The 111,883-nt window shown below is 66.7% G+C and carries 122 protein-coding genes and 2 pseudogenes (1 of these 124 cut by a window edge); 42 read left to right on the forward strand and 82 right to left on the reverse strand.

What is annotated here, in order from left to right:
* Window positions 1-75, forward strand: a 75-nt coding sequence (locus ACZY08_RS00005) for a DUF5078 domain-containing protein (RefSeq protein WP_131811697.1), incomplete at its 5' end; no start/stop codon positions are given.
* 5 nt (window positions 76-80) lie between these two features.
* Here the strand turns inward: ACZY08_RS00005 and ACZY08_RS00010 are convergent.
* Window positions 81-388, reverse strand: a pseudogene (locus ACZY08_RS00010) (DUF417 family protein); the annotation flags it as partial.
* Window positions 389-508: 120 nt separating this feature from the next.
* Here ACZY08_RS00010 and ACZY08_RS00015 point away from each other — a divergent pair.
* Window positions 509-1,864: a hypothetical protein gene (locus ACZY08_RS00015; protein ID WP_463742579.1), complete on the forward strand. Its 1,356-nt coding sequence runs from the start codon at window positions 509-511 to the stop codon at window positions 1,862-1,864.
* Here ACZY08_RS00015 and ACZY08_RS00020 read toward each other — a convergent pair.
* From ACZY08_RS00020 to ACZY08_RS00040, 5 genes are read right to left on the reverse strand one after another with little or no spacing between them, the layout of a single operon-like run.
* Complete coding sequence (locus tag ACZY08_RS00020) at window positions 1,790-2,257, reverse strand: hypothetical protein (protein WP_463742580.1); 468 nt, start codon at window positions 2,255-2,257, stop codon at window positions 1,790-1,792. The two genes, ACZY08_RS00015 and ACZY08_RS00020, sit on opposite strands and share 75 nt — an antisense overlap.
* Window positions 2,254-3,363 (reverse strand): molybdopterin-dependent oxidoreductase, encoded by a 1,110-nt coding sequence (locus ACZY08_RS00025; RefSeq protein WP_463742581.1) that lies wholly within the window; start codon window positions 3,361-3,363, stop codon window positions 2,254-2,256. Before ACZY08_RS00025 ends, ACZY08_RS00020 begins: the two co-directional genes overlap by 4 nt.
* Window positions 3,360-4,013, reverse strand: coding sequence for a methyltransferase domain-containing protein (locus tag ACZY08_RS00030; RefSeq protein WP_463742582.1), 654 nt, complete (start codon window positions 4,011-4,013; stop codon window positions 3,360-3,362). The genes ACZY08_RS00025 and ACZY08_RS00030 overlap by 4 nt, the downstream gene beginning before the upstream one ends.
* A gap of 1 nt (window position 4,014) precedes the next feature.
* Window positions 4,015-4,671: a TIGR04282 family arsenosugar biosynthesis glycosyltransferase gene (locus ACZY08_RS00035; protein ID WP_463742583.1), complete on the reverse strand. Its 657-nt coding sequence runs from the start codon at window positions 4,669-4,671 to the stop codon at window positions 4,015-4,017.
* The gene (locus ACZY08_RS00040) at window positions 4,668-5,327 is read right to left on the reverse strand and encodes a glycosyltransferase family 2 protein (RefSeq protein ID WP_463742584.1); all 660 of its coding nucleotides are present in this window, start codon (window positions 5,325-5,327) and stop codon (window positions 4,668-4,670) included. Before ACZY08_RS00040 ends, ACZY08_RS00035 begins: the two co-directional genes overlap by 4 nt.
* A 103-nt stretch (window positions 5,328-5,430) precedes the next feature.
* Between ACZY08_RS00040 and ACZY08_RS00045 the strand changes: the two genes are divergently transcribed.
* Both ACZY08_RS00045 and ACZY08_RS00050 read left to right on the forward strand, forming a co-directional pair.
* Window positions 5,431-6,117, forward strand: a complete 687-nt coding sequence (locus tag ACZY08_RS00045; RefSeq protein ID WP_463742585.1) for a response regulator transcription factor — start codon at window positions 5,431-5,433, stop codon at window positions 6,115-6,117.
* Window positions 6,101-7,129 (forward strand): sensor histidine kinase, encoded by a 1,029-nt coding sequence (locus tag ACZY08_RS00050; RefSeq protein ID WP_463742586.1) that lies wholly within the window; start codon window positions 6,101-6,103, stop codon window positions 7,127-7,129. The genes ACZY08_RS00045 and ACZY08_RS00050 overlap by 17 nt, the downstream gene beginning before the upstream one ends.
* A gap of 3 nt (window positions 7,130-7,132) precedes the next feature.
* Here ACZY08_RS00050 and ACZY08_RS00055 read toward each other — a convergent pair whose 3' ends face one another.
* The 4 genes from ACZY08_RS00055 to ACZY08_RS00070 are packed head-to-tail and all read right to left on the reverse strand — an operon-like array spanning window position 7,133 to window position 10,409.
* On the reverse strand, window positions 7,133-8,260 hold the full coding sequence (locus ACZY08_RS00055; protein ID WP_463742587.1) for a nitronate monooxygenase: 1,128 nt from the start codon (window positions 8,258-8,260) through the stop codon (window positions 7,133-7,135).
* A 56-nt stretch (window positions 8,261-8,316) separates the two neighbouring features.
* Window positions 8,317-9,348: an NAD-dependent epimerase/dehydratase family protein gene (locus tag ACZY08_RS00060; RefSeq protein ID WP_463742588.1), complete on the reverse strand. Its 1,032-nt coding sequence runs from the start codon at window positions 9,346-9,348 to the stop codon at window positions 8,317-8,319.
* Window positions 9,345-10,130, reverse strand: a complete 786-nt coding sequence (locus ACZY08_RS00065; protein ID WP_463742589.1) for an S-methyl-5'-thioadenosine phosphorylase — start codon at window positions 10,128-10,130, stop codon at window positions 9,345-9,347. Before ACZY08_RS00065 ends, ACZY08_RS00060 begins: the two co-directional genes overlap by 4 nt.
* Window positions 10,131-10,136: 6 nt before the next feature.
* Window positions 10,137-10,409 (reverse strand): hypothetical protein, encoded by a 273-nt coding sequence (locus tag ACZY08_RS00070; RefSeq protein ID WP_463742590.1) that lies wholly within the window; start codon window positions 10,407-10,409, stop codon window positions 10,137-10,139.
* A 59-nt stretch (window positions 10,410-10,468) separates the two neighbouring features.
* On the opposite strand from ACZY08_RS00070, the gene ACZY08_RS00075 reads away from it, so the two are divergent.
* Window positions 10,469-11,341 (forward strand): 1,4-dihydroxy-2-naphthoate polyprenyltransferase, encoded by an 873-nt coding sequence (locus ACZY08_RS00075; protein WP_463742591.1) that lies wholly within the window; start codon window positions 10,469-10,471, stop codon window positions 11,339-11,341.
* A gap of 10 nt (window positions 11,342-11,351) precedes the next feature.
* Here the strand turns inward: ACZY08_RS00075 and ACZY08_RS00080 are convergent, their stop codons facing one another.
* Together ACZY08_RS00080 and ACZY08_RS00085 are read right to left on the reverse strand one after the other, a co-directional pair.
* Window positions 11,352-11,918, reverse strand: a complete 567-nt coding sequence (locus tag ACZY08_RS00080) for a Clp protease N-terminal domain-containing protein (protein ID WP_463742592.1) — start codon at window positions 11,916-11,918, stop codon at window positions 11,352-11,354.
* Window position 11,919: 1 nt separating this feature from the next.
* The gene (locus ACZY08_RS00085; protein WP_454788410.1) at window positions 11,920-12,135 is read right to left on the reverse strand and encodes a helix-turn-helix domain-containing protein; all 216 of its coding nucleotides are present in this window, start codon (window positions 12,133-12,135) and stop codon (window positions 11,920-11,922) included.
* A gap of 147 nt (window positions 12,136-12,282) precedes the next feature.
* Between ACZY08_RS00085 and ACZY08_RS00090 the strand changes: the two genes are divergently transcribed.
* Window positions 12,283-13,632 (forward strand): MFS transporter, encoded by a 1,350-nt coding sequence (locus tag ACZY08_RS00090; protein WP_463742593.1) that lies wholly within the window; start codon window positions 12,283-12,285, stop codon window positions 13,630-13,632.
* Window positions 13,633-13,673: 41 nt separating this feature from the next.
* On the opposite strand, the gene ACZY08_RS00095 is transcribed toward ACZY08_RS00090, so the two are convergent.
* Window positions 13,674-13,955 (reverse strand): DUF4229 domain-containing protein, encoded by a 282-nt coding sequence (locus ACZY08_RS00095; protein ID WP_463744085.1) that lies wholly within the window; start codon window positions 13,953-13,955, stop codon window positions 13,674-13,676.
* Between the two features lie 75 nt (window positions 13,956-14,030).
* On the opposite strand from ACZY08_RS00095, the gene ACZY08_RS00100 reads away from it, so the two are divergent.
* Window positions 14,031-14,192, forward strand: a complete 162-nt coding sequence (locus ACZY08_RS00100) for a hypothetical protein (protein WP_463742594.1) — start codon at window positions 14,031-14,033, stop codon at window positions 14,190-14,192.
* Here the strand turns inward: ACZY08_RS00100 and ACZY08_RS00105 are convergent.
* From ACZY08_RS00105 to ACZY08_RS00140, 8 genes are all read right to left on the reverse strand, one after another.
* On the reverse strand, window positions 14,189-15,574 hold the full coding sequence (locus ACZY08_RS00105) for a MinD/ParA family ATP-binding protein (protein WP_463744086.1): 1,386 nt from the start codon (window positions 15,572-15,574) through the stop codon (window positions 14,189-14,191). The two genes, ACZY08_RS00100 and ACZY08_RS00105, sit on opposite strands and share 4 nt — an antisense overlap.
* Window positions 15,575-15,699: 125 nt before the next feature.
* Entirely contained in the window at window positions 15,700-16,674 is a 975-nt protein-coding gene (ccsB, locus tag ACZY08_RS00110; protein ID WP_463742595.1) for a c-type cytochrome biogenesis protein CcsB, read from the reverse strand.
* Window positions 16,671-18,194 carry a cytochrome c biogenesis protein ResB gene (gene resB, locus ACZY08_RS00115; protein ID WP_463742596.1) on the reverse strand — a complete coding sequence of 508 codons (1,524 nt, stop codon included), beginning with the start codon at window positions 18,192-18,194 and terminating at the stop codon, window positions 16,671-16,673. Before resB ends, ccsB begins: the two co-directional genes overlap by 4 nt.
* Window positions 18,195-18,301: 107 nt before the next feature.
* Window positions 18,302-19,081, reverse strand: a complete 780-nt coding sequence (locus ACZY08_RS00120) for a cytochrome c biogenesis CcdA family protein (protein WP_463742597.1) — start codon at window positions 19,079-19,081, stop codon at window positions 18,302-18,304.
* Window positions 19,078-19,683, reverse strand: coding sequence for a TlpA disulfide reductase family protein (locus tag ACZY08_RS00125; RefSeq protein ID WP_463742598.1), 606 nt, complete (start codon window positions 19,681-19,683; stop codon window positions 19,078-19,080). Before ACZY08_RS00125 ends, ACZY08_RS00120 begins: the two co-directional genes overlap by 4 nt.
* Window positions 19,684-20,271 (reverse strand): histidine phosphatase family protein, encoded by a 588-nt coding sequence (locus ACZY08_RS00130; RefSeq protein WP_463744087.1) that lies wholly within the window; start codon window positions 20,269-20,271, stop codon window positions 19,684-19,686.
* Window positions 20,272-20,294: 23 nt separating this feature from the next.
* A complete protein-coding gene (gene hemL / locus ACZY08_RS00135; RefSeq protein WP_463742599.1) occupies window positions 20,295-21,605 on the reverse strand; it encodes a glutamate-1-semialdehyde 2,1-aminomutase in 1,311 nt (436 codons plus the stop codon).
* 57 nt (window positions 21,606-21,662) lie between these two features.
* Entirely contained in the window at window positions 21,663-22,049 is a 387-nt protein-coding gene (locus ACZY08_RS00140) for a nitroreductase/quinone reductase family protein (RefSeq protein WP_463742600.1), read from the reverse strand.
* Between the two features lie 103 nt (window positions 22,050-22,152).
* On the opposite strand from ACZY08_RS00140, the gene ACZY08_RS00145 reads away from it, so the two are divergent.
* From ACZY08_RS00145 to ACZY08_RS00175, 7 genes and pseudogenes are all read left to right on the forward strand, one after another.
* The gene (locus tag ACZY08_RS00145; RefSeq protein ID WP_463742601.1) at window positions 22,153-22,533 is read left to right on the forward strand and encodes a nitroreductase family deazaflavin-dependent oxidoreductase; all 381 of its coding nucleotides are present in this window, start codon (window positions 22,153-22,155) and stop codon (window positions 22,531-22,533) included.
* A 53-nt stretch (window positions 22,534-22,586) separates the two neighbouring features.
* A pseudogene (locus ACZY08_RS00150) lies at window positions 22,587-22,676 on the forward strand (type II toxin-antitoxin system CcdA family antitoxin); the annotation flags it as partial.
* Between the two features lie 498 nt (window positions 22,677-23,174).
* Entirely contained in the window at window positions 23,175-23,300 is a 126-nt protein-coding gene (locus ACZY08_RS00155) for a hypothetical protein (protein WP_463742602.1), read from the forward strand.
* A 292-nt stretch (window positions 23,301-23,592) separates the two neighbouring features.
* The gene (gene aspT, locus ACZY08_RS00160; RefSeq protein ID WP_463742603.1) at window positions 23,593-25,308 is read left to right on the forward strand and encodes an aspartate-alanine antiporter; all 1,716 of its coding nucleotides are present in this window, start codon (window positions 23,593-23,595) and stop codon (window positions 25,306-25,308) included.
* Window positions 25,309-25,765: 457 nt separating this feature from the next.
* Window positions 25,766-26,731, forward strand: a complete 966-nt coding sequence (locus tag ACZY08_RS00165; protein ID WP_463742604.1) for an acyl-ACP desaturase — start codon at window positions 25,766-25,768, stop codon at window positions 26,729-26,731.
* 154 nt (window positions 26,732-26,885) lie between these two features.
* Complete coding sequence (mddA, locus tag ACZY08_RS00170; protein WP_463742605.1) at window positions 26,886-27,656, forward strand: methanethiol S-methyltransferase; 771 nt, start codon at window positions 26,886-26,888, stop codon at window positions 27,654-27,656.
* Window positions 27,657-28,128: 472 nt separating this feature from the next.
* Window positions 28,129-28,776, forward strand: coding sequence for a hypothetical protein (locus ACZY08_RS00175; protein WP_463742606.1), 648 nt, complete (start codon window positions 28,129-28,131; stop codon window positions 28,774-28,776).
* On the opposite strand, the gene ACZY08_RS00180 is transcribed toward ACZY08_RS00175, so the two are convergent.
* The 4 genes from ACZY08_RS00180 to ACZY08_RS00195 all read right to left on the reverse strand — a co-directional run bounded on the left by ACZY08_RS00180 (window position 28,733) and on the right by ACZY08_RS00195 (window position 30,986).
* A complete protein-coding gene (locus ACZY08_RS00180; RefSeq protein WP_463744088.1) occupies window positions 28,733-29,176 on the reverse strand; it encodes a pyridoxamine 5'-phosphate oxidase family protein in 444 nt (147 codons plus the stop codon). The two genes, ACZY08_RS00175 and ACZY08_RS00180, sit on opposite strands and share 44 nt — an antisense overlap.
* Window positions 29,177-29,269: 93 nt before the next feature.
* Window positions 29,270-29,461: a hypothetical protein gene (locus ACZY08_RS00185; RefSeq protein ID WP_463742607.1), complete on the reverse strand. Its 192-nt coding sequence runs from the start codon at window positions 29,459-29,461 to the stop codon at window positions 29,270-29,272.
* 60 nt (window positions 29,462-29,521) lie between these two features.
* Complete coding sequence (locus tag ACZY08_RS00190; protein WP_463742608.1) at window positions 29,522-30,145, reverse strand: TetR/AcrR family transcriptional regulator; 624 nt, start codon at window positions 30,143-30,145, stop codon at window positions 29,522-29,524.
* The gene (locus tag ACZY08_RS00195; protein WP_463742609.1) at window positions 30,132-30,986 is read right to left on the reverse strand and encodes an oxygenase MpaB family protein; all 855 of its coding nucleotides are present in this window, start codon (window positions 30,984-30,986) and stop codon (window positions 30,132-30,134) included. The genes ACZY08_RS00190 and ACZY08_RS00195 overlap by 14 nt, the downstream gene beginning before the upstream one ends.
* Window positions 30,987-31,119: 133 nt before the next feature.
* On the opposite strand from ACZY08_RS00195, the gene ACZY08_RS00200 reads away from it, so the two are divergent.
* Window positions 31,120-31,968 (forward strand): alpha/beta hydrolase, encoded by an 849-nt coding sequence (locus ACZY08_RS00200; protein WP_463742610.1) that lies wholly within the window; start codon window positions 31,120-31,122, stop codon window positions 31,966-31,968.
* 16 nt (window positions 31,969-31,984) lie between these two features.
* Here ACZY08_RS00200 and ACZY08_RS00205 read toward each other — a convergent pair whose 3' ends face one another.
* From ACZY08_RS00205 to ACZY08_RS00250, 10 genes are all read right to left on the reverse strand, one after another.
* Complete coding sequence (locus ACZY08_RS00205) at window positions 31,985-32,749, reverse strand: APH(3'') family aminoglycoside O-phosphotransferase (protein WP_463742611.1); 765 nt, start codon at window positions 32,747-32,749, stop codon at window positions 31,985-31,987.
* Window positions 32,750-32,752: 3 nt separating this feature from the next.
* Window positions 32,753-32,980 carry a hypothetical protein gene (locus ACZY08_RS00210; protein ID WP_463742612.1) on the reverse strand — a complete coding sequence of 76 codons (228 nt, stop codon included), beginning with the start codon at window positions 32,978-32,980 and terminating at the stop codon, window positions 32,753-32,755.
* On the reverse strand, window positions 32,977-33,462 hold the full coding sequence (locus ACZY08_RS00215) for a DUF3093 domain-containing protein (RefSeq protein WP_463742613.1): 486 nt from the start codon (window positions 33,460-33,462) through the stop codon (window positions 32,977-32,979). The genes ACZY08_RS00210 and ACZY08_RS00215 overlap by 4 nt, the downstream gene beginning before the upstream one ends.
* Window positions 33,452-33,817: a hypothetical protein gene (locus ACZY08_RS00220; protein WP_463742614.1), complete on the reverse strand. Its 366-nt coding sequence runs from the start codon at window positions 33,815-33,817 to the stop codon at window positions 33,452-33,454. Before ACZY08_RS00220 ends, ACZY08_RS00215 begins: the two co-directional genes overlap by 11 nt.
* Before the next feature lie 19 nt (window positions 33,818-33,836).
* Window positions 33,837-34,271, reverse strand: coding sequence for a hypothetical protein (locus tag ACZY08_RS00225; RefSeq protein ID WP_463742615.1), 435 nt, complete (start codon window positions 34,269-34,271; stop codon window positions 33,837-33,839).
* Window positions 34,268-35,200 (reverse strand): porphobilinogen synthase, encoded by a 933-nt coding sequence (gene hemB, locus ACZY08_RS00230; protein WP_463744089.1) that lies wholly within the window; start codon window positions 35,198-35,200, stop codon window positions 34,268-34,270. The genes ACZY08_RS00225 and hemB overlap by 4 nt, the downstream gene beginning before the upstream one ends.
* Window positions 35,201-35,336: 136 nt before the next feature.
* Window positions 35,337-37,016, reverse strand: coding sequence for a bifunctional uroporphyrinogen-III C-methyltransferase/uroporphyrinogen-III synthase (locus ACZY08_RS00235; RefSeq protein ID WP_463742616.1), 1,680 nt, complete (start codon window positions 37,014-37,016; stop codon window positions 35,337-35,339).
* Window positions 37,013-37,969, reverse strand: coding sequence for a hydroxymethylbilane synthase (gene hemC, locus ACZY08_RS00240; RefSeq protein WP_463742617.1), 957 nt, complete (start codon window positions 37,967-37,969; stop codon window positions 37,013-37,015). Before hemC ends, ACZY08_RS00235 begins: the two co-directional genes overlap by 4 nt.
* A 3-nt stretch (window positions 37,970-37,972) precedes the next feature.
* Complete coding sequence (locus tag ACZY08_RS00245; RefSeq protein WP_463742618.1) at window positions 37,973-39,328, reverse strand: glutamyl-tRNA reductase; 1,356 nt, start codon at window positions 39,326-39,328, stop codon at window positions 37,973-37,975.
* Window positions 39,329-39,380: 52 nt separating this feature from the next.
* The gene (locus ACZY08_RS00250) at window positions 39,381-39,665 is read right to left on the reverse strand and encodes a glutaredoxin family protein (protein WP_463742619.1); all 285 of its coding nucleotides are present in this window, start codon (window positions 39,663-39,665) and stop codon (window positions 39,381-39,383) included.
* A 38-nt stretch (window positions 39,666-39,703) separates the two neighbouring features.
* Here ACZY08_RS00250 and ACZY08_RS00255 point away from each other — a divergent pair, with 38 nt between their 5' ends.
* Window positions 39,704-40,597, forward strand: coding sequence for an HAD family hydrolase (locus tag ACZY08_RS00255; protein ID WP_463742620.1), 894 nt, complete (start codon window positions 39,704-39,706; stop codon window positions 40,595-40,597).
* Between the two features lie 102 nt (window positions 40,598-40,699).
* Window positions 40,700-41,233: an FAS1-like dehydratase domain-containing protein gene (locus ACZY08_RS00260; RefSeq protein ID WP_463742621.1), complete on the forward strand. Its 534-nt coding sequence runs from the start codon at window positions 40,700-40,702 to the stop codon at window positions 41,231-41,233.
* 125 nt (window positions 41,234-41,358) lie between these two features.
* Here the strand turns inward: ACZY08_RS00260 and ACZY08_RS00265 are convergent, their stop codons facing one another.
* From ACZY08_RS00265 to ACZY08_RS00305, 9 genes are all read right to left on the reverse strand, one after another.
* On the reverse strand, window positions 41,359-42,432 hold the full coding sequence (locus tag ACZY08_RS00265) for a lysophospholipid acyltransferase family protein (RefSeq protein ID WP_463744090.1): 1,074 nt from the start codon (window positions 42,430-42,432) through the stop codon (window positions 41,359-41,361).
* Window positions 42,433-42,461: 29 nt separating this feature from the next.
* Complete coding sequence (locus tag ACZY08_RS00270) at window positions 42,462-43,595, reverse strand: SDR family oxidoreductase (protein WP_463742622.1); 1,134 nt, start codon at window positions 43,593-43,595, stop codon at window positions 42,462-42,464.
* Between the two features lie 29 nt (window positions 43,596-43,624).
* Window positions 43,625-43,726, reverse strand: a complete 102-nt coding sequence (locus ACZY08_RS00275; protein ID WP_003402602.1) for a 30S ribosomal protein bS22 — start codon at window positions 43,724-43,726, stop codon at window positions 43,625-43,627.
* Between the two features lie 130 nt (window positions 43,727-43,856).
* Entirely contained in the window at window positions 43,857-44,084 is a 228-nt protein-coding gene (locus ACZY08_RS00280) for a cell division/environmental response transcriptional regulator (RefSeq protein ID WP_003882954.1), read from the reverse strand.
* Between the two features lie 138 nt (window positions 44,085-44,222).
* Window positions 44,223-45,083, reverse strand: a complete 861-nt coding sequence (gene proC, locus ACZY08_RS00285; RefSeq protein WP_463742623.1) for a pyrroline-5-carboxylate reductase — start codon at window positions 45,081-45,083, stop codon at window positions 44,223-44,225.
* Window positions 45,084-45,109: 26 nt separating this feature from the next.
* Window positions 45,110-45,922 carry a thioesterase family protein gene (locus ACZY08_RS00290; RefSeq protein ID WP_463742624.1) on the reverse strand — a complete coding sequence of 271 codons (813 nt, stop codon included), beginning with the start codon at window positions 45,920-45,922 and terminating at the stop codon, window positions 45,110-45,112.
* A gap of 38 nt (window positions 45,923-45,960) precedes the next feature.
* Window positions 45,961-46,806, reverse strand: coding sequence for a sugar phosphate isomerase/epimerase family protein (locus ACZY08_RS00295; protein ID WP_463742625.1), 846 nt, complete (start codon window positions 46,804-46,806; stop codon window positions 45,961-45,963).
* A gap of 102 nt (window positions 46,807-46,908) precedes the next feature.
* Window positions 46,909-48,018: an FUSC family protein gene (locus ACZY08_RS00300; protein WP_463742626.1), complete on the reverse strand. Its 1,110-nt coding sequence runs from the start codon at window positions 48,016-48,018 to the stop codon at window positions 46,909-46,911.
* Window positions 48,019-48,056: 38 nt separating this feature from the next.
* Window positions 48,057-49,028 carry a Ppx/GppA family phosphatase gene (locus ACZY08_RS00305; protein ID WP_463742627.1) on the reverse strand — a complete coding sequence of 324 codons (972 nt, stop codon included), beginning with the start codon at window positions 49,026-49,028 and terminating at the stop codon, window positions 48,057-48,059.
* Window positions 49,029-49,177: 149 nt separating this feature from the next.
* Here ACZY08_RS00305 and ACZY08_RS00310 point away from each other — a divergent pair, with 149 nt between their 5' ends.
* The gene (locus tag ACZY08_RS00310; RefSeq protein ID WP_463742628.1) at window positions 49,178-49,954 is read left to right on the forward strand and encodes a DUF3109 family protein; all 777 of its coding nucleotides are present in this window, start codon (window positions 49,178-49,180) and stop codon (window positions 49,952-49,954) included.
* 8 nt (window positions 49,955-49,962) lie between these two features.
* On the opposite strand, the gene regX is transcribed toward ACZY08_RS00310, so the two are convergent.
* The 6 genes from regX to ACZY08_RS00340 all read right to left on the reverse strand — a co-directional run bounded on the left by regX (window position 49,963) and on the right by ACZY08_RS00340 (window position 55,913).
* A complete protein-coding gene (regX, locus tag ACZY08_RS00315) occupies window positions 49,963-50,649 on the reverse strand; it encodes a two-component sensory transduction protein RegX (RefSeq protein ID WP_463742629.1) in 687 nt (228 codons plus the stop codon).
* Between the two features lie 8 nt (window positions 50,650-50,657).
* On the reverse strand, window positions 50,658-51,845 hold the full coding sequence (locus ACZY08_RS00320) for a sensor histidine kinase (protein ID WP_463742630.1): 1,188 nt from the start codon (window positions 51,843-51,845) through the stop codon (window positions 50,658-50,660).
* Window positions 51,846-51,988: 143 nt separating this feature from the next.
* Entirely contained in the window at window positions 51,989-52,732 is a 744-nt protein-coding gene (locus ACZY08_RS00325) for a phosphoglyceromutase (protein ID WP_463742631.1), read from the reverse strand.
* 112 nt (window positions 52,733-52,844) lie between these two features.
* On the reverse strand, window positions 52,845-53,339 hold the full coding sequence (locus ACZY08_RS00330) for a type III secretion system chaperone family protein (protein WP_463742632.1): 495 nt from the start codon (window positions 53,337-53,339) through the stop codon (window positions 52,845-52,847).
* Complete coding sequence (mshA, locus tag ACZY08_RS00335) at window positions 53,336-54,640, reverse strand: D-inositol-3-phosphate glycosyltransferase (RefSeq protein WP_463742633.1); 1,305 nt, start codon at window positions 54,638-54,640, stop codon at window positions 53,336-53,338. Before mshA ends, ACZY08_RS00330 begins: the two co-directional genes overlap by 4 nt.
* Before the next feature lie 10 nt (window positions 54,641-54,650).
* Window positions 54,651-55,913 carry an ROK family protein gene (locus tag ACZY08_RS00340; protein WP_463744091.1) on the reverse strand — a complete coding sequence of 421 codons (1,263 nt, stop codon included), beginning with the start codon at window positions 55,911-55,913 and terminating at the stop codon, window positions 54,651-54,653.
* A gap of 271 nt (window positions 55,914-56,184) precedes the next feature.
* Between ACZY08_RS00340 and ACZY08_RS00345 the strand changes: the two genes are divergently transcribed.
* Entirely contained in the window at window positions 56,185-56,934 is a 750-nt protein-coding gene (locus tag ACZY08_RS00345) for an SDR family NAD(P)-dependent oxidoreductase (protein WP_463742634.1), read from the forward strand.
* A gap of 99 nt (window positions 56,935-57,033) precedes the next feature.
* On the opposite strand, the gene ACZY08_RS00350 is transcribed toward ACZY08_RS00345, so the two are convergent.
* Window positions 57,034-58,362: a L,D-transpeptidase gene (locus ACZY08_RS00350; RefSeq protein WP_463742635.1), complete on the reverse strand. Its 1,329-nt coding sequence runs from the start codon at window positions 58,360-58,362 to the stop codon at window positions 57,034-57,036.
* Between the two features lie 6 nt (window positions 58,363-58,368).
* Window positions 58,369-59,499, reverse strand: coding sequence for a UDP-N-acetylmuramate dehydrogenase (locus tag ACZY08_RS00355; RefSeq protein WP_463742636.1), 1,131 nt, complete (start codon window positions 59,497-59,499; stop codon window positions 58,369-58,371).
* A 26-nt stretch (window positions 59,500-59,525) separates the two neighbouring features.
* Here ACZY08_RS00355 and ACZY08_RS00360 point away from each other — a divergent pair, with 26 nt between their 5' ends.
* Genes ACZY08_RS00360 through ACZY08_RS00380 form a run of 5 tightly spaced genes read left to right on the forward strand, consistent with a single transcriptional unit; the run spans window position 59,526 to window position 63,063 of the window.
* The gene (locus ACZY08_RS00360; protein ID WP_463742637.1) at window positions 59,526-60,032 is read left to right on the forward strand and encodes a DUF2505 domain-containing protein; all 507 of its coding nucleotides are present in this window, start codon (window positions 59,526-59,528) and stop codon (window positions 60,030-60,032) included.
* Window positions 60,033-60,055: 23 nt separating this feature from the next.
* Window positions 60,056-60,568, forward strand: coding sequence for a DUF2505 domain-containing protein (locus ACZY08_RS00365; RefSeq protein ID WP_463742638.1), 513 nt, complete (start codon window positions 60,056-60,058; stop codon window positions 60,566-60,568).
* Window positions 60,543-61,349 (forward strand): methyltransferase domain-containing protein, encoded by an 807-nt coding sequence (locus ACZY08_RS00370; RefSeq protein ID WP_463744092.1) that lies wholly within the window; start codon window positions 60,543-60,545, stop codon window positions 61,347-61,349. Before ACZY08_RS00365 ends, ACZY08_RS00370 begins: the two co-directional genes overlap by 26 nt.
* A gap of 5 nt (window positions 61,350-61,354) precedes the next feature.
* Entirely contained in the window at window positions 61,355-62,170 is an 816-nt protein-coding gene (locus ACZY08_RS00375; protein ID WP_463742639.1) for a carbon-nitrogen hydrolase family protein, read from the forward strand.
* Window positions 62,167-63,063: an LmeA family phospholipid-binding protein gene (locus ACZY08_RS00380; RefSeq protein ID WP_463742640.1), complete on the forward strand. Its 897-nt coding sequence runs from the start codon at window positions 62,167-62,169 to the stop codon at window positions 63,061-63,063. The genes ACZY08_RS00375 and ACZY08_RS00380 overlap by 4 nt, the downstream gene beginning before the upstream one ends.
* Here the strand turns inward: ACZY08_RS00380 and deoC are convergent.
* The 6 genes from deoC to ACZY08_RS00410 form a co-directional block, all read right to left on the reverse strand.
* The gene (gene deoC, locus ACZY08_RS00385; RefSeq protein ID WP_463742641.1) at window positions 63,060-63,743 is read right to left on the reverse strand and encodes a deoxyribose-phosphate aldolase; all 684 of its coding nucleotides are present in this window, start codon (window positions 63,741-63,743) and stop codon (window positions 63,060-63,062) included. The two genes, ACZY08_RS00380 and deoC, sit on opposite strands and share 4 nt — an antisense overlap.
* Window positions 63,743-64,171 (reverse strand): DUF2599 domain-containing protein, encoded by a 429-nt coding sequence (locus tag ACZY08_RS00390; RefSeq protein WP_463742642.1) that lies wholly within the window; start codon window positions 64,169-64,171, stop codon window positions 63,743-63,745. Before ACZY08_RS00390 ends, deoC begins: the two co-directional genes overlap by 1 nt.
* Before the next feature lie 4 nt (window positions 64,172-64,175).
* Window positions 64,176-64,457, reverse strand: coding sequence for a DUF2516 family protein (locus ACZY08_RS00395; protein WP_463742643.1), 282 nt, complete (start codon window positions 64,455-64,457; stop codon window positions 64,176-64,178).
* Between the two features lie 70 nt (window positions 64,458-64,527).
* A complete protein-coding gene (locus ACZY08_RS00400; protein WP_463742644.1) occupies window positions 64,528-65,160 on the reverse strand; it encodes a heparin-binding hemagglutinin in 633 nt (210 codons plus the stop codon).
* 40 nt (window positions 65,161-65,200) lie between these two features.
* Window positions 65,201-65,626: a helix-turn-helix domain-containing protein gene (locus tag ACZY08_RS00405; RefSeq protein ID WP_463742645.1), complete on the reverse strand. Its 426-nt coding sequence runs from the start codon at window positions 65,624-65,626 to the stop codon at window positions 65,201-65,203.
* An 89-nt stretch (window positions 65,627-65,715) separates the two neighbouring features.
* Window positions 65,716-67,059 (reverse strand): DUF445 domain-containing protein, encoded by a 1,344-nt coding sequence (locus ACZY08_RS00410; protein ID WP_463742646.1) that lies wholly within the window; start codon window positions 67,057-67,059, stop codon window positions 65,716-65,718.
* Window positions 67,060-67,165: 106 nt separating this feature from the next.
* On the opposite strand from ACZY08_RS00410, the gene ACZY08_RS00415 reads away from it, so the two are divergent.
* Complete coding sequence (locus ACZY08_RS00415; RefSeq protein ID WP_039314381.1) at window positions 67,166-67,867, forward strand: TetR/AcrR family transcriptional regulator; 702 nt, start codon at window positions 67,166-67,168, stop codon at window positions 67,865-67,867.
* A gap of 4 nt (window positions 67,868-67,871) precedes the next feature.
* Window positions 67,872-68,738, forward strand: a complete 867-nt coding sequence (locus ACZY08_RS00420; RefSeq protein ID WP_463742647.1) for a polyphosphate kinase 2 family protein — start codon at window positions 67,872-67,874, stop codon at window positions 68,736-68,738.
* 154 nt (window positions 68,739-68,892) lie between these two features.
* On the opposite strand, the gene ACZY08_RS00425 is transcribed toward ACZY08_RS00420, so the two are convergent.
* The 4 genes from ACZY08_RS00425 to ACZY08_RS00440 form a co-directional block, all read right to left on the reverse strand.
* Complete coding sequence (locus tag ACZY08_RS00425; protein ID WP_463742648.1) at window positions 68,893-69,768, reverse strand: cyclopropane mycolic acid synthase family methyltransferase; 876 nt, start codon at window positions 69,766-69,768, stop codon at window positions 68,893-68,895.
* A 152-nt stretch (window positions 69,769-69,920) separates the two neighbouring features.
* A complete protein-coding gene (locus ACZY08_RS00430; RefSeq protein WP_463742649.1) occupies window positions 69,921-70,781 on the reverse strand; it encodes a 3-hydroxybutyryl-CoA dehydrogenase in 861 nt (286 codons plus the stop codon).
* Between the two features lie 176 nt (window positions 70,782-70,957).
* Entirely contained in the window at window positions 70,958-72,244 is a 1,287-nt protein-coding gene (aceA, locus tag ACZY08_RS00435) for an isocitrate lyase (RefSeq protein WP_463742650.1), read from the reverse strand.
* A gap of 269 nt (window positions 72,245-72,513) precedes the next feature.
* Complete coding sequence (locus ACZY08_RS00440) at window positions 72,514-73,335, reverse strand: acyl-ACP thioesterase domain-containing protein (RefSeq protein WP_463742651.1); 822 nt, start codon at window positions 73,333-73,335, stop codon at window positions 72,514-72,516.
* 118 nt (window positions 73,336-73,453) lie between these two features.
* Here ACZY08_RS00440 and ramB point away from each other — a divergent pair, with 118 nt between their 5' ends.
* Window positions 73,454-74,869: an acetate metabolism transcriptional regulator RamB gene (gene ramB / locus ACZY08_RS00445; RefSeq protein WP_463742652.1), complete on the forward strand. Its 1,416-nt coding sequence runs from the start codon at window positions 73,454-73,456 to the stop codon at window positions 74,867-74,869.
* Window positions 74,870-74,990: 121 nt separating this feature from the next.
* On the forward strand, window positions 74,991-75,542 hold the full coding sequence (locus ACZY08_RS00450; protein ID WP_463742653.1) for a carboxymuconolactone decarboxylase family protein: 552 nt from the start codon (window positions 74,991-74,993) through the stop codon (window positions 75,540-75,542).
* Window positions 75,543-75,596: 54 nt separating this feature from the next.
* On the opposite strand, the gene ACZY08_RS00455 is transcribed toward ACZY08_RS00450, so the two are convergent.
* Genes ACZY08_RS00455 through ACZY08_RS00475 form a run of 5 tightly spaced genes read right to left on the reverse strand, consistent with a single transcriptional unit; the run spans window position 75,597 to window position 78,591 of the window.
* Window positions 75,597-75,866: a hypothetical protein gene (locus tag ACZY08_RS00455; protein ID WP_463742654.1), complete on the reverse strand. Its 270-nt coding sequence runs from the start codon at window positions 75,864-75,866 to the stop codon at window positions 75,597-75,599.
* Complete coding sequence (lpdA, locus tag ACZY08_RS00460; RefSeq protein ID WP_463742655.1) at window positions 75,863-77,263, reverse strand: dihydrolipoyl dehydrogenase; 1,401 nt, start codon at window positions 77,261-77,263, stop codon at window positions 75,863-75,865. Before lpdA ends, ACZY08_RS00455 begins: the two co-directional genes overlap by 4 nt.
* A 30-nt stretch (window positions 77,264-77,293) precedes the next feature.
* Complete coding sequence (locus ACZY08_RS00465) at window positions 77,294-77,788, reverse strand: hypothetical protein (protein ID WP_463742656.1); 495 nt, start codon at window positions 77,786-77,788, stop codon at window positions 77,294-77,296.
* Window positions 77,781-78,059, reverse strand: coding sequence for a putative holin (locus ACZY08_RS00470; protein ID WP_463742657.1), 279 nt, complete (start codon window positions 78,057-78,059; stop codon window positions 77,781-77,783). The genes ACZY08_RS00465 and ACZY08_RS00470 overlap by 8 nt, the downstream gene beginning before the upstream one ends.
* A 34-nt stretch (window positions 78,060-78,093) precedes the next feature.
* Window positions 78,094-78,591, reverse strand: a complete 498-nt coding sequence (locus tag ACZY08_RS00475) for a DUF779 domain-containing protein (protein WP_463742658.1) — start codon at window positions 78,589-78,591, stop codon at window positions 78,094-78,096.
* 25 nt (window positions 78,592-78,616) lie between these two features.
* On the opposite strand from ACZY08_RS00475, the gene ACZY08_RS00480 reads away from it, so the two are divergent.
* The 3 genes from ACZY08_RS00480 (at window position 78,617) to ACZY08_RS00490 (ending at window position 84,100) form a co-directional block, all read left to right on the forward strand.
* The gene (locus tag ACZY08_RS00480; RefSeq protein ID WP_463742659.1) at window positions 78,617-80,653 is read left to right on the forward strand and encodes a prolyl oligopeptidase family serine peptidase; all 2,037 of its coding nucleotides are present in this window, start codon (window positions 78,617-78,619) and stop codon (window positions 80,651-80,653) included.
* A 60-nt stretch (window positions 80,654-80,713) separates the two neighbouring features.
* Window positions 80,714-81,910, forward strand: a complete 1,197-nt coding sequence (locus ACZY08_RS00485) for a neutral zinc metallopeptidase (RefSeq protein ID WP_463742660.1) — start codon at window positions 80,714-80,716, stop codon at window positions 81,908-81,910.
* Window positions 81,911-82,195: 285 nt separating this feature from the next.
* Window positions 82,196-84,100, forward strand: coding sequence for a peptidase (locus ACZY08_RS00490; RefSeq protein WP_463742661.1), 1,905 nt, complete (start codon window positions 82,196-82,198; stop codon window positions 84,098-84,100).
* Window positions 84,101-84,103: 3 nt separating this feature from the next.
* Here the strand turns inward: ACZY08_RS00490 and ACZY08_RS00495 are convergent, their stop codons facing one another.
* From ACZY08_RS00495 to ACZY08_RS00520, 6 genes are all read right to left on the reverse strand, one after another.
* Entirely contained in the window at window positions 84,104-84,949 is an 846-nt protein-coding gene (locus ACZY08_RS00495) for a hypothetical protein (protein ID WP_463742662.1), read from the reverse strand.
* Between the two features lie 36 nt (window positions 84,950-84,985).
* Window positions 84,986-85,843 (reverse strand): polyphosphate kinase 2, encoded by an 858-nt coding sequence (gene ppk2, locus ACZY08_RS00500; RefSeq protein WP_463742663.1) that lies wholly within the window; start codon window positions 85,841-85,843, stop codon window positions 84,986-84,988.
* 63 nt (window positions 85,844-85,906) lie between these two features.
* Window positions 85,907-87,436: an aldehyde dehydrogenase family protein gene (locus ACZY08_RS00505; RefSeq protein WP_463742664.1), complete on the reverse strand. Its 1,530-nt coding sequence runs from the start codon at window positions 87,434-87,436 to the stop codon at window positions 85,907-85,909.
* A gap of 275 nt (window positions 87,437-87,711) precedes the next feature.
* A complete protein-coding gene (locus tag ACZY08_RS00510) occupies window positions 87,712-88,845 on the reverse strand; it encodes a hypothetical protein (protein WP_463742665.1) in 1,134 nt (377 codons plus the stop codon).
* A 406-nt stretch (window positions 88,846-89,251) separates the two neighbouring features.
* Window positions 89,252-89,824, reverse strand: coding sequence for a phosphatase PAP2 family protein (locus tag ACZY08_RS00515; protein ID WP_463742666.1), 573 nt, complete (start codon window positions 89,822-89,824; stop codon window positions 89,252-89,254).
* Window positions 89,821-90,351, reverse strand: coding sequence for a mycothiol transferase (locus tag ACZY08_RS00520; RefSeq protein WP_463742667.1), 531 nt, complete (start codon window positions 90,349-90,351; stop codon window positions 89,821-89,823). Before ACZY08_RS00520 ends, ACZY08_RS00515 begins: the two co-directional genes overlap by 4 nt.
* Before the next feature lie 55 nt (window positions 90,352-90,406).
* On the opposite strand from ACZY08_RS00520, the gene ACZY08_RS00525 reads away from it, so the two are divergent.
* Window positions 90,407-91,933 carry a serine/threonine-protein kinase gene (locus ACZY08_RS00525; protein ID WP_463742668.1) on the forward strand — a complete coding sequence of 509 codons (1,527 nt, stop codon included), beginning with the start codon at window positions 90,407-90,409 and terminating at the stop codon, window positions 91,931-91,933.
* The gene (locus tag ACZY08_RS00530) at window positions 91,933-92,421 is read left to right on the forward strand and encodes a hypothetical protein (RefSeq protein ID WP_463742669.1); all 489 of its coding nucleotides are present in this window, start codon (window positions 91,933-91,935) and stop codon (window positions 92,419-92,421) included. The genes ACZY08_RS00525 and ACZY08_RS00530 overlap by 1 nt, the downstream gene beginning before the upstream one ends.
* A 3-nt stretch (window positions 92,422-92,424) precedes the next feature.
* Here ACZY08_RS00530 and ACZY08_RS00535 read toward each other — a convergent pair whose 3' ends face one another.
* Window positions 92,425-92,811, reverse strand: a complete 387-nt coding sequence (locus tag ACZY08_RS00535) for a VOC family protein (protein ID WP_463742670.1) — start codon at window positions 92,809-92,811, stop codon at window positions 92,425-92,427.
* A 75-nt stretch (window positions 92,812-92,886) separates the two neighbouring features.
* Here ACZY08_RS00535 and ACZY08_RS00540 point away from each other — a divergent pair, with 75 nt between their 5' ends.
* Together ACZY08_RS00540 and ACZY08_RS00545 are read left to right on the forward strand one after the other, a co-directional pair.
* On the forward strand, window positions 92,887-94,620 hold the full coding sequence (locus ACZY08_RS00540) for an N-acyl-D-amino-acid deacylase family protein (protein ID WP_463742671.1): 1,734 nt from the start codon (window positions 92,887-92,889) through the stop codon (window positions 94,618-94,620).
* Window positions 94,621-94,663: 43 nt separating this feature from the next.
* Complete coding sequence (locus tag ACZY08_RS00545; RefSeq protein ID WP_463742672.1) at window positions 94,664-95,044, forward strand: pyridoxamine 5'-phosphate oxidase family protein; 381 nt, start codon at window positions 94,664-94,666, stop codon at window positions 95,042-95,044.
* 139 nt (window positions 95,045-95,183) lie between these two features.
* Here ACZY08_RS00545 and groL read toward each other — a convergent pair whose 3' ends face one another.
* The 4 genes from groL to ACZY08_RS00565 form a co-directional block, all read right to left on the reverse strand.
* Window positions 95,184-96,809 carry a chaperonin GroEL gene (gene groL, locus ACZY08_RS00550; RefSeq protein ID WP_463742673.1) on the reverse strand — a complete coding sequence of 542 codons (1,626 nt, stop codon included), beginning with the start codon at window positions 96,807-96,809 and terminating at the stop codon, window positions 95,184-95,186.
* A gap of 378 nt (window positions 96,810-97,187) precedes the next feature.
* Complete coding sequence (locus ACZY08_RS00555) at window positions 97,188-97,988, reverse strand: polysaccharide deacetylase family protein (protein WP_463742674.1); 801 nt, start codon at window positions 97,986-97,988, stop codon at window positions 97,188-97,190.
* Between the two features lie 166 nt (window positions 97,989-98,154).
* Complete coding sequence (locus ACZY08_RS00560; RefSeq protein WP_463742675.1) at window positions 98,155-98,991, reverse strand: LLM class F420-dependent oxidoreductase; 837 nt, start codon at window positions 98,989-98,991, stop codon at window positions 98,155-98,157.
* Entirely contained in the window at window positions 98,988-99,545 is a 558-nt protein-coding gene (locus ACZY08_RS00565; RefSeq protein WP_463742676.1) for a TetR/AcrR family transcriptional regulator, read from the reverse strand. The genes ACZY08_RS00560 and ACZY08_RS00565 overlap by 4 nt, the downstream gene beginning before the upstream one ends.
* Before the next feature lie 117 nt (window positions 99,546-99,662).
* Between ACZY08_RS00565 and ACZY08_RS00570 the strand changes: the two genes are divergently transcribed.
* The 4 genes from ACZY08_RS00570 to ACZY08_RS00585 all read left to right on the forward strand — a co-directional run bounded on the left by ACZY08_RS00570 (window position 99,663) and on the right by ACZY08_RS00585 (window position 105,322).
* Entirely contained in the window at window positions 99,663-100,586 is a 924-nt protein-coding gene (locus ACZY08_RS00570; protein WP_463742677.1) for an SDR family NAD(P)-dependent oxidoreductase, read from the forward strand.
* Between the two features lie 104 nt (window positions 100,587-100,690).
* A complete protein-coding gene (locus tag ACZY08_RS00575) occupies window positions 100,691-101,197 on the forward strand; it encodes a cupin domain-containing protein (protein ID WP_463742678.1) in 507 nt (168 codons plus the stop codon).
* Between the two features lie 84 nt (window positions 101,198-101,281).
* A complete protein-coding gene (locus ACZY08_RS00580) occupies window positions 101,282-102,988 on the forward strand; it encodes a DEAD/DEAH box helicase (protein WP_463742679.1) in 1,707 nt (568 codons plus the stop codon).
* A 117-nt stretch (window positions 102,989-103,105) separates the two neighbouring features.
* On the forward strand, window positions 103,106-105,322 hold the full coding sequence (locus ACZY08_RS00585; protein ID WP_463742680.1) for a DUF1214 domain-containing protein: 2,217 nt from the start codon (window positions 103,106-103,108) through the stop codon (window positions 105,320-105,322).
* A 97-nt stretch (window positions 105,323-105,419) separates the two neighbouring features.
* Here the strand turns inward: ACZY08_RS00585 and ACZY08_RS00590 are convergent, their stop codons facing one another.
* From ACZY08_RS00590 to ACZY08_RS00605, 4 genes are read right to left on the reverse strand one after another with little or no spacing between them, the layout of a single operon-like run.
* Window positions 105,420-106,235 (reverse strand): HAD-IIA family hydrolase, encoded by an 816-nt coding sequence (locus ACZY08_RS00590; RefSeq protein WP_463742681.1) that lies wholly within the window; start codon window positions 106,233-106,235, stop codon window positions 105,420-105,422.
* 25 nt (window positions 106,236-106,260) lie between these two features.
* Window positions 106,261-107,676 carry a PH domain-containing protein gene (locus tag ACZY08_RS00595; RefSeq protein ID WP_463744093.1) on the reverse strand — a complete coding sequence of 472 codons (1,416 nt, stop codon included), beginning with the start codon at window positions 107,674-107,676 and terminating at the stop codon, window positions 106,261-106,263.
* A gap of 53 nt (window positions 107,677-107,729) precedes the next feature.
* Window positions 107,730-108,224 carry a PH domain-containing protein gene (locus tag ACZY08_RS00600; RefSeq protein WP_463742682.1) on the reverse strand — a complete coding sequence of 165 codons (495 nt, stop codon included), beginning with the start codon at window positions 108,222-108,224 and terminating at the stop codon, window positions 107,730-107,732.
* A complete protein-coding gene (locus ACZY08_RS00605) occupies window positions 108,221-109,234 on the reverse strand; it encodes an HAD family hydrolase (RefSeq protein WP_463742683.1) in 1,014 nt (337 codons plus the stop codon). Before ACZY08_RS00605 ends, ACZY08_RS00600 begins: the two co-directional genes overlap by 4 nt.
* Before the next feature lie 129 nt (window positions 109,235-109,363).
* On the opposite strand from ACZY08_RS00605, the gene ACZY08_RS00610 reads away from it, so the two are divergent.
* The 3 genes in view from ACZY08_RS00610 to ACZY08_RS00620 are tightly spaced (at most 35 nt apart) and all read left to right on the forward strand, a layout consistent with a single transcriptional unit that may run on beyond the window.
* Window positions 109,364-110,287, forward strand: coding sequence for an SDR family NAD(P)-dependent oxidoreductase (locus ACZY08_RS00610; protein WP_463742684.1), 924 nt, complete (start codon window positions 109,364-109,366; stop codon window positions 110,285-110,287).
* A 2-nt stretch (window positions 110,288-110,289) separates the two neighbouring features.
* Window positions 110,290-111,486: a molybdopterin molybdotransferase MoeA gene (gene moeA, locus ACZY08_RS00615; RefSeq protein ID WP_463742685.1), complete on the forward strand. Its 1,197-nt coding sequence runs from the start codon at window positions 110,290-110,292 to the stop codon at window positions 111,484-111,486.
* Window positions 111,487-111,521: 35 nt separating this feature from the next.
* Window positions 111,522-111,883 carry the 5' portion of a phosphatidylserine decarboxylase gene (locus ACZY08_RS00620; protein ID WP_463742686.1) on the forward strand. It continues 340 nt past the right edge of the window, so the window shows 362 of its 702 coding nt (coding positions 1-362); its start codon is at window positions 111,522-111,524; the stop codon falls past the right edge of the window.

A 111,883-nucleotide genomic window follows, 5' to 3' on the forward strand; every position in this document is an offset into this window, starting at 1 on the left:
GGCGTCGCCGCCAACACCACCGACGTCTGCCAGAACTACCCACCCAACGACATGTCGGTCTGGGACTGGCACTGACGCACCGCGCCAAGAGCGTCCCCGAGCGTCCATAGCGCAACACCGATGAGCACCAGGTCCTTCAACAGGAACTGACCGGGTTGCGCGCCGAGCACCGGGATCGGGCCTGCGTGGTTGACCACCACGCGACCGCTCCGGCGCTGAGGAAGTGATAGATCCACGACATGTTGGGACTGTGTTCGATAAGGACGCGGGCCTCCATCTTCACGTACTTCCCCACGCCGATCCACGCCAGCACGATGACGAGCCCGTAGCGGCTCACCCCTTGGCCGATCGCGGAAAGACGCTTCGGTAGCGCTGCACTCATCGTCATGTCGTCCTCCGATGTCATGAGTTCCACGATGCGCGGAACGAGGGGTGAATCCCACGACTCACCACCCGACGTCACCGAAACGTCAGACATGTCCCAGCGACGCGTGCCTAGGCTTGGGCCATGCAGATCAGTCGCCGGGAAGCTGTCGCGGTGGTCATCGGCCTGATCCTGGTGATAGCCGCATTCGCTGTGCCCCGCCTACATCTGGGTATCGTGACGCCACTGGTCAACAGCACACCCGCGCAGATCTACAGCTTCACCGACACCGCACCGATTTTCGGCTGGTGGAACGCGCACGTCGGCTGGGGCACCATCCCGGCGATCGCAATCGGAATAGCCGCGGCGTGGTGGGGTCCCGCACTCGCGCAACGGCTTTCGTGGAGAGCCGTTCCAGTGACTACGTGGGCGGCATCGTGCGCCTGGGCGTTCTCGCTGGCGATGGTCGACGGTTGGCAGCGCGGCTTCGCCGGCCGCCTCACGGCGCGCCACGAGTATCTGCGCCAGGTTCCGACGATCACCGACATCCCCGAGGCGCTGCGCACTTTCTCCTCGAGAATTCTCGACTACCAGCCCGATTCATGGATCACCCACGTGTCGGGGCACCCACCCGGCGCGCTGCTGAGTTTCGTGTGGCTGGACCGTATCGGCCTGGGCGGTGGCGCGTGGGCCGGCCTGCTGTGCCTGCTCGCCGGGTCCAGCGCGGCTGCGGCGATCGTCATCGCGGCACGTGTCCTCACCGACGAGACCACCGCACGGCAAGTGGCGCCGTTCGTGGCGGTGCCACCGACGGCCATCTGGATCGCGGTCTCGGCCGACGGGTACTACGCGGGGGTGGCAGCATGGGGAATCACGCTGCTGGCCGTGGCTGTGCACGGATCGGGATCGCGCCGGATCCTGTGGGCCGGCGCGGCCGGGTTGGTGCTGGGCTGGGCCATCTTCCTCAACTACGGACTGGCTCTCATGGCGGTGCCTGCACTGGCGGTGCTCGCGACAGCCGCCGACTGGCGAACTGCCCTACGTGTCGTGGGGCCCGCCGTGGTGACAGCACTGGCCGTGGTCGTGGTGTTCACGGCGGCAGGATTCTGGTGGTTCGACGGTTACACCCTGGTCCAGCAACGCTATTGGCAAGGTATCGCCGCCAACCGTCCGTTCCAGTACTGGTCGTGGGCCAACCTGGCATCCGTGGTCTGCGCCATCGGCCTGGGCAGCGTCGCCGGGATCGGCCGGCTGTTCGATGTCGCCGCGGTCCGGCGCCAACCGGGCCTTCGGATCGTGCTGATCGCCGCGCTCGTGGCCATCCTGTTCGCCGATCTCAGCATGTTGAGCAAGGCCGAAACCGAACGCATCTGGCTGCCATTCACGGTGTGGCTCACCGCTGCGGGGGCATTCCTACCGGCTCGGTCACAGCGCTGGTGGCTGGCGGTCAACGTCGTCGGCGCGCTTGCGCTGAACCACCTCATCCTCACCAATTGGTAGTAGTCGCACGAGCAGCTGATACAGCAGTACGCTCAGCCACACTACCGCCAGTGAAACATACAGTCCCAGAGGATAATTACGGTCGAGGACAGTCATGTTGTCGGGCCGCATCCCGGGCCGGCCGAACACCGGGACGGCCAGCAGAACCAGCACCACGCTGCACAGCGCCGCCACCGCGATCGGCGCGCGGGACGCGCCAGGGATCAGCCGACGACCCGCCCATCCCATTGCGGCGCACAACGGCGCGAAGACGAAATCGTGCACAACCACTCCGACTACTGCCCACACCAGGATCCTCATGATGATCACCGGTGGGTTCTCTGACAGCAGCAGCGCGCCGTAGCCCATCGTCCCGGCACCGATCAACGCGAGCAGCAGCCGCGTCACTGTCATCTCACCACCTCGATCCGCGACAGCCACTTCGTCTGCAGCACACCAGGTCTACTAGGAGCGATGAGACGGCACGGGTACCCGTGGTCCAGGTCGAGAGGCTCACCGTTGAGCCGCAACGCGATCAACGTCGCGCTGTCGCGAGCGTGCCGCGCGGGCAGCACCGTGCGGGAGTACGGGCCCGGTGGTTCCAGCGAGATCATCCGTAGATCGGAGTCCGGAGCGCCGCCCACGGCGGCGAGCAGATCGGCCAGCACCACCCCGGTCCAATCCGCGCCGACGCTCCAGCCCTCGACGCACGCCAACGGCAGCCGCCGGGTGGTCTGCGGTAGAGCCGACAACTCGGCGATGGTGAAGGTCCGCACCACGGCTCCCGAGGTCACAGTCAGCCGGTAGTCCGGGGAGGACGCGCTGCGCAGCACACCGGCCGCGATTGCCGACCGGTTCACCGGAACCCCTTGCGGCCCTTGCCCGGACCGCGGCGCCAGCACGGAGACGCGGCGCAGAAACCCCACACTCTGCCCGGCGGTCACGGCCGTCGCCAGCGCCACCGCCAGTCCGGTGGCACGGAGCACGGTGCGCCGGGTGGGGCCCGCGGTCACATCTCGTGTCGCAGTACCCGCCTCCCGATCCGGCGACTCCCCCAAGACGCGCCGGATCACTGGCAACTTCACCGCGACATGTACCAGCACGGCCCCCGCGGCCAGATAGGCCATGGCGTAGTGGGCGGTCGTAAAAAAGAAATCGAACGCGTACCACTGCGCGATGTTCAGCAGCCCGGTGGACAGTTCGAACAGGATGGCGCCCACCAGCACCAGGATCGACAACCGTTCCACTTGGCGCGTGAGGCCGCCGATCACCGGGCGCTCGAACAGCTTCGGCCATACCGACCACAGCTTGACCACCACGAGCGGAATCGCGGCGATCCCCGAGATCACGTGCAGCCCTTGGGTCAGCCGGTACAGCCAGACCGGGCGGGTGGGCCAGAAGAACCAGGGCTGCGGATGCTGGATGAAGTGGCTGATCAGCCCGGTGATGAAGCAGATGGCCACCGCGATGCCCAGAGCCGTTCCGACGCGGACGGTCACCGCCGGTCCGCGCAGGCTCATATCGCTTCCAAGGACGCGATGACCCGGTTACCGACGGGGTGCACCGCCGTCACCGCGAGGCCGACATCCCCGGCGAGACCGGCCGCGCAGTTCAAACCAACCGTCGCCCAACGGAACCACGGTCCGATGCTACGTACCGTCTCCAGCCTGACCCATGCCGCGTCGACTCCCGTTGTCATCGTGTCGAATTCGACAAGGCAGCGACCGCCCCGCCGAAGCAGCTCACCGGCGCGCTGCAGCACCCGCCACGGATCACCGCCCAGCCCGACATTTCCGTCGGCCAACAACACGGTGTGCCAGCGACCGGTTCCCGGCAGCGGTTCGAACAGGTCGCGGCAGAGCACCGGTGCGCCAATGTCGCGGGCCAGCTCGACCGCGGTGCGCGACAGGTCCACGCCGAGCGCAGGTAACCCGCGCTGCACCAATCCGGCGACCAGCCGTCCCGGCCCACAGCCGAGGTCGAGCGTCGGCCCTGAGCACAGGTTCACGATGGCCTCGTCAAATCGCCGGTCAAACCGCCGGTCGAAGCGGTGGTCGGCGCCGGCACCGCCCAGCCAGCTGTACACCGGCAGGTGACGCAGGCTGCCGTCGTCGCGCCGGATCCAGCAGCGTTCCCCTACGAGGGCACGGTCATAGAGCCGCCCGTGCATGTCAGATCCCCCGGACCGCGCGGACGAACCGGCTGCCCGGCGCACACGCCCGCCGCACCCCGGCGATGTCGTCAACCGTGTCGAAATCCGCCACCTCATCGACCAAAGCCACTGTCGCACCGGTGTCGCGCAGGACGGCAAGGGTTTCCGAGCCAGTATGCGACGTGGACATCTCGACGCCGGCCAGGCATGCGGCCGTGCGGGAGTCCCGGACACCCAGCACCCACCAGCCGCCGTCACGCGCCATCCCGAGCACCGCGTCCGCATCGGCCAACGCGAGCCCGCACTTGTCGAGCAAAGCGGCTGTCACCTGCGGGGTGTCCATCCCGATCTGCAGCACCGGCAACCCGGTCACCGCGGCCGCGTCGGCGTGCGCATTGGCCAGCCGCTCGGCGAAGCCGACGCCGCGCTGGGGCACGACGATGAAATCGTCCAGCCGGTCCTGAATTTCCTTGCCGCAGTGCGCCCGCTCGAGATCACCGGTGAGCGCCACCACCCGCGCGGCGACGGCGGCGTCGACAACCGCGTCGAGGGTGTCCAACAGCGCCGCGGCCGCGATGTCGGCGGCGGCCTCCGCACCGACTCCAGCGGCCAGCCGAGTCTTGGCCAGCCCGGGAACCGGCGCCTTGGCAACCACAAGAACCGCAATCGATTTCACGAGATCACCCGCCAGAAATCCAGTGCGGCAACAACACTGCCCCGCACCGATCCACTCACCTTGGATCGCCCTCCGGTGCGGGGTCCGTATGTCACGTCACGCTCGACCACCCGCCAACCGGCCTGGGCAGCACGGACCAACAGCTCGAGTGGATAACCGGACCGGCGATCGGTCACCCCCAGCCCGATCAGGGCATCTCGGCGGACCACCCGCATCGGTGCGATGTCGTGCACCGGCAGCCGGTATCGCTGCCGCAACCGCCAGCACACCACGGCGGTACCGAGCCGGGCATGCCACGGCCATTTCAATCCGGGGACCGGTCGTCGCCGGCCGATGACCAGATCGGCGCCTCGGTCGAGTTCGGCGACCAGCCTCGGGAGCTCCCCCGGATCCAGCGATCCGTCCGCGTCCAACACCGCCACGACCGGCGTGGCAGTCGCGACGACGCCTGCGTGCACGGCCGATCCGTACCCGCGGCGCGGCTCGGCCACCACACCCGCACCGAGCGCACGGGCCAGCTCCGCCGTGCGATCAGTGCTGTTGTTGTCGACGACCAGCACCCGGTATCCATCCGGTATCGCCGCCAGCACGCCCGCCAGCGAGTGCTCCTCGTCCAGGCAGGGCAGCACTACGGTCACGTGGTCGGCAGGGGCCATGACATCCGACGGTAGGCCGCCCCCGGCCCGCTGACCAGGGCCCAATCATGACGAAACTGTGACATAGCCGCAGGTAGCGGCGCCGCGGCAGTAGCCTCGAAAGGTGACCCGGGTACTGATCGCCGATGACGACACCGTGGTGCGCGATGTCGTACGGCGCTACCTGGAACGCGACGGCCTGGACGTCTCGATCGCACACGACGGCACCGAAGCAGTGCGGCTGCTCGACTCCGAGCAGATCGACGTCGCCGTTCTCGACGTGATGATGCCCGGTTCCGACGGGCTGTCGTTGTGCCGCGATCTCCGCCGCGACGGCGACTACAGCATGCCGGTGATCCTGCTGACCGCCCTCGGAGAGGAGGACGATCGCATCGCGGGCCTGGAAGCCGGCGCCGACGATTATCTGACCAAACCGTTCAGCCCTCGTGAACTGGCGTTGCGGGTGCGGTCGGTGCTGCGACGCAGCAGCGGCCTCACCACGCCGGTGCCCGCGGAGCTCGCCGTCGGAAATCTGCACGTCTCTACCGCGGCGCGCTCCGCCGCCGTCGCCGGGCGCCCGGTCAATCTGACCAACCGCGAGTTCGATCTGCTGGCGTTCTTCCTGACCAACAGCGACGTCGTGTTCTCCCGCGAGGAACTGCTGAAGCGGGTCTGGCGGTGGGACTTCGGCGATTTGTCCACCGTGACGGTGCACATCAAACGGTTGCGGTTCAAGCTCGGCGATCAGCACCGGATCCAGACCGTGTGGGGACGGGGCTACCTGTGGGGTACCGGTGCAGAACCTCGTTGAGATCATCGGCTGGGCGCTGGCCTGCTCGGTGCCGGTCGTCCTCGCCGGGGCGATCATCATCCGGCTGGCCCGGTCGTGGTCGCTCGCGCTGAGCATGGTGGTGCTGGTGCTGATCCCGACGCTGGCCACGTTCACCGGCGTGCTCGGCGCCAGCGGATTCATGATCACCGAGACCTTCGAGCAGACCGGCGTCGTGCTGGTGATCGTGTCGGTGGTGACCATCCCCGCGGCTGTCATGCTGGCCCGCTACCAGGCCCGACGCACGGTGTGGGAACAGGAGATCCGTGATTCTGAGCGGGCGGCCGAGCACTCCCGCCGTCGGCTGGTCGCGTTCGTAAGCCACGATCTGCGCACCCCACTGGCCGGGATCCGCGCTGTCTCCGAGGCCATCGCCGACGGTGTGGTCACCGACGACGAGGTCAGGACTCAGGCCAAACACATTGAGCAGGAATCGATCCGGCTTTCCGATATGGTCGACGACCTGTTCGAGATGTCGAAGATCAACGCCGGTTCAGTGCAGCCCGTACGCGAACCGGTGGCGCTCGACGAGGTGGTGGCCGATGTGATCGCCGCCCACCGGATACCGGCCGGCCGCGCGGGCGTGCGGTTGACCGCTGAACTCCCCCCGCAACCGGTGCGGGTACTGGGCAGTGACCGCTCCCTGGTCCGGGTGCTGTCGAACCTGGTGGCCAATGCCATCGCGCACACACCAGACGGGGGCAGCGTGACGCTGACCCTGGGGGCGGACCACGACGGCGCGTGGGCGCACGTCGACGACACGGGCGTCGGCATCGACGAAGCCGATCTTCCACGAGTGTTCGACGTGGCCTACCGAGGCTCCAACGGCCGTGTGCCACGGGCGGATTCATCGCTGCCGAGCGGATCAGGGCTGGGCCTCACCATCGCGGCGGGCCTGGTGCAGGCTCACGGCGGCACGTTGTCCGCCCGCAACCTGGACACCGGGGCGCGCTTCGAGGTGCGACTGCCCTTGGCAACCGACGCCGTCGAATAGCCGTCAGTCCGGCAGTGAGTTGCTCAGCCGCTCGGTGGCTGCCACATAGTCCTCGATGAACTCGCGCACCACCTCGCGTGCCGGTTTCACCTTGTTCATCAGCCCGACGCCCTGCCCGACGAAGTACGTCGCCAATGCTTGCGCACCAGGATGGCCTTGCGCGGCAAGCACATCGATTCGCCGGATCACGGGCTCGGCGAGCATGTTCTGCAACGGCAACGGAAGCGTTTGGTGTCCGGCAGGATTCGGCGCCCACGCCGCCGTCCACTCCGAGGCCAGCTGGCGCGCCGGCTTGCCGGTCCGCCCGGTCGAGCGCACGGTATCGCGCGACGTGGCCGCCAGCATCTTCTGCACGGTGTGCGGCGCCGTCTCGGCCTCCTCGGTGGTCAGCCACACCGACCCGGTCCAGGCACCGGCAGCGCCCATCGCCACAGCAGCCGCCATCTGCCTGCCGGTCACGATGCCGCCCGCTGCTAGCACCGGAATGTCGCTGCCGGCAGCCTCAAGGGCTTCAATCACCTCGGGGACCAGCACCAGCGTCGACACCTCGCCGCAATGCCCGCCGGCCTCGGTGCCTTGCGCGACGATCAGGTCCACCCCGGCCTGCACCTGCTTGAGGGCATGTTCACGGGCGCCCACCAGGGCAGCGACCGGGATCCCGCGCTCACGACCCGCCTCGATCATGTAATCGGGCGGTACCCCGAGCGCGTTGGCGATCAGCTTGATCGGATGACTCATCGCCACATCCAGCAGCTCGTGGCCGGTGTCGCCGGACAGCGAGGAGCCGCCCAGGCGCTGCTCGGCCTCGGGCTCGATGCCGTGATCGGTAAGCAATTGCGCGACGAACTCGCGGTACTCGGCGGGGATGCGGTCGGTGAGCTGCCCGCGGGACAGATTCTCGCCCTTGCCCTCGAATTTCGCCGGGACGATGATGTCGGCGCCGTACGGTTTGCCGCCCACCTGCTGATCGATCCAGGTCAACTCGCGGTCGAGCTGCTCGGGGGTGTACGCCGTGGCGCCGAGGACACCGAAGCCGCCGGCATTGGTCACCGCAGCCACCACGTCACGGCAGTGGCTGAAGGCGAAGAGGGGGAAATCGATCCCGAACTGCTCACAGATGGCGGGTTTCACCCCGTCAGTATTGCCACGCGGACTTGACGGGTGTCAAGAGCGCTCCCGCTCGCCACTCAGGCGCGCAGCGGCGCGAACGCGAACTCGGCCAACCCGTCGTACGGGTCGATCGCAGCCTCGAAGCCCAGCACCTGCGCGGCGCGCACCGGCGAGGCCACGATGTGGCGGACGTCGCCGCTGCGGTACTGACCGGTGACGACAGGCTGGTCCGCACCGCGGGCCTCGCACAGCCGGGCGGCTACCTCCATGATCGAGATCGGCCGCCCCGAGCACACGTTGAACGCGTTGAAGCCGTCGAGCCCGGCACCGACCGCGGCCACGTTGGCGGCCGCGACGTCGTCGACGTGGACCAAGTCGCGCATCTGCCCGCCATCCTCGAAAACCCTTGGTTCCCGGCCCGATTCGAGCTGTGAGCGGAAGATCGCCGCGACCCCGGAATACGGGGTGTCGCGCGGCATGTTCGGGCCGTAGACGTTGTGATAACGCAGTGCGACCACAGCCCCGGCACCTGCTTCCGCCCACGCCAGGCCGTAGTGCTCCTGCGCGGCTTTGCTCGCGGCGTACAGACTGCGGGGGCGCAGCGACGCACCCTCCCCGACGAGCCGCCACCGCAATTCTTCCCCGCCGATCGGGCAGCGGTGCTCGAACACCCCGGCGTCCAGGTCGGTGCGGGTGCGCGGCGCCGGATCGACCGGGCCATGCTTGGGACAGTCATAGCCTCCCTGCCCGTACACCACCATCGACGAGGCCAACACCAGACGGGTGCAACCGGCGGCGAACATCTCGGCAAGCAGCACGGCCGTCCCGTAGTCGTTCACGCCGGCATAGGACGGCGCGTCGGCCGCGTTGACCCCGGCACCCACCACCGCGGCCTGATGACACACCACATCGACCCCGGCAAGCAGGGGCGCGAGCGCCGAGCCGTCACGGATGTCGACCACGCGGCACTGCGGCGGCGGTTCTGCGCCGGGACCGTGCGCGGCGGGCAGCATGGTGTCGACGGCGACCACCTCGTGCCCGGCGGCCTGCAACGCGGCCCAGGTACGGGTACCGATGAAGCCCGCCGCACCGGTGAGCAGAATCCTCATGGCAGTTCGAACGGCAACTTCACGCCGTTGTGGGCGAGGCAATGCGTGCAGGCGCGCTCAGTGTCGATCGCGGCTACGGTTTCCAGGGCCTGGTACACGAGCTTCTTGAACGGCACCAGGTTGCGCTCGAATTCGGCGAACACATCCACGGTCCTAACCCCGGAACCCGCCTCGATCCCCGCATCCAGATCGGTCACCAAAGCTATTGCCGCATAACACATCTCAAGTTCGCGCGCCAGCACCGCCTCCGGATAGCCGGTCATGTTGACCAGGGTGAAACCCTGATCGGCGAACCATCGGCTCTCTGCCCTGGTGGAAAACCGTGGACCCTGGATCACCACCATGGTTCCGCCGTCCACCACGTCGGGAAGCCCGGCCGCCGCCGCCCGCAACGCCGGACAGTACGGATCGGCGAAGCCCACGTGAATGCCGCCGGAATCGAAGTAGGTATCGGCCCGGGCGCTGGTGCGGTCCACCAATTGATCGGGCACCACGATCGAACCCGGGCCCAGCTCGGCGGTCAGACTGCCCACCGCGCAGGGACCGAAGATCCGTCGCACCCCCAACGAGCGCAGCGCCCACATGTTGGCCCGGTACGGAACCGTGTGCGGCGAGTACTCGTGGTTGACCCCGTGGCGCGGCAGAAAGGCCACCTCATGGCCGCCCACCGTGCCGACCGTGATCGCGGCACTGGGAGCACCGTAGGGGGTGTCCAGGCCGACGGTACGGGCATCGGGCCCGAAGAACGAATAGAAACCACTACCGCCGATGACGCCGAGCATGTAGTGCTATTCAGCCTCGTCGGGTGTCGCGACGTCCTTCGGGTCATCGACGGGTTCGACGACGGGATCGTCGAAATCGGCATCGAAATCCTCATTGGCCTTGCGGGCGCCGTCGGCGATCTCGAAGACATCGGTGGCCAGGCCACCGATGACCGTCGCCACATCCTTGACGGCCGTGGTGATGATCGAGGTGACCTGCCCGACCGTCGAAGCCACTGCCTCGACGGATTCCTGCAGCACGTCCTTGCCGATCTCGGTCTTGCTGAGCTGCTCCTTCATGACGCTCAGTGTAAGAGTCCGCGCGGCCGGGCACCCGGCCAGCTCATACGATGACCGTCGTGGCCAGTTTCGCGCAATGGATCGAAGGCGCCCGTCCCCGCACCCTGCCCAACGCCGTCGCCCCGGTGCTCGCCGGTACCGGCGCCGCCGCCTGGGTGGGTTCCGCGGTGTGGTGGAAAGCCTTGCTGGCGCTGGCCGTATCGCTCGCGCTGATCATCGGGGTGAACTACGCCAACGACTACTCCGACGGCATCCGCGGCACCGACGACGTGCGGTCGGGCCCGCTGCGGCTGGTGGGCTCCAAACTGGCCTCGCCGCGGGCCGTGCTGACCGCAGCGGTGGTGAGCCTGGCGGTCGGCGCGGGGGCCGGGCTGGTGCTCGCGGCACTGAGTGCACCGTGGCTGATCGCGGTCGGCGCGGTGTGCATCGCCGGGGCCTGGCTCTACACCGGCGGCAAGAAGCCCTACGGCTACCTCGGCCTGGGCGAAATAGCCGTGTTCATCTTCTTCGGCCTGGTCGCGGTGCTGGGCACGCAGTACACCCAGACCCTGCGCGTCGACTGGATCGGACTGGTCGCGGCGGTGGCGATGGGCTCGCTGTCGTCGGCCGTGCTGGTGGCCAACAACCTGCGCGACATCCCCACCGACAGCCAGTCCGGCAAGATCACGCTCGCCGTACGTCTCGGCGATGCCCGCACCCGGCTGCTGTATCAGGTGCTGGTCGCCGTGGCGTTGGCGCTGCCTCTGGTGCTGATGCTCGCCACGCCGTGGTGTGCCGTCGGCCTGGTCGCGTTGGCGCCGGCGGTGCGGGCGTTGCGGCCGGTGCGTGACGGCAGCACCGGCGCCCAGCTGATCCCGGTGCTGCGCGATACGGGGCTGACCATGTTGCTGTGGTCGATCGCGGTGTCGCTGGCCCTGTTTCTGGGATCCTGAGCCGACGGCACTACGCCGCGTCGTCCAGGAGTCCGACGACGCCGTCGCGCAACTCGCCGGCACCTACACGTTCAGTGATCAGACCGACAGCGCGGCGGTCTCCCCCACGCAGAATTCCCAGCAGGATGTGCTCGGTTCCGATATAGCCGTCCTTGTGCGCCAACGACTCCCGCAGTGCCAGCTCCAGCACCTTCTTGGCCGGTTTGGTGAAGGGAAGATGCCCACGCCGTCTACGCCGTCGTCCGGAGCTGCGCAGCGCGTTGTCGAAGGCGCCGTCGCCGAAGGTGCGGTCGACGTTGGCTCGTACCGCCCTGAGATCGATGCCTATGGACCGCAGCGCTTCGGCGTCCCCGTCGAACGACTCGTCCCCGGGCGCATCGGCAGCCGCCAGCTCGGCGCGGACCACATCTGAGGTCAAGCCGAAACCTGCCAGCAGGGCGGATAATTCGCGTCCGGAACTCTGTAGCACGCCGACCAGAATGTGTTCGGGCCGGATGTCGTTGGCCTCGAGTTCGCGGGCCTCTTCCTGCGCCAGAACCACCGCAACGCGCGCGTGACGACTGAACCTCTCGAACATGTCATCCCTTCCGATTGTGCTTCTGGTGTACGGCCTGGCGGCTGACCTCGAGTGCGTCGGCGATCGCCTGCCAGCTCCAACCCTGTTCCCGGGCATTGGCGACGTGTATCGCCTCGAGCCGCTCCTGCAACCGCTGCAGAGCCCGCACGGCACGCAGCCCCACGGCTGGGTCCGGGCTACTGACACCGTCAGCGATCAGCTCATCGACTTCACTCACCCTGTCAAGATAACTTGACAGAGTGGGGCCGTCAAGAAAAGTTGACAACTCCGGGAGGGGAGGCGGGAAGCCAATTCGACGCCGCATACCAGCGGTTGCACTAACGTGGCCGTCGGCCGAGGCAACGCCGATCACTGGGGGATGCGCATGACCATTTCGACCGAGGCGCATCAGCCCGCACCATCGGGCCGCGCCGAAACCCGCCGCGCCATCTGGAACACCATCCGGGGCTCGTCGGGCAACCTCGTCGAGTGGTACGACGTCTACGTCTACACCGTGTTCGCCACCTACTTCGAAGCACAGTTCTTCGACAAGGCCGACAAGAACGCGACCGTCTATGTGTACGCGATCTTCGCGGTCACCTTCCTCACCCGCCCGATCGGCTCGTGGTTCTTCGGCCGGTTCGCCGACCGGCGCGGCCGCCGAGCCGCGCTGACGTTCAGCGTCTCACTGATGGCGCTGTGCTCACTGGTCATCGCGCTCGTGCCCTCGCGCGAAACCATCGGTGTCGCAGCACCGATCATCCTCATCCTCTGCCGGCTGGTGCAGGGCTTCGCCACCGGCGGCGAGTACGGCACCTCCGCGACCTACATGTCCGAAGCCGCCACCCGGGAACGGCGCGGCTTCTTCTCCTCGTTCCAGTACGTGACCCTGGTGGGCGGTCATGTGCTCGCCCAGTTCACTTTGCTGATCATCCTGACCACCTTCAGCACCGCACAGGTCCACGAATTCGGTTGGCGCATAGCCTTTGCCATCGGCGGTGTGGCCGCGATCGTGGTGTTCTGGCTGCGGCGGACCATGGACGAATCACTGTCCGAGGAACAGCTCCAGGCGATCAAGGAAGGCAAGGACAAGAGCGCAGGATCGCTCGCCGAACTGCTCACCCGCTACTCGAAGCCACTGCTGCTGTGCTTCCTGATCACCATGGGTGGCACCCTCGCGTTCTACGCCTACAGCGTCAACGCCCCGGCCATCGTCAAGACCACCTACAAAGACCAGGCGATGACAGCCACCTGGGTGAACCTCATCGGGCTGATCTTCCTGATGGCGATCCAACCGGTCGGCGGCATGATCAGCGACAAGGTCGGCCGCAAACCGCTGCTGGTGTTCTTCGGCGTCGGCGGGGTGATCTACACCTACATCCTGTTCACCTATCTGCCCCAGACACATTCACCACTTTTGTCCTTCCTGCTGGTGGCCGTCGGATACGTGATCCTGACCGGCTACACCTCGATCAACGCGCTCGTGAAATCCGAGCTGTTCCCCGCGCATGTGCGCGCCCTCGGGGTGGGAATTGGCTACGCACTGGCGAATTCGATGTTCGGCGGCACCGCGCCGGTGATCTACCAGGCGCTCAAGGAACGCGACCACGTGCCGCTGTTCATCATCTACGTCACGGTGTGTATCGCCATCTCGCTGGCGGTGTACATCTTCTTCCTCAAGAACAAGACCGAAACCTACCTGGACCGCGAGAAGGGTTCGGCCTTCATCCGATAGCGCGACCCGCCGGGATCACGTTCGGGGAAAAGAACTGCTGCCTACGCGGATTTCGGTGGCTCGTCGCCGCGCAACCGTGCCTGCAGCTGCTCACGATCCTTGCGGCGCCGCTCGTCGACCAACGCGATGGAAGCTGTCGCCCGCTCACGCAACGGCCGGAACAGCCAGATGCCCAATGGCAGCGCGATCACGATGGCGAACAGCAGGGCCACCACGACCGGGAAATTCGCCACAACCAGCTGCCCCACCCCGTAGATCGCCGCGGCCAGCACAGCGACCAGCACCAGCCTGGCAATGAGGTAAACCGCGACGTCGGTGACCATACGGGAGGTCGAACCACTTCCTGACACGCTCCGAGCCTACCGACGACGCGTATATTCAGATCAAGGAGGTTTCGAGTGGCATATCTACTCCTGCTCATTGCCGCGGCAAGCCTGGTGTATCTCGGCTGGCGGCTGGCGCGGGTTTCTGGCAGTCGATCCAAGACCCGTGTGATCGGCCCCGACGACGACCCGGAATTCCTGCGTCGCCTCGGGCACGGCGACAATCCCCGTAACTAGCGCGCGTCGGGCGCGCGGTTCATCGAGCGACGTGCCCCGGCAAAGTCGGACGCCACCACGGCCGCCAGCTCGATGAGCGCCTCACGGGTGCCGGGCTTGAGCCGCTCGAGGCTGATCTCGGCGCCCTCCTCCAGGTGCGGATCGAAGGGCACCAGGCGCACCGCACGGCAACGCCGGGAGAAGTGGTCCACCACCTTGGACAGGTCCACCTTGCCCGAGCGTGGGCGCACCGCGTTGATCACCGCGATGGAGTTGCGCACCAGATCCTGATGCCCGTGGGCGTCGAGCCAGTCCAGCGTCGCCGACGCACTGCGCGCCCCGTCCACCGAACCCGAGCTGATCACGACCAGCACGTCGGCCTTGGACAGCACCGCCGACATCGCCGAATGCATCAGACCAGTGCCACAGTCGGTGAGCACGAGGCTGTAGAACCGCTCCAACACCTCCAGCGCGTGCAGATAGTCGTCCGAGCTGAACGCCTCCGACACTGCCGGGTCGCTTTCGGACGCGAGCACCTCCAGCCGGCTCGGCCCCTGCGAGGTGTACGCCCGCACGTCGCTGTAGCGCTCGATGCCTTCGGCGTCGCGCAGCAGGTGCCGCACCGTCGCAGCCGTCTCCAGCGGCACCTTCTGGCTCAGCGTGCCCCGGTCGGGGTTGGCGTCCACCGCCACCACCCGGTCACCCCGGATCGAGGCGAACGTGGCCCCCAGCGTCGCGGTGATCGTGGTCTTACCCACGCCGCCTTTCAGCGACATCAGCGCGATCCGGTAGCAGCCCTGCAGTGGCTGGCTGACCTCGCCGATCAGATTGTTGTGGTGGGTGGCCTTGGGGCTCTCGCCGACGTTGATCTGTTTGAACGACGCGACGTAGAGGGCCTTGCGCCAGCCCGAGGTGGGCGGGTTCTTGCGCTGGCCGAGCAGCGCGGCGGTGGATAGGTCGCGGTAGGGCGTGGCGAAGTCGGCAGCGGCGGAACGCTCAGGCGCGGCGGGGCGCGCAAGTGCGCCGGGCTGCAGGGGTGCGGAGCCCGCGAAAACTCCGGCTGGCGCTCCGTCGAAACTTCCCGGCACCGGCGGTGCGGTGATCACCGGGATACCGTGCGGCGGCGTCGGAGCGGTCCACTCGGCGGGCAGCGGGGTGGAGACGCCGGGCTCGGCGGGATTGCTGAACCGCTGCTGACCGCGGAATCCGGGGATCGGGGCGAACACCGACGGGACGAGCGGCGGCTCGGCGACCGGGGCCGGCGCGACAGCCGGGGACGCCGACGGCTCAGCTGCCGGCGGCTCGTCGACCGGTGCGTCTGTCGAGGGTTCGCCGGTGTCCTGCGGCGCAGGCTCCTGCGCTTCGGACGGCTCAGGCACCGGTTCCGATACCGGCTCCGACATCGGATCCGACACTGACTCAGACACTGGCTCGGACACGAAATCTCCTCTTTCCCACACGCTTCCGACCGGACTGCAGCGGCGCCTCAGCCTCCGGGCGCACGGTCATCTCACCAATCTGACGACGGCTAGCCGACCCCAGCGTACGAATGCAGGCCCACGGTCACCAGGTTGATGAAGAACAGGTTGAACACCATCGCGACGAAACCGACCACGTTGATCCAAGCCGACTTACGGTCCCGCCAACCCGCGGTCGAGCGCGCATGCAGATACGCCGCGTAGACCACCCATGCGATGAACGACACCGTCTCCTTGGGGTCCCAGCCCCAGTACCGACCCCAGGCTTCCTCGGCCCAGATCGCGCCGAAGATCACGCCGAAACCGAAGATGGGGAACGCGAAGATCGTGGTGCGGTAGGCGATGCGGTCCAAGGTCTGGGCGTCGGGCAGTCGCTCGACGATGCGCGCCACAGTGCCCTCCCGCCCCGGCTCCCCCAGCGGGGACATCTTGAGCAGGAACAGGATGCTGGCCACACCGGCCACCAGGAACACACCGGAACCCAGGCTGACCACCGACACGTGGATGGGAAGCCAGTAGGACTGCAGCGCGGGCATCACCGGGGCGGCGTTCGAGTACAGCCAGCGTCCCGACACCGTCAGCAGAATCAGCACCGGAACCAGGACGAACACCCAGAGCGCGCGGAACTGCGGCTTGCGCAGCACCACCGCGGCCGCGACCAGGCCGCAGAAGCTGGTCAGGTTGATGAACTCGTACATGTTGCCCCACGGCACCCGTGAGGTGGCCAGGCCACGCAACACAATGCAGATGAACAGCATGCCGATGCCGACGTAGGTGAGCGCCAGGCCGGTTTGGCCGACGCGCTCGTCGAACGGGCGCCGGGTTTCCTCGACGACGACGCCGGGGGTGGCGCTGTCGGCGCCGACGGTGGCGCCGACCAGTTCACGGCTTTCGACACGACGGCCGCGGCTGTAGGCGAGTTCCACGGCGAGCAGGATCAGCGCCCCGACGAGGACGACGACCGACGACGTGAACGCCCAGTCGGAGTACCTGGCCAGCCCGATGTCGATGTGCTCGGTATTCACTGCTCCGCCTTCTCTCCTGCCGCCGGCTGCTCGTAGCCCTCCAACAACCGCTCGGTCAGCTTCTCGAACTCATCGCCCCAGCCGGAGTTGTCGGTACGGGCCAGCCCGCCCAGCTCGACGTTCACCGTACCTGCTGGAGCGCCTTGCACCCGAACCCAGATCCGGCGCCGGCGCACCACCAAAGACACCAGCAACCCGGCCATCATGGACATCGCGAACACCAGCACCCAGATCTGGGCGGGGTCGTGCGAGACCTGCAGGTTGACGAACGGGACAGCGCCGTCGAAGCGGACCTTCGTGCCGTCATCGAGCCGGGTGTCCTGGCCCTTCACCAGGTTGACGCGGGCCGCTTTGGTCAGTTGCTTGCGATCGATCAACCGGGGGTCGAGGGAGAACAACGACTGCGGCCGGCCGGTGTCCAGGCCGGTGTCACCACGGTAGATGTCGATGGCCACCGCCGGGTCGTTGAGCGCCGGATACTTTGACGACAACAACGTGCCCTCGAGTTCCTTGGTGGGCGCGAACAGGCCCTGGATGGCGATCTGATGTTTGCGACGCTCGTCGGCATCGGGATAGGTGCCTGCCGGCGGGTCGATACGCACCACCCCCGAGGACAGCAGCGTCGTCTGCTCCTCTGGCCGCCACTGGATGGTCTGGCTGCGCTGTTGGCCGTCAGGGAACGTCACCGTGAACGACGGCGCATACCCGTGTCCCTGCAGGTACACGCGGTCGCCGCCGATGCGCAGCGGATGGTTGACCTCGAGGCGGTAGGGCCGCCAGGTGTTGGCAGCCAGATCGTCGCCGGACTGGTAGTCGATATCGGCGGCGAACGACAACGCCTGTCCGGTGGGCAGATAGTTTGCGTCGAAGCTGTTGACCCGCAGGCAGACCGGGCTCAGCGAGGTGCCGTCGACGGTGTTGCCCGCGCGGAACGAATCGAAGGCGGCCGGCGAGGCGGTGCAGAATCCGGGGCCGCCGTCGGCGATGACGATGACATTGCCCTCGTAGCCGAACAACTTGCCCGCGGCCACGGCCACCAGCAGGCCGAGTAGCGAGAAGTGGAAGACGATGTTGCCGAACTCCCGCAGATAGCCCTTCTCTGCTGATATCTCGGTGTCGCCATCTTGCTTGCGGGTGACCGTGCGCCACCCCTTCAGCCGTCGCGTCACGGTGGTGGCGACCTCGTCGGCGTCGGCGCTCACCTGCGCGGCGTGATGTTTGGGCAACCGGCCCAGGTTGCGCGGCGCGGGCACCGGCTCCGCCCGCAGGTTGCGGAAATGCTCGATCATCCGCGGTGTCAGGCAACCCACCAGCGAGATGAACAGCAATGCGTAGATGGCGGTGAACCAGAAGCTGGAGAAGACGTCGAAGGCCTGCACGCGGTCCAGCCACGGACCCAGCGTGGGGTGGGCGACCAGGTATTCGTCGACCTTGGATTCGTTGAGGCTGCGTTGCGGCAACAGCGCGCCTGGGATCGCGCCGAGGGCGAGCAGGAACAGCAGCACCAGCGCGGTGCCCATCGACGTCAGGGTCCGCCAGGTGTTGCGTACCAGCGCGAGCAGACGCAAAACTGCCCCAAAACGCGGCTTTTTGGGCAGGTTTGTGTCTGCTCGCGGAGAAACCTGGGTCATATCGGCAGCCTCACATCACTGACGAAGGCGTCGCGCACCCACGACACGAACTCGTTCCACAGACCCGTCACCAGCGCCGTGCCCACCAGGATCAGCAGCACACCGCCGAAGATCTGGATGGTTCGGGTGTGCCGGCGCAACCAGCCCAGGCCGGTCACCGCCCGCGCCGACCCCAACGCCAACAGCACGAACGGGATGCCCAGCCCCAAGCAGTAGGCCAGCACCAGCACCACCCCGCGCGCCACGGTGGCGCCGTCGGTGGCCGAGGCCACCGCGATCACCCCGGTCAGCGTCGGGCCCAGGCACGGAGTCCAGCCCAGAGCGAACACCGCACCCAGCAGCGGCGCTCCCGCCATCGTGGACCACTGCCGCGGGGCGAACCGGGCCTGACGTTGCAGTGCCGGCACAAAACCGACGAACACCAGACCCATCACGATCGTGACGACACCGCCGATGCGTTGCAGCAGAACCTGATTGGCGATCAACGTGGTGGTCATCCCGAGCACTGCGACGGCGCCGAGCAGAAAAACCACGGTGAAGCCGGCGACGAACAAGGCGGCCGCGCCGGCCACCCGCAGTCGGGCCGTCTTGGTGGCGACGGTTCCGGCAACCGCATCGGAATCCTGCACGCCGACGACCGCGGCCAGATAGGACAGGTAGCCGGGCACCAGCGGCACCACACACGGCGAGGCGAACGACACCAACCCGGCCAGCACGCTGATCCCCAGCGCCAGCAGCACCGGCCCGGCGGCGGCGATCTCGGCGAATCCGGTCATGGCCGCTGCCCTTCGGCAGCCAACCGCTCGACGACGGGGCGCAGATCGTCGGCCAGCAGTTCACGCAAGAACACCGCGGCCACCCGGTGCTGACGGTCCAGCACCACGGTCGACGGGATCACCGTGGTCGGGTACTTGCCACCGAACGCGATCATGGTGCGCATCGCCGGGTCGTAGATCGACGGGAAGGTCACCTTGCGGTCGGTGACGAAATCGACTGCGGCTTCACGGTTGTTGTCCCGCACGTCGATGCCCAGGAACTGAACGCCGTCTCGACGGGTTTCTTCGTACACCTTCTGCAACTGGCCGATCTCGGCCCGGCACGGCCCACACCACTGGCCCCACACGTTGATCACCACGACCTTGCCGGCGAAATCTTCCAGCGAGATGGTCTTGGTCGGGTCGGCCAGTTCGGGCCCGCTCAATTTTCCTGGGGTACCGCGCTTTTCGGGTGGATCGTAGAAGATGTCGGTCTTGCCGCCGGGCGCGACGAACTCGAAGGTACCGCCTTGGGCCACCGCGTCGTCACCGGTGGAGCATCCGGTGAGCAGCACCAGCCCTGCCAGCACCGCCGCACTCACCCGGGCGACCGACGATCTCATTCAGATGCCCCAGGGCTCCGTGTAGCCCCATCGGATCAACGTGTCTTCGTCGAAGGTGAACGACGTGATCGAGGACAGATTGCACAGCCGGCTGTGCGGCAACGGCAAGTGGGCCAGCTTGCGCCCGGTCATCGCCCGGCGCAGCGTCTCGACCGGAAGCTGGTGGCTGACGCACACCGCCTCGTGCCCGGCCGCCTTCTCCCGGGCCCGGTGCATGGCCGCCATCATCCGCGGGGCGATCTCGGCGTAGGGCTCACCCCACGACGGTTTGGCGGGGTTGCGCAGCTTCGGCCAGTTCCGCGGATCGCGCAAGGCACCGTCGCCGGGGGCCACCCGCTCCCCCTCGAACTGGTTCCACGACTCGATCAAGTCGCCGTCGGTGGCGATCGGCAGCTTGTGGCTCTCGGCGATCGGCGTGGCCGTCTCTTGGGCCCGCTCCAGCGGCGAGGCCACCACGTAGACGATGTCCTTGTCGGCCAGCCAGTCCGCGGCAGCCCGCGCCTGGGCCTGGCCACGCTCAGACAGGTGGTAGCCGGGCAGCCGGCCGTAGAGAACCTTCTCCGGGTTGAACACCTCGCCGTGACGCATCACGTGCACTGTCGTGCGTACGGTCACGGGCGGGCCTCCGCGGCAGCCCGGGCCGCACCGGGCAGCGCGTCGGCGATGCGGGAGAACGCGTCGTCATCCAAAGCCGCTGAGACGAACCAGGTTTCGAAAGCGCTGCACGGTGGGTAGACCCCGGCGTCCAGCAGTGCGTGGAAGAACGGCGGGAAGCGCCAGGTTTCGGTGGCCTTCGCCGCGGCGAAGTCGTTGACCGGCTCGTCGGTGAAGAAGACGCTGAGCATGTTTCCCGCGCGCTGCACGCGGTGGGCCACACTCGCGTCGGTCAGGGCGCCGGTCAGCAGGCCGGCCAACCGGTCGGCGTTGGCGTCCAGCCGGGCGTGGGCGGCGTCGTCGGCGTGGCGCAACGTGGCCAGCCCGGCGGCCATCGCCACCGGGTTACCGGAAAGGGTCCCGGCCTGGTAGACCGGCCCCAGCGGGGCGAGCCGACCCATCACCTCGGCGCTGCCGCCGAAAGCCGCGGCGGGCAACCCGCCGCTCATCACCTTCCCGAAGGTGAACAGGTCGGCATCGACGGGATCCAGCCCGTACCAGCCGGCCCGGCTGACCCGGAAACCCGTCATCACCTCGTCGAGGATCAGCAGCGCGCCGTGGGCCGCGGTGATCCGGCGCAACGCCGCGTTGAAACCGGGCAGGGGGGCCACAGTTCCCATGTTGCCCGGGCTGGCTTCGCTGATGACACAAGCGATCTCGTCGCCGAACCGGCCGAAGATCTCTTCCACGGCCTCAACATTGTTGTAGGGCAGCACGATCGTGTCGGCCGCGGCCGCACCGGTGACCCCGGGCGAGGACGGCAGGCCCAGGGTGGCCACGCCCGAGCCGGCGTCGGCCAGCAGCGCGTCACTGTGGCCGTGATAGCAGCCGGAGAACTTGATGATCTTGGCGCGGCCGGTGTAGCCGCGGGCCAACCGGATCGCGCTCATGGTGGCCTCGGTGCCCGAGTTGACCAGACGCAGCCGCTCGACGGGGGCGACGCGGGCGATGATCTCGGCGGCCAGCTCGGTCTCCGACGGGGTCGGGGCGCCGAAGCTCAACCCGTCGGCCGCCACTTTCTGTACGGCCTCCACGACTGCCGGGTGCGCGTGGCCGAGCAACATCGGCCCCCAGGAGCAGACCAGGTCGACGTAGCGGTTGTCATCGGCATCGGTGAGCCAGTAGCCCTTGGCCGACGTGATGAACCTGGGGGTGCCGCCGACGGAGTTGAAGGCACGCACCGGGGAGTTGACGCCACCGGGGATGACGGCGCAGGCATCGGCGAACAGCTGGGCCGATCGCTCAGTCTGCTTTTCGTGCACAGGCATGACCACCAGTGTCCCAGCCGGTGCAAATCGGTCAACTACAGGGTGTAGTGGACTCGGTCACCCGGCCGGCGTGAGCGCGAACACCGGGTGATCGGCGTCATCGGGCAGATCACGGAAGTAGCCCTCCACCACCTTGCCCGCGAGCGGACGGTAGGCGGCGATGACCGGTGCCCGCTGCGGTACCGGAACCTCGGCAGCGATGTACTCCACGCCTCCGAGCCGGACCTTGGGTTCGGCCCGCACATTGCGCACCCAGTCCGACTCACCACGGGTCGACACCAGATATCTGACCCCGTCGACCACCGGAACGACGACGGGAATCTGCTGTGGCTCCTTGTTGGTCCGCCGGGTCACGGTGAGCGTCTCGCTGTGCCCCACGCCCGTCGCCATGGCGATCCGGTTGAACACCTTCCGGACGAACCACGGTGGTTTGAGATAGGCCATTTCTTCAGTCTCGGCTCATTCGCCCCGGCGCGGCAATATAGAGGCCCGAAGATCCGACCACAGTAGGTTGTGACCGCTGTCACGGCCGCGCTTGAATGGGGCCATGCAACTGCCGCAATCGCTGGCCCGGTTCAACCGCCACGTCACCAACCCGATCCAGCGACTCTGGGCGGGCTGGGCACCGACATTCGGGATTCTCGAGCACGTCGGCCGCAAATCAGGTCGGGCATACCGGACTCCCCTGAGTGTCTTTTCGACCGACACCGGTGTGGCGATTCTGCTGACCTACGGGCCGGACCGCGACTGGTTGAAGAACATCACCGCGGCCGGTGGTGCCGAGATGCGTCGTCACGGCAAGACCATCCGGCTCGCCGACCCGCAGGTGATGTCCAAGTCCGAGGCCGCGGCTCACGTAAAAGGTCGCGTCAGGCGGGTCTTCGCCCGACTGCCGTTCGAGCAGGCGGTGCTGCTGCGGCGGATCTGAGGCGGTTCGCCGATCCCCGAGAGCGGGCGCACACGTGTGTGCATAGTGTGTGTATGGCGCGGCTGAATGTCTATGTCCCCGATGAGCCAGCGGATCGGGCGCGCTCAGCTCAGTTGAATGTGTCCGCAATAGTGCAGATGGCCGCGTGGGCGCGACGGGGGGACATCCGACTGCTCGGTGCTCTTTATGTCGAACTGGCCAGTCCGCTTCGCATACCTCTGCTCACTGCTGATCGCAAGCTCGCACGAGTGTGCGGCATCGCCGAGGCCCTCACGGCCTGATGCTGACCGACGCACTCGACACGGCTGAAAATACCTGAGCCTCAATAGCAATCGCTCCCTCGCCGGCCGCAGGGCCCGGTGGGTGGATCGCCACCGTCCGTGGCCGATGCTGGTCCAGCACATAGGCAGGTCGTTCATGGACCCCAGATCGGTCGTTCCCTCATCGTGGCGCAACAGTCCGGTCAGCCGGGCGCGGTGTTGTTTGCGCGTCTGAACCGTCACCGGCTCGACCGCCGGTGCTGAACAGGGTCCGGACTTGCCAACCGGGCCGCCAACGATGAACTCCCGGCACCACCGGTGCGTATACCTCGTTGAGAGCAAGCGCCTCTTCAATGTCGAAGGTAGACAGGAGTTTTGGAAATGAGACTATCGATTGAGGTTGCTGCCATATTGCTCGCTGCCGGCTTCGGCGGCGGGACCGCACCCGCCGCGGCAGCGCGCTCCGCGGGTATGGACGCGTCCGAGGTGGTGGGCCGGCTGCCGTAAGAGGACTACACCGTGCAACTGAACGGGCCTACCGGTATTCCTTTGCCGCAGTGCACCGTAACCGACGAGCACGGGGAACCGGCCCACCCCGGAACGGCCGTCGGATCCGGCCTGTTCACGACGGTCTACGTCGACATCAACTGCCAAGCCGAACGCTGAGCGCGGTGCTGCCGATCTCATCCGGCGAGCACCACGGCAGATTCGCAGTGGGAACCTCGTAATCCCGATACATTGACTGCCGAGCAGTGTGACCACCCGATAACCGCTCGGCAGAAAAGGAACCATCCCGAATGTGCCGTACGCGATGATGACAGCGGTCGACTGGATCGTTCGCACCCTGGAATCGACTCCCGAGATCGCGCTGTTCGTATGCCTTGCGGCCGGATTCGCAGTGGGCAAGGTGCGAGTCTGGAAGATCTCCCTCGGCGGGGTAGCCGGAACGCTGGTCGTCGCGATCCTGATCGGCATGCTCGGTGACATCAAGCTGAACGACGAAGTGAAGACGATCGCCTTCGCCCTGTTCATCTTCACGCTCGGCTACGTCTCGGGGCCGACCTTCGTCGCCAGCCTCAACCGCAAGAGCCTGAAGTACGCCGCGTTCACCGTCATCGAGGTCGTCTCCGTGCTGGGCATCACCGCCGCCGCGATCCTCATCATGGACCTGGATGTCGGCACCGCGGCCGGACTGCTCGCCGGCGGCGCCACCGAATCCGCCGTGGTGGGCACGGCGACCGACGCCATCGCCAGGCTCCCGCTCTCGGACGCCGACATCGCGACACTGCAGGCCAACGTGGGCACCGCGTACTCGATCTCCTACATCTGCGGGCTGATCACGATCGTGGTCCTGTCCAGCCAGATCTTTCCGCTCATCATGCGCGTCTCCCTGCGCGACGAGGCGGCCAAGCTGTGGAAGCAGCTCGGAGGAGGGTCCGACGAGGACACCGCCACCCCTGCCGCACCGCGCGTCGTCGGGCGCGTCTACCGGGTCGACAACGCAGCCGGCCAGACGATCGCGCGCGTCCTGGACAGCCTGGGCGACGAGATCACCGTCGAGCGGGTCTCCCGGGCCGGCACCGTCCTCGACGTCCAACCCGACCTGGAACTGGCCCGGGGCGACGAAGTCCTCGTCGTGGGCCTGCGCGACAAGGTGGTCGGAGCATCGAGCAGCCTCGGCACCGAAGTCGCCGGAGACGACCTCGGGATGGACATCGACGTCGCCGATGTCGTCGTCACCGACGACGATTACCGGACCACGACGCCCGGCCAGTTCAAGCGCGACATCGATGTCGAAGAGCGGCGCGGCGTATTCCTTCAGCGAGTGAGACGTGGGGACCAGGACCTTCCGGTGAACGACGCGACCGTGATCCAGCACGGCGACATCGTGCGCCTGGCCGGTTCCTCCCGCGACCTCGAACGCGTGATCGGCCGGATCGGGTTCCGGCTCGACCCGACCGTCAAGATCGACCTCGTCTTCATCTCGGTCGGACTCGTCGCCGGGTTTCTCATCGGACGCCTGATCCTGCCGATCGGAGACATCCCGCTCACCCTCGGCACCGGCGGAGGCTGCCTGCTGGCCGGGCTCCTGTTCGGATGGATCCGCTCCAAGCGGCCTACATTCGGGCAATACGACTCTGACGCGGCCGACGTGATCAAGACGATGGGGCTGGCCGTATTCATCTGCGCCGTCGGCCTGTCGTCGGGTCCGCAGGCCGTGGCGCTGGTCGAACAGTTCGGCATCGGCCTGCCGATCGCCGGCGTCGCGATGACCGCGATACCGGCAACCATCTCACTGTTCGTGGCCTGGAAGGTCATGCGCCTGCCCGCACCGCTCACGCTGGGTGCGCTCACCGGCCAGCAGTGTTCGACGCCGGGTGTCACCGCGGTTCAGCAAGCCGCAGGCAACGCCACTCCGCTGGTGGCATACACGATCGTCTACGCCTTCTCCAATGTGACGCTGCCGCTTCTGGGCCCGATCGTGGTGGCGATGGCTCACGCGCTGGGCTCCTGATCGCCTGCGCCGAGAAGTACGCAGCGAAGTTCGACGCCTCAAAATTCTGATTCCGGGGCGATTTGCACCACCGCGTACGCTCGAGACAATCGGCGGCACTTCGTGGCATGACACGCCGACGGCATGCCGCCGCCGATTCGGATAGATTTGACCGGGCCCCACAGGCTTGGGCGCATCGACGGCGTTTATCGCGGCTTGAGGAATCGTCACCCCGTATCACCGAAGATCGGGGAAAGCGGTTATCAACGACAAGGACTTCGCTTTCACCGCATCGGAGGGGAGCCGGCGGGTGAGGTTCGACGTCACACACGCCGGTGCCGACCGCGCGCCCGGGCGCAGGCGCACTCCCGCATTGCTGGAATGGGTCACGTTCGAGGCGTGGAAGCACCGATCTACGGGTTGCGCGGGCTACGGTCATATACACACAACGGTCGGGTCACGACTTGATGGGACGCTGATGCAGAGACAATTGACCGACACCGAGATCCTCAAGGAACTTGAGCCGGTTGCCGAAGAAGGCCTCAATCACCACTTGAAGGTCGCCAAGGAGTGGCATCCGCACGACTACGTCCCGTGGGACCTCGGCCGCAACTTCGCGGCACTGGGTGGCGAAGACTGGGCACCGGAACAGTCGGGCCTGTCCGAAGTAGCCAAGGTCGCGATGATCACCAATCTGCTCACCGAGGACAACCTGCCGTCCTATCACCGCGGGGCGGCGAATCACTTCTCGCTCGACCGCGCCTGGGGTCATTGGGTAAACCAGTGGACCGCGGAGGAGAACCGTCACGGCATCGTCATCCGCGACTACCTCGTCGTCACCCGCGGAGTGGACCCTGTCGCCCTGGAGCGGATGCGCATGGAGCACATGCGCAACGGCTACGACCCCGACGAGGAAGAACGCGAGATCCACGAGCCCGGCCCGCTGATGATCGCGGCGTACGCCACCCTGCAGGAACTCGCGACCCGCGTCAGCCACCGCAACACCGGCAAGATCTGCGACGACCCACTCGCCGAGTCGATGCTGCAGCGCGTCGCGACGGACGAGAACCTGCACATGGTCTTCTACCGCAACGTGTTCTCCGCCGGCTTCGACCTCTCCCCCGACCAGGCGATGGAGGCGGTGTGCGCCATCATCGAAGGTTTCCGCATGCCCGGTCGCGGGATGCCGAACTGGCGGCGCAACAGCGTGATCATGGCCAAGCACGGCATCTACGATCTGCGTCAGCACCTCGAAGAGGTCGTGATGCCCAACGTCAAGAAGTGGCGGATCTTCGAACGCAACGACGTGACCGCAGTCGGCGAGAAGCGCCGCGAACAGCTGGCGACCTATCTGGGAGATCTCGAGAAGCAGGTTCTGCGGTTCGAGGAGCAACGGGACCGCATGCTGGCCCGCGAGGCTGCCAAGGCGGAGCGCTCCGCGTAGTTCAGACCGACGTCGTAGTTCAGACCGACGTCGAGTAGGTGCGGACGGTGCAGTAGACCCCTGTTCACCTGGGGATACAAGGTCTACCGTGGAGAGGCCACTACTGCGGCCGGCAGCGGGGCGGCATCTGTCCCATCGGTGGCTGGAGGTCACCATGAAGCGCCTACCCATCATCGTCTACGGCATCGCGAGCTATCTCCTGTTCGTCGTGTCGTTCCTCTATGCGATCGGATTCGTCGGCAATCTCGTGGTGCCGCGCACGGTCGATTCCGGCATCGCCGCACCCATCGCCGAGGCGGTGCTCGTCAACCTGCTGTTGCTGTCGGTGTTCGCCATCCAGCACAGTGTCATGGCTCGGCCCTGGTTCAAGGACCGCTGGACGCGGATCGTCCCGCAAGCCATCGAACGCAGCACGTACGTGTTGCTGTCCAGCCTGGCCCTGCTCCTCATGTACTGGCAGTGGCGCACCATGCCCGCGATCGTCTGGAATGTGGAATCCGCCGCAGGCCGGATGATCCTCTGGGCGCTGTTCTGGCTTGGCTGGGCCACGGTGTTCGCCTCGACGTTCATGATCAACCATTTCGACCTGTTCGGATTGCGGCAGGTGTGGCTGAACTGGCGCGGCCGGCCGTATCGCGAGCTGGGATTCCAGACGGTGATGCTCTACCGGGTTATCCGGCACCCGATCATGGCCGGGTTCATCGTCGCGTTCTGGGCTACCCCGACCATGACCGCGGGCCATCTGCTGTTCGCGGCCGTCAGCACCGTCTACATCCTGGTGGCGATCCAGCTCGAAGAACGCGACCTGGTGGACAGCCTGGGTGATCAATACCGCGACTACCGGCACCGGGTGGCGATGCTGGCTCCCGGTCTCCACCTCGGCCATCACGACGCCACCCCGAAGGTCAGGCACCGGCCGGCCTAGACGGCCGTATTCAACGCACCTGGCGGCCGAAAAGTCGCCGACTGGCTTTTAATTTTTTCTGATGTATGGTCGGGCTCAGTGATTGTTTGCGAGTAAAAGGAGCAACGATGGCTGATAAATCCCAAGGCCGCGCGCCCAAGAAACCGGCAATGACCATAAAGGAACGGCGAGCAGCAAAGCGCGACAAGGCCGCCGAGTCCGGGGAGATGATTCCCAGGAGGAAGCGCCCTGACCGGGCGTAGCACTCTGAAGTGCACGTTTTTCAACTTCCCGCTGTCGGCACCATCGATGGATAGGCCCCCGAGCCTGCCGGGATTTCCTCCGTATCGAATTCGGACCATTGATCATCTGACATTCGGCAAAATTCGAGAATCCCCATTTATTGGTCGAGGTGTATTACGTTGCGAAAAATAAGATCGGCCGGAAGTATGACAATTTCTTATTAGCATCGAGAACGGCGGATGGAATTGCAGTGGCGGGGCGAGAATCCGTCGGCCCGCAGGTCCTCACGCTCGGCTGGCTGACGGATCTGTCCGAGGCGATCGCCGCGGCGCTGGGGCGCTCCGACATCCGGGTCAAACATGCACATCCGCCGTGCGCGCGGGTACCGATCCGGACACGTTGGCACACGACCGGTTCGGCAACACCGCCATTGAGTGCCGACGAGATCGACTCGGTGATCGTCATTTTCGACGGGCAGTCGGTGCGATCCCGGTTCGTCGGACGCCAGACCATCGCATGGCGCAGGCGGTTACGCGCTCGCGCGAACGACGCATGCGCGTTGGCAACCACCACCGCGCTTACCGTGGGTGCGCGTCGGGTCCTGCTGATCTGCGACGCACGTCGATTGCCGTCGAACCGGAGGCGCGACGCGATCCGCTGGACCCGCAACCTGGCGCACCGGATCAGATACGAATGCCTGGTCAACGGACTGCCCGGGCACTCGGCCGGCTACGCGGTGATCGACACCGACGAGGACGTCAGCGACGTCGCCGAGTCCGTCGTGCCGTGGCATTCCGGCCACGGGGCCGAGCGGCAACGGTGGCCACTGCATCCGGTCGTGAGCGGCGCCGGCGTCACGCCCGCCAGTTCAGCACCTCGCCGGACCCCGCTGTCATGACCGTGCCCGGCATCACCCGCAGCCGGTAGGGAGTCAGGCGCAACGCCGCGAACTGATCCGACGTCGGCCCGCCACTCCACTGCGGGATCACATACGGGTCATAGCCCACCGGCGCCGGGCCGTTGGCGAAGCGGTCCCACACCCGCCTGCAGGTCTCGTCGTCGGTGTACCACTCCACCAGGCAGTCCGCCGCGCACGTGTCGTGGTTGGTGGTCCAGTAGCTGACCGAGACGTGCGGATGCACTGCCAAGTGCGCCCGCTTGACCGGGCTGGGCACGGTGGCGATCCAGCCGAACAGATCGGTCCCGTCCCACTCCCAGATCGGGTGCAGGATCCGACTGCGGGGTTGGCCGTCGGCATCGACAGTGGCCACCGATGCCCACACGATCTCGTGGGCCATCGTCACGAAGGCAGGGGCGATTCGTTCGAGCGGGATCGCAGTCACACCAGCCACAGTAGGCAACAACGGGCCAGCGACGGCATGGGTTCGCGGTTACTGCTCGTTGTCGGGCCGACCGTAGATCGGCTTACCGTCATCGTCCAACCAGTCGTTGACAGCTGTGCCCGAGACCGTGCCGTGGCTGCCGGGCAGGGTGACGGTCGAGCGGTCGCTGTCGTAGGACTTCATGACGCGCTCGGCTTCCTTGCGGTTCTCTTCGGTGACGCGGGGCTTCTCGGTGGTCATCCCTATCGGCTGCCCGAAAGTGCGAGCTGCCAAACACTTTGCCACCGCCCCTCGCGCGGATCAGGCCGAGACGGTGCGCAGCGACGCCGGCAGGCTGGGCAGGAAATGGCGGGTGGCGAATGCCCGGATGTCCTCGGGCGTGGCGAGGGGTTCGACGCTGGGCAGCAACAGGACCATCCCCGCGTAGCGCAGGATGGTGTCGGCCAGGTCGTTGACCGCCTGCTCGCCGATGCGGTCGGCGAACCCGGCCGGGAAGATCACCTTCAGCGCCGCGGCCATCCGCTCGACCGCCGCGCCGTAGTGCGTGTGCAGCATCTCCATGACCAGGGCCGGTTCGTCGGCGATCAGCTGGTTGAGCACATGGTGGCGCCGGAACCGCAGGATCGACAGCGTGAACGCTTCGACATAGTAATTCGATTGCGGCCCTGCACTTTTCAACTCGTTGGCGATGTCGGCGAACAGCGCCACATTTTCCCGCTCGATCACGGCGGCGACCAGCTCGTCACGGTTGGCGAATCGACGGTAGATCGTGGTGCGGCTGACGCCGGCCCGGCGCGCCACATCGTCGAGCGCGACGCGGCGCAGGCCGTGCCGTTCGAATTCGACGAGGGCGGCATCCAGGATCGCCACCGTCGCGGGCGACGAATCAGACACCGTCGCGGGCGACGAATCAGCCTCGCGCATAGCCCTTTTGCGCAAATTTGTTGTAGCGCACACTCATCGGTAGATGATCCCACACCCAGTTCACCGGGCGGGACCGCCAGAACGCTGCAAACCGCTGGTAATTGCGTTCCTGGCGTTCACTCCACGGCAGGTCGAGCAGGTCACGGGCGCGCGGCGGCAGCCCGCCCGCGGTCAGGAAGGCCGCGGCCGGGTCGAACACCGTGGCGGCCACGCGCCACACCGCCGGGTGCACCCCCTTCGGACACGGGAAACCCTTGGTCACATAGCCGACGCCGTAGCGGGCGGACTTGTGCGGCACGGCCACCTCGTTCATCACCCGGTCCCAGTACTGCTCGAACTCGGCGTAGGTGGCCGGCATCGGCCGGTCACTGACCCCATAGCGGCGGTACCAGGTCTTGGACTCCAGGTAGATCTGTTCCTTCTCGGCGTCGCTGAGCCGTTTGACGAAGGTGTCGGCGAAGTAGAGGACCTGCTCGACGAACGTCGCGTGGGCCCAGAAGTAGGTGTCGGGGTCCAGCGCGTGGTAGCGCGAGCCGTCGGGCATATCGCCCTTGACGTGGTGATGGAAGTCGCGCACCTGGGTGCCGGCGTTCTCGTCCTCGGTGCCGTAGACGGTCCGGAAGATCGGCGGGATGGTGCGTTTGAGCCGCTCGGCGGTGTCGGAGAAGAACGTCGAATGGTCCAGCACGCCCTGCCCCAGCTCGGCCAGCATGTTCTGCAGCACGGCGGGCCGGGGGCCGATCAGATACATCCGGTTGTCGCCGAAGTACTTCCAGACCAGCGATTGCGGCCCCAGGGGCAGGGCGTCGGTCTGCTGCGGCTGCTCAACCAATTCGGTCATGGACACAGTGTTACAGATTTCGAACTTTGTACCAAGAGTTCTGTGACCGGGATCACCGACACGGTGGGCGGCGTTATCGCGCTGATGCCGGACCGTGTCGCAGGCTGAGACCCGCAGTTGGAATGATGCGCAGGTGACCTCGCTGACCCGCCGCGACGCGCTGCGTCTAGGCGTCACCGGTGCGGGTGCCGCGGGACTGATGGCGTTGGGCAGCCTGCTCGGTCCGCCCAAGCCCGGCGCGTCTCCGAACCCCAACCAACCGGCCGCCGCGGGCGCGCCCTTGCCGACCCGCGACTCAGGGTCGTTCATCTCCGCGGCCCGCGGCGGCGTCGAAACCAACTGGATCATCGCCCGCCCGCCGGGCCAGCACGGCCCACTACGTCCGGTGATCGCCCTGCACGGGATGGACAACGACGCCGCCGGCGTGATGAGCCTGGGCATCCCCGAGGCGCTGGCTCAGCTGACCGCGGCCGGCCGGCCGCCGTTCGCAGTGGTCAGTGTGGATGGCGGTAACTCGTTCTGGCGCCGTCGAGCCTCTGGTGGAGACTCCGGGGCGATGGTGCTCAACGAACTGATCCCGATGCTGGCCACCAAGGGCATCGACACCTCGCGCGTGGCCTTCATGGGCTGGTCGATGGGCGGCTACGGCGCCATGCTGTTGGGCGCCAGACTGGGCGCGGCGCGCACCGCGGCGGTCTGCGCCATCAGCCCGGCGCTCTACCTCACGTACTGGGGCGCCCCGCCCGACGCCTTCGACAGCCTCGAAGACTGGCAGCAGAACTCAGCGCTGAGACTGGTACCGGCGCTGGGGTCGATCCCGCTACGCATCGACTGCGGCACCGGGGACGGGTTTTACGCCGCGACCCGAATGTTCGTCAACCAACTGCCCAGGACCCCGGCCGTCGGCTTCTACCCCGGCGGCCACGATCAGGACTTCTGGCGCGCGCACCTGTCCGACGAGCTGGCCTGGCTCGATTCCTGAACCGCGCCTTGGGCTCTCACCCCCAGGTCAGCGGATCCAATGCGAGGTAGAACCGCAGCCGGTCCTCGTCTATCGCCGCCGGATAGTCCACTGCCAGGCCCGCCGCGTCGCCCTCGGCGAATCCCGGAAAGGTGTCGGCCGTATTGGCCAGCAACAACGCCAGGTCGGCATGGCGGTCCGCGAGTCCCAGCCGGCCCAGGTCGACGAACCCCGCGACGGTAAGCCGGTCCGGGTCGATCAGGATGTTCGGCAGGCACAGGTCGCCATGGCACACCACCTGATCGGCGGCCTCCTGGCGGCGACGCAGACCGGCCTCACGTTCGACGCGGGCGAGCAGTTCTCCGGGCGGGACGTCCCGGTCCTCGTCGCACAGGAACTCCGGGTTGACCGCACCCGCGGCGACGACCGAGCGGGCCCGGGCCAGCATGTCGTCCAGATCGCGCCGGTAGGGACACTCGTGGGCCGCGATGCCGTGCAGCGTGCGGACCGCCTCCACGATCGAGGGCCAGGCCGCCCGCAGAGCCGGTTCCGCGAGCCGATCCGCAGCGACGCCGCCGATGGCACTGGTGACCAGGACGGCACCGCCGTCCTCGGTGGCAGACCAGTCGATGATTTCCGGCACCGGAAGCCCGTGGTCGTGCGCCCAGGACACCCGGTCCCGTTCCGCGGCCAGATCGGCCGCTGCCGCGGGGCCGACCACCTTGGCGTACCTGGCACCGTCAGCGTCCCGGAACACACCGGCGCCGGATTCTCCCTGCGAGACGGGCTGCCAGTCGGTCATGTGTCAGCGGCGCAACCGGGCGACACCCAACACCGTCAGTACGCCCGCCAGACCCGCCAGCACCAACGCCAGCACCAACAGCGGCGACGAATAGCTGACCGCCGTGGTGACCGGCTCACCGTCCAATACGGGTGCCACCTCGATCGTCGTCGCCGCCGCCATCCAGCTCAGCACACAGCCCACGGCGGCAACGGCGGCCACCACGAGCTCGACGACGGCGCGACGCTTCACGGGGTGCGCTCCTCGACGAGTGGCGTCAGCACTTCCCGCAGCCGACGATGCTTGCGTGCCCAGGCCTGGGCCCCGCGACCGCCGGTGAGTTTCAGCCCGATGCCGGTGCGGCCCCGGGGCACCCCGGAGAGCTCACCGAGGGCCCGGTCGGACTGCCACTTCGGCGACTCGGAGCCCGACGCCTCGGGGTAAATCTTCACGATCTCATCGATCTTCAGGATCTCGGCGCCCTGGCGCAGGGTCTCGGCGGTCAGCTCAACCGAGGTGTGGATGCGCGCGGCCTTGATCTGGATGGCCACGAACGCCGACACCAATACCAGGAACAGGATCGGAATCCACAGGTCGTAGCCGTATCCGCCGGTCATCTGCAGAATCGCCATGCCGACACCGGCGAACGGCCCCAGCAAGAGCCACGCCCAGCTGGCCCCCTGCTCGTAGAACAGGACCTCGGCGGCAACTTTGTTCACCGGTTCACTCTCCATCGTCACCCCTCCGCTGCGACAGCGCGCTCAGGCCGGTACCCGCGATGAGCGGGAGCAGCGCGACCAGCACGAGAATATTGAGGCCGGTCAACAGCACCAGAACCACGATAGCCAGCGACAACGCCATCGCGGCGCGCCGGTAGCGCGGATCGGCGGAGCGACTCCGGCCGGCCAGGAAGGCCATGCCGAGGCCCGCGAGCACCGTGAGCACTCCCACCCACCGGTACAACGTCGCGTTCACGGGCGGGCTCGACGAGACTGCGAGCATTCCGCCGGCGATCAATAACACCGAGCCGACCAACCAGCAACTGAACCCGATGGTCGCGCGTCGCGACGGGGATGAGTGTGCAGACATTGTCGGGAAGCGTAGCGACTCAGCGGGTGAAGAAACCGTCGGCGTCCTTGCGGTAGAGCAGGTAGAGCCCGCCGGCGATCAAGACAGACCCGACGATTGCGGTGACCGCGTAACCCACCGCAGCCGCGTCCTGACGTTCGCCACTCAGCAGGCTGCCGATCGAGTGGAGCACCGAGATGATCCCGCCGCTGGTCAACAGGGTGCGAGCCCAGCGATACCCCTGCCGCATCAGCAACAGGAACGCCACCACGATCGAGGACAGCACCACCACGAACATCACCGAGAAGACGACCGTCATCGACTGTTGCACGCCCTTGCCGGAGCCGGTGAGTGCGTCGATCAGATACCCGACCACCATGAGCACCAGTGCGGCCGCCCACAACCAGAACCCGGTGTCGACGTCCTCGGGACGTCCGGTCGGGCTCGGTTGCTGTTCGGTCACCTGATCGGTCACGCGAGCCAGCTGGCCACGTCGGCCGCCCAATAGGTCAGCACGATGTCGGCACCGGCCCGCCGGATTCCGGTCAAGGACTCCAGGGCGGCGGCCTGCAGGTCGATCCAGCCATTGGCCGCAGCGGCGCAGATCATCGAGTATTCGCCCGAAATCTGGTACGCCGCAACGGGTACCGGTGAGATATCGGCAGCGGCGCGCACCACATCCAGGTAACTCATCGCGGGCTTGACCATCACCATGTCGGCGCCCTCGTCGATGTCGAGTTCCACCTCGTGCACGGCCTCGCGGATATTGCCCGGATCCTGTTGATAGGTGCGCCGATCGCCCTGCAAGCTCGACGACACCGCTTCCCGGAACGGGCCGTAGAACGCCGAGGCGAACTTGGCGGCATAGGCCAAGATGGCGACGTCGGCGTGTCCGGCGGCATCGAGGCCGTCGCGGATGGCGGCCACCTGACCGTCCATCATGCCGCTGGGACCCACCACGTGTGCACCCGACTCCGCTTGTGCCACAGCAAGTTCCACATAGCGCGTGTTGGTGGCGTCGTTATCGACCCGGCCCGCGGCATCCAGCACCCCACAGTGCCCGTGATCGGTGAACTCGTCGAGGCAGGTGTCGGCCATCAGCACCGTCGCGTCACCGAGGTCCTTGGCCAGATCGCGCAGGGCCACGTTGAGGATGCCGTCCGGATCGATGCCCACGGCACCGGTCGGATCCTTGTCCTCGTCGCGGGGCACGCCGAACAGCATCAACCCGCCCACACCGGCCGCCACCGCGTCGGCGGCCGCCTGGCGCAACGAATCCCTGGTGTGTTGCACCACGCCGGGCATCGAGGAGATCGGGCGCGGAGCGTCGATACCGTCAGCGACGAACATCGGCAGCACCAGATGCCGCGGCTCCAAAGAGGTTTGGGCCACCAGCCGACGCATCGCCGGCGTGGACCGCAGACGACGAGGACGATGCCTTGGAAAGGCCACAGATATCCCTCCTCCGATCCATCCTCGAAACGGCATTCCAGCAGGAGAAGTTCGAGTACGGCCCTGCCGGAATGCTGTTTCGGCGAAACTAGCGCCGGCGGCTCTTCTTGCGCGGCGGAGGCAGCGCCCCTTCGGCGCGCAGTCGAGCGGCATGCTCGGCAAGCGCATCAACCAGCGGTCCCACCGCGGCCGACTCGGGTTGGACATCCACCCGCAGGCCGAATTCCGCTGCGGTTTCAGCAGTTTTCGGTCCGATGCAGGCCACGATGGTCCGAGCGTGCGGCTTGCCGGCGATACCGACCAGGTTGCGCACCGTCGAGCTCGAGGTGAAGCAGACCGCGTCGAAGCCGCCGGTCTTGATCATCTCGCGGGTCTGCGCCGGCGGCGGAGCCGCCCGCACGGTGCGGTAGGCAGTGACGTCCTCGATCTCCCAGCCGCGCTCCCGCAGGCCCTCGGCCAGCGTCTCGGTGGCGATGTCGGCACGGGGCAGCAGCACCCGATTCACCGGATCGAAAACCTCGTCGAACGGCGGGAACTCATCGAGCAGGCCGAGCGAGGACTGCTCACCCGACGGCACCAGCTCGGGGTTGATACCGAACCCCCGCACCTTGTCGGCGGTGGCCTGCCCGACACAGGCGATCTTCACACCCGAGAACGCCCGCGCGTCCAAGCCGAACTCGTTGAACTTCTCCCAGACCGCACGCACGGCATTGGTCGAGGTGAACACGACCCACTGGAAACGACCGTCGACCAGGCCCTTGACCGCGCGCTCCATCTGCGCGGGGCTGCGCGGCGGTTCGACCGCGATGGTCGGCACCTCGATCGGCAGGGCGCCGTGGCCCACCAGCCGATCGCTCATCTCGCCGGCCTGATCCTTGGTGCGCGGCACCAGCACGGTCCAGCCGTACAGGGCGCGGCTCTCCCACCAGTTCAACTTGGCCCGGTTCGCCACGGTCTTGCCGATGGTGACGACCAGCGGACCGACCAGCGGCCCCGCCAGCTCACTTCCGGCCGGCTTCTCCAGCACCGCCTTGTCGGTCAGCCCACCGAGGGTGGCCTCCACCGAGCGCTGCTGGCAGGTGGTACCGCTCGCGGTCACCACCGCAGGAGTGTTCTCCGACAGACCGAACTCGATCAGGGTGCGGGCGGCATCCGGCAGGTGCGACGCGGTCGCGTGCAGGATCAGCGGCCCGGGTGCGGCGGCCAGGGCCGCCCAGTCCACGTCACCGCGGACATCGGCCACGGTGTGCGACGACCCGAGCGGCAGGCCCGCGTAGGTGGGCACAGCACTCGTGGCGGGCAATCCGGGGACGATCTCGAAGTTCATGTGGGATTTGGCCAGTGCACCGATCTCGGTGATGACGGCGTCCACCGACAGCGGGTCACCGGCGACCAGGCGCACCACGTCGTAGCCGTGGCGGGCCTCGGAGATCAGTGTCTTGGCCACCTCGGCGGGATCGCCGAGAGCCGGACGGATCTCGGGCCCACCCGCGATGATGGCGGCTTGTCCGGCGTCGGGCGCTCCGGCGGCGTCGCCACCGGCGGCGGCGTCGGCCTTGGTCGGCTCAGCCGGGGCCGGGCCGGATGCCGGTGGCAGCTCGGTGCCGATCAGGGCCAGTACGGCCTCTGGGACGTCGGGATCGGTGAACACCAACTCGGCGTGCGCCAACACTGTTTGCGCCCGTGCCGTCAGCAGCCCCGGGTCTCCCGGGCCTGAGCCCACAAATGTGATGCGGCCGGGCTTCGCCTTGCGACCTCGCATGGTCATTCTTCACTCCCGCGCTCTACCAACAGCTCGCGTGCACCCAGCTCGAAAAGCTCCGCGGCCACCGAGACACCCAAGTCGGCGGCCCGTTCGGGAGTTCCGATACCGGACGCACGGATCACGTCGGATCCGTCCAGCGTCGCTACGCAGCCGCGCAACGACAGCTCCTCGAAGACATTGCCGTCCTCATCGATCGACTCGACCACTTCTGCGATCGCGCCCACCGGTGCGGAACAGCCCGCCTCCAGTTCGGCGAGCAGGGTCCGTTCGGCGGTGACCGCGGCGCGCGTGTCGGTGTCATCCAACTCCGACAGCACCGAAATCAGCTCGGTGTCGCCGGAGCGGCACTCCACCGCGAGCGCACCTTGAGCCGGCGCTGGCAACATCTGCACCGGCTCGAGCGACTCGGTGACTGCATCGAGACGTCCGATGCGGGCCAGACCCGCACGGGCGACCACGATGGCGTCGAGATCGCCGCTCGTAACCCTGTTCAACCTGGTATCTAGGTTGCCTCGTAGGGGGCGGATTTCCAAACCGAGACCCAGTGCTCTAAGCTGCGCGGCCCGTCGCGCACTCGACGTGCCGATCACAGACCCGGGCGGCAACTCGCCGAGCACCATTCCGTCGCGCGCCACCAGCGCGTCACGGGAGTCCTCACGCCGCGGGACGGCGGCGATCACGAACCGCTCGTCACGTGCGGTGGGCAAATCTTTGTAGGAGTGCACTGCCATGTCCACCCGGCCGTCGTGGATCGCCTCCCGCAGCGCCGCGGTGAAGACCCCGACGCCGATTTCGGCGATGGGACCTTGGTTACGGTCGCCCTCGGTCGAGATGATCACCAACTCGCAGGGGTGACCTGCGGCCCGCAAAGCGTCCCTGATGGTGCCGGCCTGCGTGGTCGCCAGCAGGCTACCCCGGGTGCCGATCCGGATTACCGTATCGCGCGTTTCTACCAAGCTCTACTCAGACTTATCGAGATCTGTTGTCATAAAGGGCAATTCGCTGGCCGCCACAGCTTCGACGGCCTGCGGGTCGAGTTCGAACAGCTCCCGCAGAGCCTCTGCGTAGCTGTCCCCGCCAGGTGCGCTGGCGAGTTGTTTCACCCGCACCGTGGGTGCGTGCAAAAGTTTGTCGACGACGCGGCGGACCGTCTTGGCCACCTCGTCGCGGTATGCCGCCTCGAGTTCGGGCAGCCGGTTGTCCAGGCGCAGCAACTCGGCCTCCACCACGTCGGCGGCGCGTTGCCGCAGCGCGGTAACGGTCGGGGTGACCTCGGCCATCCGCTGACCCGCCAGGTAGTTGGCAACCTCGGTGGCGACGATCGTGCGGGCCGCATCGGCATCGGTCGCCGCGGCCCGCGCCGACGGCTCCCGCTGAATCCGGTCCATGTCGACGACCCAGACACCGGGTAACCCGGAAACCGCCGGATCGACGTCGCGGGGCATTCCGAGGTCACAGATGACCAGCTGACGATCACCGGCCGCGGCGTTGCGCTGCGCCAGCGCGTGGTGCACGTCGGCCAGGGAGACCACCGGCCGTACCGCCCCGGTGCTGCTGACCACGACATCGGAATCGGCCAGGGCTTCCGCGAGATTGTCCAAGGAGAAGGGCTGCGCCTGCACGCCCTGCTCAGTCAGGTTCGCGGCGAGGCGCTGGGCCCGCGGCAGCGAGCGATTCACCACGTGAACCCGTTCGATTCCGGCCCGCACCAGATGTGCGCCGGCCAGGGCGCCCATCGAGCCCGCGCCGATGACGGCTGCGGTGCGCCCGGCGAGCCCACCGGTGAGTTTGGTCTCGGCCATGCCGAGGGCGACCGACACGACGGATGCACCCGCGGCGTCGATCCCGGTCTCGGAGTGCACGCGCTTACCGACATTGAGTGCGCGCTGGGCCAGCTCGTGCAGGGTGCGCCCGACGGTCTGGTGCTCCTCGGCCGACGAATAGGCACGCCGCACCTGCCCCAGCACCTGGGCTTCACCGATGACGGCCGAATCCAGGCCGCTGGTCACCGCGAACAGATGCTCGACGGCGGCCTCGGCGTAGCGCACGTAGGCGTATTTCGTGAGGTCGTTCAGCGACATGCCGGAGTGCTCCGAGAGCACCTGCCCGATGATCGAGAGGCCGCCGTGGAAGGCCTCGACCACGGCATAGATCTCGACGCGGTTGCACGTGGACAGGACCATTGCCTCGGTGACCAACGAGGATCGAAGGACCTCGTCGATGATCTTGGCCTGATCGGATTCGTCAGTGCTCAACTGCTCGAGAACAGACACCGGCGCGCTGCGGTGCGAAACCCCGAATAGCAGCACACTCACGGCTTCATCACCACGTCACCAAGGTAATCGTTTCCTGCCCGCCCACCAAATTTCATCTCGGTGCGATGTCGGCCCGAAGCGCCTGCTCGTCGACTTCCCAATAGCTGTGCTGGGTCCCGTTCAGCAAAACCACCGGCAGCAGATCGCCGAACCGGGCCCTCAAGGTCGCGTCCCCGGCGGCGGCAGCGGCATCGACGTCGGTGTTCACCAGGTCGAAGTCCAGTTCTTCGCGCAACGCGGCCAGCTGCCGGGCCGCCTGCTCACACATGCTGCAGCCCGTTCGGGTCAGCAACGTCACAGTGGTTCGACCGCCGGTACCCGCCTGCTCGCCCTCCACACCGCCAGTATCCCGGCCGGGTGACTTAGGGTGAAAACGTGCCCGAATCCGGTAGTGCCGATGCGCTCGAACAGGAGCTTGCCGCCGAGGCCAGCGCCGAACTCGCTGTGACCGAGCTCGAGCCCGACACCGGAACCGCGACGACGCCGGCGCCGCCGCCCGATCTGACGGCCGCAGCGTTCTTCGACGTCGACAACACCCTGGTGCACGGGTCGTCATTGGTGCACTTCGCCCGCGGCCTGGCCGCCCGCAAGTACTTCACCTACGGCGACGTACTCGGGTTCGTCTATGCGCAGGCCAAGTTCCAGCTCACCGGCAAGGAGAACAGCGACGACGTGGCGGCCGGGCGGACCAAGGCCCTGGCCTTCATCGAGGGCCGCTCGACAGCCGAACTCGTCGAACTCGGCGAGGAGATCTACGACCAGATCATCGCCGACAAGATCTGGCCGGGCACCCGGGCGCTGGCCCAGATGCACCTGGACGCCGGTCAGCAGGTTTGGCTGGTCACCGCGACTCCCTACGAACTGGCCGCGACGATCGCCAAGCGTCTGGGGCTGACAGGGGCATTGGGAACAGTCGCCGAATCGGTCGACGGGGTGTTCACCGGCCGGTTGGTCGGGGACATCCTGCACGGCACCGGCAAGGCTCACGCCGTGCGGTCCCTGGCCATCCGCGAAGGTCTCAACCTGCGCCGGTGCACCGCCTATTCGGACAGCTTCAACGACGTACCGATGCTGTCGCTGGTCGGCACCGCGGTGGCGATCAACCCCGACGCCGCGCTACGCGATGTGGCCAGGGAGCGCGGCTGGGAGATCCGCGACTTCCGCACCGCACGCAAGGCTGCGCGCATCGGGGTGCCGTCCGCATTGGCGCTCGGCGCGCTGGGCGGCGCGCTGGCCGCTGCCGCCTCACGCCGACACGACATTCGCTGACCTGACAGGCCGCGTTATAAGCTTCGGCGGGCCGCTCCAGCGGCTCGGCAGTCAGGCACGTTTGTGCGCACCGCGCACCGCATACCGAACAGCGCAGGGAATATGAGCATCGCCGCAAACATCATCGGGACTCACTACCGGTACCCCGACTACTTCGAGGTCGGCCGGGAAAAGGTCCGTGAGTTCGCCAGCGCGGTCAAGGATGACCATCCGGCGCTCTACGACGCCGAGGCCGCCAAAGAATACGGCCACGACTCCGTGGTGGCGTCGGTGACGTTCCTCGCAGTGGCCGGCCGGCGGGTCCAGCTTGAGCTGTTCGACAAGTTCGACATTCCGATCAACCTCGAGCGCGTCCTGCACCGCGACCAGAAGCTGATCTTCCACCGGCCGATCCTGGTCGGCGACAAGCTGTGGTTCGACTCATACCTGGACTCGGTCATCGAGTCGCACGGCACCGTGATCGCCGAGGTCCGGGCCGAGGTGACCGACGACGACGGCAACCCGGTTGCCACCAGCATCGTCACCATGCTCGGCGAGGCCGCCATCGACGAGGCCGACGAGATCAGTTCACAGATCGCCGCGGCACGCGACGCCGCCATCGCCAAGATGGTTGCCGGGCAAAAGTCCGGCGCCTGATTTTTCCTTGCGACATTTCCCGCGAGCAGACACAAAACTGCCCTTTTTCACATGGAAATGGGCAGTTTTGTTGGGGCCCCTCCCGCTTGCGGGGGACTGCTCGCGGAAAAGGGTGAGCGAAAAACTCAGCCGAAGAACATGTTTCGGCGACCGGCCAGCAGCTGATACAGCGTGTGCTGGATGGTCTCGCGGACCTGATCGGTCAGCTCGAACGTGATCATCGGATCGTCGGCGGCGGTCTCGTCGTAGTCGACCGTCTCGATCGGCTCACCGAACTGGATGTGCCACTTCGACGGCAACGGCACCAGGCCGAGCGGGCCGGCCAGCGGGAACAGCGGGGTCACCGGGAAGTACGGCAGACCGAGCAACCGGGCCAGCAGCTTCACGTCGGCCATCATCGGGTAGATCTCCTCCGAGCCCACTATCGAGCACGGCACGATCGGCGCCTGGGCTCGCAGCGCTGCGGAAACGAAGCCGCCACGGCCGAACCGCTGCAGCTTGTAGCGATCTTTGAAGTTCTTGCCCAGCCCCTTGAAGCCCTCCGGGAACACCGCGGTGAGCTCACCGTTGGCCAGCAGCCGGTGCGCGTCGGTGCTGCAGGCGACGGTGTGCCCCGCCTTGCGCGCGGCCTGCCCGACCATCGGCAGGTCGAACACCAGATCGGCGGCCAGCAGACGCAGATCCCGGTGCGCGGGGTGGTGATCGTGTACGGCCACCTGGGTCATCAACCCGTCGAAGGGCAGCACCCCGGCGTGGTTGGCCACCACGAGCGCGGCCCCGCTCTCGGGCAGGTTCTCGATACCGGACACCTCGACCCGGAACCAGGACCGGAAAAACGTTCGCAGCAAAGGCAAGAAGATTGCGTTGGTGAGGTGCGGGTCGAACCCGAACTCGTCCACCGAGTACTCACCGGTCATCCGGGTGCGGACGAATTCCGAGACGGCGGCTATGCCCTTGACGAGTTCGCTGGGGCCTTCGTCGACAGTCGACTGACCCGACGCGCTGCTGCGGTGCTGATCGATCTCACGGACCACCGCGGCGATCTGCTCGGCCGAGGCACGGCTTCCCGGATCGGCCAGGACAGAAGGATGCCTGCGGGCGCTGTCGGACCGGGCCGCCGCTCGGCGCGCAGCCGAGGAACGATTCGAGTTCCCATGTAGCGGAATGACTTTCGCTTTTGATTCGCCCGCCACGTCGATACCTTCTCCCACCCCGGATAGAGCCAGTACTAATGTCCCAAACGCTGCGCCACCCCCACGGCGCGACTCTCCATTGAGCGTACCCATCGCGGATCGAGTATCGGTGTCAATCCACGACCTCGGACGTAGTCGTCGAATGCCTCGACGGTCGTCCACTTGGGACTGTAGCCCAGAACCCTGTGCATCCGCGTAGTGTCCATGACCCGGCCGTAGCTCAGATAGTTCATCTGATCGCGGTCGAGTTCGGTGTAACGCGTTGCGCGACTGAGTGAATTGATCGCCGACAACGCCCCACGCGGGACCGGGAGCCGGATCCGTCCGGAGCGCCGGATCGCCTGGCTCATCATGATGATGCCGGAGGCGCCGACGTTGAACGTGCCCGCCTTGCCGGCCATCGTCGCACGCTCGAGCGCACCGAGGGCGTCCTGTTCGTGCAGCAGTTGCAGCCGCGCGTCATGTCCGACGACCGACGGAACCACCGGCCCGGCCAGATACCGCGAGAGTGCGGTGTCCATCGCGGGCCCGATCATGTTGGCCAGCCGCAGGATGGTCAGGTCGATGTCCGGACGGCGCCGGGCCAGGCCGCGCGCGTAGCCCTCCATGTCGATGCTGTCGCGAGCGAACCCGTCACCCGGCGGACGCCGAGCGCTGCTCTCCTCGCTGAACATCACCGGATCGCGCGGGGACGCGCCGTACACCTCAGAGGTGGACTTGAGCACGACCCGACGGACCGACGGTGTCTTCTGGCAGGCGGCGAACAACTGGATGGCGCCCATCACGTTGAGTTCCTTCAACGTGGCGGGGCCTCCGGACCGCGGCGCATAGGATGCCGCCGCGGCATGCACGACGGTGTCCACATTCCCGTTTCGGATCACCTTGGCGATAAACGGGTTGCGGATGTCCGCGCGGACGAACTCCGCGCGTCCCATCCGACGCATCAGATCCTTGCTCGGCACCACCGCATCGACGGCGATGATGTGCTCGATCGCCGGGTTCTGCGCCAGCCTGGCGATCAGGTAACCACCGAGAAACCGGCACGCACCCGTGACCAGAACTACTTTCGGAGCGGGTGACGCATCTGCGGACTGTCCCGCACCGGAAGTGTCCGAACCAGATCCGGGGACTCCCGTAGGGCGTCCCCCCGAACGACCATCAGAATCCATCGGCTCAGCCTAGCGGCCGCAGCAGTTGGCTACTTGCCGAGTTTTCTACGCTGCACCCGGGTACGGCGAAGCAGCTTGCGGTGCTTCTTCTTCGACATACGCTTACGCCGCTTCTTGATGACTGAGCCCATAAACCCTGGTGTCTCCGCTACTGACGCTGATGATTGACCTGGTTACTTTACCCGGGACGGTCACCGAAACGGAAAACGCCAGCCTGCTCTGGGCGCTCAGCCCGTACGGCCGCGCCCTCGACCCGGATTGTCAGCCGGCGTCGAAGTACGAAGACTCCAGCAGATCGTGGACTGCCTTGGCGTGGACCCGGAACGATCGGCCCACTCGAACCGCAGGCAGTTCACCGTTGTGCACCAACCGGTACACCGTCATCTTCGAGACCCTCATCAGGCTCGCCACTTCGGCGACCGTCAGAAATTGAGCTCGAGGCTGACCGTCGCCAGCATCCCGCGCCGATGGCCCGTTCATAGACGTCATCGCAACCCAATCAATCAGGCACGGGCAGTTCCAGCGGCTTCCCCACCGCTGGCACCGACCCGCGCATACATAGGGAGAATAGCGTGGCGGGTGGGGTTACTGCGACGGGTGTGGGCTAATCAGTTGGAATTAATCTAATTACTCAGATGTAATTCCGAGCTGCTCAGAGCGCGTTTTCGCGGCCAGAACGGCGTTGGACACGGCACCCCGCAATCCCCCGCGCTCCAGTTCCCGCAGCCCAGCGGCGGTGGTGCCGGCCGGCGAGGTCACCATGGCCCGCAATCGCGCCGGTGTGGTGTCCAGCGCGGCGCCTCCGGCCGCGTTCACCTCATCGAGACGCTCCAGCAGCATTGCCGCCGAGCCTGCCATCGTCTGGACCGCCAGATCGGTGGCCACCGCACGCGACAGACCCGCTTCCACGCCCGCATCCACCAGAGCCTCGACCATCAGGAAGAAGTACGCCGGCCCCGACCCGGACACCGCGGTCACCGCGTCCAGCTGCGACTCACTCACCGTGAGCACGCCGCCGACCGCATCGAAGATCGACGAGACCTCCTTGAGCTGCTCGGCAGTCGCGAACCGGCCCGCCGCCAAGGCGCTCACCCCGCCGCCGACCACGATCGGGGAGTTGGGCATCACGCGGATGACCGGAGACCCGGCCGGCAGCTTGTTCTCGTAGTAAGACGTGCTGACGCCGGCCGCGATGCTGACGAACACCTGCTCGGCGGTGTCGGAATCGGCACGCGCCACCGCGTCGGCGATCTCGTCGATCACATTCGCGACGTCGCTCGGCTTGACCGCGACCACCACGTAGGCGGCGTTGTCGGCGGCATCGGCGACCGAGGTCACCAGCACCGAGTACTTTTCCGACAGGTACTTGGCCCGGTCCGGGTACTTCTCCGCGACCACCATGTCCTTGACCTGCCTGCCAGCCCTCAACAGCCCCGACAGCAGCGCCTCGCCCATGCTTCCGCCGCCGATTATCGCGATTCTCGACATGGGCGACAGCATTCCATGTCGAGACGTCAGGACGCTGCAGGCACCATCGCCAGCTGCCGCGTCTGCACGATGATCCGGCCCTCGCAGTCGACGACGATGTGATCCTCGTCGAACCAGTCCTGGCCGATCTGCACCGAGGTGCACATCACCCGCAGCCAGCCATCGGCCGGCAATGCCCGCAGATAGGCCGTCAATTGGACCGTGGGCGCCCAACCGGTGCGTTCCACGGCGAAAGTCACCGGAGCCGACACATCGCCGCACAGGAGCGCGAACAGCACGTCGGGAGCCACCCCCTTCGGACGCACCCAGTACTCGAACACCGGCGGCCCACCATCGGAACGCGGACCCATGGTGTGCAGGGCCGGCCGGATGTCGCAGCCGTGCGCCAGGTGCACGACGTGCTCCATCGGATGCCCGGGGCCGATCGGCTCCAGCCCAGGTGGCGGTTCGGGCGTCATCAGCGGCACCACGGGGTTGAACGACAGCAGCGGAGGCACGTGATGCTCCGGCTCACCGAGGGTGACCGACACCGTCACCGCGGTTCGGTCCCCCTGCCGGAGCTCGACGTCCACCAGACCGATCCGGCGGCCCCGCTTCCGCACCGTGGTGACCACCTGCATCGGACCGGGATCCGGCGCCCACAGGAAATTTCCGGAGACCGCCAGGGGCTGAGCGGACGTGCCCAGCTCGGTGCGGGCGGCGTTGGCGCACAGCGCGAGCATGGCGCCGCCGTGCACCTTGGGCCCGATCGTCCAATGCTCGTTGAGCTCGCCGTGATAGACGCCGTCGCCGGCCGACGTCAGTGCCATGGCATCGGTGAACAGGGTGGAACCGGTCATGTGCGTCCTTTGCAGCCGGGGCGTGGATGGGATCGAGCTCAGCGCAACAGGTGTGTGCGGGCGAACTGCAACGACTCGGTCAGCAGCGCCTCGCGTTCGGACGCCGTCCTGGCCGCCGAGGTGGTGACCTCGAGGACGACGTGGCCGGAGAAATCGCCCGCCGCCAGCATCTGGCACACCTCGGCGGTGGGCTGAGTGCCGCGGCCCGGGACCAGATGCTCGTCGGTGGATGCGCCCTTGCCGTCGCACAGATGCAGGTGCACCAGACCGTCGCCCATACGCCGGGCCATGTCCATCGCATCGGTGCCTGCCGTCGCGGTATGGCTCAGATCGAGCGTGTAGTGCGCATGATCGCCGTCCAGCGGGTCATACGACGGCGCGAAAGCGGAGATGCCCGGGCCCGGCCTGCCACCGCGCTTGCGCATCCGCTCGATCGACGTGCCGCCCGCCCCGAAAAACCGGTCGGCGCGGAACGGGAACATGTTCTCCACCGCCACCAGGACCTCGCTGTCGGCCTCCAACTGGGCCACCTGCTCGCTGAACCCCTCGGCGTAGCGGCGCTGCCAGCGGAACGGTGGATGCACGACGACGGTCTGCGCACCCAACTCCTCGGCGGCACGGACGCTGCGTTCCAGCTTCGGGATCGGGTTGGAACCCCACACCCGCTGTGAGATCAGCAGACAGGGCGCGTGCACCGACAACACCGGCACGCCGTAGTGCGCCGACATCTTGGCGACGGCCTCGACATCTTGGCTGACCGACTCCGCCCACACCATCAGCTCGACACCGTCGTAGCCGAGGCGGGCGGCGTACTCGAACGCGGCCTCCGTCCTCAGCGGGTAGACCGAGGCGGTGGACAGACCGATCTTGATGGCTGGGCGCACGACCTAATTGTGTACTGAGGCCCTATCGCTCCTCGCGTGCGCGGTGGCTGTTTCGCTCCTCGCGTGCGCAGTGGCTGATTTGCTCCTCGCGTGCGCGGCAGCCTAACTCGCCTGCAGCAGTGCCAACGGCCCGAAGGTCACCAGCGCTCCGACCGCCACCGCGGTCAGCGTGCTGCCGATGTCCTCGGTCTTGCGAACCACCCGCACGCCACCGGCCAGGCCGAGGATGACCAGCACCCCGAGCACCAGCGCGACGATGGTGTTCCACTTCCACAGCTGATCGAAGGCGACGAAAAGGCCGGCGCCGAAGGCCACCGCGATCACGCACTGACCGACGATCCACAGCCCGCGAACCAGCGGGGAGGCCGGAAGCTGCTCCTCGTCGAATTCGTCGTGCTCGTCGAAGTCGTCGACGCCCTGCGACAGGTCCTCGTCGTGGTCGAGATCGATGCCGTCACGGCCCCGGGAACGCCGCGCCTGCTCATCGGCCACGGACCCTCCGCCGAACAACGGCCCGAGTGACGAGTACGAACGATCTCCGTAATCGTCGCCGTAGTCGTCGCCCGCGTAGTCGTCGTACACGGTGTCGTCGACAGAATCCACGCCGTGCAGGTCGTGGTCATCGGGCTCGACCAACGCCTCGGCCGGCCCTGCCGCGGCATCCGCGTCAAGGTCGTAGAGGGGATCCGGGCTCATCCGCTCGGCACCGGTCCCCGACGGTCGGTAGTCACGCGCCGCCTTTTTGGGCTGCCCGCGGCGGGGACGCGGCCGGAACTCGACAGGCTCGGGGTCGGCATCGCGCGCGGCCAGGTGCGCGTCGTAGTCGTCCTCGGCCTCGCCGCGCACCACGTCGGGTTCGGCCGGCCTGATGGGCGGCTTGACTCGTGGGGGCCGGGGACCGCCGTTGCGGACCCGCGGCTCTTCGCGGGGCTCGCGGGGCTCGCGGGGCTCGTCCAGGATGGGCGCCACGACGGCGGTGTCGACCAGTGGGTCAGGCGCGGGAACCGGCGTATCGAGGAGTTCGTCCTCCATGTCATCGGTGATGACGGGGATCTCGCCGGTGAGCTCGGCGACCGTCACCGAGTCGCTGTTACCGCGCCGACGCCGACGGCGACCGCCCACCGGGGGTGCCCCGATCGTCCCGTTCTTTGCCAGCAACTCCGCGACCGAGATCGGTCGGGTGCCGGTTGGGCTGTTCTCTGGTCCTGTCATACCGTCATACCTATGTTGCCTTTGGGGCTAGCTTTTCCTTAACGTCCGGCGTCCCGCGCGTACGTCTCTACCAAGGCTGTGCCGTCGGCCTCGCTGTCGAGTTTCCGCAGAATCAATCCCTCTCGCAACGCCCAGGGGCAAATGTCGACGGAATCGATCTCCAGTGCTCGCATACTAGCCTCAGCTACCAAAGCACCGGCCACGATCTGTGGTGCCCTCTCGGCACTCACCCCTTCCAGTTCGGCACGGTCAGCCGCTGTCATCCTAGAGATGAAAGCTATGAGCTGTCTTAATCCGGCAGCGGTGAGGGTCCGCTTGACCCGTGGGCCTGCGCCCGACGGGGCCGCCCCGGTGAGTCGGGCCAGCGATCGGAAGGTCTTGGACGTGGCCACCGCGAGGTCCGGGTTCCCGGCCCGGCGCATGGTCGTACCGGCATCGGCGAGCTCGGTGGCCAGCCAGTCCCGCAGCATCGCGACCCGGCGCCGCCCAGGTGGGTCTTCGGCCAACCACTCCCTGGTCAGCCGGCCGGCGCCCAGGGGCAGCGACATTGCCACCTCGGGCTCCTCGTCGACCCCGGAAGACAGTTCCAGCGAGCCCCCGCCGATGTCGATGTTGATGATGCGGCCCGCGCTCCAGCCGTACCAGCGGCGCACCGCCAGGAACGTCAGGCGGGATTCGTCGACGCCGCTCAGCACGCCCAGGGAAACCCCGGTCTCAGCCCGAACCCTGGCCAGGACCTCCTCGGAGTTGGTGGCGTCGCGCACCGCCGAGGTGGCAAACGCCATCAATTCGGAACAACCCGAGCTGGTGGCGATTTTGGCGAACTCGTCCACCGTGGCCACCAGGCTGTCGGCGCCCTTGCGGGTCAGTTTGCCGGAGCTGTCGATCGCCTCGGCGAGTCGCAGCGCCGCCTTGGTGGAGCTCATCGGGGTCGGGTGTCCCCCACGGCGCGCATCCACCACGAGGAGATGAACCGTGTTACTCCCGACATCGAGCACGCCTAGCCGCACTGGACCAACCTAACCGCAGGCGACCAGCGCTCCGTGGCCGGACCTCCCCGAATCCGCGAGATGCGCCCGCCCAGGCTGTCTGACTTCCCACCGCCGGTAGTGCCGCGGTTGGGAAATGCGTTCCGCCGTATGCGAGTACCGTTTGCGCCGTGACAGATTTGCATCCCGGCGAAGTCGAACTCGACTTTGCCCGCGAATGGGTGGAGTTCTATGACCCGGAGGACGCGACCCACCTGATCGCGGCCGACATGACGTGGTTGTTGTCCCGCTGGACGTGTGTCTTCGGCACACCGGCCTGCAAGGGCACCGTCGAGGGCCGCCCGGACGACGGCTGCTGCTCGCATGGCGCGTTCCTCTCTGATGACGACGATCGGGCCCGGCTCGACGACGCGGTCAAACAGCTGACCGACGACGACTGGGAGTTCCGGGAGAAGGGCCTGGGCCGCAAGGGCTACCTGGAAGACGACGAGTACGACGGCAAGCCCAATCTGCGCACCCGAAAGTACAAGGGGGCGTGCATCTTCCTGAACCGGCCAGGTTTCCCCGGCGGCATCGGATGTGCGCTGCACAGCAAGGCCCTCAAGCTCGGTGTCGAGCCGCTGACCATGAAGCCCGACGTGTGCTGGCAGTTGCCGATCCGGCGCAGCCAGGAATGGATCACCCGGCCCGACGACACGCAGATCCTGCGAACGGTCATCACCGAATACGACCGGCGCGGCTGGGGCGAGGGCGGTGCCGACCTGCACTGGTACTGCACCGGTGATCCCGCCGCCCATGTCGGCGCCCGCCCGGTGTTCGAGTCCTACGGCCCCGAGCTCACCGCGGTGCTCGGCGAGAAGGCCTACGCCGAGTTGGCCGCGATGTGCCGGCGGCGCAGCGCCCTGGGTTTGGTCGCCGTGCATCCGGCCACCCGCGCCGCCGAGTAGCGCGGGGTTCAGCCCTCCAGCTTGTACCCGAGGCCACGCACGGTGACCAGGTGCACCGGGTTGGCCGGGTCGGACTCGATCTTGGAACGCAGCCGTTTGACATGCACGTCAAGGGTTTTGGTGTCACCCACATAGTCGGCGCCCCACACCCGGTCGATGAGCTGGCCACGGGTGAGCACCCGGCCACTGTTGCGCATCAGGTACTCGAGCAGGTCGAACTCCTTGAGCGGCAACGTGATCTGTTCCCCGTTGACACTGACGACATGCCGCTCGACGTCCATTCGGACCGGGCCGGCCTCCAGCACGCCGTCACCGATCGCGCCGTCATCGGTGTCGGAGCCGCGGCGCAGCACCGCCCGGATCCGCGCGATCAGCTCGCGGGCCGAATACGGCTTGGTGACATAGTCATCGGCACCCAACTCGAGGCCGACAACCTTGTCGATCTCACTGTCACGCGCGGTGACCATGATCACCGGCACGCTGGATCGGGCACGCAGTTGCTTACAGACGTCGGTACCGCTCATCCCCGGCAGCATCAGGTCCAGCAGGACGATATCGGCGCCGGAGCGCTCGAACTCGGCCAGTGCGGAGGGACCATCCGCCACGACGGTGGCCTCGAAGCCTTCCTTGCGGAGCAGGAATGCCAGGGGATCGGCCAGCGACTCCTCGTCTTCAACGATCAACACGCTGGTCATTGGTCTCGCTAGTCCTCTCGGTCGTCTGAGTCGCCTGTGGACTCATCGGTTTCGGGATAGGCCGGAATCGACAGGGTGAATGTCGACCCGGTGCCCGGCTGACTCCACAGCCGGATGGTTCCGTTGTGGTTGGCGGCCACATGTTTGACGATCGCCAGGCCCAGCCCGGTGCCGCCGGTGGCGCGCGACCGGGCCTTGTCGACCCGGAAGAACCGCTCGAAGACCCGTTCCTGATCGGCCTTGGCGATTCCGATTCCGCGGTCGGTGACCGCGATCTCGACACTGCCGCCCCGCCGGCGCCGGCTGACGGATATGCCGGATCCGTTGGGCGAGTAAGCAATTGCATTGGACACCAGATTGGCGATGGCGGTCACGAGCAAGGTCTGGTCACCCAGCACCCGGAAGCCGGTCGGGGCGTCGGTGGTGATCGAGATGTCGGCCTTGTCGGCGGCCACCTTGTGCCGCGACAGCGCCTCGGACACCACGGTGTCGACGTCGACGGCCCCCAGATCGGGCAACCGCTCGGCACCCTGCAGCCGGGACAGTTCGATCAGCTCGCCGACCATGTCGGCCAGGCGCAGCGATTCGGCCACCATCTTGTCGGAGAAGCGACGCACCATGTCCGGGTCGTCGGCGGAGGCCTGCAGCGCCTCGGCGAGCACCCGCATGGCGCCCACCGGAGTTTTGAGCTCATGACTGACGTTGGCGACAAAGTCGCGCCGAGTGGCTTCCATCCGGGCGTGCTCGGACTGGTCGTCGGCGTAGACGACGGCGAAACGGCCGTCTTCGGCGGACAGCGGCCGCACCCAGCCGCGCACCGATATCCCCGAGCGTCCGGGGTGCGGCAACTTGCGTGGCGACAGATCGACGTCGATGGGCTGGCCGGTGGCGAACACCTGCTCGGCTGCGCGCCAGGCTCGGTCGTCGAGCAGACGGTCACGCACCACGCCCAGCTCGGTGGCGCGGTCGTTGGCGTAGACGACGTCGTTGAACGAGTCGACCACGACGATGCCGTTGGGCGCTGCGGACACGATGTGCTGCAGCATCTGCGACACCGTCAGGCCGGCCTCATCAGCCTCGCGCTGCTGCCGCTTGGCCACGATTCGAGGGGCGACCACGGCGGCCACCCCCGCACCGACGATCAGCGCGAGCAACGACACGACCACCGTCAGCAGTAACGCCGACACCAAGCTCACGCGAAAATCGTACGCACACGGTGAACGTCATCGGTGCAACGTGCGGCCAAAACGGGACAAGTCACACCGACAAATACAGGAGTTCGGCTCTCGTTAACCCTCGGTAACCTGCTGTTTGCCCGCAAGCCCGAGTGTCCAGCGAACTATTTCTTGGCGCCTTGCGCGGCGACGGCGGCGGCCCCGGCAGCGGCGGCCTCGGGGTCGAGGTATTCACCACCCGCCACCAGCGGCTTGAGGTTCTCGTCGAGGTCATAGCGCAGCGGGATGCCGGTCGGGATGTTCAGGCCGACGACCTCCTCGTCGGACATCCCGTCGAGGTACTTGACCAGCGCACGCAGCGAGTTGCCGTGGGCGGCGATCAGGACGGTCTTGCCGGATTTGATGTCCGGCACGATGGCCTGCTCGAAGTACGGCACGAACCGCGCCACCACGTCGGCCAGGCATTCGGTCAGCGGGCCGCCGCCGATGTCGGCGTAGCGCGGGTCGGCGTCCTGACTGAACTCGCTGCCCTTCTCGATCGCTGGGGGCGGGGTGTCGTAGCTGCGCCGCCACGCCATGAACTGCTCTTCGCCGTACTTCTCCTTGGTCGCGGCCTTGTCCAGGCCCTGCAGCGCACCGTAGTGCCGCTCGTTGAGTCGCCAGTCGCGATGCACCGGGATCCAGTGCCGGTCGGCGGCGTCCAGCGCCAGGTTGGCGGTGGTGATCGCGCGGCGCAGCAGCGACGTGTAGACCACGTCGGGCAGTACGTCGTTCTCGACCAGCAGCTTGCCGCCGCGGACCGCCTCGGTGCGGCCCTTGTCGGTGAGGTCGACGTCGACCCATCCGGTGAATAGGTTCTTCTGGTTCCAGTCGCTCTCACCGTGGCGGAGCAGGATCAGCGTCGGCATGCGAGTGATCTTCTCACGAGCGCCGTCACCGCGGCCGAGCGTGGGTGCTGTGCACGTATCCGGGCGAATCCGTCTGCACGAGGCCCACGCTCACACCTGAACCTCAGCACAATCAGTCGTCGATCAGGTGCTCGAACGCCTCCAAGTTCTTCAGCGATTCGCCCCGCGAGACCCGCCACTCCCACTCTTTCTGGATCGACGAGCGGAAACCGAGTTCCAGCAAGGTGTTGAAGTCGGAGTCGACGGCTTCGAGCACCTGCCCGAGCACCCGGTCGATCTCGTCGGCGGTGACCGCTTCCAGCGCCATCCGGCCGACGAGGTAGATGTCGCCGACGTTGTCGAGGGTGTAGGCGACGCCGTAGAGCCTGCGGTTGCGTTTGAGCAGGAACCGGTAGACGCCTTCGAAGTTTTCGTCGGGCTTGCGGCACACGAACGCCTCTACCCGCACCGAGTGCTCGCCGATGCTCAGGATGGTGTTGGTCTTGAGCTTCCGTTCCCCCGGGAGCTCCACCACGATGCCGGGCAGCCCGCCGCGGGCGCCCTCGTGCCGGTGGTAGACCAGCTCGTGCTCTTCGAGGGTGTCGACGATCAGCTGTTCGACACTCACGCCCGCACCCCGCGTCGCAGCGCGAACCGGCGTCCCGTACGGCGCGCGGACGGCCTGCGGTGCCGGGACCGGTAATCGCTCATCGCATGGGCGTAGCTGTTGAGCAGCGCATCGACGGTGTGCGCCCAGGAGAACTGCGCGGCGTGGGCCGCGGCGGCCAGGCGCAACGGACCCGGGTCGCGCTGCAGTACGTCATCGATCGCAGCCGCCCAGTCGTCGACGTCGTGCCCGTCGACCAGGGCTCCGCTGACACCGTCGGCCACCGCGACCGGCAAACCGCCGACCGCGGCCGCCACCACCGGTGTCCCGCACGCCTGGGCCTCGATCGCGACCAGGCCGAATGATTCGGAGTAGCTGGGCACCGCGACCAGATCGGCGGCGCGGTACACGTTGACCAACTGTTCGCGGGACTGCGGGGGCAGGAACGTCACCCGGTCGGTGATACCCAGATCGTCGGCAAGTCGAACCAAGGTGTCGGGCTCGGCCAGGCCACTGCCCGACGGCCCACCGGCGACGAGCACCCGGAGCCCGGGCAGTTTGGCGGCGGCACGCAACAGCACGTCGGGTGCCTTGAGCGGCTGGATCCGGCCCACGAACGCGACCACCTGCTCGTGCGGTGCAATGCCGAGCACTGCGCGTGCCGCGTCGCGATCACCCGGGGTGAAGGCATCCAGATCCACTCCCGGATGCACCACATCGATACGTCCCGGATCGGCGTGGTGAAGCGAAACCAATTGCTGCGCTTCATGTTCGGTGTTCACGATGAGGCGATCGGCCTCGTCGACCACCTGCTGCTCCCCCACCGCGCGCAGCGGTGGCTCAGGCGAATCACCGGCGGCCAGTGCGGCGTTCTTCACCGCGGCCAGGGTGTGCGCGGTGTGCACGAGCGGCACCGCCCAGCGGTCCCGGGCCAGCCAGCCGACCTGTCCGGACAGCCAGTAATGCGAGTGGACGACGTCGTAATAGCCGGGCTCGTGGGTTGCCTCGGCACGCAACACCCCCGCGGTGAACGCGCACAGCTGAGTCGGCAGGTCGTACTTGTCCAGGCCCTCGAACGGACCGGCCACCACGTTGCGCACCAACACCCCGGGCGCCACCGGCACCACCGGGGCATCCGACGACGAGGTGGCCCTGGTGAAAACCTCCACCTCGACGCCGCGCCGGGCCAGCTGCAACGCGGTCTGCAGCACGTAGACATTCATCCCGCCGGCGTCACCGGTACCCGGCTGCGCCAGCGGCGAGGTGTGTACGGATATCACCGCAACGCGGCGGGGAATCTCGAGGTCTGTGGCTAGACGCACAAAGACATGTCTACACCGCCGCCGATCGGCGGGTTTGAGCGCGCCGCATGGCGCCGATCGGATCCGCATACAGGCCGCCTAGCGAAACAATGCCGGCACTGGCCTCCTGAACCCGGTTGCCGAAGGCCGTCAGCCGGATATCACGGGGGCCCAGCACCGAGCGGCGCGTGACAGCGTCCTCCACGACGGGCAGGCCTTCGGGGTATTCGGTGAAGGCCTGGCCACCGAGCACCAGATCGTCGGGGTTGAGCAGATCGCGCAGCAACGCCACGGCCTCGCCGAGCACCCGGGCCCGGTCCGCCAGCAGCTCGCGGGCCTTCTCCCCGGATTCCGAACCGCCCTGCCGGGCTACGCGCAGCACCGTCGACAGCGTCGAGGACGGGCCGTCGGCCGGGACGATCCGCAGCTTGCGGGCCGCGTTGAGCACCGCTTCGTCACTCACGGTGGATTCCAGTTGCCCTGAACCGCCGAGCAATTCGGATTGCGCGGGCAGGCCCGCGATCGTGCCGGGCCCGCTGGCCGGGGAGTGCACGCGTCCGTCGATCGACAGCGCGTAGCCGACGGTCTCGCGGGCGTAGACGTAAAGGCTGGTCCGTGCCGGAGCGCCGGCGGACTCCGGGGAGGAACGCCGTCCCCCCAGCAGCAGTTCGGCGCCGGCCATCGCATCCACGTGCGAGGCGACCGACACCGGCAACGCCAGCGCTTCGGCGAGCACCGGGCCCACCGGGGCATCGACCCAGCCCAGCCGCGGATGATCGAGATACCCGGTGGCACTGTCGACGACGCCACCGGCGGCCACCCCGACCCACAGTGGACGACGACGGTGCCAGCGGCTCAGGTACCGGCGGGCGCTGGAGGCCAACGTGGCCAACGCCGCGGACTGGGATCCCGACGGGGTTGGCGTCTCGACCACGTCGAGAGTGCGACCGAACAGGTCGGTGGCGACGATGCTGGTGGTGCGCGCACCGATGTGGATGCCGAGCGTCAGGTAAGGCTCGTGGTTGACCTCGACGGGCACGCGGGGCCGTCCGATGGCCCCGGAAACCGCGAGATCGGCGCGCTCACGCAGGATTCCGGCTTCCAGAAGTGCAGTGACCTGACGGTTGACGGTCGCGATGCTCAACTGCGTGAGCTGTGCGATGGCATCCCTGGCGATGGGCCCGCGGGTGCGGATGGCACTGAAGACCGATGCCGCGGCGGCGTCGGGCACCTTCAGCGACGGGGCGACGATGTGCAGCAGCCGCGACTGCGGGTAGCGCGAGGCCGCCGACAGCGACCGGGCACCCGACGAAGCAGAGGAAGCCGAGGAGTTACTGGAGCGCTTCCGAAGGGGAGCGGCGATGGCGGTGGTCACGTGAATGGTCCTTACTGGTTGTCGGCTGGTGGGGAGAGACCACACCTGGCGACTCAGCAGGACGGGAAAACGGTGTCCGGGTTCAGTCAGGCGCGGCGGGGTGCGCAACAACAACACGCACGCCGCGCGAAGCGGGACTGGAGACTTCCGGACACACGAAGAACTTAGCACGCCATCTAATGTTGGGCAGATGACGACACCACAGTCAGACACGCGAGTGGCAGTGGTTACCGGCGCCAGCGCCGGAATCGGTGCCGCGACGGCCAGATCCCTTGCCGCCCTAGGTTTTCACGTTATCTGTGCGGCCCGTCGAGCTGATCGGGTCCAGGCGCTGGCCGAGGAGATCGGCGGCACCGCGATTGTGGCGGACGTCACTGACCAGGACGCCGTCGACGCCTTGGCGGCGCAGCTGAACCGGGTGGATGTGCTGGTGAACAACGCCGGCGGGGCCCGCGGGCTGGAATCCGTCCTGGACGCTGACCTGGAGCATTGGCAGTGGATGTGGGAAACCAACGTGCTGGGCACACTGCGGGTCTCCCGGGCGCTGCTACCCAAGCTCATCGCCTCCGGCGACGGGCTGATCGTCACCGTCACCTCGATCGCGGCATTCGAGACCTATGACGGCGGCTCGGGATACTCCGCGGCCAAACACGCCCAGGGCGCCCTGCACCGCACGCTGCGCGGCGAGCTTCTCGGAAAACCGGTGCGGCTCACCGAGATTGCACCGGGTGCGGTGGAGACCGAGTTCTCGCTGGTGCGCTTCGACGGAGACCAGGAGCGGGCCGACAACGTGTACCGCGGCATCACCCCGATGGTGGCCGAGGATGTCGCCGAGGTGATCGGGTTCGTCGCGTCGCGACCCTCACACGTCAATCTCGACCAGATCGTGATCCGTCCGCGTGATCAGGCGCCGCACGGAAGGTTCAATCGCCGGGTGTGATGCACCGAAGGTTCCTCGTCGTCGGCTGCTCGCCGATTTCGACATCACGGCTGCGCTTCTTCGCGGGTTAGCGACCCTCAAGTCGAAAACGGCGAACGGCTAACCGCCCGGCGTGGGCTTCGGCGGGGTCGTGGTCGTGGGCGTGCCGGACAATGTCGGAGCGTCCGTCGGCGTCGCCGGGGCCGATGCAGGCAGATTCGTGGGCGAATCCTGCGTGGACAGCGCCGACATGGACTTCCACTCGTTCCAGTCCACCGCCCAGTCCCAGATATCGCCGTCGGCGTAGGACAGCTCGATCCGGGTACCGGTCACCTCGACCGGATCCCCGTACATCGCGCTGTTGAAGTACTGCTGGGAGTTCTCCAGGTTCAGGTTGATGCAGCCGTTGGTCACGTTGGTGTTGCCCTGCGAACCGATGCTGTTCGGGTTGCAGTGGATGAACTCGCCGTTGTTGGAGATCCGCACCGCGAAACGTTCGTGCACATTGCTGTACCCGGCGGCGGGGTTGGTCATCCAGAAGTCCTCGTACTTCTCGGTGACCACGTGGATGCCGCTGCGCGTGACGTTGCGGTCCAGGTCGCCCTCCCCGTAGCTGCAGGCGAAGTCCATGATCACCGCGCCGGATCCGTCGAGCACCTGGATGCGGTGGCTGGAGGCCTCGGCCTTGACCACCTGGCGGCGTCCGATCTCGAAGTCGAGCGTCGAGTCGGCCGCACCGTAGGCACCGTCACCGAAGCTGACGCCGTACAGCGGCGCCTTGACGCTCACCTTGGTTCCGGTCGGGTAGTACTCCCGGGTGCGCCAGTGCACGCGCGAGCCCCCGGCCTCGTCGGGCAGCCATGCCCAACTGCCCTCTACGGACGGCGTGGTGGTCACCTGAAGCGCTTTTTCGACGGTCGCCCGGTACTTGTCGTCGATCGCGGCGTCGAACTGCAGGATGATCGGCGCGGCCACGCCGACAACCTGGCCGTCGGCAAGCTGGAACTGACCGTTGACCTGTTTCTGCGGGGCGACGGTGGAGAACTTGCCCTGTACGGACTCGGCCTTGCCGTCCTGCCCCACCACGGATCCCGCCCACGTGTAGGTGGATTCGTAGCCAAGCGGTTCGGTGGCAGTGAACGCCGTGCGGTCACTGTTGAATTTGCCGGCGACGACCTTGCCGTTGGCATTGGTCAGGCTGACGCGCTGGAACACACCGTTCTCGACCTTCACACCGACCGGCGCCGTCGGCAGCACGTCCTCGGAGTCGGCGGCAGGCTCGTAGGTCACCGTCGGCGCCGCGGTCCGCTCGGCCTCAGGGGCGGAGACGGACGATTCTCGCGAGCAGGCAGCCAACAGTCCGGCACCCACTCCGACGGTCAACACCGTCAGGGCACGCCGCCGATTGAACAACGGCGCATCCGCCTCTATATCACCGCCAGGGCTCACGTGGACCTAGGGTACTGATAGATCGCACCCAATCAGAATCGGTTCGGGGTGCAGCATGATCCCGAAGCGGTCCAAAACACCCGCCTGCACCGCTCTGGCCAGGGCAATCACATCGGCAGTGTTCGCCTCGCCACGATTGGTCAGAGCCAGGGCATGCTTGGTGGAAAGCCGCGCGGGAGCACCGTCACCGGGGTACCCCTTGCCGAACCCGGCGTGTTCGACGAGCCAGCCCGCCGCGAGCTTGACGCCGTCGGGCGCGGGGTAATGAGGCACCTGTCCGGCCGCCGCTTCCGGGTCAGCCCCGCCCGCCCGGACCGCCCGGCCCGCCCGGAACATGGCCTCGACCCGCTCGAACTCGGCCTGCGACACCACGGGGTTGGTGAAGAACGACCCGACGCTCCACGTGTCATGGTCTTGCGCGTCGAGCACCATCCCTTTGCCGGCACGCAACTGCAGCACGGCCTGGCGAACACGCATCGGGTCGGCCCGCTCCCCCGGTTCGACACCGAGCGCGGTGGCCAGTTCGCGGTAACGCAGCGGTGCACTTCGCCGGTCCGGGGCCCCATCCGCATTCAAGGCGAACTCGACTTCGAGCACGATGACGGCGTCGGAGCGTTTGAGGATGCTGGTGCGGTAGCCGAACTTGAGCTCTTCCGGTGCGGCCCAACGGACTTCACCCGTGCGCCGGTCGAGGAGCCGGACCCGGCTGATGGTGTCGGCGACCTCGGCCCCGTACGCACCCACGTTCTGCACCGGGGTGGCCCCGGCCGATCCCGGTATCCCGGACAGACATTCGAGCCCGCCCAGCCCGTGCTGCAGCGAGGCGACGACGACGTCGTCGAACACGGCGCCGGCCTCGGCGCGCACCAGGTCGCCCTCGACCGTGATCGCGGTGTTGGCCACGCGCACCACGGTGAGGTCCGGCATCGTGTCGGAGAGGTCGTCGGCCAGCACCACGTTGGATCCGCCGGCGAGCACCAGGATGGGGTCGGATACCGCCCGCAGGACATCGATGAGCTGATCGGTGCTGGTGCAGGTGAGCACCCTGCGCGCCACCGGACCGACCCGCAGCGTGGTCAGCGGGGCCAGCGCAACCGACTCGGCGATCGCGACACCGGCAACATACGAACTGACCACGGGCCGTAACGGTAGCCTGACCAGCTATGCCGCGATCATTCGACATGGCCACCGACTACGAAGCCGGCGTCGAACAGGTCCACCGGGCATTCGCCGACGAACGGTATTGGCTGGCACGGCTTGCCGATTCGGGGGCCGACCAAACCGCGCTCGACGCCCTGACCGTGACCGACGACGGCGATATCGAGGCGGCCACCACGCAGATCCTGCGCGCAGGCCGGCTGCCCGGGCTGGTGTCGCAGTTTCACCGCGGCGATCTACACATCCGGCGCGAGGAGCATTGGGAGCCGATCCGAGACGGCGTATCTCACGGCACGGTGCAGGGCTCCGTCACCGGGGCGCCGGTGTCCCTGTCCGGAACCGCGACGCTCGCCACGACCGGCGGCGGGTCCCGGCTGTCGGTGCACATCACGGTCGAGGTGAGAGTGCCGCTCGTCGGCGGCAAGATCGAGAGTTTCATCGGCGCGCAGCTGGTCGACCTGTTGACCGCCGAGCAACGGTTCACGTCGGTGTGGATCACCGATCGCGGCTGACCCCGCCGGTACCTTCGGTAGCCATGAGCCGCTCCCGGCAGTCGACGATGTCGTTCGACGCACCCGCCGAAACGATCTACGCCGTGTACGCAACCGGCGCGTACTGGCAGGCCCTGATGGACCGGTACGACGACCTGACGCCCGGAAAATCCGACATCACCGCCTTCAGCTCCGACGAGGGCGGGATCGCGGTCGAGTTCCGGCAGGTTCTGCCGCGCGCGGAGTTGCCCGCGATCCTGCGGTCGGTGATTCCGCTCGACCTCGCCATCACCCGTAAGCAGTATTTCGGCCCCTTCGATCCGAACGGCGCGAACGGCCACTACACCGCGTCGGTTTCACACGCACCGGGCCGGCTCGATGGCCGTTATGTGCTCACCGGGGTCTCAGCGGGCAGCCGACTGCAGGCCGAAAGCACGTGCAAGGTGCCGATGCCCCTGGTCGGGGGCAAGCTCGAAGACCTGGTCCTGCAGTCCGTAAACGACGTGTTCACCATCGAGGGGGCGTTCACCGCTGAATGGATCGCCGAGCACGTCTAGGCCCGTCGGGGCGGTCACCCGCGGCACCACCGGGTACAACCGGCTGCGCCGCAGCGACCGTTGGCTGGTGCACTCGCCGCGGGTGCGCAGCGTGTTGCGGGCCGCGGCCGATCCGCTCGTGGTCGACCTCGGGTACGGCGCGCTGCCGGTGACCACGCTCGAATTGGCGGCGCGGCTGCAATCGCTGCGTCCCGACGTGCGCGTCGTCGGCCTGGAGATCCACCCCGAACGCGTGGCCACCGCCCGGGCGATGGCCGGCGGCAGCGACGTGCACTTCGCCCTCGGCGGGTTCGAGTTGGCCGGGCTGCGTCCCGTGCTGGTGCGGGCGTTCAACGTGTTGCGTCAGTACCCGGTCGAGGCAGTGCCCGAAGCGTGGGCGACGATGTCGCGCCGGCTCGCTCCCGGTGGGCTGATCGTCGACGGAACGTGCGACGAGCTGGGCCGCAGATGCTGCTGGGTGCTGCTGGATGCCGACGGGCCGGTGAGCCTGACGCTGGCGTGCGACCCGTTCAGCATCGAGCGGCCGTCGGATCTGGCCGAACGGCTGCCCAAGGTGCTGATCCACCACAACGTCGAAGGACAGCCGGTCCACGCACTCCTGAGCGCCGCCGACCGGGCCTGGGCGAGTGCTGCCGGACACGGCGTGTTCGGCCCGCGGGTGCGCTGGCGGGCCATGGTGGATCTGTTGCGCGCAGACGGTTTCCCCGTCGCCGCGGCGCGCCGCCGGTTGCGTGACGGGGTGCTCACAGTCCCGTGGGCGGCCGTGGCGCCAGTAAGCTGAACCGCATGCGAATTGCCCTGGCGCAGATCGCCACCGGCACCGACCCGTCGTCGAATTTGGCCCTGGTCGATGAGTACACCCGGCGCGCCGCCGCCGACGGCGCCCGGTTGGTGTTGTTCCCCGAGGCCACGATGTGCCGGTTCGGGGTGCCACTGGGTCCCGTCGCCGAGGACCTCGACGGACCGTGGGCGAAGGCGGTGCGCGAGATCGCCGCACAGGCCGGGGTCGTCGTGGTGGCCGGGATGTTCGCCCCCAGCCAGGACGGGCGGGTCACCAACACCCTGATCGCGACCGGACCCGGGGTGGACGCGCACTACCACAAGATCCATCTCTACGACGCCTTCGGGTTCGCCGAATCACGCACTGTCGCACCGGGTTTCGAGCCGGTGACCATCACCGTCGACGGGGTCACCGTCGGCCTGACCACCTGCTACGACATCCGGTTCCCGGAGCTCTACGTGGAGCTGGCCCGGCGCGGCGCCCAGCTGATCACCGTGCACGCCTCGTGGGGATCCGGGCCCGGCAAGCTGGAGCAGTGGACCCTGCTGGCCCGGGCCCGGGCCCTGGACACCACCGGATTCATCGCCGCGGTGGACCAGGCCTATCCGGGTGATGAGATCGCCAAGGCCGGGCCGACGGGCGTCGGCGGCAGTCTGGTGACCTCCCCCACCGGGGAGGTTCTGGCCACGGCCGGCGGCGAGAGCGAGTTGCTGGTCTTCGACGTCGACCTCGATGCCGCCAACCAGGTCCGGGACACCATCGCGGTGCTGCAGAACCGCTCACAGTTCGCTCAGTTCGGTAAGGCACAATCGCTGGGGTGACCGATCCCTGGGCTCGCCCAACCGACCAGTCCCCGCCGGCGCCTTCGGCGGAGCAGCCACCGCAGCCGCCCCCGCCTGACCAGCCTCAGCAGCCTCAGCAGCCATCCCCCGACGCTCCGGCCCCGCAGGACACGTCGGCACTGGCGAAGGTCAAGAAGCTGCTGTCGGATCCGTTGTCGGTGGTGCTGGTCTTCGTGATCGTGGTGGCCCTGGTCGCCGCGGGTGTGCTCGGCGGCGAGCTGTATGCCCGCAGCCGGGCCGACAAGATCGTCGCCTCGATCGTGGGATGCATCGTTGATGACGGCGCCACGGCCTCATTCGACCCGCTGCCGCCATTCCTGATGCAGCACGTGACGGGGCACTACACGAACATCAACATCGAGACCGCGGGCAACCAGATCCGCGACGCCAAGGGCATGAAGGTCAAGCTGGGCATCGAGGATGTGCGCATCAAGGAGACCGCTGACGCCAGCGGCACCGTGGGCTCACTGGTCGCCGACATCACCTGGAACACCGACGGCATCCGCCAGACCGTGGCAGACATGGTCCAGTTGCCGTTCATCGGCTCGGCCATCTCCGATGTGCGGACCAATCCGTCCAACGGGACGATCGAGCTCAAGGGCATGCTCGGCACCATCACGGCCAAGCCCACGGTGGTCAACAAGGGCATCTCGCTGCAGATCGTCGACCTGAGCGCCATCGGCCTGTCCTGGCCGCGGGAGACCCTGCAGCCGATCCTGGACAAGTTCACCGCCCAGCTGACCGAGAACTACCCGATGGGGATCCACGCCGACAGCGTGCAGGTCACCGACAGCGGCGTGGTGGCGAAGTTCTCCACCACGAATGCGTCGATGCCCAAGGCCACCGAGGACCCCTGCTTCGACAAGCTCTAGGTTTCGGTGAGGCCGTCGAGCACTGCTCTGGTGCCCGACAGGCCGAGCCGGGTGGCCCCGGCGTCGAGCATCGCCACGGCCGCCTCGGCAGTGCGGATGCCGCCGCTCGCCTTGACGCCGATACCGTCGCCCACCGCGCGCGCCATCAGTTCGACGGCGCGGGCGGAGGCGCCTCCGCTGGGATGGAAGCCGGTGGAGGTTTTGACGAAGTCGGCCCCGGCGCCCACGGCGGCCCGGCAGACGTCCTGCAGCAACGCCTCGCCGGCGAACTCCAGCAGCGCCGCGGATTCGACGATGACCTTGAGCGTGGAACCGGGTACGGCAGCGCGCACCGCGGCGACCTCGGCGGCGGTGATCTCCAGGTCACCGGCCAGCGCGGCCCCGACGTCGATCACCATGTCGATCTCGGCGGCGCCCGCAGTCACGGCCAGTTGCGATTCGCGGGCCTTGATCTCGGCCAGGTGTTTGCCCGACGGGAAGCCGGACACCGCCGCCACTGCCAGGCCGGACGGGGCGACCCCGGCCGCGGCAGCCACCAGCGTCGGGGACACGCACACCGAGAACACCCCGAGGTCGGCGCCCTCGGCCACCAGTTTCGCGACGTCGGCCACGGTGGCCTCCGGCTTGAGCAGGGTGTGATCGACCAGGGCGGCTACCTGTGCACGGGTGTAACTGCCCATCAGAACGGTTCCTCGCTGCCGCCGGGATTGCACCCGCTGGCCAGCAGCACCTCGCGGGCGACCTCGGGCCGCCACGGCTCCAGATTCCAGCTGGTCTTACCGGGTTCGGCGAGTTCGGCGAACGTCCAGTGGCACAGGAACTGCTCACGCATCCCGGGGAGGTCGGCATCTGGGGACTGTGCCAGCACCTCGGCCCAGGCCTGGTCGGCCTCTGCGGCGCTGCCCGGCTGGTGGGTCAGCGCCCGGGCGGCGTCAGTGGGATAGACGCGCAGGCTGGACAGGTCGCCCCATTTGGCCCATTCGACGTGATCGACATAGACGTGGTCCGTGGAGCCCGGGACAGGGTCGGCAGCAGCGGCGGGGGCCCAGGTCAGTGCCGCGCCCAGCGCGAGACATACCGCGCCGAGCGCGGCCGGCGACGAACGCATCGGGTCAGCGCGACTTTCCCTGGATCTCGAGCAGTTTGGGCCGCACGTCGACGAGATAGACGCCGGTGGCGCAGGCGGAGATGACGGCGCCGAAGTCGCGCAGCAGCACCGCCAGCAGCAGGCCCACCCCGAGGATGGCCAGCCATACCGGCTTGGTCAGCTTGCCGGTAGCGGTATAGGCATCGGGGCGCTGCACAGCAGCGTGTACGAGGGCGTAGACACCCACGCAGAAGACGACGACGACGAGCGCAAAGACAATGACGCCCGCAAGGTTGGCGAGTTGCACCTCACCAGCCTATGCGGGCGTCATCATCAGCGTCGAGCGGCGGGCGTTGCGCCCGCCCTCAACACCGTTACTACTTCTGGGTGACCTTCTTGGCCGGAGCGGCCGTGGTCTTCTTGGCGGCCGGGGTGGCAGCCTTCTTGGCCGGAGCAGCCGGGGCCTTCTTGGCGGGAGCCTTCTTGGCGGGGGCGGCAGCAGCGGGCGCTTCCGCCTTCTTCTTCGGCAGCTCGACGCCGACCAGCTTGGCGGCACGCTCGCCGACCGCGCGGGTCTGGGTCGCCACGGTGCCCAGGGCATCCTGCGTCAGCTCGACGGCCTGGTCGGTGTAGCCCTCGACGCGGCTGGCGGCTTCTTCGATGGCCGGCTGGTTACGCAGGCGCTCGAGGGCGGCCTCGCCGCGCTCGACCAGCTTGTTGTAGGTCGCGGTGGCCTGATCGGCGTAGCCCTCGGCGGCCTTGCGCAGCTCGTCGGAGTTCAGCTTCTCGCGCAGCTCACCGAACTGGGCGGGCAGCTCTTCCTGCAGCTTGTTCAGGCGGGCACGGCTCTCCTCGACACGGGCCTCCGCGTCGGTGCGGGCATCCTCGGCACGCTCACGCAGGCTGGCGACGATCTCGTTGACCGTGGCCAGGGCCAGGTCGGCAGCGCCGACGGCGGCCAACAGCGGGGCCTTGAGGTCTTCGATGGTGGGCTGAGTCTTCTCGGTCATGCGAATTCCTTTCTCTCAGGTGGGCTTTTCGTGCGGATGGTTATCGGTCAGCGGGTGAGGTGTCAGTCGTCGTCTCAGATGTCTGCTCCTCACCTGCTTCGGCTTCGTTCTGCTGCCGGAACGATGTGTAGATGTCGAGCAGCACCTGCTTTTGCCGCTCGGTGATCCCCACGTCGTTGACGATGGCGTCGCGGACCTCGCTGGGCTCGCTGGGCTCCAAGATCCCGGCACGCACATAGAGGACTTCCGCGGACACCCGAAGTGCCTTCGCGATCTGGTTGAGCACGTCGGCGGACGGTTTCCGCAATCCCCGTTCGATCTGGCTCAGGTAGGGATTGCTGACGCCGGCCTTCTCGGCCAGCTGCCGAACCGATACCTGCGCCGCCTCACGCTGGGCCCGGATGAAGCTTCCGATGTCCTGCGCAGCGTTGGAGACGACAGCCGCGAGATTTTCGTCTTGCGCCATGTCATTCCCCTCGTAGGCCGTGTATCCGTTAACGACGAAATTCACGCTACGACGGGGTGCTAACTTTTGCAAGCACTAGTTAGCGCAGGTCAGAAGAGTAGTTGGGCTATCGAGTAGATGATCAGGCCCGCCAACGACCCCACCACGGTGCCGTTGATCCGGATGAACTGCAGGTCACGACCCACATGGAGCTCGATCCGGCGGCTCGCCTCGTCGGCATCCCACCGTTCGATGGTCTCGGTGATGATTGCTGTGATCTCGGTCCCATACTCGGCGACCAGGTGTTTTGCCCCCCGGACGATCCAGCTGTCGACCTTGTCGCGTAGCTCGGCATCGTCACGCAGCGACTCCCCGATGCGCATCACCGAGTCAGCGATCCGGGTACGCAGCGCCGACGACGGGTCGTCCACCGACTCGAGGATGATCCGCTTCGCCGCCGCCCACGCGGTTTCGGCCGCCCGCGTCACCTCGTCGCGGCCCATGATCTGTTCCTTGACGTTCTCGGCGCGCTGGATCGTCGCCTCGTCGTTCTGCAAGTCGTCGGCGAACTCGAACAGGAACCGGGTGGCCGAGCGACGCAGCTCGTGGTCGGGATTACGGCGCACCTTGTCGGTGAAGTCCATCAGCTCCCGGTGGATCCGGTCACCGACCAGATGGTCCACCCAGCGCGGCGACCAGGTCGGCGAATCCCGCTCGATCACCCGCTCGATCACCTCACCGGAGTTCAGCGACCACTGGAACGCCCGGTCGCACAACAGCTGGATCAGCGCTTCCTGACGGCCCTCCTGCAGAAGTGTGGACAGCACCCGGCCGATCGGCGGGCCCCATTTGGGCTCGGCGATGCGTTTGACGATCATCCGGTCCAGTACGTGCTGGACGTCTTCGTCGCGCAGCATCTCGACCCCGACCCGCAGCACGGTCGACGCCTCGGCGGCCACCCGCTCGGCATGCGGACGGTCACACAGCCATTTGCCCAACCGGCCCGCCACCTGGGCATCGTGCAGTTTGGTCGCGATCACCTCGGGAGACATGAAGTTCTCCCGGACGAACATGCCCAAACCCTCGCCCAGCTGGTCCTTCTTGCGCTTGATGATGGCCGTGTGCGGGATCGGCAGACCCAGCGGATGCTTGAACAACGCGGTCACGGCGAACCAGTCGGCAAGTGCGCCGACCATGCCCGCCTCGGCTGCCGCGCGCACATATCCGATCCATGGCGCCGCACCCAGCCCTGCCGCGCCCCGCGACTGCGCCCACGTGCACAAAAGAAAGATCACGGTTGCGCCGACCAGGAAGCTCAGCGCAACCAGCTTCATTCTCCGCAAACCCCGTTGGCGTTCGGCGTCGGCAGCGCTGTCCGCACCGGCCAGCGTCTCGGCAAAACTCTGCCGCGGGCCGGCAAGCGCGCGGACTCCCGCGTCGGTTCGATGTGCCACGTTTCCATCTTGCGCTATCCCGGCGACTGACGGTCTGACCCTGGAGCCGGTATCCGCAGATTCGCCGTAGTATCAAGTGGAACTAGGGAATGGGACTACTGCGACTGTGGCACAGACTCCGCCGGTGACGGTGAAGACCGATGGACGCAAACGGCGCTGGCACCAGCACAAGGTGGAGCGGCGCAACGAATTGGTAGACGGCACCCTGGAAGCAATCCGGAGCCGGGGCAGCAACGTCAGCATGGACGAGATCGCTGCCGAGATCGGCGTGTCCAAGACCGTGCTGTACCGCTATTTCGTCGACAAGAACGATCTCACCACCGCCGTCATGATGCGGTTCGCCCAGACCACCCTGATCCCGAATATGGCTTCGGCCCTGTCCTCGAACCTCGACGGGTTCGACCTGACCCGCGAGATCATCAAGGTCTACGTGGAAACCGTTGCGGCCGAGCCAGAGATCTATCCGTTCGTGATGGCCAACAACTCAGCCAGCAAGAGCAAGGCCGTCGCCGATTCCGAGCAGATCATCGCGCGCATGCTGGCCGTGATGCTGCGCCGCCGGATGGCCCAGGCCGGCATGGACACCCGCGGCGCCGAGGCGTGGGCGTTCCACACCGTCGGCGGGGTCCAGCTGGCCACCCACTCGTGGATGTCGAACCCGCGGATGACCGCCGATGACCTGATCGATTACCTCACCATGCTGTCCTGGAACGCACTGTGCGGCATCGTCGAAGTCGGCGGCTCGCTGGAGAAGTTCAACTCACTGCCGCACCCGTCACCGGTTTTACCGCCGCAACTGCTTGACTGAACGGGTGACCGACAAGGACCTGCCTACGCTGTGGACCCACGAACCACATGACCAACTGGTTTTTCGTCCGGGCGACCAGGTTGCGCGCATCGACGCCAACGGCACTCCGGGATTCCGGGGCAACAAGAGCGATGCGCCCACCCTGCAGACCGAACGCAATCTGAGGTTGGCCTCGCTGCAGGAAATGCTCTACGCCCGTTCCAAGAGCGGTGACGACAACCGCTCGATTCTGCTGATCCTGCAGGGAATGGACACCGCCGGCAAGGGCGGCATCGTCAAACATGTTGTGGGAGCGGCGAATCCGCAAGGCATCCGGTACACCAGCTTCGGCAAGCCGACCGAGGACGAGCGCGCCCACCACTACCTGTGGCGGATTCGCAACGCCCTTCCGCCGGCCGGGCACATCGGGGTGTTCGACCGTTCCCACTACGAGGACGTGCTGATCGTCCGCGTGCACAACCTGGTACCGCCGGACGTCTGGGGCGCCCGCTACGACGAGATCAACGCCTTCGAACGCGAATTGGTCGACGCCGGCACCACATTGGTGAAGGTGGCCATGTTCGTCTCACTCGCCGAGCAGAAGGAACGCCTGGCCGAGCGGCTCGAACGGCCCGAGAAGTACTGGAAATACAACCCGGCCGACATCGACGAGCGACTGCTGTGGCCCAAGTACCAGGAGGCCTACCAGGCCATGCTGGAGAAGACGTCGACCGACTACGCGCCGTGGCACATCGTGCCGTGTGACAGGAAGTGGTACAGCCGGCTCGCCATCACCGAACTGCTCATCGAGGCCCTCAAGGGTCTCAACATGTCGTGGCCGCCGGCGGACTTCGACGTCGAGGTGGAGAAGAAGCGGCTGGCGGACGCCTGAGTTCGCTCGGGTCTGGTTGCGCCGAGAATGAATCCAGGCCCAAGAATCGGGTTGATCCTGTCTCTGGGTGCAATTTCGCGGTGACAGCGCACGCTCCAAATACCTCAGGCGCTTCGGATCTGGGATCCGAAGCGCCTGAGGTGAAAGAGCGAAACTACTTGACCAGCGTGAACTGGCCGATGTTGGTGATGCCGCGACGGAAGAAGTCGGCGCAACCGGTCAGGTACTTCATGTACCGGTCGTAGACCTCCTGGCCCTGCATGGCGATGGCCTCGTCCTTCTTGGCTTCGAGGTTGGCCGCCCACATGTCCAGCGTCCGCGCGTAGTGCGGCCGCAGCAGGTGGGTGCGCTCCAGCTTGAAGCCCGAGCCGTCGGCCAGCTTCTCGATGTCCTCGACCGCAGGCAGCTGCCCACCGGGGAAGATCTCCTCGCCGATGAACTTCATGAACTTCAGGTCGCTGATCGTCAGCTTGATGTTGTTCTCACGGAAGAACTGCTGGGTGTGCGCCAGGATCGTGTGCAGCAGCATCCGGCCGCCGTTCTCCGGCAGGATGCTGTAGGCCCGCTCGAAGAACACCGGGTAACGCTCCTGCTTGAACGCCTCGAACGCGCCGATCGACACGATGCGGTCGACGGGCTCGTTGAACTCTTCCCAGCCCTGCATCCGGATCTCGATGCTGCGGTTGGTGTCGATCTTGGCGAGCCGCTCACGGGCATACTCCGACTGAGCCTTGCTCAGCGTGATGCCGATGACGTTGACATCGAACTTGGTGACGGCGCGCTCCAGCGCGCCACCCCAGCCACAGCCGATGTCGAGCAGCGTCATGCCCGGCTTGAGGTCGAGCTTGCCCAGCGCGAGGTCGAACTTGGCGTTCTGCGACTCCTCGAGGTTCATGTCCTCGCGCTCGTAGTAACCGCAGGTGTAACCCATGGTCGGACCGAGCCACAGGGCGAAGAACTCATTCGAGATGTCGTAGATCGACTGCGACTCCTCGTAGTACGGAGCAAGATCGGACTCGACGTTAGACATACGAAAAATTACCTCTTTGCGTTTCTGCTGCTGACGACCGTTGGGTTTGGGGCCGACATACGTTCTTACATGCAGACTCTATTGAGCGAGCCGGCAGGCCCTACTGTGGGTAGACTAGCTAAGCCTCGGCCATAGTGCCAGCGCGGCCCTTCTCAGTACTTGTAGAAGCCCTGGCCCGATTTCTTGCCCAGCTGTCCCGCCTCCACCATGCGCAACAGGAGCGGTGGCGCGGCGTACAAAGGCTCTTTGAACTCGTCAAACATCTTGTCGGCGATGAGCTTCAGGGTGTCCAATCCGACCAGATCGGACAGCCGCAGCGGCCCCATCGGATGCGACAGCCCGGCCACCACTGCTTTGTCGACATCTTCGATTGTGGCAAAGCCACCCTCGACCATCCGGACCGCTGCCAGGAGGTAGGGAACCAGCAACGCGTTGACCACAAAACCGGACCGGTCAGAACAACGGACAACCTGTTTTCCGAGAACCGTGCCGGCGAATTCCTCGACGCGCGCCGACGCGGCTTCCGAGGTCACCAGGGTGCCGACCAATTCGACCAGCGGCAACACCGGAACCGGGTTGAAAAAGTGCAGGCCAAGGACCCTGGCAGGATTCTGTGTAGCTGCTGCGAGTTTCATGATCGGGATGCTCGAGGTGTTGGAGGCGAGCACCGCGTCGGGGTCGGTGATCACGCGATCCAGGTCGGCGAAGATCTTCGCCTTGACGTTCTCGTCTTCGATCACGGCCTCGATGACCAGTTGCCGGTCGGCCAGATCGTCGATCGTGGTGGTGAACTTCAGCTTGTCCAGCGCGGCGTCCTTCTCCCGCTCCGTGACCTTGCCCGAGCTGACGGCACGCTCGAGCGATTTGGTGATGCGGTTACGGCCCGCGGTGACCAGTGCGTCGGTGGTCTCGAACACCAGCACGTCGACGCCGGCTCGTGCGGACACCTCGGCGATACCCGCGCCCATCTGGCCGGCACCGATCACACCTACTCGTTCAATTTGATTGCTCACTACTTCACTTTCTCAGTACGCGGATACGCAACAGGCCCCGCCCAAGAATTCTGAGCGGGGCCCGTGCTGTCAAGCCGTGTCAGTACCGCGAGCAGTCCCCCGCAAGCGGGAGGTGCCCCCAACAAAACTGGCGGTTTCGGGGCCGAAATCGGCAGGTTTGTGTCTGCTCGACGGAATTAGTGGAACTGACCCTCTTCGGTGGAACCGGCCAGGGCGGTGGTCGAGCTGGTCGGGTCGACGGTGGTGGCGATCCGGTCGAAGTAGCCGGCGCCGACCTCGCGCTGGTGCTTCGTGGCGGTGTAACCGCGCTCCTCGGCGGCGAACTCGCGCTCCTGCAGCTCGACGTAGGCCTTCATCTGCTCGCGGGCGTAGCCGTGGGCCAGGTCGAACATCGAGTAGTTGAGGGCGTGGAAGCCGGCCAGCGTGATGAACTGGAACTTGAAGCCCATCGCGCCCAGCTCGCGCTGGAACTTGGCGATGGTGTCGTCGTCCAGGTGCTGCTTCCAGTTGAACGACGGCGAGCAGTTGTAGGACAGCATCTGGTCCGGGAATTCGCTCTTGACGCCCTCGGCGAACTTCTTCGCGAGCTCGAGGTCCGGGGTGCCGGTCTCCATCCAGATGAGATCCGAGTACGGCGCGTAGGCCTTCGCACGGGCGATGCAGGGCTCGAGGCCGTTCTGCACGCGGTAGAAGCCTTCCTTGGTGCGCTCACCGGTGATGAACGGACGGTCCCGCTCGTCGACGTCGGAGGTGATCAGCGTGGCGGCCTCGGCGTCGGTCCGGGCGATGACCAGCGTGGGCACGTCGGCGACGTCAGCGGCCAGACGGGCCGAGGTCAGGGTGCGGACGTGCTGCTGGGTCGGGATCAGCACCTTGCCACCGAGGTGGCCGCACTTCTTCTCCGAGGCCAGCTGGTCTTCCCAGTGCGAGCCCGCGACGCCGGCGGCGATCATGGCCTTCTGGAGCTCGTAGACGTTGAGCGCACCACCGAAGCCGGCCTCACCGTCGGCGACGATCGGGGCGAGCCAGTTCTCGACCGAGGTGTCGCCCTCGACCTTGGCGATCTGGTCGGCACGCATCAGCGCGTTGTTGATGCGGCGGACCACCTGCGGCACCGAGTTGGCCGGGTACAGGCTCTGGTCGGGGTAGGTGTGGCCGGACAGGTTGGCGTCGCCGGCGACCTGCCACCCGGACAGGTAGATGGCCTTCAGGCCGGCACGCACCTGCTGGACGGCCTGGTTGCCGGTCAGCGCGCCGAGCGCGTTGACGAAGTCCATGTCGTGCAGCTGCTCCCACAGCACCTCGGAGCCGCGGCGGGCGAGGGTGTTCTCCTCGACGACGGAGCCCTGCAGGGCAACCACGTCGGCCGGGGTGTAGGTACGGGTGATGCCCTTCCAGCGGGGGTTGTGATCCCAGTCGTGCTGGATCTGCTCCGGTGACTTGGGGGTGCCCACGGTCGACATAGGACTGCTCCTTCGGTTGTTAAGTCCGCTTGTTCGGCCACTGGGCGCCTTCAACTTGTTAACGCCGAGCAGCTTCACTCTTGTGCTCACACGACGATGGCACAGCACATATCCGCAGGTCCACCCGTTTCATCTGCCAATTTTCGCCAAAGCGCCAGGCTAACTTGCAAAGGTTGCGAAGAAATATGATGGCTGTACCGGTTCAGAAGCTACCGACGGGTAGCCCAAAGGCGCAGGTCAGTACGCTCGTACTGTTAAACCTGGCGGGGTCAGAGCGAGAACAGTGAGGCGATCGCTTTTGTCTCGTCGCCGACGGCATATGTGAGCGTTCTAACAGTGCGGTCGGTGAGCTCTTCGCCGAATTTGTCGGTCGATCCGGCCGGGTGGACGTGCGACAGGATCTCGAGTTTCTCGCCGAGGGCCACCGCGGCATCGTGCTCGATGGTCACCCGCAGCGGCTTCTCCAGCAGCTCGGGGTGGGAGTACAGGTAGTCCTCGATCACCGTCCAGTACACCGAGTTGTTCATGTGGTCGAACAGGTCGATGTCGGACACCCGCACCGGGTATTCGCGGATCTCCGCGGCATCCTCACGGCTGCCGGCCTTCAGGTAGGACTTCCAGCGCAGCCGGGACTCGTCGGTGGTGCGGCGCAGACCGGACAGAAAGTCGTCAGAGATGCGGGAAGGCCCCTGCGTCTCCCGATTGATGTGGATCCAGAACGCCTCGGACTCCATCAGTCCGCCCTTGCGCCCGTCGATACGCACCCGCATCTCGCACCACCGGTTGGACGTTCCCGAACACCACCGCCGCATCCGCAGGATGTCGCCGCCGATGATGGGCCGGATCAGATCGATCATCGTGCGCCGCACGATCCACGCGGGATGGACGTCTTCGTAGCCCATCTCCCGCAGTTGGTCCTGGCCGATGTCCTGAATGTGTCGGCAGGCGCCGTCGAAGCGCAGCCGCCCGTCGCGGTCGACATCGGCCATCCGCAGCGGCCATTCCCGGTCGAAGACGTCGGGATGGGGATCGGGCACCGGCATCATCACCTTGTTCAGCCCGGTGGTCGAATTCTGCGCGGTACCCGCCATGATCATCTCCAGTCGCTATCGCCTGAGCCGATCATGCCAGGCAGCCCGATACTGCCAGTAGTAGCCGAACTGCTAAGAATGCAAAGGCCGTCTTCACATTCTTGTTAGGCTGTTTGACGTGGCAAAAACGTTCGTCGGGTCACGCGTGCGGCAACTGCGGAGCGAGCGTGGATTCAGCCAGGCGGCGCTGGCCCAGATGCTGGAGATCTCCCCCAGTTACCTCAATCAGATCGAGCACGACGTGCGGCCGCTCACCGTGGCGGTGCTGCTGCGCATCACCGAGGTTTTCGGGGTGGACGCGACGTTCTTCGCGCCGCACGACGACACCCGACTGGTCGCCGAGATGCGCGAGGTGGCGATGGACCGCGACCTCGGCGCCGACATGGATGTCGCCGAAGTCGCCGACATGGTGGCGGCCTACCCGAATTTCGCCCGGGCGATGGTCAACCTGCACCGTCGGTATCGCTTGACCACCACGCAATTGGCGGCCGCCACCGAGGACCGCTACTCCGACGGCAGCGGCAGCGGTTCGATCACCATGCCGCACGAGGAAGTGCGGGACTACTTCTACCAACGGCAGAACTACCTGCATCAGCTCGATGCCGCCGCCGAAGATCTGACCGCCAAGATCCGGATGCACCGCGGTGATCTCGCCGGCGAGCTGGCCAACCGGCTGACCACCGAGCATGGGGTACGGATCGTGCGACGCATCGATCTGGGCGACACCGTGCTGCACCGCTACGACCCGGCCACCAAGACCCTGGAGATGGGCAATCATCTCTCCCGGGGCCAGCAGGTGTTCAAGATGGCGGCCGAACTGGCCTTCCTGGAATTCGGCGATCTCATCGACAAGATGGTCGACGAGGGCATGTTCACCAGCGTCGAATCCCGCACCCTGGCTCGGCTCGGGCTGGCCAACTACTTCGCCGCGGCGACCGTGCTCCCCTACCGCCAATTCCACGATGTCGCCGAGAATTTCCGCTATGACGTGGAGCGGCTGTCGGCGTTCTACTCGGTGAGCTACGAGACCATCGCACACCGGCTTTCCACCCTGCAGCGCCCTTCGATGCGGGGTGTGCCGTTCTCCTTCGTCCGAGTCGACCGCGCCGGAAATATGTCAAAGCGCCAGTCCGCCACCGGCTTTCACTTTTCATCTTCTGGCGGCACCTGCCCGCTGTGGAACGTCTACGAGACATTCGGCAATCCCGGCAAGATCGGCGTGCAGATCGCCCAGATGCCCGACGGCCGCAACTACATGTGGGTGGCTCGCACCGTGGAGCGTCGCGCCTCACGCTACGGCCAGCCCGGAAAGACCTTCGCGATCGGCCTGGGATGTGAACTGCGCCATGCACACCGGCTGGTGTACTCCGAAGGCCTCGATCTCTCCGGCGAGGTGGCAACGCCCATCGGCTCCGGTTGCCGCGTGTGCGAACGCGACAACTGCCCGCAACGCGCGTTCCCCGCGCTCGGTAAGGCCCTGGACCTCAACGAACACCGCTCGACGGTGTCGCCGTATCTGGTGCGTCAGCCGTAGCCTCCCGGCGAGATCGCCCGCCGCTTTCTGCCCCTGGGCCGTGGCGACGGCCGATCAGCAGCCCGGCTGTAGAAACCGGTGCGCGCACCCCGGCCCCTCCGCCTGTGCCAGACTCGGCTGGGTGAGTGCACTCGAGCCGGCCCGCATCGCGCCGGGCGGATTCCGCGAGCTGGGCCCGGTCAATTGGGCCATTGCCAAGCTGGGCGCCAGGGCCATCCGTGCGCCCCGGTTCACCTTGATGAACGTACTGGGCCAGCACAAGCTGTTGTTCCTGGCCTGGCTGCCGTATTCCGGGCTGCTGCTCGGCCCCCTGGGCAAGTTGCCGCGTCAGGATGCCGAGCTCGTCATCCTCCGGGTGGGCCATCTGCGTGATTGTGAATACGAGCTGCAGCAGCACCGCCGGCTGGCCCGCAGCCGCGGCGTCGACGCCGAGACCCAGGCCAGGATCTTCGAGGGTCCCGACGCCGAGGGCCTCACCGACCGTCAGCGGGTGTTGATCACCGCGACCGACGAGTTCGTCGTCACCCGCTCCGTCTCGGCGGAAACCTGGGCCGCGCTGTCCACCCTGCTCACCAAGCAGCAGCTCATCGAATTCTGCATGCTGGCGAGCCAATACGACGGCCTGGCCGCCACCATGACGACGCTGCGGATCCCGCTGGACTTCCCCGACTGAGTGATTTCGGTGCATCCGGTAACGGCCGGCGTTACCGGATGCGCCCAAATCGCATCAGAGGTAGGTGACGCCCAGCAGCACGAGGGAGAAGATCACCGGGGACACCGGCAGCGCCCACAGGAACGCCGCCCAGGTGTGGGATTTCTGCTGGTACCTGCGCCGGCCGAAGTAGGCGCCCGCGGCCCCACCGATGAACGACAAGGCAGCGACCAGCAGCACCCAGATGTTGACCCGGGAGCCTTCGGTGGCCAATGTGATGGCGGCCAGCCACAGGATGTGGCCGACCACCAATCCGGCTATGCCGGCGACGATTTCGTTTCTCAAAAGTTGATCATGTGGCCGGCCAGACCGTGGAAGCACTCCTGCAGCGCCTCCGACAGGGTCGGGTGGGTGTGCACGTTGCGGGCCAGCTCGTGGGCGGTCAAATCCCACTTCTGCGCCAGGGTCAACTCCGGCAACAGCTCGGAGACATCCGGCCCGATCAGGTGCCCGCCGATCAGTTCGAGGTGCTTCTTGTCGGCGATCAGCTTCACGAAACCGGTCGGATCCGCCAAGCCGTGCGCCTTGCCGTTGGCGGTGAACGGGAACTTGGCGACGACGACGTCATAGCCCTCGGCCTTGGCCTGCTCCTCGGTGAGCCCGAAGCTGGCCACCTGCGGCTGACAGAACGTGGCGCGCGGCATCATCCGGTAGTCGCCCAGCGCCAGAGTCTCTGCGCCGCCGATGGTTTCGGCCGCGACAACACCTTGGGCCTCGGCCACGTGGGCCAGCTGCAGCTTGCCGGTGACGTCGCCGATGGCGTAGATCCCCGGCACGTTGGTGCGCATGTAATCGTCGATGCCGATGGCCTTGCGATCGGTCAGCGCCACGCCTGCGGCCTCCAGGCCGTAGCCCTCGACGTTGGGCCCGAAACCGATGGCCTGCAGCACCTTGTCGGCCTTGAGCTCTTCGGACTTGCCGTCCTTGCTGACCGTCACGACAACGGGGCCGTCGCCCCCCTTGTCCGAGATGCCCTCGACCTTGGTACCGGTCAGGATCTTCACGCCCAGCTTCTTGTACTGCTTCTCGATCTCCTTGGAGACCTCGGCGTCCTCGTTGGGCAGCGCGCGCGGCAGGAACTCGACGATGGTGACGTCGACGCCGTAGTTCTTGAGCACGTAGGCAAATTCCATGCCGATCGCACCGGCACCGGCGATGATGATCGAGCCCGGCAGGTCACGCGAGAGGATCTGGGTTTCGTAGGTGACGACGTTGTCGGACAACGAGGTACCCGGCACCAGACGGGTCGACGACCCGGTGGCGATGATGGCGTTGTCGAAGGTGAGCTCGTCTGTCCCGCCCTCGTTGAGCTTCACCGACATTGCCTTGGGCCCGGTGAAGGTGCCGTAGCCGTGGATCTCGGTGATCTTGTTCTTCTTCATCAGGAAGTGCACGCCGGCGACGCGGCCGTCGGCGACCTTGCGGCTCCGGTCGAAGGCGGCACCGTAATCGAAGGTTGCCTCACCGCTGATACCGAAGGTCTTGGCTTCCTTGTTGAAGATGTGCGCGAGTTCGGCGTTGCGCAGCAGCGCCTTGGACGGGATACACCCGACATTGAGGCACACGCCGCCCCAGTATTTGGGTTCGACAATTGCGGTGTTCAGCCCCAGTTGGGCGGCACGAATGGCCGCGACGTATCCACCGGGACCAGCTCCGAGAACGACGACGTCAAAGTGGGTCACGACCCCACCCTAGTGGGCCGCGCAATGGTCCTACCGGGCGATCCAGCCGAACACGTAGGCACCGTAGAAAACCGCCGCAGCGCCCATCGCCGCCAGCGGCGCCGACATCAGCGCGATGGCCAGGGCCGATATCACCGGTTTGCGCTGCGCCGTCGATGCCAGCAGCGCACCGACCGTGGTGGCGACGACGTAGGCGAGCGCGACGAACACCGGCCAGGTCTTGTCGACCGACTGATACCAGTAGTAGTACAGGCCCGCGCCTGCCGCGGCCGAGACGAACCACACCGCGGCCAGCACGCCCACGAACGTCCACCACTTCACCGACAGATACGACCCCTCGACGACGATGGAGGGGGCCGGCGCGGGCAGCGGCGCCGACGGTGCGTCGTCGGATTCCACCTGGTCCGGCGTCATGTCTTCCGCGGGCGTCAGACCGGCCGACGATTCGTCGGCAACGATCTCGTTTTCCCCGGTGTCGAACAGCGGCGCGAAGTCAGCGGTGGAGGTGTCGACGTCTTCAGCCATGGGATGCCACCTGGATGATCGCCAGCGCACCGAACCAGCCGGGCGCGATGGCCAGCGCGAACGCCCCGAGTGTGGTGACCCAGCGCCGCCCCGAGAGGAGCACCAGAAGCGTCCCGAGGACACCGGGTACCCCGAGGACCAGGGCAATCACCACATCCGGCCGAACGGAGACCGTCACCAGCAATGTCGTCGCGATCCCGGTCAGCAGCCCGACCGCTACGCCGACCGACATTGCGCCGGTCAGCAGCCACGCCCGTGGCAGCGGAATCACTCTTCGACGATAACGCCGCGACCCGTGCGACCCGCTACATCTGCGCGGCGCGTCCCCCGGGTACCGGGCAGGCGTCGGCGGCTTCGTCGACGAGGTGGCTGCCGATGTCGGGTGGACGGGCGCCGGCGCTGTACTGCGCGCCGGTCACCGGGGATTGCGCGGCCAGCAGCGCGTTCTCCTGGTCGGTGAAGGCCCGGCCACGAGACAGGAACCGCATCCCCTCGGGCGCTTCCAAGCTGAACCCACCGCCGCGGCCGGGGACGACGTCGATCACCAGCTGAGTGTGCTTCCACGCCTCGAACTGCGGGCCGGAGATCCACACCGGCACGCCGGCAGCGCCCACATCGAGCACCGCCAGCAGGATGTCGCGGTCCCCGACGATGAACTCGCCGTCGGGGTAACACATCGGCGACGATCCGTCGCAGCAGCCGCCGGACTGGTGGAACATCAATGCCCCGTGGCGCTCCTGCAACCGAGCCAGCAGATCGGCGGCGGCCACGGTGATCAGGGCCCGCGCCGGTGCTCGATCCATCACGTCCTCGCCTCCACTGGCAGCGGTGTTGTTCAGCTCACAGTACGCGCGCAGTCACAATGGACGTGTGGCAGCGGACCCCTTCCTATGGCTTGAGGACATCACCGGCGACGACGCGTTGGCGTGGGTGCGGGCGCACAACGAGCCGACGATCGCCCAGCTGAGCGGTGAGCGTTTCGAAAAGATGCGCGCCGACGTGTTGGAGATCCTCGACACCGATGCGCGTATCCCCTACCCAGGTCGCCGTGGTGACTATCTGTACAACTTCTGGCGCGACGAGGCGAACCCGCGCGGCCTGTGGCGGCGCACCACGCTGGAGAGCTACCGCACCGACGAACCCGAATGGGACGTGATCCTCGATCTCGACGAGCTGGCCCGGGCCGAGGACGAGAACTGGGTGTGGGCCGGGCCCGAGGTGATCGAGCCGGATCACACATTGGCCATGATCAGCCTGTCCCGCGGCGGTGCCGACGCCACCGTGGTACGTGAGTTCGACATGCGGACAAGGGGATTCGTATCCGACGGGTTCGAACTGCCTGAGGCCAAGTCCTCCGTGTCATGGGAGGACGAGGACACACTGCTGGTGTGCACCGACTTCGGCGACGGCTCGATGACCGAGTCGGGTTATCCGCGGATCGCCAAGCGCTGGCGCCGTGGCCAACCCTTGGCCGAGGCCGAGCCGGTGTACGAGGCCGAGCCGACCGATGTCCGGGTGATCGCCTCGATCGACCGGACACCGGGCTTCGAGCACACCCGACTGGGTCGCTATACCGATTTCTATCACCGCATCCGCTACGAGGTGCGCGACGGCGAGCTGATCGAGATCAAGGTGCCGACCGACTCGTCGCTGTCGCTACACCGGGAGTGGCTGCTGATCTCGCTGCGGACCGACTGGCAGGTGGATGGGATCACCTATCCGGCGGGGGCGCTGCTGGGCACGAAATTCGACGATTTCCTCTCCGGCACAGCGGATCTCGTGATGATCTACGAACCCGATGAACACAGCAGCCTGGCCGGCGTGCAGTGGACCAGGGAAAAGCTGATCCTCGTCACGCTGCGCGATGTCGCCAGCCACGTCGAGATCATCACTCCCGGGACGTGGGAGCACAGGGACGCGCCGGACATTCCGCCCGCAACCGACACCATCGTCGTCGACATCGACCCCTTCGGGGACGAGGTCTTCTACAACTCAAGCGGATTCACCACCCCGTCGCGGCTGCTGTACGGCACAGCCGGCGGACCGCTGACCGAAGTGAAGTCCGCACCGGCGTTCTACGACGCCGACGGCATCGACGTCGAGCAGTATTTCGCGACCTCCGAGGACGGCACGAAGGTTCCCTACTTCGTGGTCGGACGCCGCGACGAACCGAGCCCGACCCATCTCTACGGCTATGGCGGATTCCAGAATTCGTTGACGCCGGGCTACATCGGTGGTGCCGGGCGCGCGTGGCTGGAACGCGGTGGGACCTACGTGCAGGCCAACATCCGCGGCGGCGGCGAGTACGGCCCGGGCTGGCACAAGCAGGCGATGCGGGAGAACCGTCATGTGGTGTACGAGGATTTCGCTGCGGTGGCAGCAGATCTGGTGCGCCGGGGAATCACCACAGTCGAGCAACTCGGCGCTTCCGGCGGCAGCAACGGCGGGCTGTTGATGGGTGTCATGTTGACCCACTACCCCGAGTTGTTCGGGGCGCTGGTGTGCAGTGTGCCGTTGCTGGACATGAAGCGTTTCCACCTGTTGCTGGCGGGCGCCTCGTGGGTGGCCGAGTACGGCAATCCCGACGATCCGGCGGACTGGGAATTCATGTCGAAATATTCTCCGTACCAAAATATTTCGGACTCGGCGACGTACCCGCCGATCCTGATCACCACCTCGACCCGCGACGACCGGGTGCATCCCGGACATGCCAGGAAGATGACCGCGGCGCTGGAGGCGGCCGGGCACCGGGTGCTGTACTACGAGAACATCGAGGGTGGTCACGGCGGCGCGGCCGACAACAAGCAGGCCGCGTTCAAGGCCGCGCTGACCTACGAGTTCCTCTGGCAGACACTGGGCGGCTAGCGGGGCCCTGCCGGGAATTCGTGCGCGGCCGGGCCTGACCGGGCCAGTATCGTTCTCGGAATGCAGTCGTGGGGTCCGTTCGGTCCGCCGCCCAAGTCCTGGGATGACAACAATCCCTTCGCCGCGGGCGCCGACCCGTTCCCACCAGCCGAGAAGGGCACCGCCAAGCCGACGGACCCGTGGACTTCTGCTGTCGATCCCTGGGCAACCGCACCATCAGGACCGCCTCCGCAGCAGCACTTTGCCGACCCGTGGGGTGCTCCGTCCCCCGCCTATCCGACACCTGTGCCGTTGCCGAAAAGCTCTCGGCGCCCCGCCATCCTGATCGGCTCGACCGCAGCCGTCGTCGTGGTGATCGCACTTGTCACAGCCGGGGTTATCGTGCTCAACAGGCAGGGCAGCACCACCGCCGGCGAGCCGGTCAGCCCCGCAGTCGCGGTCCCCACCAGCGAGCTCACGTCCGCGCCGTCGTACACAGCCGCCACGACTCCGCACCCGACCACCACCGGTGCGCAGCCCCTGCCCACCGGCGAGGCGGCGTTGGGGCAAAACCGCATGTTCGCCAACTTCGACGCCGGACTGGCCAGACAACCATGCAATCCCGCCGGTTGGCCGAGCGACCCAGCGGCGGCCCAAATCTTCTACCAGGCGGCCCTGCGGTGTTTGGACGACGCATGGGAACCTCTCGTCACTGCCGCAGGATTCGAGTTTCGAAGAGCGGCGCTGTCGGTGCCGGCGGGCGACGTCATGACCACTGCGTGTGGCACGTACCCGTCGAATCCTGGCCAAAACCCTGCCCGGTACTGCGGTTCGGACGAAACGCTGTACATGCCGCTGGCGGGAATGCCGGCAGAACGATATGGGGACAAGGCGATCATCTACCTGGCGATGCTCGCCCATGAGTACGGCCACCACATCCAGTCCCTCACGGGGACCGGGGGTGAGGAGTACAAGCAGACCCACGCCCTGGGGGAGCAATCCGCGGAAGGCCTGGAACTGTCCCGCCGCTATGAATTGCAGGCGCAGTGCTTCTCCGGCATGTTCGTCGGCTCCATCGTCGAGACCGGAGGACGATTCACCGTGGCCGACTACCAGACCGCACTTGACGACAACGCCACCCGTGGCGATTGGAATCCGAGTGCACCACGTGACCACGGATCGACGGCACACTTCGGTGGTTGGTGGGATCAGGGCTACCGCGAGAACAAGATCGGCGAGTGCAACACGTGGCTGTCGCCCGCCGGCGACGTGTCGTAGCGGGTAGAGCTCGCTCAGGGCTCTCCCTGCCCGGCCCCGTAATTAACGGAAGAGTCACAAAACGCTGACGATGGATCTCGATCGGCATCTTCGCCTGGCCGTCGTGGGTAACCTCCAGGCCGGGTAATCGGTTCATGCCCCGAGACAATGTTTTCGGCTTCAACCGCAGTCTGTGCTGCGGCCACTAAGAGGGGGCTTCCGGGCATGAGGCCGCGCGGTCTGCGATGGGAAGAATATTCAGGGATCGCCACCGGGAGAATGTCTTTGAGGCTTCTGTCGACCGCAATGGCTGTGGTGTTGACCGCCGTTGCAGCCGGACCCGCGATGGGTTCGGCCGCCGCCGATCCGGCCCAGACGCGCTACTCGCTGGTGAACGGCTGCTACCTCGTCGACACCCCGACCGGACCGGTGGCGCCGGCCGCCGGGCCGTATCGGATGCAGGCAACCGGGCTCGGCGAATACCTGCTCTACGGCCGGAACCAGGAGGTGCTCAACGCCACGCTACGGTCGGTCAATACCGTCAGCACGCCGTCATTGACGTCGGTGTGGCGGGTAGATGGTTCTGGCACAACTGGTTTCACCCTCACCAATGCGGTGACCAAGCTCAGCGGAGCCGTCACGTTCGTGCCCGCGACCGGCTGCGCGGAGTATCCCGAGGCGAACGATGGGACCACTGGAATCCCGGGCCCGGGTGTCGGGCCGGATGGGTCGATCGTCGGGACGGTCGACCCGCATGTGCACGTCACCGCCTACGAGTTCATGGGCGGCAACTTCCACTGCGGACGGCCGTGGCACCGCTTCGGCGCGATGTACGCACTGCCCGACTGTGCGCCGTACCGCACCGGGACCAACGGACTGGTCGCCAGTTTCCTCGATTACGGTGAGCCCTTTCACGCCTCCGACACCCGCGGTTGGCCGACCTTCCGCGACTGGCCCAAACCTTCGGTACTCACCACCGAAAACACCTACTGGACCAGCATTCGGCGGACCTGGAAGGCCGGCCTGCGCATGATGACCGTCGACCTCGTCGACAACGAGTCACTGTGCACGCTGATGACCAGCCGCCGAAACGCATGCAACGACATGACTTCCGTGCGCACCCAGGCGGCCGGCTTGCGCGCACTGCAGGACTACATCGACGCGCAGTCCGGAGGGCCCGGCCAGGGCTTCTTCCGTATCGTGACGGATCCCGCAACGGCGCGCCAGGTGGCCGCCTCCGGCAAGCTCGCGGTGGTCATGGGCATGGAACTGTCCGACCCGATGAACTGCGGCGTGATTCTGGGACAGCCGAAATGCGGGCGGGCCGACATCGACCGCTGGCTCACCGAACTCCGGAACGTCGGTGTCAGCAGCTTCTTCCCGATCCACAAGTTCGACAATGCCTTCGGCGGCACCAAGATGGACCCTGCAGCCACCGGCCTGTTGGTCAACGCAGGCAATTTCATGCAGACGGGCACCTTCTGGAATGTCCAGTCCTGCAACGGGACCGAGTCGGACAGCACGCAGTTGTCGGTGCCACTTGCCGGCAATGTCAATCAATTCCTGGCCAAACTCGTCGGTCCTTTGATCGGTGGCGCCTCGCTGCCGCTCTACGCCGACGGACCGCACTGCAATGTCCGCGGCCTGACCGATCTGGGCCGATACCTGATCAACGCGATGATCGACCGGGGCTTCCTGATTGAGGTCGACCATATGGACGAGGTCACCGCAGACCAGGTCATGACGATCATCGAACAGCGTCAGTACCCCGGCGTCGTGTCCTCGCACAGTTGGGGCTCCACCCGCACCATCCAACGTGTCTATGCCGTAGGCGGTTTCGCCACGCCATACGCCGGTGGGCCGGGCAGCACCATCGGGGCCTGGCGTGAGGCCCGCGCCATGTACCGCCCGAGTTCCGACTTCGGGTTCGGCTTCGGTTCCGATATGAACGGCCTGGCGCCTCAGGGCGGGCCGCTCGGCGCCGGCGTCGTCAACTATCCTTTCACCTCCCACGACGGCCACGTGACTTTCGACCGGGAGCGTTGGGGCGAGCGCACTTTCGACATCAACACCGATGGCACCGCTACCTACGGCAGCTATGCCGACTGGCTCGAGGCGATCCGTGTCCAGGCCGGCCCGGAGATGATGACCGACATGTTCCACGGCGCAGAGATCTATCTGCGCCTGTGGGGCCGTGTTCGGGGAGCCTGAGCCTCAGTCCCGACGCCGCAGCCCACCCAGCAGCGCCACCACGATCCCGAACACCACCAGCGCACCGCCGGCGGCCAGGGCGAGGTTGAGCCAATGGTGCAGGCTGGTTATCGCGTGGCCGGTCATGGCATCGGCGATCTGGCGGATATCGCCGCTGGTGTGGTTGAGCGCCTCGTTGAGGTAGCGGCGGCCCGCCTCCAGCCCGGCCCAACCGGCCGCCCCTACCAGCAGTGCGGAAATCCCCAGTGCAGCAAGGGTTTTACCGCGGGCTCGGGCCGCGGCCAGGGTCAGCAGGGCGAAGACGCCGGCCAGCACCGTCACCCCGACGCTCGCCCACGGACCCCAAACGGCCAGCGGCCGCAGGATCCCTGGTCGCAAACTGTCCGGCGCCGAAGAAGCGATGGGGACCGTAAGTGTTTGCGGCACTTCGATACCGAAGCCGGACAGGGTCTCGTGGAATGTGGCGTCCGAGAGCATCGGGGCCACGTCGATCACCCAACTGCCGTTCTCGTTGCGCGACAACCGGTCGGTGAACATCCAGGTGTGGGCGAGTTGATTGGCCAGTGCGAACTGCCCGGGAAAGTCCGGCCCCGCGGTATAGGCGCCTGCCACGGCACGGATCCGCCGCGAATCGACCTCGGTGCCGTTCCGTGCGGCCAGGGATTGCACCTGGGTGGTGAGTTCACCGGCCACTGCCTGCTGCAACTGCGGGTCGGCGGCCGCACCCGCGGCGAACGCCGAGTAGCCCTGCTGGTCGATGACGTTCTTCTGCACCCATGCCGACGGCACCGCCACAGCGAGCAGGATCGTCGTCAGCACCCACAGGAACAGCGTCATGACGAATCGCACGCCGTCCTCCTAGTTCTCGGGCGGCGGCCAGTCTGCTCAGTCCGACAGGGCACGCCCCACGATCAGCGGATCGGCGTGGCCGACCACCTCAAAATCCTTGTTGTCGTAGTCGAACTTACCGAGCACGTAGCGCATGGCGTTGATGCGGGCGCGTTTCTTGTCGTTGCTCTTGACCACGGTCCAGGGCGCCATTTCGGTGTCGGTCCAGGCGAACATGTCTTCTTTGGCCGCGGTGTAGTCGTCCCACTTGTCCAGCGACGCGAGGTCGGTGGGTGAGAGTTTCCACTGCCGAACCGGATCGACCTGGCGGATGGTGAACCGGGTCCGCTGCTCGGATTGAGTGACGGAGAACCACAGCTTGGTGAGGCTGATGCCATCGTTGACCAGCATCTGCTCGAACAGCGGGGCCTGACGGATGAACTCGGCATGCTGTTTGGGCGAGCAGTACCCCATCACGCGCTCCACCCCGGCGCGGTTGTACCAGGAGCGGTCGAATAGGACGATCTCGCCGGCGGCGGGCAGGTGTTGCACGTAGCGCTGGAAATACCACTGGGTGCGTTCTTTTTCAGTGGGTTTCTCGAGAGCGACGACGCGGGCACCGCGGGGGTTGAGGTGCTCCATGAACCGCTTGATGGTGCCGCCCTTGCCGGCCGCGTCACGCCCCTCGAAGACGATGACGTGGCGCAGCCCGTTGCCCTGGCTCCACTTCTGCAGCTTCAGCAGTTCGATCTGCAGGAGCCGCTTCTGCTCCTCGTACTCCTGGCGCGACATGCGGTCGAAGTACGGGTAGTTCTCCCGCCAGGTGTCGACGACGTCGCCGCCGGGTTCCAGCAGCAGCACGGGGTCGTCATCGTCGTCGTCACGGACCGCGTAGCCGGTGATGTCCAGAGTCACCGGACGACGGTATCCACCTCGGCGAACACGAAGGTGTCGCCGGAGTGAACGGCCGGTACGTCGTTACTTGGACTTACGGCGCGGACGTGCCAATGCCAGCTTGGTCATCAGCTTGTTCATCCGGGCCAGCGCCTTCTCCGAGTTGTTGTAGTAGCTGCCGCCGGCGCCGACATTGGTGCGTGGCACCACGACGGTCTCCTGCTTGCAGAACTTGCGCACCCCGTCGACCCCGCCGAAGCGCGCGCCGATACCCGAGGTCTTCCAGCCGCCCATCGGGGCAGTGGTGCACATCAGGTTGGAGATCACGTCATTGACGTTCACCGCACCGCAATCGAGCTGCAGGGCAACCGCTTTGGCGCGCTCGACGTCCTTGGAGAACACCGAGGCGCTCAGCCCGTAGGGGCTGTCGTTGGCCAGCCGGACGGCCTCCTCGACGGAGGTGACCTTCATGATCGGCAGCGTCGGCCCGAAGGTCTCCTCGGCCATGCAGGCCATCGAGTGGTCGACGTCGACAAGCACCGTGGGCTCGAAGAAGCTGCCCCCGCCTTCGGGGCGCTTGCCTCCGGTCAGCGCCTTGGCGCCGGCGGCGACAGCCTCGTTGACGTGACGTTCGGTGATCGCCACCTGGCTGTCGTCGATCTGGGAACCGAAGTGGTAGCCCTCGCCGGTGCCCATCTTGAGGTTCTCCACGGCACGCACGGTGGCCGCCACGAACTGGTCGTAGACGGGCTCGAGCGCGTACACCCGCTCGACGGACACACACGTCTGGCCGGCATTGAACATCGCGCCCCACACCGCGGCATTCGCGGCCAGCTCGACGTCGGCGTCTTCCAGCACGATCATCGGGTCCTTGCCACCCAGCTCCAGGCTCACCGGGGTCAGGCGGCGCGCGGCGCGTTCCATCACCTTGGCGCCCGTGGCGCTGGACCCGGTGAACTGGATGTAGTCCGAGTTGTCGATGACGGCCTCGGACACCGCACGTGCACCCTGCGCCAGCGCGAACACCTCGGGGGCACCGGAGTCCAGCCAGCCGCGCAGCAGCACCTCGGCGGTCAGCGGAGTGCGCTCCGACGGCTTGAGCAGTACCGCGCACCCGGCGGCCAGGGCGCCGATGGCGTCCATCATCGCGTTGGCCACGGGGTAGTTCCACGGCGCGATGATCCCGATGACGGGCCGCGGCCGGTAATGCACGGCGATCTTCTTGATGGACAGGAAGGGCAGCGGGGCCGGCCGGGAATCCGGCGCCATCGCCTTCTCGACCACCTTGACGTAGTACGAGAGGATCATGATCAGCAGCGGGACCTCCTGCGCGGCATCCATGGCCGACTTACCGGTCTCGGCGATCAGGAGTTTCTCGATCTCCTCGCGGTGGTCCCCCAGCCATACGGCGTAGCGGGACAGGACCTTGGCACGGCCTTTGGCGCCGCGGGCCTCCCACTCTCTTTGCGCTTCCCGCAGACCCGCCGCGATACGCGGCACGTCGGCGGCGTCGGTCCAGGTCACCTGGCCGGCGACGGCACCGGTCGCGGGGTTGTGAATGGTGCCGGAGCCCGTGAACTCTCCGGTCAGAGCTACTTCTGGCGTCGCTGTCATGGCGCCTATGTTAATCGCCGTTTGTGACGCACGTCGCACCGGGGTTGACACCTGTCAAGTACGGCCCGGTCGCCGCGAATGTGCCGACCGTGCACCCAGATCGTCAAACCGCCCGAAAGCGCGCTCTACGTGCACATTCGATGGTTGTTGAACCTGTGCCCAGATCGGCGAAATGGCCGCCCCGCGTACGCGTGAGCGACCATCTCGCCGATTTCGAGGGGAGGATTACCGAGAGCGCGGCGACCCCTCGCCACCGCGCTCCACGCCGGCAGTGCTCAGTCCTCTGAGCCCTTCTTCGGGTTGAACTTCTTGGCCGTCCTGTCGGCGGCCGCGCGCACCTTCTTCACGACCTTGTCGACATTCGCCTTGGCCTTGTCCCTCCGCTTCTCGGCCTTGTCCTTGGCATCGGTCAACTGGGCGTTGAGGCTGGTGACGTGGGGCTTGAGCTTGTTCACCTTCGGCGCGTCGGCGCCTGGCTCGTCGTCACCGGCTGACAGCTGCGCGCGGTTGAGATTGTTGGTGGGCAAGCTGCCGTCGGCGTTCACGTCGACCCCGAGGGCGTTCGCAGCCGCGACCCGCACGGCGTTCCTCGCGCCGAGCATCTGGTTGTTGCGGAACTGCATGAGAGCGCCATCACCCGTCGGATCCTCGGGAATGTGGTTGGTACCCCCGCCGAGCGACGCAGGGAGCGCTTCGGCAAGCCCCTCGATGGCGGGATCGATCGCCCATTGCGGGGCATCGATGTACTCGCGGACTGCTTTGTAGACCGCGACGTTGTCACCCGAAGCGATCGCCTGGGCAACCGAGACAACACCGGCCGCTCCGAGCAGAGCGCCGTTGACGGTCCGCACTGCAGACTGCTGCAGTCCCTGAGCGAGCGCCGCGACGTAGTTCTCGTTGGGCCACGGGGTACCGACCCCGAGGGCCGCAGCGAACTGAGCGTTGATGTCATCCCGGAGGCCCAGGAGTTCGTTGTTGCGGAACTGCATGAAGGCGCCGTCACCGGCCGAGGTGTTGGTCACGTGGTCCGAGCCGCCACCGAAGTCAGCCGGCAGCGTGATCGCAATCGCCTCGATGAGCGGATCCGCGACATAGAGCGGTGAATCGACGATCTGCCGAATCTGGGAGAACAGCCGCTCCTTGTCGCCGCCCGCAAGCTGGGCCGCAAGGACGAAGGGAGTCAGCGGTGCCTGGACGAACTGGTCGACGAGGCGCTCGCCGGCGATGATCGTCAGGGCGATTTGATCCTTGTTCTCGAAGCTGGCCATCAGCGCGGCCTGAGCATCGACGACACGCGGCGGCGTGGGCGTCGACGACACGACCGGAGTGATCGCGATGACGCCGGCGGCGGCGACGGCGACGCAAGCGGTGAAACCGCTCGAGACACGACTGTTGACACGACTGTGCATAGGTGAAATCCCCTCGATGACTTGCTGTTTGGGCTGACCGATTGCTCGGTACGCGCCGAAACTTACCTGCCGCTAATCAAGATCTCAGGTTTTTCTCAGGTGATAATTTTGCGGTTCTTGCACATGCAAATACCTTCACTTCCGACACTGTTGCCGCAAAGACAGGAAAGTAGCCATCTGCGCAGCTCGCGCCAACATAAGGGGTTTGCCGAGGTGCGGTGCCGGGACTGAAGACTTGCGGAATGCAACACGGGGCAACAACCCGGCTGAATTGAACTATCAACTGGTACTTGACCGTTAATCGATCTTGAAAAGATCCCGCGGAGATCGGGTGCTTCTCGGCACCTGCCGGCTCCGCCATCTGAATTGCCATCACCCAAAATGGGTGAGACCGGCAGATGATCGCTCAGCGAAGATCAGGCGAGGCGCTGTCCAAGTGGCCAAATTGCTCATCGCGGGCGAACATCACGGCGATGCCCACCACCGAGGTGCCCAGCAGAACCCCGCCGATCGTGTCGGTGAAGTAGTGAAACGTGATCGACAGACCGAACATGCCGAGCAGGACGATGCTGACCGCGACGACCAGGGCCCACAGCCTCATGCCCGCCAGCAGCACGAGAAGGCTCGTCACCGCCACGAGGAAAGTGGTGTGGCCGCTGGGATACGCCAGCGCGCCACCCTTCTCCCTGCCGAAGATCGGCTTGATGACGCGCACGATGGTGATCGCCACCAGCGGACTCAGCACCATGGCGAGCGCAAACCGCTTGCGGTGTTGTCGCAGGGCCACGACGATGCCGGCCAGCAATGCGGCCGCCACCAGCAACGGCTTGGTGAACACCAGGAACACGGCCCGATACGAACCGAGTTCGACGCCGATGTGCTGAAACCAGTCATCGATCGGCACCGGTCCGGTGCGTACCGCCCAGCCGAGCAGCACCATGGCGGCGAGACCGACTACCGGCCACCACCGGGCGATCAAGGGATGATGCCGCGCAGATACGCGGCCTGGCCCAGGTGCTGGGCGCAATCGTCGATGATGCTGACCAGCCGCGCACTGGCCGTCACCGGCGGATTCCACCGGGTATCGACGATGCGGCCGAGATCATCGGCGGTCACCCCGGCGATGTAGGCCAGCGTCACCTTGTGCACCGCCAGGTAGTACCCCGCCAGCAGCTCGGCCGGGGCGTGCACCTTCGCAACATCCTCGGGACTGTGGCCGTACCCGATGTCGTCGGCCGGCAGGTCGAGCCCGAACCGGTCCTTCCAGCCGTCACGGGTCCACACCTGTTCCATCCCGGCGATGTCGCACAACTGCATGTCCTGACAGCGTGCGCTGTGCCAGATCAGCCAGGCGATGCTGTTGGCCTGCGGGGTGGGCCGGTAACCCGACACCGCCTCGGTCAGCCCGTCGGTGAGATCGTCGACATGCTCAATGAGCCGGGTGAATGCGTCGCGCAGCAATTCGCGGACGGCATCGGAATCAGCGTCGGAATCAGCAGCAGCCATGGCCTCGACGCTACTCGCGAATCGGCCCGTCACCGGTCCGACTACCATCACGGGCATGCCGTTGAATACCGGTGACGTGTTCGCCGGGTACACGATTCAACGTCTGCTCGGTTCAGGCGGCATGGGCGAGGTCTATCTGGCCCAGCACCCACGGCTTCCCCGTCAGGACGCGCTGAAGATCATGCCGTCCTCTCTGACCGCTGACGCCCAGTACCGCGAGCGGTTCAATCGCGAAGCCGACATCGCCGCCTCGCTCTGGCATCCCCACATCGTCGGCCTTCACGATCGCGGCGAGTACGAGGGGCAGCTGTGGATCGCGATGGACTACGTCGACGGTACCGACGCCGCGCGGCACGTACGTGAACGCCACCCCGGCGGGGTGCCCCTACGTGAAGCGGTCGAGATCGTCACTGCCATCGCCGAGGCACTCGACTACGCCCACGAGCGCAACCTGCTGCACCGCGACGTGAAGCCGGCCAACATCCTGCTGACCGGACCGGAAGTGGCGCGCCGTCGAATCCTGTTGGCCGACTTCGGTGTTGCCCGCCGTATCGACGACATCAGCGGGATCACCGCCACGAACATGGCTGTCGGCTCCATGGCGTATTCCGCTCCCGAGCAGCTCCTGGGGCAGGCGATGGATGGGCGCGCCGACCAATATGCGCTGGCGGCCAGTGCATTTCAGCTCCTGGCCGGGCACTCGCCGTTCCATCACTCCAACCCGGCCGTGGTGATCAGCAAGCAACTCAACGAGCCCCCGCCGAGCCTGCGGACCGAACGCCCCGAACTGGCCTACCTGGACGAGGTGATGCTCAAGGGGATGTCCAAGGACCGGGCCGGCCGCTACCCGCGATGTAGCGATTTCGCCGAGGCGCTCGCCGGCGCCCGACCGACGGCCACCCCGGCCGCTCCCCTCACTCAGCGGCCACCCACACCGCAACCACCACAGCCGCCGCCACCGGTCTCCCCCGAGCCCCCGCGGGTCATCACGGCCCCGACTTTCACGGCGCCCACCCACCCGGTGGTCAGCCCGTCGCACACCTCCCCCCACTGGTCGGGGCCGAGCCCGATCCCGCAGCCCCGCCGCCCCGAGAAGAGCAGTGCGGCAAGGGTTGTGGTGCCCACCGTGCTGGCCGTGCTCCTGGTGTGCGCCATCGGCTTCGCGATCAGCCAGTTCGTCCGCGACGCCCCGGTGGCGCGAACCGCCCCCTCGTGGCAGCCGTACGTGGATGCCGCCCAGACTTTCGCGCTGCACACCGTCACCGTCAGCGCAGACACCGTCGATACCGATCTCGCGATGATCATGGACGGAGCTACCGACGAGTTCCGCGCCGACCTGCAGAACCAGGCCCCTCAGATCAAACAGAAGGCCAAGGACCTGGGCGTGAAGACCGACGGAACCATCACCGGGGCCGGCGTCGAATCGTTGTTCACCGACGAAGCCGTCGTACTCGTCACCGTCGACACCAAGGTCACCGTCACGAGCAACCGGGTCGGCGTGGTTTCGCTGCAACGGGTCAGGGTCACCGTTGAGCATGTCGACGGCAGCTACAAGGCCTCGAAGCTGGAGTTCGTGAACTGATGGGCGCACGCACACGAGGCTGGACCCTGTCGGTCGTCGCGCTGGTCGTGGGGATCGTCATCGCGGCCGGCCTGGGGTTCTGGCAGTTGTCGGTCAAGAGCACGCCGGCGCCCACGCCGATTGCCGACGACGATCATGCGCGCGATCAGGTCACCGATTTCGTGAAGACCAATGTGGTCAAGGTGCTGAGCTTCACCCCGACGATCAGCCGCGGTGAAATCGATGCGGTCACCGAACTGCTGACCGGCTCCGCCGCCGACGACTACCGGAAGACCATCCGCGCGAAGGCCGACAACGTCACGCGGACCGCGACGGTACGCAACACCGGCGTGGAATCGCTGACGGCAGACGAGGCGAAGGTGGTGGCGTTCGTCGACCAGAACTCCGAGACCGCCGGCGGTCCGTCGAACAAGGACGCAGTGGCCTACCGGGTCACCCTGACCCGTGTCGACGGTGGCTGGCGGATCTCGGAACTGGAAGAGCTCTAGGGGCTACTGCGCTGCAGCCCCGTGGAACACCGCCTCGACGTTGTTCCCGTCGGGATCGCGGACGAATGCGCCGAAGTAGCCCGGGTGATATTCGGGCCACAACCGTGGCGCGTGCAGCGACTCGGCACCCAAGCGCAGGGCCGCGTCGTAGAACGCCTGCACGGCATCGGCGTCGGCCGCCTGGAATGCCACGTGGATCTCCCGGTTGGGCCCACCGGCGTCGCCGGCACTGGCGTCCGCGATCCAGAAGTCGGGCTTGCCGGCGCTGCCGTAGCCGATCGCAACCTGGTAGTCCATTTGGCGGCTGTATCCGAGTACGCCCAGCACAGAGTCGTAGAACTCCTTCGATTTGGCCCAATCGGTGCAGTTGATTCCAAAGTGATCGATCACCGGTCGATCCTTGCACCCGGCACCGACACGTCAGCAGCTGTTCCCCGAACGGCCGCGGCGTCGTACGTTAGTTAGGTGACCTACGACTTGTGTATCCGCGGCGGCACCATCGTCGACGGCCTGGGTGGTGAACCGTACGTGGGCGACGTCGCCGTGCGCGACGGCGTCATCGTCGAGATCGGTACCGGAGCGGGATCCATCGACGGGTCCGCCGAGCGCGAGATCGATGCCACCGGACTGTTGGTCACTCCTGGCTTCGTCGACCTGCACACGCACTACGACGGTCAGGCGATCTGGTCGGAACGGCTCAATCCCTCGTCGGCGCACGGGGTCACCACCGCCGTGATGGGCAACTGCGGCGTCGGGTTCGCGCCGTGCCGCGCGGACGATCACGACGTGCTCGTCGACGTGATGGCCGGCGTGGAGGACATCCCCGGGGTGGTCATGGTCGACGGTCTGCCCTGGACGTGGGAGACGTTCCCCGAGTTCCTCGACGCGTTAGGGGCCCGACAGCTCGATATCGATGTGGCGGCGTTCCTGCCGCACTCACCGCTGCGGGTGTACGTGATGGGGCAGCGCGGCATAGATCGAGAGCCCGCGAACACCGAAGATCTGGCCCTGATGCGCAAGCTCGCCGCCGAGGCCGTGCACTGCGGCGCACTGGGATTCGCCTCGTCGCGGCTGACCATCCACAAGACCGAGAGCGGCAAGCCGATTCCCAGTTACGACGCCGGCTACGCCGAGATCGAGGCAATCGCCCGGGGCGTCGACGACGCCGGAGGCGGGCTGATCCAGTTCGTACCGGACCTGGTCGCCGGAGACTACGAACCGGCGCTGCAGACCGTGTTCGATGTGGCCGCCGACGTCGGGTTGCCCGTCACGTTCACGCTGGCGGTCGGCAACGCCGGCCCGGCGTTCTTCGAGGACGCGCTGCGGATGGTGGAGAAGGCCAATCAGAACGGCGGCAGTATCACCGCCCAGATCTTCCCGCGGCCCATCGGGCTGGTGCTCGGCCTCGAACTGTCGGGCAACCCCTTCGTCCTCTACCCGAGCTACCGCGAGATCGCCCACCTGCCACTCGCCGAGCGCGTTGCCGAGATGCGTAAACCCGAAGTCCGCCAACGGATTCTGGCTGATTCGGCGGCCAGTGACGGGCATCCACTGATGTTCGCCGTGCAGGCCTGGGACTACATGTATCCACTGGGCGAGCAGCCCGACTACGAGCCCGACCCGTCAAACTCCATCGGTGCGCGGGCCCGGGCTCGCGGCGTCGACCCCCTCGAGGAGGCCTACGACCGCGTGCTCGACGACGAGGGTCACGCCATGCTGCTGGTCACGCTGGCCAACTTCCGCGACAACTCGCTCGACACCGTTGCCGAGCTGATCCGCCGCGACGACGTGGTGCTGGGGCTCGGTGACGGCGGGGCGCATTACGGGATGATCTGCGACGCCAGCTTCCCCACCTACCTGCTGACCCACTGGGTCCGCGACCGGAGCGAGGGCACGCTGAGCGTCCAGGACGCCGTCCGAGAGCTGACCTCGGTGCCGGCCAGAGTTGCCGGACTGGCCGACCGTGGCCGAATTGCGTTGGGCTACAAAGCCGATCTGAACATCGTCGACCATTCGACCCTGCGGTTGCACCGGCCCGTCGTGGCCTACGATCTCCCCGGTGGCGGACGCCGCCTCGATCAGGCCGCCGACGGCTACGTCGCGACCGTCGTCTCCGGTGAGGTCATCGCCGAGAACGGCGTGCCGACCGACGCGCGGCCCGGCCGGCTCGTGCGCGGGCGCCAATCTGCGCCGGTCTGACAGGTCGGGCACCCCGCGCCGTCAACCGGCCTATTCTCACGTCATGAGCGTGAAAGTGGACCTCAACCAGCTGGCCGACAAGCTGGCGGACTACACGTTCGCCTACCTCGTCACGGTCGATGACGACTACCACGCGCACACCGTCGCGGTAGAGCCACACCTGGCCAACGGCGTCATCCACGTCGGGCCGGTCGGCGGGCACACCCGCAGGAATCTCGCCTCACACGAGAACGCCACCCTGGTCTGTCCACCGAACAAGCCCGGCGGATATTCACTGATCGTCGACGGACGAGGCCAGGCCGGCGCGAGCGAGGACGAGGCGCAGCAGATCGTGCCGAGCCGCGCGGTATTGCATCGCAAAGCGGCGAAGCCCGGCCCGCCCGGTCAGTGCGACAGCGATTGCATCGTCTTGTCGGAGAACTGAAAGCACGCCTGGCGAGCTGCGCCGACGAGTGTGACGCCCCTGTAGGGAGATTCGGCAAATCCTTTGCACAGATGCCACGCTGGGGATAGGAAAAAGCCCCGGCGCGCCAAGCGCACCGGGGCTTCCTCGAAAAAAGGACTTAGAAGTCCATACCGCCCATGCCACCGGTCGGGTCGCCCGCGGGCGCTCCGGCCTTCTCCGGCTTGTCGGCGACGACAGCCTCGGTGGTGAGGAACAGTGCCGCAATGGACGCCGCGTTCTGCAGCGCCGAGCGGGTGACCTTGACCGGGTCGGCAACGCCGGCGGCCAGCAGGTCCTCGTACTCACCGGTCGCGGCGTTGAGGCCGTGACCCGCAGGCAGGTTCGACACCTTCTCGGCGACGACGCCCGGCTCCAGACCACCGTTGAAGGCGATCTGCTTCAGCGGGGCCGACAGCGAGACGCGCACGATGTTGGCGCCAGTGGCCTCATCACCGGTGAGCGACAGCTCGTCCAGCGACGGAGCCGACTGCAGCAGAGCCACGCCACCACCGGCGACGATGCCCTCTTCGACGGCAGCCTTCGCGTTGCGAACGGCGTCCTCGATGCGGTGCTTGCGCTCCTTGAGCTCCACCTCGGTGGCAGCTCCGGCCTTGATCACCGCAACACCGCCGGCCAGCTTGGCCAGGCGCTCCTGCAGCTTCTCGCGGTCGTAGTCGGAGTCGCTGTTCTCGATCTCGGCGCGGATCTGGGCGACACGGCCCTGGATCGCGTCGGCATCGCCGGCACCCTCGATGACCGTGGTCTCGTCCTTGGTGACCACGATCTTGCGGGCGGTGCCCAGCAGCGCGACATCGGCGGTCTCCAGCGAGAGGCCGACCTCTTCGCTGATGACCTGGCCACCGGTGAGGATGGCGATGTCCTGCAGCATGGCCTTGCGGCGGTCACCGAAGCCGGGAGCCTTGACGGCAACCGACTTGAAGGTGCCACGGATCTTGTTGACCACCAGGGTCGACAGGGCTTCGCCCTCGACGTCCTCGGCGATGATCAGCAGCGGCTTGCCGGACTGGATGACCTTCTCCAGCAGGGGCAGCAGGTCCTTGACGGTCGAGATCTTCGAGCTGACCAGGAGGATGTAGGGATCCTCGAGGACGGCTTCCTGACGCTCGGCGTCGGTCACGAAGTAACCCGAGATGTAGCCCTTGTCGAAGCGCATGCCCTCGGTGAGCTCCAGCTGGAGTCCGAAGGTGTTGCTCTCCTCGACGGTGATGACACCCTCGTTGCCGACCTTGTCCATGGCCTCGGCGATCAGGTCGCCGATGGACTGGTCTCCGGCGGAGATACCGGCGGTGGCAGCGATCTGCTCCTTGGTCTCCACCTCCTTGGCGCTCTTCAGCAGCGTCTCGGTGACCTTCTCGACGGCCTTCTCGATGCCGCGCTTCAGACCGAGCGGGTTGGCGCCGGCAGCGACGTTGCGCAGACCTTCGCGAACCAGTGCCTGGGCCAGAACGGTGGCGGTGGTGGTGCCGTCGCCCGCGACGTCGTCGGTCTTCTTGGCGACCTCTTTGACCAGCTCAGCGCCGATCTTCTCGTACGGGTCCTCCAGCTCGATCTCCTTGGCGATGGACACACCATCGTTGGTGATCGTGGGGGCGCCCCACTTCTTCTCCAGGACGACGTTGCGACCCTTGGGGCCCAGCGTCACCTTTACCGCGTCGGCGAGGGCATTGAGGCCCCGCTCGAGGCCGCGACGGGCCTCTTCGTCATACGCAATTGTCTTAGCCATTGCGAAGTGATTCCTCCGGATAGGGGATCGCACGTTGTGTGGTCAGGTTCAGTGCCCGCGACGGACGGCGTGGGTGTGCTCCCGCAGGTGCGGTCCCTGCCTCACCGGCCTGACCTAGCACTCACTGATCGAGAGTGCCAACTGCATTCTTAGCACTCGACCAGGGCGAGTGCAAGGTCGATGAGGGTCCGCTCCGGTATCCGGACTTCGCCCGTGGCGAAACCCCTCTGGCTACGCCCGCCGACTGGCGATGCCCCCGCCATCCCTCGAACCCTCGATCCCTCGCCGGTTTCTACCTCACGGCTGTTCCCGCCCGCGGTCCGACAACCCTCAGGTAGAAAACGGCGATGTCTGACGATGGGAACTGCGCCCCGGCAATTACCCCGCAGCCCGCCCCGTTGGTGACACGAACTGCCAGCCCGCCGCCTGCATCGCGGGGATCGCTTCGGCGAACCCGGCATGCGTGCCCGATTGCGGGTGGTTCATGTGGGCGATGACGATCGACCCCGGCGCGGCGTTCATGACGTTGGATCGCACGGCCGCGGCGGACGCCGTCGCACCGTTGTCGGCGTTGACGGTGAACCCCAGTGGTTGCTCGCCGAGTTCATGCACGATCTCGACGGCCACGTCGTCATAGTGCGCAGTGCCGGGTCGGAACCAGGTCGGGGCCCGGCCGGTCAGCGCAGTCAGCTTTCGATGGTTACCCCACACCTCATTGACCACTTCGTCGGCCGACCTGGTCCCGGCGATCCCGTAGGCAGACCGACCCGTCACCGACAGCGGGACATGACGCGTGCCGTGATTGCCGATCTCGAACAACGGGTTGCCGGCCAGCTGGCGTGCCCGGTCCGGATTCCGGTCGATCCATCGCGAGTTGAGCATGAGCACCGCGGGAACACCGTTGCGCTGCAAGGTATCAAGCAAAGCGTCGTCGCAGGCACCGTCGCACGCGTCGAACGTCAGGGCGATCTGGCGCCCGGCGGCAACGAATGATGTGGTGATCCCGGGCACCGCCATCCCCCACTGCGTGGGTGCGCGCCTCTTGTTGAGCACCGCAACCGAAGGTGGGTCGACAGCGTTGGGGTCAGCGTGTGCGGTCGGCACGCCGGCTCGCAGCGCGTATCCGGCAGCGATCGAACCGACGGCGGTCGCCGTCAGGAACGAACGCCTGGTGATCACATGCCGGACGGTAGGCGCGGATCTTGAAGGTCAGCCCGTCATCAGCTGTGGGTTGACTGCGGACGCCTCAGTCGCCGATTTCTACCGCAGGGCTGCTCTGAGCGCAGCTAGCGACCCTCACGTGGAAAACGGCGTCGAGAATAGACCCGCCCACGAAGAACAGGCCTCAGCTCCCCGACTGATACTTCCCCACCTCTGCGGCGAATTCATCGAGCAGGCGCAGTGACTCGTCTTTACCCACGGACGGCAGGAACAGGCCGAGCTGACCGAAGCCGAGATCCTCAGCGGCACGCCAATAGTCGGCCTTGATGGGCGCGCCGAACATCATCAACGGCACCTCGCGCGCACCGCCGGAGCGCATCTGCCCGATGCGTTTGGTCAGCACATCCCTGGGCAGTGGATTCGAGATCCAGCCTGCCCCATGGCGGATCACGCGTTTGACCGTGGCATCGGAGTTGCCGCCGATGTAGATCGGCGGGTGCGGCTTTTGGACGGGCTTGGGGCGGCAGTAGGACGACGCGAAGTCGACGTACTTGCCGTGATACTCAGCAGGCTCGTCGGTCCAGAGCGCCTTGACTGCCTCGATGCTCTCATCGAGCAGTGCGCCACGGGTTTTCGGATCGGTGCCGTGATCGCGCATCTCTTCGAGGTTCCAGCCCGCGCCGACACCGAAGGCGAACCGGCCGCCGGAGATGAGGTCGATGCTGGCGGCTTCCTTGGCGGTGTGGATCGGGTCGCGCTGGATCAGCAGTGCGACGCCGGTGACGAGTTCGATCGTGGAGGTCACCGCGGCCGCGGCGGCGAGGGTGACGAACGGGTCGAGCGTGTTGTAGTACCACGGCGGCAGGTCGCCACCGTTCGGGTACGCCGATTCCCGACTGACCGGGATGTGGCTGTGTTCAGCAACGATGAGCGAGGCGAACCCGCGCTCCTCGATCGCTTGGGCCAGCGATACGGGATCGACGCTGTCGTCGTCGACGAAGGTGGCGATGCCGAACTTCATCTGGCCGACGCTACTCCCGCCCGGAGTCCGTCGAACACCACCGAGGTGACCCGCTCGGCCACGTCGGCGTTGTAAGTCTGCATGGCCTGGCAGCCGACCAGAAGTGCCTTCACGTCCGCGACCGTCACGTCGTCTCGCACTGTTCCCGCGCGTTGCGCTGCGGCGAGCAGGTCACCGAGGGCCGACAGGTACTCGCCTTCGGCCTCGGGAACCACGGTGTTGACGTCGACGCCGGATCCGGCGAGGGCGTCGACCAGTCCGCGGTCGGCGGCCCCCCACTGCAGCACCATCGACCGCAGGAACGTGAATATCGCCTCGGCCGGATCGGCCTCGACGAGCAGAGTCCGCGCCTCCTCGACGACGCCGCGGATCCGCTCGGCGATCACGGCCTGGAACAACGCTTCCTTGGTCGGGAAATGGCGGTAGACCGTGCCCGCTCCCACCCCGGCCCGCCGGGCGATCTCGTCGATGGGCACGGACAGTCCGTCGGCCGCAAATGTTTCGTAGGCGACCTCGAGCACCCGGGCACGGTTCCGTGCCGCATCCGCACGCATTCGCGATCACCTCACAAAGTCAGCCGGGCACAAACCATTGACAAAACGGGGCGTGCGTTCCGTATAGTCGAGCACAACCGGAGTACACACTCCGTTTAGCCCTCCTAGGAGTCTCTCATGGCCAAGTGGACCACCGCCAACATTCCGGACCAAGCCGGCCGCACAGCCGTCATCACCGGCGCGAATACCGGCCTCGGACTGGAGACCGCCAAGGCCCTGGCCGCCGCCGGTGCCCACGTCGTTCTCGCCGTCCGCAACCTGGACAAGGGCGAGGCCGCCGTCGAGTGGATCTCACGGTCCGTGCCGGACGCCGACCTCGAATTGCAACGCCTCGATCTGGGCTCACTGGCCTCGGTACGCGACGCGGCCGATCAGCTCAAGGACAAGCACGACCGCATCGACCTGCTGATCAACAACGCCGGGGTGATGACCCCGCCGAAGGAGACCACCACCGACGGGTTCGAGCTGCAGTTCGGCACCAATCACCTCGGCCACTTCGCCTTGACCGGCCTGCTGCTGGAGCGCCTGTTGCCGGTCACCGGCTCACGGATCGTGACCGTCAGCAGCACCGGCCACCGCTTCTCGCGCGGCATCCGGTTCGACGACCTGCAGTGGGAGCGTAGCTACAACCGTCTCCAGGCCTACGGTCAATCCAAGCTCGCCAACCTGCTGTTCACCTACGAACTGCAGCGCCGCCTCACGGGCGAGAAGACCACGGCGCTGGCCGCCCACCCCGGCGGATCCGACACCGAACTGGCGCGCCATCTGCCGAGCGCGCTGCAACGCGCCGTCCCCCTGCTGCGTCCGCTGTTCCAGGAGGCCGCCATGGGTGCGCTGCCGACGCTGCGCGCCGCGACCGATCCGGGCGCCCTGGGCGGTCAGTACTACGGTCCCGACGGGTTGGCCGAGCAGCGCGGCTACCCGAAGCTGGTGACGTCCAACGAGCGGTCCTATGACATCGAACAGCAGCGCCGGTTGTGGGCGGTGTCCGAGGAGCTGACCGGAGTGACGTTTCCGATCCTTCAGGACGCGCGCGCCTGAATTCTCACCGCCTATTTCGACACCAGGGCTGCTTCGCCGCGCCGCGAACAACCCTGGTGTCGATCTCGACGCCGAAGGCCGAAGCCCCGGCTAGGGTGACACTCGTGTCGTTCTGGAATCCGAGGGATGTGCCGCCCTATCCCCCGGCCCGCTACACCAAAGACGAGCCCGAGGTCAGCGCGTGGGTGCGCCGCGGGGACGAGCCGCCGGACTATGAGTCGTTCGGCCTCGTCAAATACCACTACCTGGCCAACCAGCAACAGACCGACGGTGATTACGGCCTGTACCGGGTGGACATCAGCCCGCAGGGCGGTGGCCCCGGCCCACACTTTCACCGGGCGATGTCCGAGGCGTTCTTCGTCCTGTCCGGCACCGTGAAGCTGTATGACGGCACCGACTGGAAAGACGGCAACCAGGGCGATTTCCTGTATGTTCCACCGGGCGGTATCCACGGTTTCCGAAATGAGGCCGACGCGCCGACATCGTTGCTGATGTTGTTTGCTCCAGGCGCGCCGCGAGAGGCCTATTTCGAAGGGTTCACCCAGTTGGCCGACCTCAGCGACGACGAACGCGCCGAGTGGTTCATCAAGAACGACAACTACTTCGTCTGAGCGACACGCCCGGTACTTTCCTGCAGAGATGCGCCGACGTAACGCGCTGGCCTAGACTGCATCTCGACTGAGAGGAGTCCTAGGGTGCGGGCTGATGCAGCGCCCAGCACCCAGGCACTTCGGGGCTGGCAGCGCAAGGCGCTGGTGAAGTATTTGACGGCCAAACCTCGGGACTACCTGGCGGTCGCCACACCTGGCGCAGGGAAGACAACGTTTGCGCTGCGGATCGCGGCCGAACTGCTCAACGACCGAACGGTCGATGCGATCACCGTGGTGGTGCCCACCGAGCACCTGAAGATCCAGTGGGCCGAATCGGCGGCACGTAATGGCATCGCACTGGACCCGAGGTTCAGCAACTCCGACTCCCAGACCTCGGCCGAGTACCACGGTGTCGTCGTCACCTATGCCCAGGTGGCCAGCCACCCCACCCGGCACCGGGTGCGGACCGAGAACCGCAGGACGCTCGTCATCTTCGACGAGATCCACCACGGCGGTGACGCGAAGAGCTGGGGCGACGCGATGCGCGAAGCGTTCGACGACGCGACACGGCGCCTCTCCCTGACGGGTACCCCGTTCCGCAGCGACGACAGCCCGATCCCGTTCGTCAACTACGAACCCGACGAGGCCGGGTTCCAGCGCTCGCAGGCAGACCACGTGTACGGCTATGCCGACGCACTGGCCGACGGAGTGGTCCGGCCCGTGGTGTTCCTGGCGTATTCGGGTGAGGCCCGCTGGCGCGACAGTGCCGGCGAGGAGCATGCGGCGCGCCTCGGCGAGCCCCTGACCGCTGAGCACACGGCGCGGGCCTGGCGCACCGCGCTGAACCCGACGGGCGAGTGGATGCCTGCGGTCATCGCCGCCGCCGACAAGCGGTTGCAGCAGAAGCGTCAGCATGTGCCCGATGCCGGCGGCATGATCATTGCCACGAACCAGACCACCGCCCGCGCCTACGCCGATCTGCTCACCAAGATCACGGGCGAGGTGCCCACCGTGGTGCTCTCCGACGATCCCGGCGCCTCCGACCGGATCAGTAGGTTCTCCGAAGGCTCCAGCCGCTGGCTGGTCGCGGTCCGCATGGTGTCCGAGGGTGTCGACGTGCCGCGCCTGTCGGTCGGCGTGTACGCCACGAGCGCCTCGACTCCGCTGTTCTTCGCGCAGGCCATCGGCCGGTTCGTGCGATCGCGCCGGGCCGGCGAGACCGCCAGCATCTTCCTGCCCTCAGTGCCCAACCTGCTGTTGCTGGCCAGTGAGATGGAAGCCCAGCGCAACCACGTACTGGGCAAGCCGCACCGGGAATCCGACGGACTGGACGACGAGGCCCTCGAAGCTGCCGAGAAGCGCAAGGACGAGAAGGGCGAGCTGGAGAACGGCTTCGAGTCCCTCGGCGCCGACGCCGAGCTGGACCAGGTCATCTTCGACGGCTCCTCCTTCGGCACCGCGACTCCGTCCGGCAGCGACGAGGAGGCCGACTATCTCGGCATTCCCGGCCTGCTCGATGCCTCACAGATGCGAGATCTGTTGCGGCGCAGGCAGGATGAGCAACTCACCAAGCGCACGGCCGAGGCCGCGGTATCCGGCGGTCCGCCGCCGTCGCGCACCACACACGGCCAGTTGCGGGAGTTGCGTCGTGAACTCAACGCATTGGTGACCATCGCCCATCACCGCACCGGCAAGCCGCACGGTTGGATCCACAACGAGCTACGCCGCATCTGCGGTGGGCCTCCGGTGGCCGCCGCGACCACTGATCAATTGAAGGCGCGCATCGAAGCCGTGCGGGATCTGAAAGCCTGACGGCCGCCCCGCACAACAAAAAATCAGAGTCCCCGAAACTCCCCCGAGACCCAACTGGAACTTGTTACAGTCGGCCAATTGCGTTCTGTGGCAGCCAGAACAGTTGGGGGAGACACTATGCCGACGACGTCCGCTACCGCTGGAGGCGCCCGATTCATCGGGCGGGTGGGCACCCTCGCCGTTGCCCTGGGCATCGGGGTGGCGATGGCCAATGGGACGGCGATCGCTTCCGCCGAGACCGGTGGCTCGGACTCGTCGGGAACGCATTCAAAGGCGACCGACACCGCGAAAGCGGACCGCTCGAAACCGAAGAAAGGCCCCCGCAAACCGTCGTTGTCAGACCCGCAGAAGCTGTCCAACCGGGTCAGCGAGGTCGCCGCCAAGGTGGAGTCCGCGCTCGGCAGTGCGAAGATCGGCGAACGTCGATCGTCAGCCGCGTCGACTGACCGGAAACTGCTCGGCCAGGACGGCAAGGGCAGCAGAACAGTCGCCAAACCCGCAACAGCCGGCGAGGCCGTCGAGACCGCCGTCGGCAATGTGCGGCAGTCGGTGTCGCGGGCAATCGACCGGCAGGCCACGCTCGACAACCGGCCGCAGGCCGCTGCCGAGACCAACGCGACCGCGCCCCTGGAAACGCTGACGGTCGTCACCAAGAAGGTGGCGAAAGACGTTGTCGATCACCTGATTCCGGTGTCGGCGCTCCCCACGCAGGCTCCGGCGGCCCAGCCGATCCCGGAGATGGTGGCGGCGGTGACGCAGCGGCTCAAGCCGCGTCTCCCGGAATCGCCGGTGAGCCCGGTCCAGGATCTCGGCCTGGCGGCGCTGCTGAGCTGGTCACGCCGTGGGCAGGGGCTCGCCCCCATCGGACGCATCACCACACCGGAAGCGACGTCGCAGGTGACCGCCGAAGTGACGACGGCGGCAACGAGCACGCTGGCCACCGAGGACCAGCTTGAGGCCGAACAGCAGGTCGGCCAGATCGTCAACACACCAATCGTTCAGCTGGCCAAGGTGGTCCTGATGGCGGCCTGGTATGTCGAGGCGGCCAAGAACTTCGCGACCGTCGGTGGCCCCGACTTCACGAACCTCTCGCAGCTCAACGAGGCCGCGACCGAGTTCGCCAACCAATCGGCCACTGAGTTCCTGCTGCTGAATTCGAACGATCCGAAGCTGCTGCTTCAGGTCAACCCGCCGCACAGTTGGAACGGGCAGAACGCCGGCGGCACCCGGATCTGGTACGACAACCCCGACACCGTCTACCGCTTCACGGGTATCAATGGCGCCTCGACCTACGAGATCGAGGGCAAGGTCGCGGGGTATGACCCGGCCGACCCGAGTACCCACCCCACTTCTGCCAACACCAATTTCAGCGTGCTCACCGGAATCAACGGGGTCACCGCCGCCAATCTCAACGGCGAGGACCTGAGCATCAGGGACGACGGGACGTTCACCATCGTGGTGAGTCCCGACGCGGCGCCGGCCAACCCCGAACAAGGCATGAACTACATTCAGGCCCCGTCCAACTCGACCATCCTCGCCACCCGAAACACCTTGGGGGACTGGAATACCGAGACTCCCATGACGCTGACCATCGAGAAGACCGCCGGCCCGCCCAGCAGCCTGTTCAGCCAGATCGGCGGGTTTGCGATCCCGGTCATCGGTCAGACGGTGGTAGAGAATCCGGTTCTGATGAGCCTGGTGTCGATCATCCCGGCATTCGACAAGGCACCGCTACTGCTGTCGTCCACCGAGACCGCCCTGCTGATGCTGGTCACCGGAATCAACGGCGAGAACACCTATATGTCCGTGGCGACCGCCACCGGCCAGCCGAACACGCTGTCCCAGCCGCAGCACAACGCACAGTTCCTCTCCACGCAGTTACAGAGCGCCGGCTACTTCCAACTGAAGGACGACGAGGCGATGGTCATCACCGTCGATCCCGGTGATGCGGAGTACTTCGTGGTGCCGGTGACCAACGACTGGACCATCACCAACGACACGCGCAACCAGCAGACCAGTCTGAACAACAGCCAGGCCATCAAGAACGCGGACGGCACCTACACCATCGTGGTGTCCAAGAACGATCCCGGTGTGGCGAACTGGGTGTCCACCGGCGGCCTGAATCAGGGCACCATCTCCATGCGTTTCCAGGGCGTGGACCCGGATGCCACGAACATGCCGACGGTGACGACGCGAGTGGTGAAGGCGTCGGAGGTGCCGGACATCGTGAACGATCCGAACGATCCCAACTACAACCCCGAGCAACTCGACTACAACCGTGCCCAGCAGATCGCCGACCGTCAGGCCGGGTACGACCGCCGCTACACGGTCTAGCCGAGAGTTTGGGGACGCCGATTTCTACTTGAGGGTCGCGCTCGTCGAAAAGTACGACCCAGGTGTAGAAAACGGCATGTCGGGGACACCGAGAGGACTACAAGCCCAGCAACTCAGGCAAGTCGGCGACCGAGTCGATGACGTGGTTGGGTTGCATCGTGAATTCGTCTGCGGCCCATCGGTCCAACGTCGCCTGACGGAACTTTCCGGTGCGCACCAGCACCCCCGCCATCCCGACCACCTGGGCGGCCAGCACGTCGTTGTTGAGGTCGTCACCCACCATGTACATCTCCTCGGGGTCGACGCCGAGGCGGTTAGCTGCGGCCAAAAACCCTTCCGGGGCGGGCTTGCCGACGGCGGTGGCCTTGCGGCCCGAGGTCTCCTCCATGCCGGCCAGATACATGCCGGTGTCGACCCGCAGTCCGTCGGTGGTGTTCCAGGCGGTGCTGCGGTGCATCGCCACGACCGGCACACCCTGGGCCATCCAGTCGTACACCCAGCTGAGCGTGAGGTGGTTGTACTCGGGCCCGGCCCCGCCGAGCAGCACCACGTCGGGGGTTTCAGGTGCGGCAGGCCCGGTGAACTCACTCGAATACACAACATCGACGCCGGGCATGTCCTCACCGATCTGCCCGCTGTTGACCAGAAAACATCGGGCACCCGGATAGCGGTCACGGACATATTCGGCAGTCAGGGCCGCCGCGGTGATCACCTCGTCGGCCGCGACGTCCATGCCGGCCGCAGTCAGCAGGTCGGCGATCTGCGCGCGGGTGCGGGTGGTGGTGTTGGTCAGATAGGACCGGGCGATCTGCTGCTCGGCCAGTATCCGCAAAGTCTCCGCCGCACCGTCGATGGGCAGCCATGAGGTCACCAGCACGCCATCGATGTCGAACAGCACCCCACCGATAGCCATGCAGCGACAGTAAACGCCCGCGAATTCAGCGCAATTCGGGGCCCGCCACGCCGGCTGCCCACCCGTTATCGGCCACCCACGGCGAGGCGGCCGCCACCACGGACCAGGCCTGCGCCGCCGGGAGGTCGAGCACGGTATACCGCTTCTCCCCGGCGGCGGTCGCTGCGATCAGGGTGGCAACACCGGCGCGGCGCTGAAAGAACGTCTGCCGCACCGTCCATCCGATGATCCCCGCCGCGTCCAGGTGATCGCACCGGCGCTCCAGACTGCCGGAGCGGGCAACCAGCCAGCCGTCGCGCACCAGATGTCCGAGAGATCTGGCCCGGTCCGCGGCCAGCAGTCCGGCGGACCCGACCGACAACACCCATAACACCCAGACCCAGGCCGGTACCCCGAGCACCAGCAACACCGCGGCCGCGAGCACGGGCAGTGCCAAGGCGCGGGTCCAGCGTCGCCGCACCGCGGCCGGTCCGTGGGCGATCAGCGATGCGTCGACGGCACCGGGGTTGCCGATCAGCTCGGCCAGCACGGTCCTGGCGGTGCCTGCCGGGCACGGTGGCAGCAGCAGGGAGGCCTCGCCTTCGCCACCGACGCCGGTCATCACCGCATCCAGGCGCGCACCGCCGAAGGCCCGCACCAGCAGGGGCTCGCGCAGAGTTCCGCCGCGCAGCCGCCGCATGTCGTAGGTGTGCTCGCGCAGCCGTAGCAGTCCGTGCTGCAGGTGAAGCACGTCGGAATCTCTACGCAGCACCAGATTTCCGTAGGTCAGCAAGGACCTCAGCACCGAGAGCACCACAGAAGCCACCAGCACCACCGCGACGCCGACCACCACGCTGATCAGGACGCCGAAATGTTCTGCCACCGCGACCCCGGACCGGGCCAGCTCCGAGTTCCGCAGCGCGGCACCCACTCCCGCTTGATAGATCACTCCGGCTGCGGCCGCGATCATGGCCAGGCCGGTGAAGCTCAGCGGGCTGTAGCGCAGCCAGGACGGCTGCCAGCGGGCCAGCTCGCGACCTGCCGGCGCGTCGGCGACCGGAACGGCGTCGGCCAGCAGGATTGCGCGCAGTCTCGGTACCTGCTCCGCCTCCACCGCGTCCAGGGCAAATTCGGTGTCACCCTTGGCCTCCTGACCGGTGCTGATCCGCAGCACGGTCAGCCCCAGCAGCCGGTGCAACAGCCGCGCATCGGTCGATACCGATCGAATCCGGTTGCGCGGCACCGACAACACCTTGCGTTGCAGCAGCCCCGTACGCAGTCGCACCTCGTCCGGCTCGATGCGGTAGCTGGTGGTGAACCACCGCGCCAGGCCCAAGGCGATGGTGAGCACAATCGCCGCGATCGTCCAACCCTGATTCCCGGTCGCCGAGCCCAGCACCACTGCGCCGATCAGCAACGGAATCTGTTGCAGCACTTCATGCACCGGGTGGACCAGCAGCATACGCGGACTGAGCCGCTGCCACTGCGGCTGGATGGCCGGCTCGGACGGGGCGCTCACGTGGCGTCCTGTTCGCCGATCGCCGCGATGTCGGTCAACTGCGCCACCACCCGCTCGGCCACATCGTCGTCGAGCGCCACGATCCGCACGGCCCCGGCCGAGGAGGCCGTCGTCACCGTCACGTTGGCCAGGCCGAACAGCCGATCCAGCGGGCCCCGGTAGGTGTCCACGGTCTGGACCCGCGAAATCGGCGCGATCCGCCGCTCCTGCACCAACCACCCCGTGCGGGTGTACACCGCCGGGGTGCCGGAGCCGACGTTGATGTCCCACCGGTGGACCCGGTAGCGCCACATCGGGACCACCCCGACAAAGAGCACCACACCGATGACCGTGACGATCGCGGCCACGCCGTGCACCCACAACATCCGCTGGTCGATCGCGAACCAGATCACCTGCGCCAGTATCAAAACCGCCCATGGGATGGCCGCGCTCAACGCCCACACCAGCGGCGCCTTACGGCTGGGCGGCTGCGCGGGATCGGTCAATCTCACTTGGCGAACACCGTCTTCCAGTCGTTCTTCATGTCGACGACGGTCCAGCCGTTCGGCCCGGCCTGCTGCAGTGCGGTGACCAATTTTCCGGAGGACGGCGGGTTGGCGTCGTAGGCGTATTCGCGCTCGGCGTCGGTGTGGTGGATCAGGACGCCGAGGCTGGGCCGCGGATTGTCGATCGTGGTGTACTCCAGCATCGCCTGGTCACCGTCGCTGTTGCCGACGGCCAGAATCGGCCTGCGCCCGATGAATTCGTGGATGCCCGACGGCTTGCCCGCCTTGTCGTCGACGAAGACGTAGTCGAGGGTCTTGACGAGCACAGGTTTACCGTCCCGCAGCTCGTATTTGGTGGTGCCGGTGGACCCGACCACCTGCTCGGGCGGGATTCCGTATACCCGCTGGGCGAACACCCGCATGAAATCGGCGCCGCCACCGGAAACGATGAAGGTACGGAAGCCGTTGTCCCGCAAGTAGGACAACAACTGCTGTTGCGGTTCGTAGGTCAGCTGATCGTAGGGTTTGTCGAATCGGGGATGGCGGGCGGTCGCCATCCAGTCGGTCACCCGTTGGTTGAACTCGTCGGTCGTCATCCCGGTATGGGTGAGCGCCAGGACGTGCAGCAGTCCTTCGTGCCGGTCGCCGGCGAGCAGGGTGGCCACGTCCCCTTTGAGCGCCGCCTGCACCATGGGATCGGCGGCCAGCGCCGGCTCTTGCGGCGTCCGGCGTTTGAGCTCGTCGATGACGAACGCCGCCTGGAACGGCAGCGGCGCTTCGGCCCACAACGTGCCGTCGTTGTCGAATACCGCGACGCGGTCTTCCGGCGCCACGTATTCGGGAGTGTCCGGGGTGGTCGCCCGTTTGACGAACTCGGTGATCGAGTTTTTCGCCGATGTGTCGTTCCACGCGGACAACGGATCTGGGGCAGTGTCATTCGAAGAGACGGCGTCCTTCGACGAACAGCCGGTCATGCACAGCAGAAGGCTCAGCAGGACCGCAACCAGGGTGCGCATGGTTCCCAGACTGCTATGGCGCCGGGGTGCCGTCCAGCACCGGTTTACCGAGCCGGATACTCGGCCGGTCGTCGCACTCCCTGATCGCAGCGGTGTGAGGTACGGCGGCGCCCCCGTAGAGTTCGAGCAATGAGCGCAAACTCCAAGTGGACCGAGGCCGATGTCCCCGATCAGTCCGGCCGGATCGCGATCGTCACCGGGTCCAACACCGGGTTGGGCTATGAGACCGCCCGTGTGCTTGCTGCCCGGGGCGCGCATGTCGTCGTCGCGGTACGCAATCTGGACAAGGGCCGTCAGGCCGTCGAGCGGATCACCGCCGCGGTGCCCAAGTCGGACCTCAAGCTGCAGCAGTTGGACGTGGGCTCGCTGGACTCGGTCCGTACCGCGGCCGACGAACTCAAGGCTGCCTATCCGCGGATAGATCTGCTGATCAACAACGCCGGAGTGATGTACCCGCCCAAGCAGACCACCGTCGACGGCTTCGAGCTGCAGTTCGGCACCAACCATCTGGGAGCGTTCGCACTGACCGGCCTGCTGCTGGAGCACCTGCTGCCGGTGGACGGCTCGCGCGTGGTCGCGGTCGCCAGTGTCGCGCACCGCATCCAGGCCGCCATCCATTTCGATGACCTGCAGTGGGAGCGCAGCTACAACCGTGTCGCCGCCTACGGCCAGTCCAAGCTGTCGAACCTGCTGTTCACCTACGAGTTGCAGCGCCGTCTGGCCGCCAAGAACGAGCCCACCATCGCGGTGGCCGCCCACCCCGGCCTGTCGAACACCGAACTCATGCGCCACATCCCGGGAACCGGCCTGCCCGGCTACAACCAGATCGCGGGCCTGTTCACCAACAGCCCGGCCAAGGGTGCGCTGGCCACGTTGCGGGCCGCCACCGCTCTCGATGTCCGTGGCGGCCAGTACTACGGCCCGTCCGGTTTCCGTGAGATGGTCGGCAATCCGAAGCTGGTGACCTCCAGCAAGCAGTCCCATGACGAAGAGCTGCAGCGCCGGCTCTGGACCGTGTCCGAGGAGCTCACCGGCGTCAGCTTCCCGGTGTGATCATGCGGACCGTCGACGAGCACCAGAAGGTGGTTGCCGGGCTGATCAAAGCCCGTGCACCACAAGAGCTTCCGCTGAACGACACTCTGGGTCTGATGTTGGCCGCCGATGTGGTTGCCCCGCTGTCACTGCCCGGCTTCGACAACTCCGCGATGGACGGCTACGCCGTTGTCGCCGACGATGTCGCCGCTGCCACCGAGGACACCCCCGTTCGGTTGCCGGTGGCCGAGGACATCCCGGCCGGCCGCACCGACCCGCTGACGCTGCGGCCCGGGACCGCCCATCGCATCATGACCGGGGCGCCGCTGCCGGCGGGTGCCACCGGGGTGGTTCCGGTCGAGGCCACCGACGGCGCGACGGACACCGTGACGATCCGCGCGGCCGCTCGGGAGGGTCAGCACATCCGCCGCGCCGGCGAGGACGTCACCGCGGGCACCGCCGTACTGCGCGCCGGTCAGGTGATCACCCCGGCCGCGCTCGGGCTGGCCGCGGCGCTGGGGCTGGCCACGCTGCCCGTGTTACCGCCGCAGCGCGTCATGGTGATGTCCACCGGCACCGAGCTCGTGGCACCGGGCACCGAGCTGCAGCCGGGACAGATCTACGAGTCGAATGCGGTGATGCTGGCCGCCGCAGTCCGCGATGCCGGCGCTCAGGCCACCATCGCGCCGATGTCCGCGGACGACGTCGACGCCTTCCGCGCCGCGCTGGCCCAACACACCCGCTCCAACGACTCCGTAGATCTGATCATCACCACCGGCGGGGTCAGCGCGGGCGCCTACGAGGTGGTCAAAGACTCCCTGTCGGATCAGGTGGAGTTCGTCAAGGTCGCGATGCAGCCCGGCATGCCGCAGGGTGCGGGCACCGTGAACGGCGTGCCGATCATCACGCTGCCGGGCAACCCGGTCAGCGCGCTGGTTTCTTTCGAGGTGTTCGTCCGCTCGCCGCTGCGTGCCGCGATGGGCCATGCCGCGCCGGACCGGCCGCGGCGCACCGCGCAGCTGACCGAGGATCTGACGTCACCGCCCGGAAAACGGCAGTTCCGGCGGGGTGTGCTGACCGGGGACTCGGTCAGCAGCTACGGTCCGCCGGCCTCGCATCATCTGCGCTGGCTCGCTTCGGCGAACTGTCTGCTCGAGATCGCCGAGGACATCACCGAACTCTCGGCCGGGACGACGGTTCCCGTGTGGGACCTGACCTAGCAATTCCGACACCCCCCGCACGTAGAATCCTCCCGATGGCCAGACGCCCCGATCTCCAGCAGTCCGGACCAGAACGCCTTGTGGCGCTGGTGCGATCCAGTGTTCCGCCGATGCACTCGGCGGGATTACCGTTCGTCGGCGCCAGCCTCGCCGTGGCGGCCCTGGGCCGTAAGCACCGCTGGGTACGCCGGGCCGGCCTGCTGGCCGCCGGCGCGAACGCCGCGTTCTTCCGCCACCCGCCCCGGGTGGCGCCGACCCGGCCGGGCGTGGTGGTCGCCCCCGCCGACGGGCTGGTGTGCCTGATCGAGGATGTCGTCCCACCTGCCGAGTTGGGCTTGCCCGCCATTCCGCTCCCTCGGGTCAGCATCTTCCTGTCGGTGCTCGACGCGCACGTGCA

The organism is Mycobacterium sp. IDUB_9 (genome assembly GCF_055419505.1).

Excerpts from the sequence above, each read along its gene's own strand:
- ACZY08_RS00015 (WP_463742579.1), top strand. The coding sequence starts at position 509 with ATGCAGATCAGTCGCCGGGAAGCTGTCGCGGTGGTCATCGGCCTGATC.
- ACZY08_RS00020 (WP_463742580.1), bottom strand. The coding sequence starts at position 2,257 with ATGACAGTGACGCGGCTGCTGCTCGCGTTGATCGGTGCCGGGACGATG.
- ACZY08_RS00025 (WP_463742581.1), bottom strand. The coding sequence starts at position 3,363 with ATGAGCCTGCGCGGACCGGCGGTGACCGTCCGCGTCGGAACGGCTCTG.
- ACZY08_RS00030 (WP_463742582.1), bottom strand. The coding sequence starts at position 4,013 with ATGCACGGGCGGCTCTATGACCGTGCCCTCGTAGGGGAACGCTGCTGG.
- ACZY08_RS00040 (WP_463742584.1), bottom strand. The coding sequence starts at position 5,327 with ATGGCCCCTGCCGACCACGTGACCGTAGTGCTGCCCTGCCTGGACGAG.
- ACZY08_RS00060 (WP_463742588.1), bottom strand. The coding sequence starts at position 9,348 with ATGAGGATTCTGCTCACCGGTGCGGCGGGCTTCATCGGTACCCGTACC.
- ACZY08_RS00065 (WP_463742589.1), bottom strand. The coding sequence starts at position 10,130 with ATGCTCGGCGTCATCGGCGGTAGTGGTTTCTATTCGTTCTTCGGGCCC.
- ACZY08_RS00070 (WP_463742590.1), bottom strand. The coding sequence starts at position 10,409 with ATGAAGGAGCAGCTCAGCAAGACCGAGATCGGCAAGGACGTGCTGCAG.
- ACZY08_RS00080 (WP_463742592.1), bottom strand. The coding sequence starts at position 11,918 with ATGTTCGAGAGGTTCAGTCGTCACGCGCGCGTTGCGGTGGTTCTGGCG.
- ACZY08_RS00090 (WP_463742593.1), top strand. The coding sequence starts at position 12,283 with ATGACCATTTCGACCGAGGCGCATCAGCCCGCACCATCGGGCCGCGCC.
- ACZY08_RS00095 (WP_463744085.1), bottom strand. The coding sequence starts at position 13,955 with ATGGTCACCGACGTCGCGGTTTACCTCATTGCCAGGCTGGTGCTGGTC.
- ACZY08_RS00105 (WP_463744086.1), bottom strand. The coding sequence starts at position 15,574 with ATGTCGGAGCCGGTATCGGAACCGGTGCCTGAGCCGTCCGAAGCGCAG.
- resB (WP_463742596.1), bottom strand. The coding sequence starts at position 18,194 with ATGGGCACCGCGCTGGTGCTGCTGTTCCTGCTCGCCCTCGGCGCGATC.
- ACZY08_RS00120 (WP_463742597.1), bottom strand. The coding sequence starts at position 19,081 with ATGACCGGATTCGCCGAGATCGCCGCCGCCGGGCCGGTGCTGCTGGCG.
- ACZY08_RS00125 (WP_463742598.1), bottom strand. The coding sequence starts at position 19,683 with ATGAGATCGTCGGTCGCCCGGGTGAGTGCGGCGGTGCTGGCAGGGCTG.
- ACZY08_RS00130 (WP_463744087.1), bottom strand. The coding sequence starts at position 20,271 with ATGCGTCACGGCGAGGTGTTCAACCCGGAGAAGGTTCTCTACGGCCGG.
- hemL (WP_463742599.1), bottom strand. The coding sequence starts at position 21,605 with ATGCCTGTGCACGAAAAGCAGACTGAGCGATCGGCCCAGCTGTTCGCC.
- ACZY08_RS00140 (WP_463742600.1), bottom strand. The coding sequence starts at position 22,049 with ATGGCCTATCTCAAACCACCGTGGTTCGTCCGGAAGGTGTTCAACCGG.
- ACZY08_RS00145 (WP_463742601.1), top strand. The coding sequence starts at position 22,153 with ATGCAACTGCCGCAATCGCTGGCCCGGTTCAACCGCCACGTCACCAAC.
- ACZY08_RS00155 (WP_463742602.1), top strand. The coding sequence starts at position 23,175 with ATGAGACTATCGATTGAGGTTGCTGCCATATTGCTCGCTGCCGGCTTC.
- ACZY08_RS00165 (WP_463742604.1), top strand. The coding sequence starts at position 25,766 with ATGCAGAGACAATTGACCGACACCGAGATCCTCAAGGAACTTGAGCCG.
- mddA (WP_463742605.1), top strand. The coding sequence starts at position 26,886 with ATGAAGCGCCTACCCATCATCGTCTACGGCATCGCGAGCTATCTCCTG.
- ACZY08_RS00180 (WP_463744088.1), bottom strand. The coding sequence starts at position 29,176 with ATGGCCCACGAGATCGTGTGGGCATCGGTGGCCACTGTCGATGCCGAC.
- ACZY08_RS00185 (WP_463742607.1), bottom strand. The coding sequence starts at position 29,461 with ATGACCACCGAGAAGCCCCGCGTCACCGAAGAGAACCGCAAGGAAGCC.
- ACZY08_RS00190 (WP_463742608.1), bottom strand. The coding sequence starts at position 30,145 with ATGCGCGAGGCTGATTCGTCGCCCGCGACGGTGTCTGATTCGTCGCCC.
- ACZY08_RS00195 (WP_463742609.1), bottom strand. The coding sequence starts at position 30,986 with ATGACCGAATTGGTTGAGCAGCCGCAGCAGACCGACGCCCTGCCCCTG.
- ACZY08_RS00205 (WP_463742611.1), bottom strand. The coding sequence starts at position 32,749 with ATGACCGACTGGCAGCCCGTCTCGCAGGGAGAATCCGGCGCCGGTGTG.
- ACZY08_RS00215 (WP_463742613.1), bottom strand. The coding sequence starts at position 33,462 with ATGGAGAGTGAACCGGTGAACAAAGTTGCCGCCGAGGTCCTGTTCTAC.
- ACZY08_RS00220 (WP_463742614.1), bottom strand. The coding sequence starts at position 33,817 with ATGTCTGCACACTCATCCCCGTCGCGACGCGCGACCATCGGGTTCAGT.
- hemB (WP_463744089.1), bottom strand. The coding sequence starts at position 35,200 with ATGCGTCGGCTGGTGGCCCAAACCTCTTTGGAGCCGCGGCATCTGGTG.
- ACZY08_RS00235 (WP_463742616.1), bottom strand. The coding sequence starts at position 37,016 with ATGACCATGCGAGGTCGCAAGGCGAAGCCCGGCCGCATCACATTTGTG.
- ACZY08_RS00260 (WP_463742621.1), top strand. The coding sequence starts at position 40,700 with ATGAGCATCGCCGCAAACATCATCGGGACTCACTACCGGTACCCCGAC.
- ACZY08_RS00270 (WP_463742622.1), bottom strand. The coding sequence starts at position 43,595 with ATGGATTCTGATGGTCGTTCGGGGGGACGCCCTACGGGAGTCCCCGGA.
- ACZY08_RS00275 (WP_003402602.1), bottom strand. The coding sequence starts at position 43,726 with ATGGGCTCAGTCATCAAGAAGCGGCGTAAGCGTATGTCGAAGAAGAAG.
- ACZY08_RS00280 (WP_003882954.1), bottom strand. The coding sequence starts at position 44,084 with ATGACGTCTATGAACGGGCCATCGGCGCGGGATGCTGGCGACGGTCAG.
- proC (WP_463742623.1), bottom strand. The coding sequence starts at position 45,083 with ATGTCGAGAATCGCGATAATCGGCGGCGGAAGCATGGGCGAGGCGCTG.
- ACZY08_RS00290 (WP_463742624.1), bottom strand. The coding sequence starts at position 45,922 with ATGACCGGTTCCACCCTGTTCACCGATGCCATGGCACTGACGTCGGCC.
- ACZY08_RS00300 (WP_463742626.1), bottom strand. The coding sequence starts at position 48,018 with ATGACAGGACCAGAGAACAGCCCAACCGGCACCCGACCGATCTCGGTC.
- regX (WP_463742629.1), bottom strand. The coding sequence starts at position 50,649 with ATGACCAGCGTGTTGATCGTTGAAGACGAGGAGTCGCTGGCCGATCCC.
- ACZY08_RS00325 (WP_463742631.1), bottom strand. The coding sequence starts at position 52,732 with ATGCCGACGCTGATCCTGCTCCGCCACGGTGAGAGCGACTGGAACCAG.
- ACZY08_RS00345 (WP_463742634.1), top strand. The coding sequence starts at position 56,185 with ATGACGACACCACAGTCAGACACGCGAGTGGCAGTGGTTACCGGCGCC.
- ACZY08_RS00360 (WP_463742637.1), top strand. The coding sequence starts at position 59,526 with ATGCCGCGATCATTCGACATGGCCACCGACTACGAAGCCGGCGTCGAA.
- ACZY08_RS00365 (WP_463742638.1), top strand. The coding sequence starts at position 60,056 with ATGAGCCGCTCCCGGCAGTCGACGATGTCGTTCGACGCACCCGCCGAA.
- ACZY08_RS00375 (WP_463742639.1), top strand. The coding sequence starts at position 61,355 with ATGCGAATTGCCCTGGCGCAGATCGCCACCGGCACCGACCCGTCGTCG.
- deoC (WP_463742641.1), bottom strand. The coding sequence starts at position 63,743 with ATGGGCAGTTACACCCGTGCACAGGTAGCCGCCCTGGTCGATCACACC.
- ACZY08_RS00390 (WP_463742642.1), bottom strand. The coding sequence starts at position 64,171 with ATGCGTTCGTCGCCGGCCGCGCTCGGCGCGGTATGTCTCGCGCTGGGC.
- ACZY08_RS00400 (WP_463742644.1), bottom strand. The coding sequence starts at position 65,160 with ATGACCGAGAAGACTCAGCCCACCATCGAAGACCTCAAGGCCCCGCTG.
- ACZY08_RS00405 (WP_463742645.1), bottom strand. The coding sequence starts at position 65,626 with ATGGCGCAAGACGAAAATCTCGCGGCTGTCGTCTCCAACGCTGCGCAG.
- ACZY08_RS00425 (WP_463742648.1), bottom strand. The coding sequence starts at position 69,768 with ATGTCTAACGTCGAGTCCGATCTTGCTCCGTACTACGAGGAGTCGCAG.
- aceA (WP_463742650.1), bottom strand. The coding sequence starts at position 72,244 with ATGTCGACCGTGGGCACCCCCAAGTCACCGGAGCAGATCCAGCACGAC.
- ACZY08_RS00440 (WP_463742651.1), bottom strand. The coding sequence starts at position 73,335 with ATGGCGGGTACCGCGCAGAATTCGACCACCGGGCTGAACAAGGTGATG.
- ACZY08_RS00465 (WP_463742656.1), bottom strand. The coding sequence starts at position 77,788 with ATGGCTGAAGACGTCGACACCTCCACCGCTGACTTCGCGCCGCTGTTC.
- ACZY08_RS00475 (WP_463742658.1), bottom strand. The coding sequence starts at position 78,591 with ATGGATCGAGCACCGGCGCGGGCCCTGATCACCGTGGCCGCCGCCGAT.
- ACZY08_RS00485 (WP_463742660.1), top strand. The coding sequence starts at position 80,714 with ATGCAGTCGTGGGGTCCGTTCGGTCCGCCGCCCAAGTCCTGGGATGAC.
- ACZY08_RS00490 (WP_463742661.1), top strand. The coding sequence starts at position 82,196 with ATGGCTGTGGTGTTGACCGCCGTTGCAGCCGGACCCGCGATGGGTTCG.
- ACZY08_RS00505 (WP_463742664.1), bottom strand. The coding sequence starts at position 87,436 with ATGACAGCGACGCCAGAAGTAGCTCTGACCGGAGAGTTCACGGGCTCC.
- ACZY08_RS00510 (WP_463742665.1), bottom strand. The coding sequence starts at position 88,845 with ATGCACAGTCGTGTCAACAGTCGTGTCTCGAGCGGTTTCACCGCTTGC.
- ACZY08_RS00520 (WP_463742667.1), bottom strand. The coding sequence starts at position 90,351 with ATGGCTGCTGCTGATTCCGACGCTGATTCCGATGCCGTCCGCGAATTG.
- ACZY08_RS00525 (WP_463742668.1), top strand. The coding sequence starts at position 90,407 with ATGCCGTTGAATACCGGTGACGTGTTCGCCGGGTACACGATTCAACGT.
- ACZY08_RS00530 (WP_463742669.1), top strand. The coding sequence starts at position 91,933 with ATGGGCGCACGCACACGAGGCTGGACCCTGTCGGTCGTCGCGCTGGTC.
- ACZY08_RS00545 (WP_463742672.1), top strand. The coding sequence starts at position 94,664 with ATGAGCGTGAAAGTGGACCTCAACCAGCTGGCCGACAAGCTGGCGGAC.
- groL (WP_463742673.1), bottom strand. The coding sequence starts at position 96,809 with ATGGCTAAGACAATTGCGTATGACGAAGAGGCCCGTCGCGGCCTCGAG.
- ACZY08_RS00560 (WP_463742675.1), bottom strand. The coding sequence starts at position 98,991 with ATGAAGTTCGGCATCGCCACCTTCGTCGACGACGACAGCGTCGATCCC.
- ACZY08_RS00565 (WP_463742676.1), bottom strand. The coding sequence starts at position 99,545 with ATGCGTGCGGATGCGGCACGGAACCGTGCCCGGGTGCTCGAGGTCGCC.
- ACZY08_RS00570 (WP_463742677.1), top strand. The coding sequence starts at position 99,663 with ATGGCCAAGTGGACCACCGCCAACATTCCGGACCAAGCCGGCCGCACA.
- ACZY08_RS00585 (WP_463742680.1), top strand. The coding sequence starts at position 103,106 with ATGCCGACGACGTCCGCTACCGCTGGAGGCGCCCGATTCATCGGGCGG.
- ACZY08_RS00590 (WP_463742681.1), bottom strand. The coding sequence starts at position 106,235 with ATGGCTATCGGTGGGGTGCTGTTCGACATCGATGGCGTGCTGGTGACC.
- ACZY08_RS00595 (WP_463744093.1), bottom strand. The coding sequence starts at position 107,676 with ATGCTGCTGGTCCACCCGGTGCATGAAGTGCTGCAACAGATTCCGTTG.
- ACZY08_RS00605 (WP_463742683.1), bottom strand. The coding sequence starts at position 109,234 with ATGCGCACCCTGGTTGCGGTCCTGCTGAGCCTTCTGCTGTGCATGACC.
- ACZY08_RS00610 (WP_463742684.1), top strand. The coding sequence starts at position 109,364 with ATGAGCGCAAACTCCAAGTGGACCGAGGCCGATGTCCCCGATCAGTCC.
- moeA (WP_463742685.1), top strand. The coding sequence starts at position 110,290 with ATGCGGACCGTCGACGAGCACCAGAAGGTGGTTGCCGGGCTGATCAAA.